Raw genomic sequence first — 111,963 nt, forward strand, 5'->3', positions numbered from 1 at the left:
ACAAGCCCGGCAAGCCCGATGGCGACAAGCCTGGCAAGCCCGATGGCGACAAGCCTGGCAAGCCCGATGGCGACAAGCCTGGCAAGCCCGATGGCGATAGGCCCGGTAAGGGCGACGGCAAGAGCGAAAAGAGCGGAGGCGGACAGCGCACTGCGGCAGGGGGGCGCGAAAACAGCATAGGGAAGGGTCGATGAAGGCACCGATCGCCTTCAACGAATTTGCCAATTCCGTCACATCCAGGGTCGTTCGCCTGCTGATGATCGGCGCCATCGTGTCGTTTTCACTTGCTGGCTATGCATTTCCGATCGGCAAGGCCCTCGACAAGGCTCTTCTGGATTGGCGTTTTTCGGCGGCGCCGCGCGAAGCGTCCGGCAAGATCGTTTATCTTGCGATTGACAAGCAAACTCTCGATGCAGTCGGGACTTGGCCATGGCCCCGAACGATTTACGCGAGCATTATCGACAGATTGGTACGGGCGAACGCGGCCGACATCTTCTTCGACATAGATTTCAGCACGCCTTCGAACCCTGATGCTGATCGCCGTCTTGCTCAAGCGTTAGGGGATGCCGGTGGCGGAGTTATCCTCCCGGTTTTCAAGCAACACCTGATCGCAGGCGATCAGACGTCCGCCCTATCGACACGGCCAATCCCGATACTAGCTGAGAATGCGTGGCTCGCCTCGGCTAACGTCGTCCTCGACGAAGATGGAAGCATTCGCCATTTTTCGCTGGGAGACGTGACGAAGGATGGGCCGACGCAATCGGTTGCCGCGGTCCTCGGTCGATCGGACGCCAATGCCGGAACGCGGCTTATCGATTACTCGATCACGCCATCGTCCGTGCCGATCATATCACTGGCAAAGTTTCTAAGCCCTGACTTCGACCTGGATAGCCTAAAGGGTCGCTCGATTGTCATTGGTGCCTATGCGACGGAATTAAAGGATATTTTCCCGGTAGCGATTTACGGCCAGCTAACGGGCTCGATGTTGCACATCCTCGCTGCAGAGACCCTGTCGCAGCATAGGGATCTGCAAGAACATGACCAACGTCCATGGGAGCTCGGATTTGCAGCGATCGTCATTGCCGTTGCCCTCGGACTTCGTACGGCACGGTCGTATGTCTCGTTCGCTGTGGCGCTACTTGTCATCGGCAGCGGCGAAGCTATTGCCCTTTATCTTCAGGTACAACATGCTGTGGTCATCCACACGGCTAATTGCTGGATGGTGGTAGCGCTTGGTGTCGTCCTCACACTCACCGAAAAGGTGGACTTCAGTCGCTTCATCGCGGATCTTGCTAATGCGGAGCAGCGCAATTTGCGCCGCCTTCTTCGGAAGATCGTCACCGACAGCACGGATGCCGTCGTGGCTTTCGATCATGATCTGATGATCTTCGAGGAGAGCAAGTCGACGAGATCGATGTTGATGCTCTGTGAGGACTCGGCGCCCAGCGGGCCGTTGTCGCAAATCATACCGCGACAACTTCACGATATTATCGTCAAGCTTGCAGCGGATCATGCGGAGGCGAACGAGACTGTTCATAGCAGCACAAGCCAATTCCAGCTTAACCGCAACGGAGCCGTGAAGCACCTTGAAGCGACTGTCACAATCTCACCTGTTGAGCGGCCTAATCAGGATGGAGAAGCAAATCGAGCGCGTTTCGTAGGCAGTCTGATTATCCGGGACATGACAGCACGCCGCGACTACGAAGAACGGCTCCAATATCTGGCAAAGCATGATGCCCTTACCGGGCTTCTAAACCGCGGTGGATTTATCGAGCACCTTGGTAACCAACTTGCTAAGGCCCATCTGCTAACCATTGGGCTGCACCGTTTCAGCGTTCTCAACACGACCATGGGACGCAACGTCGGCGACGACCTCCTGCGAAGCATTGCCTGTCGATTGCAGCAGAGCGATCTGATTGTCTGCGCCGCGAGGCTAGGAGCTGACGTATTTACCGTGGTCGTCCAGGTCGATGTTATTCAAACCCAGGACGAGGCCGCGAAGGCCATCCTCTCCCTTTTTGACCTGCCGTTCGACCTGGCAGGCAGCATGGTGCAGGTCAGCGCACGCATCGGGATATGCACCGTAACGCAGCCTGACGGAGATCCCGGTGCCTGGGTCGAACACGCTGAACATGCGCTTGATGAAGCGAAGGCGATCGCTGGCGGCGGCTGGAAGGCTTATGACCCGGCAGCGGCGAAGCGCCAGCGTCATTCACGTGAACTCGAACACGCTATGCGCGGAGGGCTACAAAAAGGCGAGTTCTTCTTACAATATCAGCCACAGGTTGATCTCCGGACGGGAAAGCTGGCCGGCGCTGAGGCGCTACTTCGGTGGGAGAATGGCAAATTTGGCCTGGTGTCGCCCGCCGCCTTCATACCTGTTGCCGAAGCGAACGGTTTCATCTGTGAGCTCGGACGGTGGGCCCTGACCGAAGCCTGCCATCAGGCTGCCGATTGGCCCGACGAAATCACGGTAGCCGTGAATGTCGCCCCCATCCAGCTGGTCCGGGGCGATGTGGTCGCCGATGTCAAACATGCTCTGGCGCTGTCTGGCCTCCCTCCGAAACGACTTCACCTCGAGATCACCGAGTCGGCCTTCGTCGAACTAAGTGGACCCGTTTGCAAAGCTCTTGAACAGCTGCGGGAAATGGGGATCGCGATCGCGCTCGACGATTTCGGGACAGGCTATTCCTCATTGAGTTACCTTGCCGGTTTCCCGCTCGACAAGCTCAAGATTGATCAGTCTTTCGTCCGCAAGATGTCGAGCGACCCCCAAAGCCTGGCGATCGTCCAGACGGTGAATGCTCTTGCCGAAAGCTTGCAGCTGGACGTAGTTGCAGAGGGAGTTGAGACGGAAACCGAGCGGCAGCTGCTTACTGCGATGGGGTGTGAGATCGGGCAAGGTTATCTGTTCGGAAAACCTCAGCCCTCGGAAGCAATCGAAGAGTGGTATCGCACGAGTTGTCGGAAATTCGCAGTTTAATCAACGTAAAAAAACGATGATGTCACTGCCGTCGCTCTTGATCCGATTTGAACCAGCGACCCTTAACAAACAAGTCACTGCTTCGAGGAAATCAACGAGTTGAGGCATAAAGCCTATTTATGGAACCTTTTTACCCTTTTGATGGAAGCTGACGATCCCCTACTGTACATAGTCAGTCTTGATGCTCACCGCTTCCCAAGCCTCAAGTTCACCAAGCGTCTCTTTGATCCTTCCGCGAATCCGGCGCAACGCATCCGAACCGAGCACAAGCTGAAGTGGGGGATTGTCCGACTTTAGAGTGTCGAGGATGACCCGGGCAGCCGCTTTCGGGTCCCCTAGTTGTTGATGGTTGGCTTTTCCGAGGGTGTCGAGTGCAGCTCCCACTGTTAACCGGTATGCATCGTCGGCTGTCGCGCTGAAACGAGCAGAACCGGTGGACAGGAAATCAGTCCGAAACTGACCCGGTGCTATTGCCGTAACGCCGATGCCAAGGTGCTTGACTTCAGCGGCGAGTGCCACAGAGAAACCTTCAAGCGCATGTTTCGCTGACGCATAAAGTGCGGTGCCCACACCCGGCGCCCTACCCGCCACTGACGTGATGTTTACTATGTGGCTCGCGCCCTGAGCTCGCAAGTAAGGGAGTGCGGTTCGCACAATTCGGATCGGCGCGAACACATCAACGTCAAACAGATGTTCCAATTCAGCATCTGTTGAAGATTCAACCGAACCAAGAAGGCCGTAACCGGCGTTGTTGACAAGGAAATCAACACGCGTTCCTTCCGAAAAAACTTTCTCGACAACTTCTTTCGTACGATCGACATCAACCATATCTAATGCATGGATCTCGATTGCTCTGCCCCGTAAAGTTTCCGGTGTGCCGCCGCTGCGCGTGGTGCCAATAACGCTATCGCCTGCATCGAGAACGGCCTCAGCGAGTGCAAGGCCCAACCCCCTCGATACTCCGGTAATAAACCAATTCGCCATTTTGCAGTCCCTACCTTGACCGACGCCGCTTTTCGGACCGTCCCGCGCAACCTCATTCAGAGGCTAGAACTGCCATGCACTGTGCAGTGCAGTCAAGGGCGATCGAAGCCTGCAATATCGATTGATCTGGGAGAAGTCTAAAGCCGCGTCCGCCTCGAAGCGTCACCAAATGGTAAACCCGCTATCGCTCAAGCTCATAGTAAGCCCTGCTGTTTCGCATCCTGTCCGCAAAGGGCGGCCTAAACGGCCGCCCCAGACACTCTGTTATGCCAGACGCCCGCCGCCATCCACATGAAGGACAGTGCCCGTCACATACCGGTTCGTCATAAGGCTAAGCGCGGCTTCGGCAACGTCGGCAGGAGTGCCCACGTAGCGTGACGGAAGCGACTTGGTTTGCCCTTCGAAAAAGGCCCTGCGGTCGGCCTCCGGCATGAAGTCCCAGCCGGGAGTTTCCACGACACCTGGCGATAGCACATTCACGCGTAGGGGTGCGAGCTCAACGGCAAGTGCCTTTGCGAGACCTTCGAGGCCTGCGTTCACGGCCGCGACAACAGCCGTGCCGGGACCCGGACGATAGGCCGCAAGACCGGAAAAGAATGTGATTGATCCGCCTTCCCTGATCGTCGCACCAGCAAACCGAGCGGCGAAGAACGGGCCCCAGAATTTGCCGGCGAGCATCTGTTGCACGTCTTCAAGAGCAATGTCCGCGATCGGCGCATAGGTAAGTGCCGCGGCTGTCGTAACGAGATGGTCAATCGAGCCCATTGAGGCGTAGGCGTTTTTCGCAGAATCCGCATCGCCTGCGTCCAAGGACGCCGTCACGGCGCGATTGCCCAAAGTCTCGTTTGCCTTGTCGAGCCGATCCTGCGACCGTCCGGCGATGGTGACTTTTGCACCGCGATCAAGAGCTGCCTTGGCAAGGCCAAGGCCCATGCCGGAACCGCCGCCGACAATGACGACGTGTTTGTTTTCGAGATCCATTTGATTTCTCCTTTCAACAATGGAATTGATCCGCCGCTGCCCTCTTGCGAGGCGCGACGATCGCGATGAAGCCAGCGAGACAGACAAAAGCGCCGACGAGAGGTGTCGCCGCCACACCGGCAACTGTGATGGTGGCGTGACCTGTAAGTGAGCCGAACGTGATGCCGAGATTGAACCCTGCGATGTTCATGCCAGAGGCGGCCGCTCGGATGCTGCCTGGTCGATCTGCCGCCACCTGCAGTATCTTTGCCTGGAGGATGGGAACTGCCGCAAACATTGCAAAACCGAGCAGAACGACCAAGACCGCGGTTGGCAGCGCGTTCGATGACCAAGCGGCAATGCCGAGAAGCAGAACAACAAGTCCCGCCACCACCCAGGCGGAAGCCTTGGAAGGACCGACCTTATCAGCGAACTTGCCGCCGACAATGTTTCCAACCGCAGCCGCAAGGCCGTAGAGCAGGAATACAGTGCTAATCGAAGCGACATCGAGCCCCGAAACCTCTTCGAGCAATGTTGCGACGTAAGTGTAGAAGGTAAACGCTCCGCCATAGGCCAGAACCGTTATGCCCGCGGCACCCAATAGAGATGGATCAAAAAGGCCCTTCAGAGCATTCGTGGCTTCCGGCGAAGAACTGTCTCCCGTGCCACGAGGCACGAGCACCCACATCGCGACCGCGGCCACGAAGGCACATGCGGCAACGCAGGCAAAGACAGCTCGCCAGCTCCAGACCGAACCGAGATAGGTTCCTGCTGGCACACCCGTCACAAGAGCAATTGTCAACCCCATGAAGACGAATGCGATTGCACTGCCGCTGCGATCCTTGGCGACGAGGGCAGCCGCCACCGATGATGCAACGGCCAGGAACGTGCCATGCGAGAGACCACTGATGAAGCGGGCCGCGATGATTGTCACGAAGCTCGATGACACAGCGATCAAGAGGTTTCCGGCAACAAAGAGTAGCATCGACGCCATGAGCAGTGGCTTTCGGCTCCATGAACTTGCAAGTGACGTGACGAGGGGAGCGCCGACGGCGACACCAAGGGCATAGGCAGTGACGACCTGCCCCAGATCGGCCACCGGATATCCCAGGCCTGCCGCCATCGGAGGCGCCAACCCGATTGCGACGAATTCGACGAAGCCCAATGCGAAGGCGCATAGGCTAAATGCATAGATGGCGGCTGGCATTGGCTACTCCATTGAACAGAAGCAAAATCTATGCTTTCCCTCAATGTTAGAGTAGATTGCCTATTGTGAAGGACCTTTACCATATGGAAAAGATAGCCTACCTCCCGGGCATCTCAGAATTCGTTGCTTCCGCGAAGACTGGATCCTTTTCCGGCGCTGCGCGTGCCCTCGGCGTCTCGGTTGCGCATATCAGCAGGACAGTTGCGAAGCTTGAAGCCGATCTCGGCGTGCAGCTCATCACACGAAGCACACGGTCGAGCATTTTGACCGATCAGGGGCAGCAGTTCTTCTCGCGATGCTCGAGCATTCTTGAAGCCTATGACGAAGCCCGTGACATCGCGCGCGCGGCGACGGCTATCTCGGGCCGCATTCGTATTTCGATGGGCGGCCATTACGCCGAGACCGTGCTGACACCGCAGCTTGCGCGCTTCTGTGCTGACCACCCGGGGGTTTCGATAGATCTCGAGATGACGAGCAGAAACGTCGCGATGATCGAGGAAAACTTCGATCTCGCCGTGCGAGCCGGGCCACTGGCGCAATCCACTCTTATCGCTCGCAAGCATGCTGGCTTCAGGCTGCGTACGCTCGCGGCGCCTGGCCACGTGCCCGACGCGATAGAGGATCCAGGCGACCTTCATCCGTCATCTTGCATGTCCTTGGGTGGTCGCGACTGGGTCTTTTCCCGCAAAGGCGAGATAAGGGTCTTAAAGCCAGAGGGGCGAGTCAACACAAACAGCGGAACCCTTCTTGTGTCCAGCGCCATCGAACGCTGCGGGATCGCCCAGGTTCCCTCTTACTATGGTCAGGCAGAACTGGAGTCAGGACGGCTTGTGGAACTCTTTCCGGAGTGGACCGCCTCCGAGGAATTCGAGTTCTTCCTAGTCTATCCCGAACAGCGACATCTCCCGGCGCGCGTTCGGGCCCTCATCGACTACCTGGTCGCTCAAGCAGGCCGATAGAACCTGAGGAACATAGCGACGCCACTCTCGATGATCTCTTCGATCTCCCCGGCCGTGAGTGCCCGGTCGTCGCCCATGAGGCGAACCCAAAGGACCGCTTCGTCGATCAGGCCAAGAAACTGCTTCGAGGCGAGGTCGACATTGTCGATCCGCAGGAGGCCGCGGCGAGCCATTTCGCCGATATAATTCCGCACGGAAGTGACTGCGGGTGTTTTTCCCATTTCGAAAAAGCTTTTGATGAGATCCGGGAAACGGCGGCCGTCGGCGATGACCATACGAAGGAAAGCGACAGCCAGCGGCGGCCCCCAAAACGACGACACGGCTTGTCCAATGCGGCGCAGGCCAACCTCTGGGTCCGCAAGAGCTTCGGCATCGTCACCAATATCCATTGCAGGAAATGCGCGCCACATGCGCTCAACGACAGCGCGGAAAAGTGCTTCCTTGCCGTCAGGAAACTGATTGTACAGCGTCCGCCTTGCCGTCCCCGCCTCCTTGGCAACCAAATCCATGCTCGCGTTCTCGTATCCATGCTCGATGAAGACGCGGCTCGCAGTCATGAGGATGACGTCGCGCGTACTCTGAACCGGCCGGGCATTGGCGATCTCCTCGAAGATAGAATCTTTCTTTTCGGCGGCGGACATTGGCGAAATCAAACCTCTCAGAATTTCAGGTGCGCCTTCGATATCCCAACTCGCCCGATTTGACAAAATCGAGGTGCCCCCTTGCCTGCACTCATGAGTGCAGTATATGTCTGCACTCATGAGTGCATTGATGCTCATTAACATACAATTCCATTCAAGTCAGGAGCCCTCCATGGATTCGTTGTCCTCGAAAGTCGCATTGATCACTGGAGGATCACGCGGAATCGGTCGCGAGATTGCGCTCGGTCTTGCCGACGCGGGTTGCGATATCGCTGTGCACTTCAACTCAGATTCTGCATCGGCTGACGAACTCGTTAGAGAGATTACTAATAGGGGCCGTCGCGCGGTTGCTCTGGGCGCGGATCTCGACGATCAAAATCAGGCAGCCGCGCTTAGCGGTGCGGCAGCTTCACAGCTCGGTCCAGTCGACGTGTTCGTTAGCAATGCGGGAATCAATCCCGCAAAACCAATCGATACCATCACGGCTGACGATTGGGACAGGTCGCTGCGCATCAACCTCTCCGCGGCCTTTCACATCAGCCAGTCGATCCTTCCCGGCATGCGCGAACGCAAATGGGGCCGACTGATCTACGTCTCGTCGGTTGCAGCCCAGATCGGCGGAGTAATTGGTCCGCACTACGCAGCGAGCAAGGCGGGCCTGATCGGCCTCGCACACTATTATGCCAGCGCGCTCGCCAAGGAAGGCGTGACCGCAAACGTTCTTGCACCTGCATTGATCGAGACGGATATGATCAAGAACAACGCCGCAATCAAGCCAACCCTTATCCCGATCGGCCGCTTCGGTCGGACCGACGAGGTGGCGTCGCTTGCTGTCAACCTTGCCCAAAATGGCTACATGACGGGACAGACGATTAACGTCAACGGTGGCTGGTACATGAGCTCCTGACACCGGCATGCCAGCCTTCGGCTGACCAGACAAAAATCTCATCGAGGAACCGAGAAGGACAACCGTCATGAAGACGAAGACCGTGCTGACCGCACAGGACGCCGCGAAAATCACCGAGGCCTGCAAGTCTGAAGCCGAGCAGAACGGCTGGAAGATGAGCGTCGCAGTTGTCGATGATGGCGGCCGGCTGTTGAGCGTCGTCCGCTTCAACGACGCCACCTATGACACGGCCGGAGTTGCGCTGCGAAAGGCGGAAACGGCGGCAATGAACCGCAGCCCGTCGGCCGAGGTCGAGGAGATGGAGCGAGATCGTCTGACGATGCTCGCACTCGGTGACCGCCTTCCCCTGCAGGGCGGCATTCCGGCCCTGAGAAACGGTGAATGCCTTGGTGGCATCGGCGTTTCCGGTGGTCTGTCGACGCAGGACGAACAGGTGGCACGCGCCGGGCTGGCCGCGCTGGGCATCTAATTTCTATGGGGGGCGATAACAGCAGCGGGCGGGCTGCGCGAAACACAAAGGATACCAACATGCATACAGAAGAAATCAAATTCCCAAGCGAAGGTTTGAATTGTGCCGGCACCGTCTACCGCCCGGATGGAGAGGGTCCGTTTCCGGCCGTGCTCCTCTCCCACGGCTTTGGCGCTGTACGCGGCATGCGCAACATCCCAGAAGTGGCGACGGCTTTGGCAAGCTCTGGAATCCTGGCACTTGCTATCGACTTCCGCTTTCTCGGCGACAGCGAAGGCGAGCCAAGACAGCAGGTGCTTCCCGACGCGCAACGGCAGGATCTCCGGAATGCGCTCACTTACCTCGAGAGCCGGGACGACGTCGACGCCGCGCGCATTGGTTTGTGGGGCACCTCCTTCAGCGGCGGACAGTCGATCCAGGTCGCAGCCTTTGATCGCCGGGTGAAGGTTCTCGTGGCCCAGGTTCCGGCGACGGACCTCTACCGCCAGATCCGTTTCTCCGCTCCGCCCGAGCAGCGCAAGATCATCGATGATGCCATTGCATCGGAATATGGCCGTCGCTTCCGTGGCGAGCCGCCTGCAACCATGAAACTTGCCGATACGGCGGATGCGCAATCGGTATTCGGGCCGGAGTCGTACGAGTGGGCCACTCACAATGGAGCGGAGCACCCACAGTTTCACAACGCGGTGACCATCAGCTCGTTGCAGGAGGCGGTGCAGACTGCTCCGGGCGACTACATCGAGGCCGTGGCGCCCACCCCGCTTCTCATCATAATGGCCGATCCCGACAAGACGGTGGCGATCGACTACACAAAAGACGCCTTTGATCGTGCAGGCGGGCCGAAAAAGCTGATAGCGATCAAGGGGCTTCATTACGACGCCTACGACAAGCCCGAAACCCTTAAAGAAGCCACCGAAGCCGCTCGCACCTGGTTTGTCGAGCACTTGGCGCCATCGCAGCCCTGATAACCAGGTGCGCAGGCGTGTACGGATCCGCACCGCCTGCGCGTCCGGTCAGCCTCAAAGGAGACGATTCATGCACAATCTGACGAAAGCCTTTGTGACCGCAGCGTTAGGGGCTTCCATTGCATCCTCATCGCTCGCACACGAAGTCGGCGCCTGGGCGGGAGCAAGCAGCGCACCAGCGGAACGTTCTGAGGTTAGTGTCGCGCAGGTAGACGGAAAAGCCTACGTTGTCGGCGACTACAACGGCGCGACGGATTTGCTGATCTATGATCTTGCGAAGGATACATGGAGCAAGGGCGCTCCCTTCCCGTATGCAGTCCATCACACGGCAGCCGTCTCAATCGGTAGGACGATCTACGTTATCGGTGGCTATGTGGACGGATGGAAGGCCACGAATAATGTGTGGGCCTACAACACAGCGTCCGACACGTGGAGCGAACTCGGCAAGATGCCGACAGCTGTTGCCGCCGCAGGCGCCGCAGTCCTCGACGGAAAGATCCATGTCGTGGGCGGCAGCAAGTCCGGTCGCGGCAACATTCCCTTTCACCTTGTCTATGATCCCGAGGCAAAGTCCTGGACTGAGGCCGCCCCGCCGCCTACCAAGCGGGATCATCTCTCGGTCGTCGCGCTCGATGGCAAGCTCGTGGCCGTCGGTGGCAGGATCAACGGCAGTCCCGGAAGCAATCTGGATGTGAACCAGATCTACGACCCTAAGAGCAATTCCTGGACGTCCGGCAAGCCGCTGCCGACAGCACGGAGCGGGAGCGCGTCTGCAGTCCTCGGGCATGAAGCGTTTGTCATGGGTGGCGAAGGCTCAGGCAAAGTCTTCAACGAGGTCGAGGCCTACGACTTACCCAAGAATTCGTGGCGTGCGTTTTCTCCCCTCCCCACAGATCGTCATGGCTTTGGCGCAGTCGTGCATGACGGAAAAATCTTCACAATCGTCGGAAGCCCCGCTCCCGGCGGAAACCGATCGAGTGTCGTCGAAGTGCTGACACCCGGAAAGTAACTGGCCTCACCTAGCACTTCAAACCACATAAGGATTGAACATGTCTGCCACTACGCTTGAACTAGGCAAGAAGACGTTTGCGAAAACCTTTGGCTCCGAAGCGGAAGGCTTCATCCAGACCGTTAACGGCATGGCGCCCGGCCTCGGCGACTTCATCGTCGAGGCGGAATTCGGCAATGCCTACAATCGCCCCGGCCTTGATCTGAAAACACGCGAGCTCGTGATCCTCGCATCTTGCGCGACGCTCGGCTCGACCGGTCTTGGCGCTGTTGGAATGCACATCCCTGCGGCCCTTGCTGCGGGCGCCACGCGCGAAGAAATCGTCGAGGTCTTTGTCCAGCTTTCGTTCGCAGCCGGGATGCCGACCGCGCTTGCAGCACTCGAAGCAGCAAAGACCGCCTTCGATAAGCTTGACGGCAAGCCCGCCTGAACCGACACCTGAATTGGACGAGCAGAACATGGAAAAGCAGTCGGCAGACCCAACTCAAATTCGTCGCGGGACAATCCCCGTTATGGCCGTTGCCTGCGGCGTTATGGTGGGAAACATCTATCTGTGCCAGCCGCTGCTGGGAGCAATCGCCAAAGACTTTGGTGTTCCTGAGAGTATAGCATCCCTCGTCGCCGTGATGACGCAGGTCGGCTATGCTCTCGGCATTCTTCTGCTCGTCCCTCTCTCGGACATGGCGGAGCCCCGCAGCCTAGTCAGATGGATGTCCGCGCTCGCCGCTGTCGGCCTGCTCATGGCCTGTCTCGCCCCGGCAATCCCTGTCCTTCTTGCCGCGAGCATATTCCTTGCATTCGTGACCGTCGTTCCGCAGGTGCTCATTCCACTTGCCACCTCGCTTGTCGCTCCAGAGCATCGGGGGCGCGCAGTCGGCTCGCTTGCGACAGGTCTCATCATGGGAATTCTGCTGTCCAGAACGATTTCGGGGCTGGTGGCCGGCTATGGTGGCTCCTGGCGCGCCTCATACGGGCTAGCGTCCGTCCTCTCCGTCGTCGTCTTCTTTCTCGTTCCGGCCTTTATGCCGAAAAAGTCCGAGCACGCGACCTCGATTGGCTATTTCAAGCTGCTCGCTTCCCTTCCGCCGCTTCTCAAGCATCGAGATCTCATCCTCTCCATGGCCATGAACTTCCTCGTGTTTGGCGCATTTTCCGCCTTCTGGGCAACCATGGCGTTCCATCTGGCTACCCCGGAATTTAGCCTCGGCCCTGCGGCGGCCGGCCTGTTCGGTCTCTGGGGAGCGCCCGGAGCACTTCTGGCGCCGATGGCCGGACGGCTTTCCGACAGATGGGGTCCGGCGCGCGTCAATGTTCTTGGCTTCGCATCCGTGCTCATCTGTTTCGCCATCGCTATCACGATTGGAGCCCATTCGTTGATCGCACTCGTCATCGTGGTAAACCTTCTCGACTTCGGCCTTCAGAGCGGACAGGTCGCCAACCAGACGCGCATCTTCGCCATCGCGCCAGAGATCCGCGGACGGCTGAACACCCTCTACATGGTCTCGACTTTCGGCGGCGGTGCAATCGGTGCGCTCGCAGGCGGCTATGCATGGTCGGCTGCGGGATGGACAGGCGTCTGCTTGCTCGGCTTCGTCGCGACCTGCCTTGCCGCAACCATCCTTGCAACCGGTGTCGCGACCGCCACATCTTCAAAACAGGGACACAGGAGTGAACCATGACCGGAAGCGCATCCGTTAACCGATTGATCGAGCGCATCATCCCGTCATCAGGGGAGAGCATTCCCCTGGTCGGCTGCGGAACCTGGCAGACCTTCGACGTCGGTTCATCCCCGAACGAGCTTGAAGGCCCCTCCTCCGTCATCGGCGCCTTGGTGGAAGGAGGCGGAAAGCTGATCGACAGCTCACCGATGTACGGCCAGGCCGAGCGGGTGACCGGCGAAATCTTGTCCCGAAGCGGGCTGCGCGGTAAGACCTTCCTGGCGACCAAGGTATGGACGCGCGGAAAGGAGTCTGGGATCGACCAGATGAGCCGCTCCTTTGAACTTCTCAAAACCGATATCATTGACCTCATGCAGGTGCACAATCTTCTCGACTGGCAGGTTCATCTACCGACACTGAAGGAATGGAAGGCGCAAGGCCGGATCAGGTATCTTGGCGTGACGCACTACACCGACAGCGCACATTCGGATCTCGAAGCGGCCATCCGGACAGGCGAATTCGATTTCGTCCAGCTCAACTACTCAGTGGCCGACCGCGCTGCCGAAAAGCGGCTGCTACCCGCCGCGAAGGATCTGGGCGTCGCAGTGCTGGTCAACCGCCCATTCGGCGAAGGTTCGCTGATCCGCCGCCTCGCCCGAATGCCGCTTCCCGATTTCGCCCGAGAACTCGGAACACAGACTTGGCCTCAGCTTGCACTTCGGTACGTCATATCGCATCCGGCTGTAACCTGCGCCATTCCGGCTACGTCAAGTTCAGAGCATATGAGAGACAACATGCGCGCGGCCTCTTTGCCGGAGCTTTCATCAGCGCAGAAGTCGGAACTACTTGCAGCTATCGGCTGAAACCTGTTCAGTCCGCAAAATAGCGCGCTGGTGTCTGTCCGAGCGCTTGCTTGAACATCGTAATGAACGCGCTGGTGTTCTCGTAGCCAAGATCAATCGCGATGTTGGTGACTGATTGACCCTCGGCAAGCCACTGGAGTGCAAGTGACAGCTGGAGCTGTCGACGCCATTTGCCAAACGAGAGGCCTGTCTCTTCTTTGAAGCGCCTCGTGAGGGTCCTGGGGCTTGCTCCGATCCGCTCGCTCCAATCTTCGATTGTGGATCGAAGAGACGGGTCAAGCGCGATCAGGTCCGCGAGTTTCCTCAGACGCAGAACCTTCGGCATCGGCAGGTAGAGTGGTTCGCGTCGAGCATGGGTCAGCTCGTCAACCATGACCTGGATAAAGCGATTTTCCCGGCTTGCACCGAGCGGATAGAGCGGCGGCATTTTCTCGAAGCGAGCAAACATCTCCCGCAGCAGCGGTGGCACCGAGATGATGCAGCAATCCGCCGGCATGTCAGGCGCGCTGGCCGGCTCGATGAAAAGGCATCGGATCTCAAGTTTGCCGACACCACTCGAGGAATGCGTCACGCCTCCCGGCACCCAGACAGCGCAGTTGGGAGGTGCGACCCACAAACCATGCGCGGCGTGCACAGTGACGACGCCTTTGGTGGTATAGAGAAGCTGCGCCTTTCGATGCGAATGCGGAGCCTGTTCGAGCACGTCCGTATCAAGGTCAAAGGCGACAGCCGAGATGTCCCTTGCGAGGGAATCCGCGCCTTGGAAATCCTCAATGCGGTTGAACAGAAGCATTCCAGACCCCGCGAACTCACCGAGGGCAAATTGGCCGATAATCGTTATTGTATGGCCATATCACGAAATCCGAACATCAGCAAATTTGGTAGTCGTCCTTGCAGAGAGACCTTGGAAAAGGGCGTGAGACGCGAATCTATCGAATAAGCGCCGACGGCAGCTGTTCGATCGAATAGGTCATGATCGAGGATGGGACGCAAATGACACGCAAGATGGTACCCACTCTCATGGAAGGTATCGATGGGGAGGAAGTCATCAGAGCCCCATTTGTCCTTCACCGCGTTTCTACCTTCCCCATAATAGTGTTCGCGACAGAACTGGCGCAGGGAGGATATGCCGAGCGCTGGACGCTCGAGATGGAAAGCCTCCTGGCGAAGAGGGCACCATTCGTCATCCTGATTCCCAGCTGTGAACGCCCCGAGAGTCGAGAGGATTGGGCCCGGCGCGTCATCTGGATGAAGGAGAATAAGCCTGGGCTTTCGCTCTACTGCAAGGGCGTCATCAGCATCGAACCTGATAGGAGGCTGAGAGCTGATCTTGAACGACGGGTTAGTGGATCGAAGCGAATGTTCGGCGTGTCGCAGCATGTTGTCGAGAGCGAAGAAAACGCCGTTGACCTCGCGCGTCATTTGCTTTCCAAGCGAAGTGTTGCGGCGGAAGCTCTGCGCATTCTCGCACTCAAGCAGATCTACGAGTACTGAAGTGTTTGGCTGTTGCCGAAGCGGGCGCCCCGTTTCACTGTTGAAGATCACCCGAAAGGCGCACAATAAGCCTAAAATTCCTTGAGTTCGGGGAAGTTTCGCTGATGCCAGACGGGATAGGCCGGAGGCAGATCGCTGGCTGTGTCGAGCTTGGCGACCTGCTCTGCCGTCAGGCTCCAGTCAACAGCGCCGATGTTTTCGATGAGCTGCCCTTCCGAGCGGGCTCCAATAATCACATTCGCGACGGACGGCTTTTGCAGGAGCCAGTTCAGAGCGACCTGTGGAATGGTCTTTCCGGTCTTTTCAGAGATCTCATCAAGGGCGTCGATGATCCGAAAAAGATGCGCGTCTTCATATCTCGGGCCCGCCCCGGCGATCTCGAATGCTCTGGTTCCAGGCTGCGCCGGGCGGTCGCGCCGGATTTTACCTGTCAGCTTGCCCCATCCGAGCGGTGACCAGATCATCGAGCCGACACCTTCAACTTGCCCCAACGGCATGAGATCCCACTCGTAATCGCGATTGAGGAGCGAATAGTAGACCTGATGCGAGACGTGACGCGGGTAACCGTATCGGTCAGACACAGAGAGCGATCTCATCAGGTGCCAGCCGGAGAAATTCGAGCAGCCCGTGTATCGGATTTTTCCCGACCTCACGAGCTGGTCAAGGGTCGAGAGAGTTTCGTCCAACGGCGTATTATAGTCCTGGCCGTGAAGTTGGAACAGGTCGATATAGTCCGTCCCGAGCCTTTTCAGAGCGCCATCGACGGCATCCAAGAGATGCTGCCTCAGGACCCGTAATCGTTCGGCCCGTCACCTACTCGGAAGGTCGCCTTGGTCGAGATGAGTACGCGGTCCCGCTTCCCCTTGATGGCCTCGCCCAGAATCGTCTCGGCCAGTCCGCCGGAATAGGCATCGGCGCTGTCAAATAAAGAGACGCCATGATCGAGACAAACGTCAATAAGCCGCGCCGCACCGTTGCTGTCTGTTGATCCCCACGCTTTGAAAAAATCGTTCCCTCCTCCAAACGTTGCTGTTCCGAAGCTGAGGGCGGGTACTCGAAGGCCAGAGCGGCCGAAGCGTCTGTATTCCATGACAAGCCTTTTCGGTAAATGATCACGATGCGAACCGATGCTCAACTCGCAATAGAGTCTGCTCAGGCGGCGACTTTCGTCTTCAAATTCGAAAGAATATTGTTAGGGTCAGATACCCCGTACGGATCCTCTGCGCAGTTGTCGCAATATCCGTCCTCTTCGAACCATTCCTCTACAATACAATCATTGACAGTCGCCGCATAGCGCCACGACCGCATCCCGAAGCCGAGATTATCTTTGGCGACAAGCATGCCCATCTTGCGGGTAAATTCCGCGGAGCCGTCCGGGATGAGCTTTATATTCAAAAGGTTCTGAGACTTGCCCCAGGCGTTCATTACGAAGGCGTCGTTCACCGAAACGCAGTAGATCTCCTCGATTCCCAGACCCTTAAACTGGGGAGCTAGCTTTTCGAAATCGGGAAGCTGATAGGTTGAGCACGTCGGCGTGAACGCGCCGGGCAACGAAAAGACGATCACGCGTTTTCCGGCGTAATAATCGGCGGTCGTCATATCCTGCCAGCGGAAGGGATTAGGACCTTCGACCTTATCGTCGCGGAAGCGCGTCTTGAAGATGACCTGGGGAATTTGTCTTCCTGCGTGCATTGCTACAGCTCCTGCGATCGGATCAATCTAAGCTTCCACTGCGCGCCCACCGGCCATCGGGACGCGACCCTGGAAATAGCAGGTTGCTCGTGTGTCAAATCCAGAGATTAGGCCAGGTTATCAGGAAATCCGGCCAAAAGAGCAGGAGCCGCCAGCAAAGTTGCCAAAGGGCTTTTAAAGCCTGACCGTGGCCTCAAGGGCGGATCGAACCCCCATCAAGTCTTCAGCTTGCAGGATGTGACGGCCGCCCGGATGATCAAGCTTCAGCAAACGCTCGGTTATACGCTTGGAGAAATCCTCGCGCTCAACGAAGAATACCAGGCGGGCGAGCATTCCCCGGAGCGGACGGTCGCCGTCTTGCAGACCCAGATCGAAAGGCTCCGGCTACGCAAGGAGGCGCTGGATGCGGCCTTGAATTTTCTGCAGGGCAAGGTCGAATGGATTAGGTCCGGTAAACCGGGCGATGCGCCGCGCCTGGAGGATTATCGCTGCTGAGCAGCGATCGGCCGGGCAACCTGGGTACGGTCAGCGGCTCCCGACGGTTCTGCCTGCACAAGCCGCGCAGCCTCGATCGTTACACTAGCGACCAGCCCCCGTGGTTCGAACGTTACCTCAACGGCTCCCGCCTCGCGTGACAATGAGCGTGTCAGGAGCCGGCTTCCGAAGCCGCGACGCTCGGGGCTAGGATCGACCGCCGGGCCTCCAGTCTCTCGCCATTCGAGCAAAAGGTCTTCGCCTTCGATCGTCCCGACGAGATTAACCTTCCCGCCTTCGACGCTCAGCGCGCCGTATTTTACGGCATTGGTCGCCAGTTCGTGGTAGATCAGCGCCAGGCTGGCTGCAGTCTCCCCCGTCACCGCGGCGGGACGTCCGCTTATGTGGATGTGATCCCCGAATGGCAGAAGCACCGCCCTCAGCAGCTCATAGACATCCTGTGCTCCCGCGTCGCTCATCGGCGAAGCGAGGGCCTTTCCGAGCGCTACAAGCCTTTCGTTGAACAGCCGCCGCTGTTCCTCTGGACATCCGTCGTTCTTAAAGGTCATGCTCGCCACTGCCTGAACGAGGCTCACCAGGTTCGATGTTCGATGGACCATTTCTCGGGCATAGAGGCTCGACCTTCTTTCCGCGGCGTTCGCTCTTGCAAGAGCGGTCCGCAGGCGGTGAATGAGGGCGAGGATCAAGCCGGACAGCAGCACATAGACGGCGACGGTGACCAGGGATGAAAGCTCTAAAGCAAACGATCCGAAAGGCGGAACCCAGAAGTATAGGGCGAGCAGTCCGCCGGCGATCATCGTGATCGCGCCGGCACGCAAACCGGCAAGATAGGCGGTCACGGCCACTGCCGGAAAGAAGGTGATGAATGGCACGCCTGCGACGACAGGATCGATTAGCGCGCGTACCGCAGCGGCCATCCCGATGCATCCGGCAACAACGAGGGCGCGATAGATCGTGGGGTAGCGATATTCCAATTCCAGAAGACGATGCTGGAGCATTGGTAGAGCTCCTTTCACCGACAACCTACCACCAGGTTCTGGGTGTTTCCAGATCGAGCAGAGCACCCGCCACTTACCACTTAGGGCGGGTGCGAAGCCCCAAATACAGAGCGTCGGCATAAGGTGGCAATGTAACTGTCGTCGCGGCGCTGGCTCAGTCTCGAAAGGCTGCAGCGACCATGCTCTGCAAGAGCGTGGTCGGACGACCAATCAGCCGACCGAGGGCGCCGCTGTCGTCGAACAGCGCCCCGCATGACGCCGCAACGTCGGCGTCCGCGAGAAGGCCCGCGAGATCGGACGGCAACCCGGCGCTTGTCAGCACTTCGCGATAAGCGGCCTCGGAAAGATCGTTGTAAACGACACTCTTGCCCGACTGTCGCGAGACTTCTGCGGCCAGCTCGGCAAGGGAGTAGGCCTGGTCGGCTGCAAGCTCATACGTCTTTCCGGCGTGACCTTCGCTCGCCAACACCATGGCTGCAGCCTCGGCGTAATCCTGCCGTGCTGCGGACGAGAAACGGCCGTCTTTTGCGGCGCCGACGAAGGCGCCGTACTCAAGCGCCATGGGAAACGCCATCAGATGGTTCTCTGTATACCAGCCGTTTCGCAAGATAACAGCAGGCAGGCCGGAAGCGGCGATCACCTCCTCCGTCTGGCGATGCTCGTCCGCAAGCATCGCTGGCGAGGTGCCAGCATGAAGCATGCTTGTGTAGGCGATCAGCGAAACGCCCGCCTGCGTGGCCGCGTCGATCACAGCCCGATGACGCGGCAGGCGGCCAACGACCTCGGTCGAGGAAATCAGCAGCAGCTTCTCGACTCCGGCAAACGCTGGGCCGAGCGTCTCGGGGCGGCTATAGTCAGCTTCACGCACGATCACGCCGTGCTGGGCGAGATCCTTACCCTTTTCCGGGTCTCGCACAGCTGCGACGATCCGGTCTGCCGGAATGGTCTTCAACAACGCCTCGATCACGAGGCGGCCGAGTTGTCCTGTTGCTCCAGTTACTGCGTACATAGGCCAGTCCTTTTCTTGGTTGGGAAGGAAGATCCTCTGAATATCGACCATCGTTACCAATGGAAACCACGTATCTTGTGGTAACATCCACTTTCAGGTAACCAACTGGAAACTGCCGACCGAGGAAGCGTGATGGTTCTCAAATTGCGGAAGAAAGCGACGGCGCTCCCCGGCTGTCCAATGTCGAAGTGCATGGATCTGCTCGGCGGTTGCTGGACGCCGGAGGTACTCTGGTCTCTGAGCGAAGGCCCACGCCGGTTCTCGGAATTGCGCCGGGATAGTCCATTTATTTCGGCGAAGGTCATGACGAGCAGGCTGCGGGATCTGGAACAGCGCGGCGTCCTCACGCGCACAGTGATGCCGACATCCCCGCCGACAGTGGAATATGAGTTGTCTGAATTGGGAAAAGAATTGCTCCCCGCGATCAGGTCCATCGTCGAAGTCGGGACCCGTCTCCTGCTGCGCGATACGAGCTCTTGAAGGGACTCGAACCGCCGACGTGTGCCTGCGATTGCCAAACGAGAGCCGACGGTAATGATGACCAACATTTCCATCTAAAAATGCCTGCCGCGGGAGGAGAGATGCGGCAGGCGATCGGAGTAAATGGCTGGCCCACAAAGAGAGGCTTGGAGGAGGCTTCCTGAACCTTTTTCAGCCGGTGCGGAAGCCTCACTCCGCTTTCATTTGGCGATCTTGCGATCGAGGAAACTCCTGATCAGCGGAGCCATCTCGTCCAGCTTGTCTTCAAGCGCAAAGTGGCCTGTATCAAGGAGATGGAACTCTGCATCGGGAAGATCGCGAAGATAGGGATGCGCGCCCTCTTCTGGGAAGATCTTGTCGTTCTTGCCCCAGACGATCAGCGTCGGGGGCTTCCGGTCGCGGAAGAATGCCTGGAACTGCGGATAGAGCGGTAGGTTGGTGCGGTAATCGTAGAACAGATCGAGCTGGATATCCTTGTTCCCCGGCCGGTCGAGCAGCGCCTGGTCGTGCACCCAGTTGTCGGGGCTGATGCGCGTCAGATCCTTGACGCCATCGGTATACTGGAACTTGGTCGTCTCGGGTGCGACGAGCACCGAGAGCGCTTCCCGGTCCTTGGTTGCCCCCGACTTCCAATAGGCGCGGATCGGGTTCCAGAAATCCCGGATGCCTTCGTCATATGCATTGCCGTTCTGGACGATCATTCCGGTGACGCGATCCGGGTGCTTGAGCGCTAGCCGGTAGCCAATGGGTGCGCCATAATCCATGAGATACATCGAATATTTGGCAGCACCGAGTTTGGTCAGCAACGTGTCGACGATATCGGCATAGTGGCCGAAGGAATACTCGAATTTGGTGTGATCGGGGGCATCGCTCTGACCGAAGCCCGGATAATCAGGGGCGATGACGCGGTAACGGTCAGCGAGCAGCGGGATCAGGTTGCGGAACATGTGTGACGATGTCGGGAAGCCGTGAAGCAGGACGACGACCGGACCGTCGGCCGGTCCAGCTTCGCGATAGAAGACGTTGACGCCGTCGATTTTCGTGGAGCGATAGTGAATCGTAGCAGATGCCTGCTGGGCGATCGCCGGCGTTTCGGCGAAGACTACGTTTGCGGGCGTGGTAATAAAGATGCTGGCGGATGCGAAAAGTACAGCGGCAAGAGTACGGGACATGGTGTTTCTCCTCAGGAACGGTTGTGGGCGGCTTGTTGCCTGGAGCCAACATCGCTCTTTCAGCCCGGAAGGAGAATGTTCGTATTCGACAAGGGATTATTGCGTCTGGTGATATGAATACAGTAAAAACAGCGACCATTTGGATGAGCCGCTACGGTGGCGTCGGCGTGGTAAGCTGTCCGCAGGATCGTAGCTCAGGGGATCGACTTACGGTGTGACCATCGCGTTCAGAAACAGGGATAATTGTCTACCCGAGCGGCGGTGCCACCCAACGAGACGGGGGAGCGAACGCAGTTCGCTCCAAAAGCTTAGGCCTAGCTCGGTGATATCGAGGGGCTAGTTGAGAAGGCGGTTCTCGCGCAGCCTTGCCGCAGCCATATCGACGAAGGCGCGCACCTTTGCTGGAGCGTGCCGACCCTCCGGATGGAGGATGTGTATGGGCAAAGGCGGTTCCTCGAATTCGCTGAGGATGATCTGCAGCTCTCCAGCAACGAGAGCTGGGCCGATCTGGTAGTTGAGCACTCTTGTCAGACCCCACCCCTCGCGTGCCGACTGGATCGCTGCTTCGTTGGTGTTGCATTGTAAAGCCGCATCCACGGATACTCGCAGATCGTCGCCAAACTTCCACTCTGGTGAAGCCCAGGCTGCCGTGGAAGCCGCGATACGGTGGTCTTTGAGATCGGCTGGCGATTTTGGAACACCAAAGCGCTCAAAATACTTGGGAGAACCACACATGACGCGACGGACCGTCCCGACTTTCACAGCAGAGAGATTAGAGTCGGGGAGATGGCCGATACGCACGGCAACGTCGATCCCTTCCTCTACGATATTAACTGGTCGGTCGATGAACAGCGTCTTCGCTTTCATCGTGGGATAGGTATCAAGGTAATCCGTCACGACCGGAAGAACGTACATCTGCCCGAACAGCGCGGACGCGGTTATGGACAGGGTTCCCGTCGGCGTCGCGTAGGAACCGCCGGCAGCCGCCTCTGCTTCAGCAATATCGGCAAGGATCCGGCGACAGTCTTCAAAATAGCGAACCCCCGCTTCGGTCATCTTCACCGAGCGGGTGGTCCGCACCAAGAGGCGCGCTCCAATCAGGTCTTCGAGTGACGAAACCGCACGCGTGACAGCCGGTGCGCTCATGAACATCTGGCGCGCGGTATCCGCGAAACTTTCAGTTTCCGCGACCTTCACAAAGATCCTCATTGCCTGCCAGCGATCCATCCATCCCCCCCAAAGCACTTGCGTTTCCAAGACCCTAAGGGCTCGGAACAGAAGCCTCAAGAGCCTCTAACAGAGGATCATGATTGGCGAACGGCAAGCCTGCGAGATGCGCTCTATTTCCGCAGAGGCTTCCTCGGAAAGACCGGCGCGCAGTGCGCGCTGGTGCGTTTCCTGACAAGCGTTCAATGCAAGGGATATTGCGATCGACGTCTCGAAGTCGAAGCTTGAGCCCCGACGCGCCATGTCCATTTCGGCGCCGGTCATACCAAGTGCACGACCGGCTTCTTCTTGTTTCGCAAGCAGTGTATTGCTCGCGTTGGTTCCCGTGAGAGCCAGCTCTATTGAAAGCCTTACCCGCGGATCAATCGACGAGCTAGCCATTTTCCCATCTCCTTGATCAGCCGTCTAAAAGCCGAAATCACTCAGGCCAGGATGGTCGTCCGGCCGGCGCCCCAGCGGCCAACGAAACTTGCGATCCGCTTCAGCGATCGGGTGCTCGTTGATGCTGGCATGCCGTTCCCGCATCAGGCCGTCTTCGGCAAATTCCCAGTTCTCGTTGCCATAGGCGCGGAACCACTGACCGCTGTCGTCGCGATACTCATAGGCATATCGGACAGCGATGCGATTGTCGGTGAAGGCCCAGAGTTCCTTGATCAGGCGATAGTCGAGCTCCCTGTTCCACTTGCGGGTTAGGAATGCTTCAGCTTCGGCGCGATTCTTCGCGAACTCGGCGCGGTTACGCCAGCGCGTATCGAGCGTATAGGCAAGTGCCACCTTGCCGGCATCGCGGCTATTCCAGCCATCCTCTGCAAGACGGACCTTCTCGATGGCAGTCTCTCTGGTGAATGGGGGAAGCGGGGGACGGGACATGTTTCAAGTTCCTCTCAAGATGGCGTTTGTCTTTGTTGGCGAGAGACGGCGCATCTTGCACCGCTCTCGAGGGTTTGGTCACGCAGCCGCGCGATCGATACGGGGAAAGTCGATCTCGGTATCAAGGGCCTCGTTCACGTAGTTCGTGAAGGTATTGAGGGCCACATGGGCGATGATCTCGACAATCTCGGCATCGCTGTAGCCGGCGTCACGAACCTTGGTGATTTCGGCTGACGAGACGGACCCGCGAGCGACTGTCAGAGCCCTGGCGAACTCGACAGCGGCCGCCGCCTTGGGATCGTTCGAAGTGCCATTGCGGTTGGCAGCGATTTCGCTCCCGTCGAGCTTGGCGAACTTCGTGCCAGTGAAGGTGTGGGCGGACAGGCAATAGTCACAGCCGTTGGCTTCAGCCATGGCGAGTGCGATGCGTTCGCGGGTGGCCGGCGGCAGCTTGCCCTTGCCGAGTGCGCCCTGGAGCGACGTCAATCCGGTTAATGCGGCGGGGCTGTTGGCAACCAGACGGAAGATGTTCGGGACGGAGCCGATCTGCTTCTGGATGGTCTCGAGGATCGGACGAGAGGCTTCTGGAGCCTCATTGATGGTTGCCGGGGTAGGAATGCGTGACATTGTGTTTCTCCTTTTTCGGTTGGGAGAGACGTCGCTCTCTTGAGATTGAATATGATCCGGTCGGGACGATCGCTGAACATCGAAAGGAAGCAAGGGACCGTTACGCTGGACGCAGCAATCGGCCCTTAGACAGCGAGCTGCAGGCCGCTTTCCTGGTCGGCAGGAACAGCGCAGCACAGGAGCACTTCGTCGGCGTCGATCTTCGCCGTTGGTTGCTTGACGTACGCGACGGCGCCCTTGACGAGCTTCGTCCGACACGTCCCGCAATTCCCCTCCCTACAACTGAATTCGGGTTCGAGCCCGCGTGCCTCTGCAAGCTCCAGCAGAGTGCTGGAACCCGGTGTCCACCTTGCTTCTTTTAGGGAGTTCGTGAACACGACGGGTACGGGTTTTTCCGAAGGCTTCGCGGCGGAAGATAACGCGGCTGGTGCGGGTTGCCCCGTGCGGATCAGCGACGACGGACCGAAAGCTTCAGCCTGGATACGATCGTCAGCAATGTTAAGAGCCCGCAGCCCGTCATAAAGTCCTTGCGTGAATTGGGGAGGTCCACAGAGATAAAAATCATAGTCGTTGAAGGGAAGAAACCGCGTCAGCATCGCCATATCGATCCTTCCGGCCGCATCGAAGTCCCTGCCCTCTTCAGCATCCGTCGTGTCGCCGAGGACCCTGACCAAGCGCACAACACCCTTGGTCGCTCCGACGAGCTCGGCAATTTCTTTATCGAACGGCCGATCAGCCTTGGAGCGAGCCGCGTAGAACAAAGTGACCGGACGGACACGCTGCTTGCGCAGCCCTTCGTAGACAATATGACGGAGCATCGCGAGCATCGGCGTGATGCCGACGCCGCCTGCCAGAAGAACCGCCGGACGTATCGAGCGTGCGTCAATCTTGAAGTCACCGGCCGGCGCACGGGCCTCGATGACATCGCCGACGACAACAGTATCGTGCAAGAACTGCGAAACCCGGCCGTCTCGCTTGACGCTGATGCGATAGACCCCATCGGAGGGCGCGACCGAGAGTGTGTAAGTGCGAATGATCGACTTTTCTTCGCCGGGTAGCTTTAGCCGTATGGGGATATGTTGACCGGCGTTGTGAGGGAGCAGCCCTGCGCCATCACCAGGCTGCAGATGGAAAGACCTAATCGCCGCACTTTCATCGACAATTGCGGTGACGGTCATTGGCCGCCAGCTGTTAGCAAACTCTGCGGCGCGGAGACGGTCGGCTGCTTGGCTCCAGCTGCCTGTCATCAAGGAGCTCGGCGACCAGCCGTCCTTCTGAAAACCCCATCTTAACGCCAGTGCATTACGGCGACGAACGATCCGTGTCGGCTTGAATGTCCAAAAACGCTCCGCGCCCTGAAAGGCGGCGATCTCGGGCGAATCGAAGATGACTTCGGCTTTCCCCGTCATCTGCAGCATATCGCCGGTGGTGAAATCCACGAACAGCAGTCCTGCCTTTCCGTTCAGTAGGATGTTGCCGAGAGTTGCGAAGAAGAGATTGCCGTCGAAATCGGGGATCGTCAGGACGCCATCGTCACCGATACGAACAAACCCGGCATTCCCGCCGCGGTGGGAAACATCCACCTGGCGCCGGTCTTCGCGATCGACGTAAGACGCCACGAAAAACGCGTCAGCTTCCTCAATGATCGCGCGTGCCTGGTCGTCGAGTGCCGGCAGCTCCTCGACTGCACCGTGAAAAGACGTCCCCGGCTGGCGTTCGAATGAAAAATCGCGCAGCTGAATGTAGCGCGGGCAATTTCCAAAACTCTGGTCGACATCGACGCGAAAACCACCGTCGATCGTCGAGACAAAACCGTTCATGCGGTTGCGGCGACGCGTGTGCATCTCGATGCCAAGGAGACCAATCGGCAGGCCATCGGCCAATCCTTCACTAGCCGGGTCGCTCGGATCGCGGTGCGCAGCTATATCTAAAACGACGGGGGACGGTGACAACATGAAGCCCGGATTGCCTTCGACAAAAGTCGCCCAGGCGTCACCGGCTTGATCGACGCTCCCGAGAACGATGAACGGCAGTTGGGCGTAGAAGTCCCGGTGCTGGTCCGGCATGAAATCGCGAACGACACGCTGGCCGACGGAGGCCATGCGTTCCTTTACGCCGAGCTTTTCCTGAATAAAGGTCTCGCCTTCATGCCAAGTCGGCAGTTTCGAAAGCTTCATGGACATCGGCGTTCTCCAGAATAAGGGGCGAAGAGCGTGCGAGGCATCGCACGCCCTATCGAAGCTCAGGCGGCAAGACCGACGGGCGTCTTGACGAAGTCGACGAAACCGGGGAGCTGTTCGACACGAGCCAGAAAGGCGTTGACGGAGGGATAGGCGCTAAGGTCGACATTGCCCTCCGGGGCACGTGCGACGTAGCTGTAGATCGCGACGTCGGCGATCGTCGGGCGGTTGCCCACCAGCCATTCGCGTCCGTGCAGCTGGCTTTCGATCCGGCCGAGGATGGTGTGTGCACGGCCAATGACCTCTTCGGGATTGAACTTAGCGCCGAAGACCGTCACCAGACGCGCCGCTGCCGGACCGTAAGCAATCTCGCCGGCTGCAACCGAAAGCCACCGCTGAACGTCGGCGGCCCCTTTGGCATCTTCGGGAAGCCATTCCGTCGCAGCCGATTTCTTGGCGAGGTAAACCAGGATCGCGTTGGAATCAGAGATGAAGACATCGCCATCCGCCAGGACCGGGACCTGACCGAAGGGATTCATTTTAAGGTAGTCGGGCTGCTTGTGCGCGCCAGCTTTCAGATCGACCTCGACCAGCTCGTGGGGAAGCCCGATCAGCGAAAGGAAGAGCCGGGCGCGATGCGCGTGACCTGACAGCGGATGGTGATAAAGTTTCATGTGATCGCTCCTGATTGAAGGCCGGGTCCATTCCAGATCCGTGAACGCAGGATGCAACGCGCGATGGTTCGGCTGAATACCCATGTTTGACATTGGACTGTTACGCTGAGCGGAATAGTCCGGTAGCGTCAGGATGACGGGCGGAACTTCGCATCCATCCCGTTGAGCCCTCGTCCAAGCAGAAGAGCGGGTTACGTCGTTCCCTTTGCCCGCAGCTCCTTTATCAAGTCGATAAACCGGCGCAGCTTCGCCGGGATGTTGCGTCTGCCGGGATAGTAGAGACACAGTCCCGGATATGGCGGGGTCCAATCTGAGAGGACCTGCTCCAGCCTTCCGGCGGCAACGTCGTCCCCGACCTGCCATTCGTTCAGATAGGCAAGTCCGGCTCCGTCGCAGGCAGCCCGGAGCATCAGGTCGCTATCGTCGAGCACGAGCTTGCCTGGAACGTCGAGCGCAAAGCTCTCGCCTCGCCGCTCGAACTCCCAGCGATAGATGGTCCCGCTCGCCATTCGGGCACGGATGCACATGTGGTCTTCGAGATCTGCCGGGACCTGCGGCTTTCCATGCCGGCGGAAGTAATCGGACGACCCAACTATGGCCGGTCGGATGCTGTCGCCAATCGGGACGACCACCATGTCGGGAGGAACGGCCTCTCGGATCCTGATGCCGGCGTCAAAGCCCTTGGCGTTGACGTCGACCAGCGCCCCTTCCGTGACGATCTCCACCGACATCTGCGGGTTCCGCCGCATGTAGTCCAAGATCAGCGGAGTGAGGATCATCCGGGTCGCGCCCACCGACGTGTTAATGCGCAAGGTTCCCGTAGCTTCTGCCCGGTGCTCGTCAACGTGTTCTACGGCACTGCGGATTGCCTCCAGCGCCGGACCGACGCTCGCGACGAACTGCTCCCCCGCGGCTGACAGCACTACGCTCCGGGTCGACCGGTTGAACAATCTGACGCCCATGCGCGTCTCCAGCGCAGCGATCTGCTGGCTGAGCGAGGACGACGACATCCCTAGCTCGCGAGCCGCGGCTCGGAAACCGCCCTGGGATGAAACAGCGAGAACCGCTTCGAGTTCTGCGAGCGAGCCACGCATCATTGTCCGTAATCTCCTATCAGCCTGAGCGCTTTTCACCAGCTTATCAGGACAGTGTCGAAGTGCCAGATATGACGGAACAGCCAAAAGGAGTTTGAGATGTTCAATATCGACAAGGCGTATATCGATGGAAGCTTCGTCACACCGAAGGGATTGGAGACCGCTGATCTCTACAATCCGTCGACAGAGGAAAAGATCGGCACGGTCAGACTTGGCGGCCTCGAAGATGCGCGTGAGGCTATCGCCGCCGCGAAACGCGCCTTCCCGGCGTTCTCACGAACAACAAAAGCCGAGCGTATCGAGACGCTTAAGGGTTTGAACGCAGCCGTCGCCGCGCGCGTCTCCGATCTGACAGAAGCAATGGCGCTTGAATACGGCGCTCCGCAAACCTTCACACGGTTCGCCATCCCGCATGCTGCTTCAAGCTTCCTGACGATGGCGGATGTCCTCAAGGACTATGATTTCGAGCAACAGATGGGCCGCGCCCGCGTCGTCATGCAGCCCTCCGGCGTCGCCGCTGCCATCACCCCGTGGAACAGCAATATCGGCTTCATCACCTCGAAGCTCGCAACCGCCATCGCCGCCGGCACGACCATCGTCATCAAGCCCAGCGAGATGAGCGCTATACAGACGCAGATCCTCACCGAGTGCCTTCATGAAGCGGGTTTGCCAAAGGGCGTGTTCAATATCGTCAACGGGCTCGGCAATGTCGTCGGCGCGGAACTCAGCCGGCATCCGGACATCGCGAAGGTGACCTTCACCGGATCTACGGCGGTCGGCAGAGAAATCCTGCGAAGTGGTGCCGACACCTTCAAGCGCGTGACGCTGGAGCTTGGCGGCAAGGGACCGAACATCATTCTCGACGATGCCGATCTGAACGCAACTATTCCCGCCGTACTGCGGATGGGGTTCATCAACAGCGGCCAGGCCTGCATCGCCGGCACCCGCATCCTGGCTCCCGCCCATCGGCTCGACGACGTTTTGACCAAGCTGAAGCAGGAGATCGAAACATTCAAGGTCGGCGCGCCAGACGATCCGGACGCGATGATTGGGCCGATGGTCAGCCGTAAGCAGTACGATCGGGTCCAGTCCTATATCGAGCTGGGAACGCAGGAGGGTGCAAGCCTCCTGACGGGTGGGCTCGGCCGGCCGGCCGGACTGGATCGCGGCTGGTTCACGAGGCCGACCATATTCACTAATGTCGACAACCAGATGCGCATCGCGCGCGAGGAGATATTCGGGCCGGTGCTGTCGGTTATCGCCTACAGCGACGACGCCGAAGCCGTGTCGATCGCCAACGACACTCCCTACGGACTGCAGGCCTATCTGCATGGCACCGACGCCTCCCGGATGCAGGCGCTTGCGGATCGGCTCGACAGCGGACGCGTCGTGATCAACGGTGCACCCCATGAACCTCTCGCTCCATTCGGCGGGTTCAAGCAGTCGGGCATCGGTCGCGAATACGGCGTGTTTGGCCTGGAGGCATTTCTGGAGCCAAAGGCTATCATTGCGTGATTATAGCCACGACGAGCGGAGCTTGAACTCCGCCCGTCATCCGCTCCCCAATCGGACCAGAATCTTACCGACAGCTTTCCCGCTCTCCTGCAATTCGTGTGCTTCGGCCACGGCGTCGAGGGCATATGTTTTGGCAATTCGTGGAGCATATGCCCCCGAGGCGCCGCAGGCCGAAACCTCATCGGCTGCCTGCCTCATCGCGGTTTCCGGCATGGAGTAGACGTAGACGAAACGGAACGAGAAGCCACCCAGCAGCGCCGGGAAAAAGGGGGTCGTCAGCATGGCCTGCGGCGTTTCCGTCGAATAGGCCGTGACGACGCCGTCGCGCGCCAGACAGGCGACTGCCACGTCAATGTTGGCGGAGATGTCCACATCGACAATTCGATCGACCCCGTGGCCACCGGTCGCCGATCGCACGGTTTGAGCGACATCCTCCTCGTGCCTGTTGACAACGAAGTCAGCCCCCGCCGCGCGCGCGACCTCAGCCTGCTCCTCGCGGCTCACCGTCGCCGCCACCCACGCTCCCGCCCATTTCGCAAGCAGGATTGCCGCATTGCCCACGGCGCCAGCTCCTCCCTGCACGAGAACCCGCTTGCCCCTCAGGTCCCCGTCGGCGAAGAGACACCGATGCGCGGTCATTGCCGGAACGCCGAGCGACGCCCCGACCTCGAAGGACACGCTGTCGGCCAGCGTAACCGCCTGCACGGAAGGCACGACGACGAATTCCGCTGCGGTACCGAACGCTTTGCCCCATTGCGCCATGTAGATCCAGACCCGCTCGCCGATGCGCGTCTCAGGCACACCGGGGCCGACCGCATCGATGACGCCCGCTCCGTCCTGATGCGGCACGATCCGCGGAAATGGCATCGCCTTGCCGCCAAATCCGGTCCTCGTCTTGATGTCGGAAGGATTGATGCCGGAGGCGACCACCCTTACCCGGACGTCTCCCGCGCCAGGCTGCGGATCGGGTATGTCTCCGACCGTCAGCACATCCCGCGCAGTCCCCTGTCGATCGTAAAAAGCAGCTCGCATCGTGCACCTCTAAAATAGTTGCCCCAACTAGGAGCGACGCATACAAACTTGCAAGTAGGCAACAGTTCTGCCTATAGGGATAGGAAGTACACTATTGGAGAACCCGTTGACTGCTGGCCAGAAATGCCCCGTTGAAACCACCGTCGATGTCACGGGTGGAAAATGGAAGCCGATGATCATCTACCGGCTGCTAGACGGTCCGCGCCGGTTTGGTGAGCTCCGCCGCCTGGTCGGAGATCCGAGCCAGCGTTCGCTGACGATGCAGCTCCGCGAACTCGAAGCCGACGGCATCGTCGACCGCGAAGTCTTCGCCGAAGTTCCTCCACGCGTAGAGTATTCGCTCACGCCTTTCGGGCAGACGCTCGCGCCCGTGCTGATCGCCATGCGCGACTGGGGCATAGCCTTCCAGAAGCGGCGTTCACAGTCCGAGGCTTGTTTGCGTTAAGTAGCGCGAGCGTTCGCGGAAAACCTCTCGACAAAGAAGTCGATCAGAACCCTGACTTTCCGGGACACGTGCGATCCCGGCGGCCGCACGATATAGACGCCGACTTCCGGCAGGCTATAGTCCGACATGATTGGCACAAGGGTTCCGGCTTCCAGGTAGCTTTGCGCGATGACGACAGGTAGTGCCGCGACGCCGAGCCCTGCTGCCGTGCCTTCGGCGATACCCGCAGCGCTGTCCGCCTTGAACCGTCCTTGGCCGTTGACGACAACTGCCTTGGTGCCGTCCGAGACCTTCCAGCTTTCCGTGCCCTGAAGGATCGCCTGATGTTCGAGAAGATCTGACGGCTTCTTCGGAATGCCGTGGACCCGCAGATATTCCGGGTTTGCAAAAAGGGCTGCCGCAAAGGCGCCGATCTTGCGCGCCGTGAGGTTCGAATCCTGCAGGTAGCCAACACGGATCCCGCAGTCGAAGCCTTCAGCGACGAGGTCCACGTATCGGTCGCTGTAATGCGCGTGAAGCTGCAGTAGCGGATGGCGGCGGGCGAGCTCGGCCAGTGCCGGCGCGAAGTGACCGGGACCGAACGATGAAGGAACCGCCACGCGCAGCCGTCCGCGCAGCTCTCCGGTTGGCAGCATCTCTTCGCGGGCCACGTCCATCTCCAGGCACATGCGCGCGGCGTGCTCCCGGAAGGAGACGCCCGCCTCTGTGAGCGACGCGCCTCTGGTCGTGCGCGCTAAAAGCTGGACGCCGAGCTCGCTTTCGAGGCGGACGAGCCGCCGGCTGACGATCGACTTCGGAAGCCCAAGACGTCGCGCTGCGACCGTGATCCCGCCGCCGTCCGCCACCTCGACGAAGGTCTGCATGTCCTCAAAGCTGATCATTCTTGCGTTCCATTTTTCGTTCTACAGAGTGGTCAACCATAGAGCTACCGTACCGTCGATCGCAACGCTAAATTCCAGTCATCGAGCGGATCACAACGAACTTCACCAACAGCCGCCGACATGAAAAAGGAACACGACAATGCATAAGGACGTATTCACCCCCGAGAACTCCGCCATGCTGCTGATCGACCATCAGATCGGGACGATGGCCTGGACACACTCGCACGACATCAATCTTGTCAAGCAGAACGCGCTGAAGCTCGCCCGTATCGCCAAGGCTGCAAACATCCCGACCATTCTGACCTCCAGCATGGAAGACCAGATCCAGGGGCCACTGCTGCCGGAGCTGGAAGCCATCCTGCCGGAAGCGTTCGAGGCCCGCGTCAAGCGTCCCGGCATCGTCAACGCCATGCACCATGACGGCTTCAACCAAGCCGTCAAGGCGACCGGGCGCAAGAAGCTGTTCGTCGCCGGCGTGACAACGGAAATCTGCGTGACCTTCCCGGTTCTGCAGATGCTCGACGAAGGCTACGAGGTTCAGGTCTCCGCCGACGCCTCCGCTTCCTACACCAAGTACGGCGACGACATCGCACTGCGCCGCATGGAGAAGGCCGGCGCGATCATCACCACCGTCGACCAGATCATCTCCGAACTCGCCGTCGACTGGACGAGTCCGCTCGGTCAGAAGCTGGTCGGCATCCTGAACTACCATTGAGCGCGCAAAAGGCGCGTTCGGCGCGGGCGGCAGAGCCCGCGCCCGGATCGAAGGAAGGCAATCATGACCATCACCAAGATTCATTCAGGCCGGATGCGCGGCGATTTCAGGCAGGGCTTCGGGGTCGAGATACTGTATCCTGGACTGGCGTTGACTTCCGACGATAGCGGCATCGGGCCGATTGGCAGGATCGACCGCGCCCAGGTGCAGCCGGGTCACCTCGTCGGTATGCACCCGCACAAGGACGACGAGATCCTGACCTATATCCGCGGCGGCGAGATGCTTCATCGAGATACGATGGGTAACGAGAAGAGACTCGACAAAACGCACTTCATGATGATGAACGCCGGCCATACTTTCCAGCATGAGGAACTGATGCTCGGCAAGGAGCCAGTGCGGGCACTCCAGATTTTCCTGCGCCCCAGCGCAGCCGACCTCGAGCCTATCGTACAGTTCCACGAATTTGTAGAAGAGACCAGCATCGATAACTGGCGGCTGATCGCCGGACCGAGGGCTGCCCCGCTGACGGTCAGATCCGACGTAGAGGTCTTCGACGCTCGCATCAGTGAAAATCTTCAGTTGCGGCTGCCGACCGCCGAATTCGCAAAGAATATGCTGCTTTACGTCTACAGCGGGAGGGTGGCCTTGGGAAACGAAGTCATTTCGGAGGGCGAAAGCATCCTTACGACCGAGGGTGATTGCCATCTTACCGCTTTGGCTGAAGCCGACGTCGTGCTGTTCTCGTTCGATCTTATGGCGGACGTCTATCGCGGCGGCATGTTCAGCGGGAACCAAAGGCGGCCCGCCTAGACCAAAAGCGCCTCGGTCACTGCTCACTGGCAGTCTTTGGCGTCGAACCCTCAACGAAGTTCGTGTGTGGGGCTTATCGAAGGCCTCGCACCAGCGGCTCGCGCCGCTCGGCATCCGTATCGAGAATTTCGCGCTACACACGCCTTGAAAGGATTAGAATTGTCGACCCCCTTGAAAAATTACTAAGGCGTTGGAAATAAAGATTTTCGTGTCGGAGCTTGCTTCTCGGCCGATCTTCTCAAAATTGAAGGTGTCGGCCGCTGGTGATACCGTACCGAACATTCACGAAGCGACATCGATCCGGTTGGTTGTCACATGTCCCGATACTACAACACTATAGGTTTCACTTGGGAGTATACCACTCCGCAGATTATCACCAGAACGCTCCCATGAATAGAAAGGTCCGTTCCTGATCTTTGCCCGGCCACGGTTTGACCAGATCCTGGCCTCGGATTTCGCTTGAGATCGAACGTCCGCGCTCGTTGAAGAAAGTGCGAGTGCATTCAGCATTTCGCCGATTATTTCGCCGGTTGCCGAAAAGTATGGGCGGCCAAGCTTTCTAGCTTTCTTGAGCGCTTGAAGGCAGCGCTCATCGATCTGCGACGATGGCTTTTCTGCCTTCGCAGCGATTGCCCAGGCCCAAAGGACATACGCATCGGAAACGTTGTCGAATGCCGACCACAGCCAAGGTGTGGCGAAGGCGTCGTCGAGGCGTTCCCCGGCGCGAACTGCAGAAAGGCCCACAGCGATCGCTGCCCAAGGATCTTTCTGCGGCTGGAACATCGTTTCCCGACCTCGGAAGCCCGAGACGGTCTCCATCCCACTGGGGTAGGATCCGAGGGTGCTTGCGAGAACGAGAGAGAGGCTGGGATCCACAGCACTCACCTGCAGAGTCAATTCTGGACCAAAGTCCGCTACTGCGGACCAAATCGTCGCCCGCAGACCGCTGCTGAAGAATGGTAGATAAATCTGCCAGACCCGTTCGGTTTCAACGCTGAGGCTAATACGGACCTTTTCCCCAACAGGAGCGATAGACTGATTGAATTCCAATGTCAGTTTCTGTGGATCCGAATGAACACGGACATCAGGTTTCCTTCTCAGAGCCCGCCATCCCCCACGTTTCCCAGGCGTCGTGTCGACAGACAAACCAACCGAGAATCTTTTTTTCGGGGTGCCGACCAATGCATCGTTTAGGGTTGCGGAGATTGGTAGCTGGAGGCGAAGGTTGTTGAACCGGGGCGAGATGACTGGAATAAGGTCCGGATCATCTGTCGTTACGCCACTCAAGGAGCCAAGTGCTCGGTAGGCAGTCGCTCGGCTGGGCCGAAGGTTCTGCGAGAGCAGCCCCTCGCCTCGCCTCCCATTTCCAACACGGACGCTCAGGTCATTGGGATCGCCGTCAAGGATCGCGAATTGTGCTGTCTCCGCTGTGCCGCGTGAGAGGTTTTCGGCGTAACAAACATAGCGTCCCGTCTCGAGTCTCGCTTCCGCCTCCCCATTTGCGTCGCTGAGGATCTCGGCCAACACACCTCGGTCCGGTGGACCCACGATTTGAAACCGATAAGGAACGGGACTTGAACCGATTAGCCGAACAACATGTGTTTCGCCTTGGGTCATTCGGTCAGCTCCACGATCTGCGCCGGCGGCGCGGCGATAAATGAAGCGGGCTGGTAAACAGGGTGAGGACCCGCAAACTGCGCCTGCGCCGTAAAGACAGCCTGATCGGGCTCCACGCGAAATCTCCAGGCAAGGTCATTACCAACCTTCGTGTACGTCCGGCCGTTGCCGTCGGAAGCGGTAACAGAAACGGCAACGGACATATGATTTTCCGTAGCTGTCCTGACCACCACCGGGATCATCGGTGCAGCGACGCGGAGGAGCTTAACTCTCCGATTGAATTGCGTGAGGGACTCTGTCTGCAAACCCGCATTGTTCAGCGCCGCATTTGCGATGTGATCCAGATTGAACAGGATCTGCAAGCCGGTCACCATCCAGCCCTCACCAGCAAAGAATTCCACACCAGCCCCACGCAACGCCTCGATCAGTGCTTGCGTGAAGAACGGAGGATTGCCATCGGTCGGCGCCCACGCGGTTCCTCCCAAGCGCGAACCTGCCAATGCAACAGAGCTTGTCCGCCGCCTGGCCAAGTCAGTTACGCTATACGTAATGAGAGGCTGGCTTTGCACACCATTGACCTGTTCCAGGATCTCGGGAACGACCTCTTGGCAAGCATCAAGGAACACCCAGCAGCCATCCGCCCCGAGGATTGGCAATGCTGTCGCAAGCTGGGTGACATTGATGGATTGGCTCCAGGGACGGTGCGCGGCGCTTTTGACATCCTCCAGCACGCCAACCGCAGTCGCATCGCTGTTGGCCACGCCATGCGAGGCCATATAAAAGAACATATGGTCACCGGGCCTGCAACGGCCTACCCATAAGTCACCGGCGGTCCTGTAATTGGCTTCGGTTGCTGGCGACACTAGATCGTCAGGCCGCGGATCATGTTGCAGGAGGCCTATGCCCAGCAAATCTTGCCCAGGCTGAGCGGTAGCATCGGACAGCAGAACTTCGACCGAACCCAGTGGCGCTACCAATGCGTCTGCTTGATCGATTAGAATGCGCGCAAGCGCCCTCGCGCCGGCGGTGGTGGCGACGGCATTTGCTGAGCCATCGGGGCGAAGGCTTGGAAACCTCCCACATCCTATAATGAAGACGTGGGTCTGTGGGTGATCGGCAGGTGGCCGCAAATAAACTGTTGTCACTTGAGCAACCCAGCTTCTTTAAGGCGAACGTTGAGACGCGTATAGAACATGGCGCTGAGGAAATACGCGCCATGGGCATCACGCACGCCAGCGACCGTATCGACCGAGAAATCCTTCGGGCCATCGAACACGGTTTCGGTGACGAACGACAGCACATCCATCTTATCAAAAGCGTTCCACCAGGCTTGCACGACCGCGGGCGACGGAACACGCTTGCCCGCAGCGGAGTAGTCGGTAGAGCTTGCCTTGTACAGTTTCATCTCTTCAAACAGTGCGATTTGTGAACCGACGGATAGGAAGAGATCGACCTTGAGATCGCGCCCAATGGCCCCCGACATCTCTGCGACTGCCTCTGGATCAGACAGAAGGTCGTAAAGAATGATGCCTCCCATGCTATGACCAATCAGCACAAGCGGTTCGCCCTGCTTGAGATCTTTTGCGGCCGCGATGATGTCGTTCGAGACGACCTCACGTATTTTTTGGCGCGGATCCGCCTCGCGCAGATATCGGAACACGTCGCCGATGAATATCGCAAGGCCTGGCGTGATTTTTTCGCGTCCCGCCCGGGCTATTGGACCATTGACCAGATTTGAGGCGCCGCCCTTGAGCTTCTCGGCGGCGGCCTTGACCTTGTCTAGTATCCCAAGGCCTTGGATGGCAGCGCCGGCTTCCGCTTCTTTTCTCAATCGCTCGTAGAATTCTGCATCGGTCGTGACCGTTGGCAGCCAAGCTGGATTAGGCTGTCCCGAAGCGTACCGGGCCGCCGCGGCCCAGAATTTTTCTTCGGCTTCGAGCTGATCGGCCTTCGCCTGGGCGAGCGCCACTACCGACAATGCGCCAACCACCGCCGGAAAGTCACTTTTTGCCGCCTCAACAATGGTCGTGTTACTTCCTGCTGAAGCCCCGATATTCAGGGGTTGATAGGTCGCGGTGAACTTTGGCACGGATGCCAGTTTCCATTGCGGATCTGCGCCGTATTCTCCCCAATATGGGTTTCGGATTTTGGCTCCCTCGGACTGGAAAGCGATTTGCTGAAACCTGCGATCGCGGGCAACGACATTATCGTCAAAGCCTTCATCACTCTTCCTGTTCGCAACACCGTGTACGAAGACTACCTGGACCATTATTGCCCCCAATCCTTTGACGATGATCCAACCTAAACCGGGCGACGTGTGGCTGACAAGCCACAGCACGTATAAGTTCAGTAAATCGGATTCCGAACCCCGCGATCATCTGGCAATCTCTCCTTGCGAGGGGGGATTCGCGATGAAAGCATCGACTTTATCACTGAACGAATACCAGGAATTGGCCGTTAAAACAGATCGAACGCGGATCAAGGGAGCCAATCTTAGCCTGCCGATACTGGGACTGTTCGGAGAGACCGGCAGCCTTCTAAGCGAGGTAAAAAAGAAGCAACGCGATTCCAAGGCCTACGATTCCTATGAAAGTGGCGTGATAGAAGAATTCGGAGATGCACTTTGGTATCTTGCAGTCATTGCGGCGCACGCAGACATTCGACTGGAAGACATCGCGGATGAATTTGGCACCGGATCCGGTGGGCCGCTTCTCTTCATAAACCTGCAACCCCAGAAAACTCTCCCTCTGGCCGCGCCGACAACTGAATTTGCACGCACTCTCCTAAAACTGGCGAATTCCGTCGGCAATCTCGCCAACGACAACGGAGAAGCGATATCGCATATTGATCCCACCGCCCTTGGCACCAGGCTAAGAGTCATTTTCCGCAATCTGGTGCATGCCGCCACAGAGGCGGGGGTCACCTTGGGAGAGGCGGCGGTCCACAACATTCAGAAGGCTCAAGATCGTTGGCCAACCGATCGCACGCCGCCGCCACTGTTCGACCTCGAGTTCCCGCCGGAAGAACAATTGCCTCGCAAGCTCGAAATTGAGATTTTCGAGCGCTTTTCAGGCACGAAGCAGTACGTTTATCAGCGCTGCAACGGCGTCAACATCGGTGATCGATTGACCGACAACAGTGTCGTGGAGGATTTCTATCGCTTTCATGACGCTTTCCACTATGCCTACGCAGCAGTCTTAGGCTGGTCTCCAGTCACGCGCGCATTGTTGAAGCTCAAAAGAAAGAGCAAAACAAAAGTTGATGACGGAGAAGATGGGGCCCGTGCGATCATCCTTGAAGAAGGCGTGGCCGCTTACGTCTTCGCAAGGGCCAAGGAGCATGACTTCTTTGAAGGACGTGATGAGGTCGATTTCAATCTGCTGAAGACTGTGAGAGGCTTCGTCCAGGGGTTTGAGGCGGAAAGATGCCCGCTGTGGCTATGGGAAGAAGCGATCCTGAAAGGTAACACAGCCTACCGATTCCTGCGTCAGCACCGACGCGGACGCCTCATCCTTGATCTGGACAAACGCGATATGATCGTGCAGGAGCTTGCGCCATGAAACCTGCTGCCTTTGTCGACGAACTTGCTTCGTACCACTTCGATAACGCGTTCAATCCGTACGCTGACGCGTGCCCGGATTTTGATGCCGATGATGCACCGGCCGTCCGCAGGAGGAACCTCGAGGCCGTATTGAATGCCGCGATCGAAAAAGGCGTACATTCTTTCTGGATCGCTCGGGACCTCGGATATCGGGGCGGGCGGCGCACAGGTCTTGCTTTAACCGACGAAGCGCACCTCGACTGGCATGCTCAACTTCTCGGAACAGAGCCGTTGAGAAGAGCCACGAAGGGACCACCTGTAGCGGAGCGCACCGCGACGGTAGTCTGGCAGATGCTGCGGTCGATCGAGCAGCCGATCTTCCTCTGGAACGTTTTCCCGTTTCATCCGCACGGACCTGGCGAACCGATGACAAACAGGTGCCATACCCGCAGTGAGCGAATGGCCTGCAAGCCGATCTTGCAGTCGCTCATTGCTACACTGAAGCCAAAACACCTGATCGCGATCGGGCGCGATGCTCAAGCAGCCCTGGCCGATCTCGGGCTCGAAGCGACGGCCGTTCGCCATCCGAGTTATGGCGGACAAAGCGACTTCATCGGCGGACTCGAAGAGTTTTACCACGTTCGCGCAAAACCCATTCGGGACGCTCAGCTCCATTTGCTCTAAGCCACCAGCCTTAGATTGCCGATCGCCATTGCCTCCTTCAACAATTCGTCGACGTCCTCGCGTCGATTGGACGGGCAATCAACATCTGCATGGGTGGATACGATGGTGAGGGATCCGACTTCGACACCCACCTCGTTGGCGACAAATTTCATCAGGCGTCCAAGGCCGATCAGATTCCCGAGAAGGCGCTGAATGTAGTAGTGATTGCGATAAACTGCGGTCAGCAGCAGTCTTCGGTCAGGTCCATCGGTCAGCTTGAAGCTTAGGAAGCTCAGGCACTGCCTGTTCATGAGGGGCCCGGCGTCCCGGATCGGATCGTAGACTGTGAGTTCGTAAACGTTACGAAAGCACCTTGCGCCGGCGACCTGATTTTTCATTTTGTCAACGATGTCACGGAGAGGATTGATGTCCTTTCCCTTTTTCTGAAGTGGAAACGATATCATCCTGTCGAAATATCGACCCCAGTCGCCCTTGGCGATGCGCGGCATTACCTTTTCTTTATAGACGTCATAGAAGGCGGGACTACCGTGCCTGCTGAAAAGAGACTGGGGGAAGATCGTGTTGGCCACCGTTTCCACGGGATACTTGCTGTGATCGCGGAGATGCCGGTCGACCAAGGCAATGACCTCTCGATCGTCATCGGTCATTGCCGTCGGATCTGCAACATCAATAATGACGTTCTGCGCCTCATGATGAGGCTCTTCGTTGACGGTGTTTGCGGCAAGTAGCCAAGCCGACGCGCAACTAGGCTGCTGTTTTATGGGCAGATACACTCAGATCCTCCTTCAGTACCGCAAGCCGGTGCAATCGGCGTGAAACATATTGTTCAGAAATCCAGGCATGACCGTCGATCCCCCAGGTGGGTCCCCAGGAATTGCGTATGAGGAGCCAATTCCCATCGGCGGTTTGTCCGGATGCAACGGCAACAACTGCATGACGCGCCACATCGGCTTCACCGTCGATCGCACGTACAACGCCTTGCTTGTCCGGGACAAAGAACTGCTCCCCGATCGTCAGAACGAGGACCGGTGGTGAGCCCATCGACAGATAGCCAACGATTTCAGCGAATGAGCCGTCCGCGCGTTCGGAAGCGCGGAAGTATTTCTGCGAAACGGACGGTGGTCCCCATTTGCTGATATCCGATGGCAGATCCGCAAGGTACGGCCAGCCGGCTTCGGCCGGTTGCCCATCCTCACGGACAGCTTCAAGAACGTGGAGCAGTGCTGAACCAGCCGTCGGCGGCAGTCCGGCTCGTCTCTGCGCTTGATAGAACGCGAACTCGGCGGAGAGCGGTTCCCATCCCTCACGATGAGCCGCGTGACAGTCGCTAACCGCAAACGCCAAACAGGTAGGTCGCAGACCTTGGTCGCGTACCTCTCCAAACAGATGACGGAGGTCATGCTTTATCACCGGCTGCGTCATGCCGCCTCCAAACGGAAACGGCGCTCGGCCCGCGAGAAGCCCTCGCTTTCCGGTCCATAGAGGTCGAGGTCAACCGCATATTGGTTGGCAATCGAATTTGGTTGCCATGGCCGCGCTTCACTTAGTCGCAACGCACCATTCTGTTGCCGCTTGGACTCCGCGACGATCCGCCTTGTCACCGGTCCGCCGGCTTGTTCACTTTCGTGGTATTGTTCGCGCGTATCTTCCCTCAGCGCAAATCCGTGTTCATCAAGCTCATCTAAGCGCCAGAGGTAACCGGCGCCGGCGTGCTCTTCCAAGCGTAGGATGAACAGGTCACCGGGGCCACCATGGATAAGTTCTCCCCTATCGGCCTCGGTTAGTTCCCAGACATCGCCGTAATAGTTGGTCGGCTCGACCGAACCGAGAATTGCTTTCTTGATTGTCTTCGGTTCGATCTCGCTGAGCGCTTTAGCCTGGGAGCGGGAGAGCATCTTGTATCGGGCAAGCGTCCAGCATGTTGCCGCATAACTTGTCCCAGCCCGCAGCGACAACTGATAGACGATCCGCGCGCTTGTAAAGTCAGCTGTTGTCCACCCCTGCCGTTTGCAGTGCCGAACGACTAGCCACTGCGGCAACAGGAATGAGGCAGCGAATGCGTCTGCTTCAACCTCCTGCAGGTTCGCGTTACGCGACGCCATGAACGGACTTCGGCGCAAGATGGACTCGTCATCGAGGCTGGGCTTGTGCCGCAAATAATAGTGGCCGAGTTCATGCGCGGCAGTAAAGCGTTGTACGCTTAGCGGACGCTTAGTCGTGACGAGAACGCCCGGTGAAGGCTCGTTCAGGAAGGCGCCAAGCAGGCCTTCGAGCGGTCGAAAAAGTAGGGGCACGTCCAGATGAGCGAGCACACCAAACACATCGATTTGGCCATGTGATCGATCGATGCGATCTCTGATGCTCAAATCTCCCTGCAGCCTCCCCGCAGCAACGATTGCCTTTTTGATGGCATCCTCGATCGCCGTCATCTTCACTCCTCCTTCATCGCTGATCGGCTTTTGAGAAAATCTGCGAACTGGCTGAGTTCCTGCAGATCGTTTTTCGAAAGCTCGGAAGCGGTGCGGGCAAGATGCTGGACTTCGGTTTGAACCGGTTCCTGCTCGACTTCACCGGTGAAATAGCTGACCGGCCTGCGATAGAGATCGGCAAGCTTACGCAGCTCGATTGCGTCAACCTTTCGTTGCCCGTTTTCGATATTGGACAGCGCACTTCGAGGGATGCCGAGATGGTTGGAAACCTCGTCTTGATTCAGGCCGAGATATTCCCTGCAACGGCGCAGCTTCTCTGCCATCGCCAGCCGCTCGGCATCATCGCCGCCCCCTGGCCGCGACGGCGAGTTCATGCCTTCACCTTCTTGGCATAGTGCTCGGCCCAGAGCTTTTCGAGGCGAGCGGTCACGTCGATGACTGCCTCTTCAATAGAATCGTATCCACCAGGTCTCAACGCTTCCTGGCCGACTTCGAAACCAACAACCGGGTCTAGCGAGCAGAGTATTTCAACAAGCGTGTGGGAATCGATGTGAAGCGTCTTGACGACAAGCTCCTTCTTCTCCGTCGGCAGAACAATACCCTGAATGTCAGACAGATCTTTGACCGAAGTGATGAGTTCGCCGGTCAAGACTTCCCGGACTTCATCGGCCGGATATTTCGGAATAGTGATTGTGGGCTCATCAAGTTCTATGGGCATCTGCAACTCCCTCCGCAGCGTTGAAACCGGAACATAACATGAATTGTCGGGAATTCAAACATTAATGTCCGAATTTCAGACACGCCCTTTTCAATGTTCCTTGGGATGATCGATCGCCGTGAGGATCTGCGAAACTGCGTCATCATGTGATGTGGCATTTTCGATAATGCACACCGGATAGGAAAGGCGTTCCTTCTCGGCCAAAGCGCGATAGGCTGCTCTGAGCTTCAGCCACTCGGACAGCTTGTCGTCACGTTCGATCGGAGCGTCGCGATCCAACAAGATCGCCAAAGCAGGCTTCCTAGCGCCCCAAAGGGTTTTCTCTGCCTCCACCAATCCGACAAGCGCATTCGGATTTGCTCCGCTCGCGCTGCCGTATACCAGTGTTGACCACCAGAACCGATCCAAGACGATGTTCGTCCCCATATCGAGCTTAGGACCGATTATGCGCTCGATCGCGTCAAGGTGGGCTGCAATATGCAGAGCCTGCTTTGAAAGACCCGACATTTCTGAGACGCCAAACTTCAAGGGATCATGATGGATTTCGTAGACGAGGTTCCCGAGGGTTCCCACTGCTTTACCGGGGAAGCTAAGGAATTCGTAGAGCTCGGGCCGCAGCTCCAGTTTTGCCTTTAGATTATCGATGGTCGTTGTCTTGCCTACGCCATCCGGCCCTTCGATGAATATGAGCTTGCCCGTCACTTTGCCCCTCTCGACACAACCCTTGAGAGACAATAGGCATTCAAACCGCCACTTTAAAGGTCAAAATAGCATTTTGTGTAAAAGAACCTTTCTGACCGTCAATCCTGCTCAGCACTCCTGAAGCTGAAGCAAAATTTTTCGGTTAAGACCGACTATTGAACGGCCGGGTAGAGACGTGGAAGCCATCGTTCGATTATTTCGACCGGGAAACCGAGACGGACTTTTCCCTTTGAGCTGGGCGAAGTGAGTACACCGCGGTCCAGCAGACCGGATAGGACGGTGCGGGCTTGCCGTTCTTGATATCCTGTCAGAGATTGTACCTGCGAGCGCGCGAATTCACCTGCAAGAATAGCTTCACGCAACAGCGGCCAGCTGCCTTTTGAAAGCCGCTGCATTTGAACTTCTTCGGCGCACCACACTTCGACGCGATTCAACAGCTCCTCTGGCTTGAGAATACTTTCCATGAATGTGACTTGGTCCAGACAGCAGGTCAGAAAGAAGGCGGTGAATTCGGCCAGACCAGCTTGAGTTAGGTTGCCCCGTCCATCGAGATCTCCGCGGCGGGGCTGATCAGCTTGGGCAAGCAACCGCTTGTAGTCGGAGACATTTCTGGCAAGCCCTCGTGACACAGACCACAGTTCTGAACCGATCCCGAGATCTCGAAGAAGCGCATGAGAAAATAGCCGTGAGACACGCCCATTGCCGTCAAAGAATGGGTGGATCCACGCGAGGCGGTGATGAGATGCGCCAACCCCGATGATCTTCTGCAACTTGGAAAGCATCTTGAATGAATAGGCCTCGACAAACCTCCCGATCAGCGGCCTGATCATGTCAGGCTCCGGCGCAATGTGTTCGCCGACCTTCACATGCCGTGTTCTCAGCTGCCCGGGAACCATTTTTATTTCTTCGCCCGTGTCTGGATTGCGGACGGTGAGTAGCTCATCGGGTAGCCGCCGGCAGAATTCTCCGTGTATCCAGCAGATGCCGTCGAGCGACAGAACAGGAAAAGGCATTTCGCTGCTATCGATCAGCTGTTGCACTTCAATATGGGCACGCGCCTCAAGCTGAAGGTTCCGTTTTTCTGGTTCTTGCGCATACTCTCCTGCCATTGCGCGGTCGATGTCGATAGGAAGCGTGTTGTGTCCCTCGATGAGATTCGAGTAATAGCAGTTCATCGAACGCACGAGGTCTCCGACCGACGCCCGCATAATCGGGTGCAGTCGTGCCGCGAACCGATTGGCCGCCGAGGTAAGTTCGATGGCGACGTCTTCCAACTCTTTGTTGCTGTCGGGAAGCAGTGGTTCCATGCTCGCCAAGGTGACCATATTTTGCCGCTTTTAATGCCGTTAGATTTCTCTTTGAGAACATAGCGATAGGTTGCATCTCAAGCAATCATATTGCCGGTATTTTTGCCGGTCTATGACAAACCAGAGAACGTTGACCGACTATCAGGCCAGCGACATCCCGCGAACGATATCAGGTCTCTATCTGCTTGTCACAATACACCCCACGCCCGAAACCTCCCCCTCCCCGTCATCTCGCGGAGGCCGAGTTCCAAAACGATCCGCCGCGCCGCCTGCGGCGTGACCTCGAGCGTCTTCGCAACCATCCCGGCCGACACCAATGGTTTGGCCATTACCAGCTCGACCAGTTCCGGCAGCTTCGAAGACGTCCGACGTCCGTCCAACTTCCGGTCCATCAGGGTGCGGGCCAGCGTCAGCCGGTCATGTTCCTTCATGCCGATCTCGGCGGCCGCCAAAAGCCCGTGGGCGATGGCGAGCAGCCGGGTTTCGCGGTCGCGATGCCGGCGGCGATCGACGGGAATGGTTTTGAGGCCGAGATTGATGGCGGTGAGATGGGAGCCTGACGTGATGCCAGCCTCGCGCAGGATGGACGCAGCAAGCAGCCGGCCAAGCCAGGGCGCGTGCTGCAGCACGGACAGCTCGTTCCAGGAATCGACGGCGACAATCGCCTGCAGCACCACTGGCAGGTGTTCGGTCTGCCGCAACACAGCACGCCATTCGTCGAGCCGGGCATCCTCGTCCCAGTCGAGATCATAGACAAGCGGGTCTCGTTCACGGGTGTCGGCGCGTCCTGGCCGCTTCGCTTGCTCGATCGCCGCCTCCGAACGGGCCAGCAAAGCGTCTATTGCGGCATAGTCGACGCCGGCGATACTATCCGTGTCATCATCATCCCCCTCCCCTTCCGGATCGACCGCCACCGCGACGACAGGTCGAATGACGCCGACTGTCTCCACCTCGGCCGCGCCGACCGGAGTGATCTCTGACGTCTGTCGCAAACTCCGGATACCCTCGGCCGACAGTGCCCAATCCCGCGACTGCGCGGCAATGCGCCGGCGGGTCCTCAGCACGTCGCGGGCGATGGTGAGTTCATGGGTGGGGGTGCGGGTATCGCGCAAAGCGTCGTGGAGGACGAGGTCTTCGATATGGACGAGTTCGCCGTCGATCCAGAGGGAGGCACAGGCGTCGGCGAAATTTTGCCGCTTGAGGAAGCCCGCGCCGACCCGCGAGCGGGCGACGCGCTCGTCGAGACGGGTCAAGGCAAGGCCGGCCTCAAAAGCCGGCCGCATCAGGGTGTTGATGCTGATTTTCGAAACATCGTAAGCCATTGAATTTATGGTAAATGATTTCTTACAAGAACTCTATTTAAATATTATAGTTCCTCACATGGTATGATGTTCGGTTGGCAGTATAACCATCGATAGGTACCTCTTATCGATGGTAGATTGACAGAGGCCGCGAATTCACCGAATCTGGGCCAAATCCCGCTCCGCAAAGGCCGCTTCCATGGAAGATTTCGTCCGTTTCGCATTGGAGAAGCTCCTCAATGTCGCCCATGAAGACAGTGGCCAAGGGCGCCGTGTTGCGAACTTCATTCTCGCCTGGTGGAATGCCGACGTCCATGGTGGCTTCAACCTGACCGATCTTGCCGATCTCGATCCCCATGTCTGCGAGGACATGGGGACGATTTTCACCTGGTTGGCCCGGCATGACACTTTGATATACCCGGACGACTACAAGCAGGAAATCGTCCAGATCATAGCGCGCTGGCGGCCACAGGCCGAGACAGCCTGATGGTTTCCGCCAAAAAAGCGGCCAAACTCTCCGGTGTGGAACGGCGCGCCGTCGAGCTCGACACGATCGCATCCGTGCTGCCGATCGACCGACGAGATGAACTCGCTGAGCTGCTGACCGACGCCGATATCGAAACGCTGCGCCATCTCGTCAACGAGGGCATGGGCGCCAACACGCTGCGGGCCCTTACCTCCGATCTTGCCTATCTCGAAGCCTGGGCACTGGCGGTGACGAGAAGATCACTGCCCTGGCCGGCGCCCGAGGCCCTGCTTTTGAAATTTGTCGCGCAGCATCTGTGGGATCCGGAAAAGCGCGCCAACGATCCCGATCACGGCATGCCGGCTGACGTCACCGACAATCTACGCGCCCAAGGTTTTCTGAAATCCACTGGTCCACACGCGCCGGCGACGGTGCGTCGGCGGCTGGCGAACTGGTCGACGCTGACGAAATGGCGCGGCCTCGATGGCGCCTTCGCCTCCCCTCCCCTCAAATCCGCCATTCGTCTCGCCGTGCGCGCGGTCCCGCGGACCCGGAAGCGGAAGAGCGCCAAGGCCGTGACTGGCGATATTTTGGCAAAGCTGCTGGCAACCTGCTCGACCGACAGCCTGCGCGATACTAGGGATCGTGCCATCCTGATGGTCGCGTTTGGCTCGGGCGGCCGCCGGCGCAGTGAGATTGCCGGGCTTCGGATTGAGCAACTGAGCATCGAGGCGCCGATCGAGGTTGCTGGTAGCCCTCCCCTCCCCTCTCTCGCGATTCATCTCGGCCGGACGAAAACGACCAGTGGCGAGCAGGATGATGTCGTCTATCTGACCGGCCGGCCGGTCGACGCACTCAATGCCTGGATCGCTGCAGCCAAGATCGACGGCGGTAGCGTGTTTCGGGGGATCGGGCGCTGGGGTACGGTTTCGAAGCGGGCGCTCGATCCGCAGTCGGTGAACGCAATCGTCAAGCAGCGGGCGGAGATGGCGGGGTTGGAGGCTGGGGAGTTTTCGGCGCATGGACTGAGATCCGGCTATCTCACGGAAGCCGCAATCCGGAACGTCCCACTGCTGGAGGCGATGGACCAATCCCGCCACAGGTCCGTTCAGCAAGCATCCAGCTATTATAACAGCGCTACCCGGCGCAGCGGGCGGGCGGCGCGGCTCCTGTAATGGAACTATGTGTTTGATAATCCTGCGTTATCGGACATTATGTCCATTATAGATGAAATGGGTCAAATCATCGAGCAAAACACCTAAAATCACGTCGAGGAGACCTCAGCGCCGTCTCTCAGCACGGCGGCTGGGGGTGATGTTTAAGCGCCGGAGGTGTCGGGCCCTAGCTTCCTCCCCTCTCTCGCCGGCGGCGACGAGACATCGGTCATGCTTCAGCGGAGACGACCCGCAGAAATCAGCGGCGGCGGGATCGTTTTCGCGTCAATCTGACCAAAGCCGTTGGTCTATAGCGCCCCTTAACGTCGCCTCAGTGGCAATCAACAAGCGGTTCTATTCGGCTCTTTCATCGCTGGCCCCCTGCGAAGCGTCCCGATATCGCTCACAATTGTCACGGCGCAGCGTGGATGACGCATCGTTGTGCCCTATGAGATTGACGAGTCTCGATCCAGCGTCATCTAAGGCGTGGATATTGGGCTTAGGTCAAGTACACCTCGCAGGGTGCATAATGCGAAAGCGAGAATTTTTGATCGGTCTGACTTGTCTGGGCACCGCGATAGGAACAGGAGGAATTGGTATGGCGGAATCGAACGAGCCGGTCGACGTGAGTGCGTTGGCGGCTTTACGGCCGGGGATGACGGTTGCCGACGTCGAAAAGGCAATGGGCTTGATGTGGCGCGCTCCGGCACCACACAAAGGAGGCGTGATCGATATCCTGGAAAACACATACGGAGTGAACGTTCGCCTGGATCGCATCGGAAAGATCGGCATGATCGAATTCACGTCGCGGTTCAAACAGACGGTCGCGGGCGTACCCATGGGACTACACCTTGACGACATACTCGCGATAATCCCTGCCATGAAGATCGGCGAGGAGAGCAAAGTCCGCCGTGGCACCCGCTTGGGGACGATGCGGCTTCCCGAGGGCGAGCTGTCCGCTCGGATTTCGTATGACAAGGTTATGGAGATCGTGATCTCCAATCCAGACGCAGAATATGTCGAACCAACCGCTCCGCCCTATCCCGCGGCGGCTGGCGCTCCGGGAGCACCCTTTGCAGACCCTAACCTGAAACTTGTCGTCATGTCTGCGCTCCTTAGATCGAAGATGCTAGACCTTGGAACACCGCAACAGCTCGCGAGCCACATCCTCGATCGACCAGTCGATTTGGAGGACGAAGGCTATGATCTCATTCCTCAGGCGCTTGGCTATCTTTTGCGCTATCCATTGACTGCCGAGCAGTTAGCCGCTGTCGACTGGATCCAGTTTGACGGAGGCGAGGAAATATACTCATACGCTTGGTACTTCTGGGGTGGCGGAGGAAGTGCTTTCGACATCCATGATACCTCCGACCTTCATCGCTGCCCCAATCTTAAAGGGGTATCGGTGATCGCGATGACCGACAGATTCGATCTTCGCACGCTTGTCCCATTGCACAGGCTCGAATGGGTAAGCATCAATGTTCCTGCCGATCATCTTGAAGCCCTACTCGAAATACCATCTCTCAAGAGAGCTGGTCGCTTCGCGGCAAATCCCGAAACGAACGCGATCCTCAAAAAGCTCGAGCAGCGCGGCATAGAGTTGAGATAGCCCTGCCTGGAGGAGACATTTCCTTGCGTTCGATCAGGACTGTCCCGATGAGTGAAGCTTCCAGGTAAGCCTTCTCGACTGCGAATGTAAAAGGGAGTGACAAGCTCGATGACGACATTTTCGATAATCGTGTTTAAGGATGGCGCCTCGCCCCCTGATGTGAGCCGAGAAGACATCATCAATATAGAAGCGCCATGGGACTTGGTCGAAGGTGTCGCACGATTGGCTGTTGCACGTTATCCCGGTGCCACTCGGGTCCACGCCGTCGATGAGAATGGGCATATACGAGGGCGGGGGGATGTCTCACGGACGAGGGACGAACTTCCCTAGACACTGATATGATCGCGACCGACCTTTCCGCTGCCTTCGTCGAAAAGGCTATATGAACGTGCCGAGCGCCTGCACCAGTGCGACAGGCCGCAAGATCTGGGCGGGATTATATGCGGGGACGGTTGGTACGCTTAAACATGATCGCCCGGCTTAGAGGATCCGCTACAACCAAAACCTCCTCCTCCCCGACACCTTGAACATCTTATCCACTATACCGGCCCAGTCGGCCTAGAACTGCGATTCTGGCCAACTTGGAGAATCTCGTGCGTCGCGCGGAAGAAAATTCGGCGAGCCCCCTATGTTTCGGACCAATGTGGGGAATGACTTCTTTGTCGACTGGTCGAACACGAACACCTGCGCCTTCCGCCTATAACAGCGTCGCTGAATCCTCTAAGGTAGAACTGCGGAATGAAGGTGGTGACAGTGTCTGAAATTATTTGCCATAATGCTTGCAGACCTGCGGTATCCTAAACTAGGCAGGCTATCCCAGTCCAATTCGCCCGAAAGCGCTATGTCCAGCCGGCGAGGCTATCGGAGCCATATCGAACATCGTATTGTATTTGTTTCACAATATCACTGTCTGTACGGCTGACAACTCTCGGGATGCGCACGTCACCATGCGTATCAAGGCTCACGCTAATTGCCGTTGATTACTTCCTTGAGATCGAAGCAGCGCCATCAGCACCGGCCCGAGCGAGAATTCGCCGCGTTCCGCCCGGCTTGTTAGATCTCGAAGGTATCCCCCTGGTGAGTTGATGTGCCCTGCTTTTTCTAGGACGCAGTGGCATAAAATAAGAGCAAGAAACCGGTGATCGCTGATCTTGCGGAGCAACATCACAAACTGGCAGCATTGCACCCTGACCTGATTTCTCACCTTCGAGATGGCCCGGTCAGGAAAATAATCCATCGCCCTCTGCTCGTCAGTGTCACGACGATACCTGGCTATCACAAGGCCGATAACACGAGGTATCGCCATCGCAGAGATGGGGTAGCGCAGTCTTGGCGAGATAGAGACTTTTCAAACTACATCGCCCTTCATGAGCGTCGCTATGGCGCAGAGGCTATCCAGCGGGTTCTAAGCATGACGGATCTCCTGGTTGATCCTCCAGCTACTTGGAAGCTGATTAAGGCCGCATGGATCGATCGTGAAAATGTGGACGAATATGATCTGTTTTTAACAAGATCAACGGCACTCTTTCTGTTCTTCATCGGCGCTCGCCCGCAACGCCCGAAGTGCCCTTCAGCCGCGTCGCTACCAACGTCAGGGACCACCTGCCTCCGACCACCTATCAGAGGCCTCCCGTAATTCCGCCGGTTGTCGATCTGCCCGTATACGCCCGGCTCCTCGTGCTGCCTGGACCTAGGGCGAAACGGCGGTTGCAGATCCCGGACAGATGTCATCCGGCCCCTCACACAACTCCGCGCCCGGACCCTGGCTGGGTCACAATTGTGACTTCTCTGCCGCCCTTTCAATTTTCCGGACAAGGCACTCAGCCACCCACAGCCTGATCGTCGGAGTGCCTGCGCGTCTGGCATCAAGGGGCGGGGCGATGAGGGGAAAGTCACAGTTGTGACTTCTGCTCCGGCAGTCCGCTCACCTCAGTTCGGCGCTGAGCAATCGCTGACTAATCCCTGCAGCGTCTCCGTAACCGACACGCGCCTTCGGCTGCGCCCGGCCAGGAAGTCACAATTGTGACTTCCTAGCTCACCTCACTTCATGCAGCCGGCACTCCGCAACGCAAGTTTCTTTCGAAGCATTTCCGAACCTGAGAAGCATCACCACTTGAACGGGCAGGGGGTCACATTTACCACGTCTCCATCCAGACCCAGCAAGTTAACGTCTTCGACTATGGCAAAAGCCGGCTAAAATACCGACCTCACTCTCTCGGGTAATAGACGCCCGTTGTCCCGGGATGGCAATACAAGGCAAACTACACGACGGTAGAAATGGCGACAGACAGCCACGTGCTGCCCGCATAATTGTCGCGTTGGAGAGGTTCCTGCAAAATTTCAGCAATCGTCTAGGTCCAATCGACATTCAGGATCCAAAACGTTTTTAATCTGTGATTCATAGGCCTGCAGATTGTCATCTGAAGGCCTATCATGTTGAAGCCGAAGCGCTACGAACTGACATCAGAGCAGTGGCGCAGGATTTGCGATCTGTTGCCCGGCAAGCCTGCCGATCCCGGCCGGACCGGAGTGAACAATCTCACCTTCGTCAATGGTGTGCTGTGGGTGCTACGTTCTGGGGCTCACTGGCACGACCTTCCCGAAAGCAATGTGCGTTTGACTTTAGCGGGATTGACATCACAATATAGAACGCACGGATTGCCTGTGCGTGGAAACAACCTTTACGCTCTTCCGGCACGGCCAATGCGGCAGCAGTTACATCATCTGCAGCCGCCGGGGCACCATGAAACGAAGTGGCGACTGACATCGGACCGTAAGGTAGGGACCTGCCGGGCTGTGCAGTGAGTGGTACCTTGGCTGGCATAATCCCGCAGACAATCCCGCCGAACGCAGCTGTCTGAGCAATCTTCCGCGCCGAGGAACCGAGACGTTTCGCCCGACCATATCAGACGCGTACAGACGCACAAAGAGCATCAGATGGCCCGGTCTGCGCGAAGGATCGTAGTCTGATAGATTTCCCAATCTCCGCCCGGTGTGAAGATTTCCCCCGCCGCTGTTTAAGACAACCATCGCCCGCTCGCGGGTCCCGGGAAGCCTGCAAAAGGTTATCTCTTCACCCTTCACGAAAGGGCCAACGATAACGGTCAGATCAACGCGTCCAAGCCGCTTTCGCATTTCATGACGGCGGCCTCGATCAGGAACGAGAGAAGCATCGACGTCATCATTGTATCGAAGCTCCCGCAGACTCCGATCTGTATGGGCGTTAGCGAGATTTATGTGCAACACAATGCATGCGATTATACGGAAAAGCGGCGTTGACTATCCAAGACGAGGGTTGTCCGCGAAGGGGCGTAGCGCATTGGTACAGAGGTGTCTTCCTACAACATCTCTTCGACGAAAAGCCGGCTGCTCGCCGCAAGCCTCTTTCAGCTCATAGCCACCTTTTTCATTCCAAGCGCTATGCCCGAACCCTCGCGAAACCTGTTTGCACCGTCGTTCACCGCTGAGCACCTCGAACACGATCGACGGAGACATCACAGCGCAGTCGGCGAACAGTTTCAAGGCAGACGTAATGAACCGCCCCGAGGCCAACGTCATAATCCAAAGCCGCTCAAGCGGCCGATGTTCGCCGCCCAACGGATTATTACCGGAAGCACGTTAACGAGGTAGAGAACTGAGGTGACGCAGCCTCCCGCCAGTTACGAAGGAGGGCAAACCCCGAAGATCGACTGCTGCTGCGATCTTCCTCACATGACCTTTGAAGACATGCGCGCCATTGAGAGATGTCGTACCGCGGTTAGGCGGAAGCTCGTTTAGCGAATGAGCAGTTCGCGGCATTCCGTAGGGATCTTATTGTTTGAGAAGCTGAGTATTCTGACCGACCGTCGATCAGGGGCCGCGAGGGGCATTCTCCAAAGGCATTTACACGGCCCTATGAACTGGCAGGGCAGGGGCATAAAGCCCGTCACTTTCGCCTAAATATTCTTGGTTCCACGACAGTAGTGGCTCGGTCGTTCGCTCCATCCGCATTTTCGGTCTCGGCCGCGCCGAATTCGAAACCGCCAATTGGGCTGCGAATGCGCTTGGCGACCAGACGGTGTCGATCCGTACCAAGCAGTCGGCCGCGAAGTTGGGAGAGAGCCGCAAGACATCCATAGCAGAGCAGCGCCAAAAGCTGATGACGGCCGATCACATATTGGAGATGAAGTGGGGGAGGGTGCTACCCGTGGCAGGGTCGAAGCCGCCTGCACTTGTCGATGCAATCGTGTCGTATAAGCACCCTGCATATCGACGGAAGCTGGATCGGAAGCAGATGCTGTGGTTGCCTCGCGAGATACGCAGCGTTCATATCGAGTGCTCTGGGACTTCCAATTAGCGGGCCGTCATTCCCAATCTGCTGGCGTCCAGGCCGATACGCCTACCGCCTAAATTTCCCGATCGGGCATTTTCGAGAGTGATATGGCGATTCCCGCGGCCTAATTTCCCGATCGGGAAATTTCGCTCGACAAGTTCGGTAAGGTACTGCTATTTTCCCGCTCGGGAAATTCGAATGGCAAAACCAGTCAGAAGTCCTGCCGATATCGGCGCCCTGGTGAGAACAGTACGCAAGGAGCAAAACTTGCGGCAGGACCAGCTTGCCGGCGTCGCGGGCGTGGGCCTGCGGTTCATCGTCGATCTCGAGGCCGGCAAGCCGACAGCGCAGATCGGAAAAGTGTTGCAAGTTCTGCAAACCCTCGGTTGTTCGGTCGATATTTTGGAACCTGGTGAGTGCAGGCCATGACGTCAAGGGTTCTGAACGTATGGTGGGGTAGCCGTGTCGTCGGCCAGTTTACCCAGGACAGACACGGCGATATCGCCTTTCGAAATGCAAACGAATGGCTTGTCGATCAGACGACGCCGCCGGTTTCCGCCTCTTTGCCGAAGCGACCGGAACAATTCTCTCGCCGCGAATGCCGCCCATTTTTTGGGGGGCTTCTCCCTGAAGAGAGCCAGCGCCTGGTTTCGGCACAGGCTCTGGGCGTTTCGCCAGGGAGCGACTTCGCCCTTCTCGATCGTTTAGGCGGCGACGTTGCCGCCGCGCTTTAGCTGCTGCCGGAAGGTGAGTTGCCGGCTGATGCGACGGTGATTGCCGGGGCTCAGCCGACACCACTGGATGATGCTGGGATTGTTCGAATATTGGATGCCCTTCCCAACAGGCCTCTACCCCCGGCGAGGGGGGGGCGGCTATGCTTGGCTGGCGCGCAGTCGAAGGTGCCTGTTGTCGTCATTGATGGTCAGATTGCCCTTCCATTGCCGGGGCAACCTCCCACGCACATCCTGAAGTCGCCGATCGCGTGCTTCAAAGGGACGACCGAAAACGAAGCATTCATGATGAGCCTCGCCGCCGCGATTGGCCTTGACGTCGCGCCGGTAGAGGCAAGGACTGTGGAGGGCCGTCAATTCCGTCTGGTCGAGCGATATGATCGCGGGCGCGATAATCTCGGCGTCATGCGCCGTATCCATCAGGAGGATTTTTGTCAGTCGCTCGGGGTACCGCCGGAAAGCAAATGTGCTAGCGAAGGCGGACCAACCTTCAAGGATTGCTTTGAGCTGCTGCGGCGTGCGTCGGCGCGGCTGGCGATGGATATCGCGAAGCTGCTGGGTGCAACAATTTTCAATCTCATTGTCGGAAATGCCGATGCTCACGGCAAGAATTACTCAATCCTGTACGACGACCAGGGACCGAGAATGGCGCCGCTGTATGACTTGCTCTCGACAGTGGCATACCCGGACCTTTCGGCAAAATTGGCCATGAGGATTGGGAAACGAGCGACCCTGGCCGAGATGGATGGGGAAGGGTGGAAGGCATTCGCGGAAGATGCCGGGATTGGTTTTGCTCTGGTTCGCCGCCGTGTTTCCGAGATATCCGGCGCCGTCATGACGTACGGAGGTGATGCCTCAGCGATCGTGCAGGGTGATCCAGCTGCTGCCGCAGAGGTAACTAAATCGAAGCAGAACCGCGCTATTCCGGTATCTCTGTCAGTCTGATAACTGTCCATTTGGATGCACCGCTGCGGACGAGGCCTCGACCCCTCATTAAGTCATGACGAAAGCTGGTAACGAAAGTGCCTTACGCATTTCAGGACGCGAATTGGTAGCAGCCATAGCGGCAGAGCCTATGGGGAAATGAATACACGAACAGGTCTGAATACCTCCTCGTAAAAATCTCTGGTTTTCCTGGCATTGCGTCAATCGGAATACACAAGCTGGGCGCGGGCTCATGCCTTCTTGGCAGGCACCAACCGTAAAGCTTGCTCCAGCCGCTCCTCAATATCAGAGGCCTTTCCCTCACCAGAAAGCCGCATTTCATGCTTGCTGAATACTACCGCTATATCGTCTTTGTCCGGCTTCATGAATGGCACGGCTTCCTCGCTCGACATTCTGCCGAATGGAAACAGGCGATCTACCTGAAATTCCAGCCTTGCCAAATCGACGGCTGCCAGTCCCGGATGGAAGTGCGACCGCCGCTTCCTCTCAAGGTGGCGACTCTCGAATACCTGTAGCGCATTCACAAGTTCGCGAACCGTTTCATAGCTGCTATCGTCGATAGTCTCCGCTACCGACATCAACGTCTCTACAGGCCGCATAGGGAGCTTGATGGAGCTCAGCGTACTTCCACCCCATGCTATAAAACCCATCCTCGACAAACTCCATCAACTCGGCAAGCACGTGCGGTATGCGGATTCGCGCCGCTCGTTCTCGACGCTTCGATAACTCCAGTTGCTTCCGACGGTCTTCGGCTAGTTGCTTTCGCTGGACAACCAATTGAGCATAGACAACTACACCTGCCAGAAGCGCGATACCGTCTGAAATCAGGGTCTGCCAGTCGTATACGAAGCCCAAAAAAGCATCGTACTTCGGTTGGGTGGACCACATCGCAATCGCCGCTAGCTTTCGGTGTAGATTTCCCATTCTTTCAAATCCGCCTCCTGCGTGCCGCCCGATGGACCGTCCTGTCGCATGCTCGATCACATCTTCGCAATGCGCCGCCGCAGTCTGGATGCGCGTCAATCACACCACAGAAAGGCTCGCTTTCACTCAGCACGACACCTTTGCGCTCAGTAAGGCCTTCCTTTTTCAGAGGCCCGCCACGAAAGCCGGGGAGGCGACGTTTGGTACTTCACGGCACAGCCCGGTTAGCCTCAGGCGTTTGAAAGATGCAAATACGATGACGGCAAGCGAGGCTAAGATCACGATCATCGACCGTTTTTCCTGCCCGTTGCGCATTTCATGTCCAAGATGAGAAAGAACGCACGAACCACAAGGCCAATTTGCCCGACAAAGCCGCTGGCGAGCGCGTTCGTTGCCGAACCCTCCATGATTGTTGCAGATAACTACCCCCCATAACCGCTGTCTGCGAGGCCAAACAGGCTTCGTTCGAGATTGAGCTTGCCGGCGAGCGCGCGGTCGATCATGGCACGGAAATAGCCGCCGGGTTTGGAAATCTGATCTGGGTCACGGATAGATTTCTCGACAACCGTCGCAAGGATCGCGCTGGCCGCGTGGATCCCAACCTTGTTGCGGCCATCAAGCCATCCGGCTTCGGAGAGACCGATCATCCTCCTGAAGATCTCACCGGAGCGGGCGAGGCTGGACCAGCTGTCAATATGGGTTCCGGTCATTGACTGGGTTTCACGGCAGGCGGCTTGGAGAAGACCGATCGACACGGAGCCAAGCACTTCGGCAGCAATCAGATCAGGGTCCTTGCCACCGACAGGCTCAGTTTGAACTTGCGACACGGTGGCCGCTGCCGCAGGCTTTTTTTCAAAAGCCGATTTGCCGGCTATGCCGGCACTTTTACTAGCTTTGTCCGGCTCATTAGAGCCGGTCCGCTGTTTCCTACTTTCAGAATAAGATTCTGGGGTTGTATTAGTATTAGAAGTGACGTTCATGTCACCCTCGGATGTCATCTTAGCATTATATAGGTCACTGACCTGCTCGACGGCCTTGTTGTGCAAATCACAGATGGCACGTGCCTTGGTCGTGATGTCACTTGGATTCGTGAGGGCCGTCTGAAGCTGGGGGCGAAGATCGGCGGCGACCTCGGGGAAGGCAAGGCAGATATCTTCGATCGCTCGAGCCTGACGCGCAATGTCGCGCTTGGCAGCCATTTCCTCGTTCAAGCGGATGCGGTAGTCTTCAACGGACCGCCTGATCTCCTCGATCCTGACGCGCGCCGGCGTGAAGTCGATGCCGAAGCCTGAAATTATCTCCCCGCTTTCGCCGCGATAGATGAATCGGCGTCCGCTGGAACTGTCGCGGTAAGATGCGATCCCAGCCTCGACGAGACGCCGAAGGCAACGGATCACGGTACGCTCGGAGCGCATCGTATATTCCGCAAGCTTGGCGTTGGAGATTGCCACGATCGGATGGCCGGCGCCTTTCCAATCCTCTGCGCGTGACAATCCGAGCAGGATATCGAGCACATGGTATGTTGTGCCGTCGATGCCGAAGATCGGAGCGGCGCGCTTCAAAAGCAGCGCCATTTCCGACTTGCTGGTATCTGGTACGTCATTGGACATGGCAAGACGCGCGCTGGCGACAATGCCAGGCGTAACGCGCCGGAAGGAAGAAACATGGGCCGTTTCGGTCATAGCGATCCTGCTGCGTCCTGAAAGGCGCAGGTCCTGTCTTTAAAATTTTCAGGAAGCCTCAGGAGCGCGCACGCAAAAAACCTCACCTCCGGGATGACAGAGGGTTGATAAAATGCACCGGCCGTCTTAGAATCAGTTTGTTACAGCTGACGTTGACGGTTCGGTTTCGATCCGTTGGCACATGGATGAAGGGTCTGTCGATTGCAGTCGGTAGGCCCTTTTCCGTTTTCTGCGATCAGGACATGTCGCTGTCCTTTCCCTGGTTCGCTTGAAACTCCTCCACAAGCTCGGGAAGCCGTTGCAGCAGCCATTCCGAAAGCCCGGGAAGATGATTGTCCGGTATTGAGATCCTGGTCGTCGGCCCGGCTCGTTTCGCAACGATGATCGCGCCACCGGAAACGGGGACTTCGAGGATTGCCGGTTCTGTTTTCGCCGACTGGTCCAGAGCCTTGAGGACCATGGCAAAGCGTTTATCGCTGTCACTGTCGTTCCAGACCGCGGATTCGCGCAGACCATCGACGAGAGATTGCTGCCGCGACGTCAGTTCCCGATCGCGGATCAGACTTCCGAGCTTTTCCCATTTCGGCCTTCCGACCGAAGGGGCGGACCCGATCAGTCGAGCGAGATGTTCGGGGATGAGAATTGCCGTATTCGTCAAGGCCGAGACATAGGATAAGACTTGGTTTTCCCTTCGGCCAAGTGCGGTAGAAATCGTCTCGCGCGAATAACCGCGATCCTTCAGTGCCAGGGCGAAAAGCCCTTGCTCTATAAACGAAAGGTTCAGGCGTTCCGAATTCTCGACGCCCTGCGAGATCACCAGTTCCTCGTCGCTCAGCGTGCGGATGACCGCCTTGACTGGCCGCTTGAGGATCTGGCAGGCCCGAAGCCTCCGATGGCCGTAGGCCGCCTGATAGAAACCCGGTTTGCTGTCGAGCGGCCGCACCAGGATGGGCAGCTTTTGGCCATTTTCCCGGATGCTGTCGACAAATGTTTCGAAACTCGGATCGCTCTCGATTTCAATGCGGTCATTGATGAAAGACGGCAGGATCTTTTCCGGATCGAGTTCAATGATCTGTTCAGAAGACAGTAGCTGGTCATGTAGCCGCCTGTTTTCTTCCTCGATGGATACGAAGGCGCGGTCCATCGACTTGACGGCGGAAGACCCAACCCTTCTCTTGTCTTGGTCGGCGACCGGCGGCGGCGAATGCTTTGCAAGCTCTTCGGGATCGACATTGCCGAAAAGGCTCTTCATACGCTGATTGCGTTCGCGCGGATTGGCCATCATCGTCCCCACACTTCCTTGATATGTCGGAAGATCTCGGCATTGACCGCATCGACGGATTCCAGCGCCCGATTCAATGTATCGCGCGTGACATTCCCCCGGCTCAGCTCGTAAAGGCTTTTCTTTTCAAGCCCGGCGCTGGCAATCGCCGTGGTTTCGACCACAGCCGGCGCCAAAACATCGTCCTTGAACAGCGAGCGCAACAGGGTCACGACATTGATCTGCGGACCGTCATTGGGGTTGTGGCGGGTGATGACATAGCGGATGAAGTCATGGTTGAGGACGCCGCCACGGTCCTCGATCACGTGCATCAGGTCGCTCATCATCGCGAGGAACTGGTTCATGCTGGCAACGTCGATCATCGCCGGGTGGATGGTAATCATCAGGCCGGTAGCGGCACACAAGGCGCCGAGCGTCAGGTAGCCAAGCTGCGGCGGCGCATCGATGAGGACCACATCGTAATCCGCATCCACTTCGGAAATCACCGCAGCCAATCTTCTGAAAAAGATCCCGTCTCCGCGGCCATGGCCCTCTGCGATCGCCTGTGGCGTCTCGTGTTCGTATTCCATCAATTCGAGATTGGCCGGAATCAGGTCGATCCCGTGGAAATAGGAGGACCGAATGACTTCCCGGATCGGTCGGCGCCGATCGTCATAACGTATGGCCGCATAAACGGTCTCATTGTCGTCGACATCGAATTCGGGCTGGTAACCGAACATCGCCGACAAGGAGGCCTGGGGATCGAGATCGATCGCGAGGACCCGCAGACCTTGAATGGCCAGATAATGTGCAAGGTGGACCGTCGTCGTGGTCTTCGCCGAACCGCCCTTGAAGTTGGCGACCGCGATGACTTGCAGCTTGTCGCCCTCTCGACGACGTGGCAGGAACTCGAGCGCTTCGCCTGGGCGTTTGCGTGCCAGGTGCTCACGCAATTGGCCGATATGCTCAAGAGTGTAGATGCGGCGGCCGTTATCCTTTCGGTCCGGTATGGCGCTTTCGCCATCCAGAGACATCTGACGAAGAGTCGATTCCGCGATGCCGAGAAGCGCCGCAACATCTTTCGAGGTAAAGGTCTTCAGGGTCTTGGACGTTTCAGGCTCATAGATGCGCTCGCGAATCGACTGCAGCTGCGCCGAAAGCAGGCTTGCCTGCCTGCTGATCTTGTCAGCAGAGGATTCTGGTGTTGCGCTCACGCGTCCGTTGATCGTCATTTTGCCTCACGACGGTTTTTTGATGATCGTCGCTCTATTTTCGTCGCTGCACAGTTATCCGATTCCCCTATTCCGTCAATTGATAGTTGGTAAACCAAATCTTAACAGAGCCATCTGGATGATGTTCCCGGGTCGGGGATAACTTGCTTTTTTTCGTTGTTTTCCCGTGACTTATCAGCCGCGCACCCAAGGGATTAACCTCCCGTCTTCTTCTGTGAATCCCGCAATTGCAGGCATGCATCACGTCAGCAATCGGTTCCTGCAGGTTGCCACATCCAAGCGGCTCCTCTGATTCTATCCGCCTCGGACCCTTGTTTTGGGGGAGAATCGCTGATTCCATTCCGAAACCGGTCTGGCTGGATCAAGGATCGCACCGGTGGGACTGACGCATGGAGGCTCCATCAAAGCCGACGATGCAGGGGCTCACAGCGCCGTGCTGGTGAAAAATGTATCTCGCCAGATTAGGCCATCGTCAAAACAGCCCGTGGATTGCATCGATCGTCCTTTTTGGCTCGTGCCATAATACCTAACTCTCCTCTTTCCGCCGCGCGGACCACCGCTAACAACACAGCCGCGCGGAACAAGCAGATAGTTGTGTGCTTGCGGCGGCCACAGGAACTGTCGCGACCCTGACGGAAAGGCCGGCGAGTCGCGAGGTGCAAATTTGCACGTGGACTTCGAACGGCTGCCTGCGTTTGTCTTCTCCCATACCCAATCGAGGAGATGATCTTGTCCATGCTCCAGTCGCATTCCCGGCTTGTTCGCAAACTTCAGGACGCACTCGGCGAGCGGCTCTGCATCGCCCTCGACGACCCCGATGTGGTCGAGATCATGCTCAATCCGGATGGCCGGATTTTCATCGAGCGGCTTGGACATGGTGTTGCGCCGGCCGGCGAGATGCCGGCATCCGCCGCGGAAACCGTGATCGGCTCCGTTGCCCATGCGCTTCAGGCGGAGGTCGATGGCGAGCGCCCGATCATTTCGGGCGAGCTTCCGATCGGCGGCCACCGTTTCGAGGGCCTTTTGCCGCCGGTCGTCAACGCACCGGCATTTACGATCCGTCGCCGAGCGTCGCAGCTCATTCCACTCGACGCTTATGTAGCTGCAAGCATCATGACCGCAGCGCAGGCCGGGGTTATTCGCAGCGCCATCGTCAACCGCGCCAACATCGTAATCGCCGGCGGTACCGGATCGGGAAAGACAACCCTTGCCAATGCTGTGATCGCCGAGATCGTCAACGCAGCGCCGGAAGACAGGATGGTGATTTTGGAAGACACATCCGAGATACGCTGCACGGCGGAAAACGCTGTATGCCTGCACACAAGTGAGGCAGTCGACATGGCCAGGCTTCTGAAGAGCACGATGCGTCTTCGGCCGGACCGGATCATTGTCGGTGAAGTTCGCGACGGCGCGGCACTGACGTTGCTTAAGGCCTGGAATACCGGGCATCCCGGCGGCGTAACGACCATCCATGCCAACACCGCGACGTCGGCGCTAAGCCGTCTCGAGCAGCTCACCGCGGAAGTAAGCCAGCAGCCAATGCAGGCCGTGATCGGCGAAGCCGTGGATCTGGTGATTTCTATCGAACGGGCCGGACGGGGCAGGCGGGTGCGCGAAGTGCTGCATGTCGAGGGCTTTTCCGGCTCCCGTTACCAGACAGAAGTTTACCCTAAAACCGAGGAGGACAGCCATGCCGCCTGATCGCACTCTCCGTCTGGGGCTCACTGGCGCATTTTCCTGCGCACTTGCCGGGTCAGCACTCGCCGGTTCAGGTGGAAGCCTTCCCTGGGAAGGCCCGCTTGAACAGATCCAGCAGTCGATTACCGGACCGGTTGCTGGATATATCGCGCTCGCAGCCGTCGCGGTTGCAGGCGGCATGCTAATCTTTGGCGGAGAGCTCAACGAGTTCGCGCGGCGCCTGATGTATGTCGTGCTTGCCGCAGGGATCCTGCTCGGCGCAACGACGATCGTCGGTCTATTCGGATCGACCGGTGCATCGATCGGAATCGCCGCAACCACCGACGGAACAGGGACGCTGCGGCCGGTTTCGCGCGGAAGAGCGGAGGGATGTCATGCCTGATCCCAACACCGGGCTCCAGCGTAACCGCATCCATCGTGCGCTATCGCGCCCGAACCTTCTGATTGGCGCGGATCGCGAGCTTGTGCTCCTGACCGGCCTTTGCGCCATCATCCTCATATTCGTGGTCCTGACCTTCTATTCGGCACTTATCGGCATGGCGATCTGGATCGTCCTGGTTGGTTTGTTGCGCAGCATGGCAAAGGCCGATCCCATGATGCGCCAAGTCTATGCCCGTCATATGCGGTACCGGATACACTATCTGCCGACATCATCGCCCTGGCGCCGGTATTAAGGATTGCCGATGGTTGCCCTTCGCACATTTCGATCGACCGGTCCGTCCTTTGCAGACCTCGTGCCCTATGCTGGCCTGGTCGACAACGGCATCCTTCTCCTGAAAGACGGAAGTCTGATGGCCGGATGGTATTTTGCAGGTCCTGACACTGAAAGCGCCACAGATCTCGAACGCAACGAACTGTCGCGGCAGATCAACATGGTCCTTTCACGCCTCGGCACAGGCTGGATGATCCAGGTCGAGGCTGTGCGCGTGCCGACGACGGAATACCCGGCGTCTGAACGCAGTCATTTTCCTGATGCCGTGACCCGTCTGATCGACGATGAACGTCGACGGCACTTCGCACAGGAGAAAGGTCATTTCGAGAGCCGGCATGCGCTCATTCTAACCTATCGGCCACCGGAACGGCGGCGGTCGGGCCTCGCCCGCTACATCTTTGCGGATGCGGAAAGCCGCTCGGCGAAATATGCGGATGTGACACTCGACGGGTTTCGTCGCTCGATCCGCGAGATCGAGCAATATCTGGCTAATATCGTGTCCCTGCAGCGCATGCGGACCCGCGAGGTGCCCGACCGGGGCGGCAATCGACTTGCGCGTTACGATGAGCTTTTCCAGTTCATCCGGTTTGCCATCACGGGCGAAAATCACCCTGTCCGGCTGCCGGAAATTCCGATGTATCTAGACTGGTTGGCAACAGCCGAACTGGAGCATGGACTGACGCCGCGGGTCGAGGATCGGCATCTCGGCGTCATCGCCATCGATGGCCTCCCAGGCGAAAGCTGGCCCGGGATCCTCAACAGTCTGAACCTGATGCCTCTGACCTATCGCTGGTCCTCGCGCTTCATCTTCCTCGATACCGAAGAGGCCAGGCAGCGCCTGGAGCGAACCCGCAAAAAATGGCAGCAGAAGGTGCGCCCCTTCATTGACCAGCTGTTTCAGACGCAGTCCCGCTCCATTGACCGGGATGCAATGGTGATGGTTGCTGAAACCGAGGACGCGATTGCTGCCGCCGCGTCGCAGCTGGTCGCCTATGGCTATTACACGCCTGTGATCGTGCTCTTCGAGAAAAGCCTCAGCGTACTGCAGGATAAGGCGGAAGCAGTTCGCCGCCTCATACAAGCGGAAGGTTTCGGGGCACGCATCGAGACGCTCAATGCAACTGAAGCCTTCCTCGGCAGCCTTCCGGGAAACTGGTATTGCAATGTCCGTGAACCGCTGATCAACACACGCAATCTCGCCGACCTCGTTCCGCTCAATTCCGTCTGGTCGGGAAGCCCGATTGCCCCGTGTCCGTTCTTCGCCCAGGACGCGCCGCCGCTTATGCAGGTGGCGTCGGGCTCAACGCCTTTTCGCCTCAACCTGCATGTCGACGATGTCGGGCATACGCTGATCTTCGGTCCGACCGGTTCTGGAAAGTCCACATTGCTGGGGCTGATCGCGGCACAGTTCTGCCGCTACGAAAATGCGCGGGTGTTTGTCTTCGACAAGGGAAATTCGATGCTGCCGCTGACGCTCGGCGTCGGCGGCGACCACTATGAGATCGGCGCGGCAAGCCGGGAGGGGCCGCAGCTTGCATTTTGCCCGCTGTCGGACCTGTTCAGCGACACTGACCGGGCCTTTGCCTGCAGCTGGATAGAGACGCTCGTTGCGATGCAGGGCGTCACGATCACGCCCGATCATAGAAACGCGGTCTCGAAGCAAATCGGGCTGATGGCATCGGCCCCTGGCCGCTCCTTGTCCGACTTCGTCAGCGGCGTCCAGATGCGTGAGATCAAGGATGCCCTTTACCACTATACGGTCGATGGTCCGATGGGACAGCTCCTCGACGCGGAAGAAGACGGGCTGACACTCGGACGCTTCCAGTGCTTCGAGATCGAGCAATTGATGAACATGGGCGAGCGTAATCTCGTGCCGGTGCTCACCTATCTGTTTCGCCGGATCGAGAAGCGGCTTGACGGATCGCCTGCGCTCATCATTCTCGATGAAGCCTGGCTTATGCTCGGACATCCGGTTTTTCGCGACAAGATCCGTGAATGGCTGAAAGTGCTGCGGAAGGCAAATTGCGCCGTGGTGCTGGCGACACAATCAATCTCCGATGCCGAACGCTCTGGTATAATCGACGTGCTGCAGGAATCTTGCCCGACCAAGATCTGCCTGCCGAATGGCGCAGCCCGTGAAACCGGCACGCGCGAGTTCTACGAGCGGATCGGCTTTAACGAACGTCAGATCGAGATCGTCGCCAATGCCGTCCCGAAACGCGAATATTATGTGACATCGCCCGACGGACGGCGGCTTTTCGATATGTCGCTTGGACCGCTCACGCTCTCCTTCGTCGGCGCCTCTGGAAAGGCGGACCTTGCGCGCATCCGGGCGCTCTTTTCGATCTATGGTGCGAACTGGGCAGTTCAATGGCTCCAAGAAAGAGGGGTTGGCCATTATGCGTAAAACAATCCGCGCAGTCAGAATGCGAAAGGTGATCGCTGCAGTTGTTTTAATCGGACTTACCGCCTCGGCCGGGCCCGGTCTTGCCTCTGGCGCCCTGACAGGGGCGACCGAGATGACCCAGATCCTCAACAATGGTGAACTCATTTCCCTGGTCGGCCAATCCGGCGAGCAGATCAACAACCAGATCACCCAGATCACCCAGCTTGCGGAGCAGATTGAAAACCAACTGAAGATCTATCAGAACATGCTGCAGAACACGGCACGGCTTCCGAAACACATCTGGGGTGAGGTCGAGGCCGATCTCGATCGCCTACGCACCATCATCAACCAGGGGCAGGGCATCGCCTTTTCGATGGGGAATGCTGACGATCTCCTGAAGCAACGCTTCAAGAGCTATTCAGACCTGAAAACCAGCCTTCCGAATGCCGCCAGCTTCTCGTCAGCCTATCAATCCTGGTCGGACACGAACCGCGACACGATTGCCGGAACACTTCGTGCCGCAAGTCTCGTCGCCGAGCAATTCGATAGTGAAGAGGACACGATGAGCCAGCTCCGGTCGATGTCACAAACCGCCGACGGCCAGATGAAAGCCCTGCAGGTCGGTCACGAGATAGCGGCCCAGCAGGTGGCGCAAATCCAGAAACTGCGCGGCATCGTATCACAACAGGCGACACTGATCGGAACCTGGTTACAGAGCGAGCAGACACAAAAGGATCTCGCCCAGGCACGCCGCGAAACCTTCTTCAATGCGGATACCCAGCCTGTTCCGGCCGGCCAGAAGATGGAGCCGCGCTGGTGATCCGCGTCTTGTGGATCTTTGCGCTTGGCATGGCGGTCGCTGGCATTGCGGGAACACGTGCTGCCAGGCTCGCGGGCGGCAGGCGCCGGAATTCAATACCGGGTCACCAAGTGCAGCCGCGTGCGCAGGAAGGCGGGATCGCGACCGCCGGACAGATGCCGGCGATCACAAAAGATGAGGAGCTGCGACCGAGATGGTGACAATAAACCGCAAGACAGCCCTTTTTCTCGCCGGCGCGGGATTTCTCGCCATGGCAGGGCCGGCCCTTGCCCTCGAAGGCCAGGTGTTGACCGAACTGGAAAACCAGGTCTCGAGCGCCGCCAAGGGATGGGAAAATACCGTGATGAATGCGGCAAGATCACTGTTCTGGATCCTTGCAGGGATCGAGGTCGGCATCGCGGCGGTGTGGCTTGCCATTCAGGCCGCATCGCTCGAAAGCTGGTTTGCCGAACTCGTGCGCCGGATCATGTTCATCGGCTTCTTCGCCTTCGCCCTGACGCAGGGCCCCACTTTTGCCAAGGCCATTGTCGACAGCCTGTTTCAGATCGGAGCCGAGGGCGGATCGGCTTCGCCAGCAGAAGTGTTCGATGCCGGTATCCGCGTCGCCTCGCAAATGTCCGAGCAGGCGAAGTTCGGGCTCTTCGAGGACAATGCCCTGGCAATCGCAGCGGTCCTTGCAATGGGTGTCGTTGTCATCTGCTTTTCCCTGGTCGCTGCGATTTTCGTCTCGGTCATGGTCGAGATGTATGTCGGACTGCTGGCTGGCATGATCATGCTCGGGCTTGGCGGCTCTTCGTTCACCAAGGATTTCGCGATCCGCTATCTCGTCTATGCGTTCGGGGTAGGGATGAAGCTTATGGCGCTCGTCATGATCGCGAGAATCGGCTCCAACGTTCTGCTCGGCCTCGCGCAGGCGCCGATGGCGAGTAGTGACCAGTTCATCTCGACGCTCGCAATTGCGGGCATCTCAGTCGTCATCTTCATCATTGCGATGTACGTCCCGAACATCATCCAGGGCGTGGTGCAAGGTGCTTCCGTTTCAGGTGGGATGGAGACAATCCGCCATGGCGGTCAGGCAGCGTCCTTCGCCGCCGGCGCGGCATTCCTCGGGGCCGGCGCTGTTGGTGCAGGTTTTGCGGCGACACAGACGGCACGGGCCGGCGGCGCGTCCGTGGCCGGGTCACTGCTGCAAGGCATGGGCGCGAGCTTCGGTTCCGGCGCGAGTGCTGTCGGATCGGCGGCTCGGGAAAAGGCGATCGGAGCGCCCGGCGCCTATGCCGGCACTCTTCTTGGCCTTGCCAATGCCAAGCTCGACCAGGCGAGGGGCAGGTCATCGTCGCCCGGAACAATGCCCCAGAGTCCCTATGCACCCTGACACAAGCACAGGATCATGAACATGACACGACATCGCCCATCGGAAAACCCGTATCTGGCCGCGAGGCAGGAATGGTCCGAACGTTACGGTTCCTATATCAAGTCCGCGTCCGCATGGAGAATGACGGGCCTCCTCAGTCTTGCAATGGCCGTGATCGGATTTGGTTACGCGCTTTATCTCAGCACGCAGGTCAAGCTCGTCCCTTATATCGTCGAGGTCGACAGGCTCGGCAACACGGTTTCTGCCGGCATTCCACAACAGATCGAGTATGCAGACGCGCGCGTCGTGCGAGCCACACTTGGAAACTTCGTCTCGTCGTTTCGCAGCATCACGCCGGATGCCGTTGTCCAGAAACAATATATCGATCGCACCTACGCGCTTTTGCGGGCGAGCGATCCGTCGACGCAGAAGGTCAATGCCTGGTTTCGCACAAATTCGCCTTTCGAGAAGGCCGTCAATGCGACGGTCGCGATCGAGGTGAACAACATCGTCGCATTATCGAGCCAGAGCTACCAGGCCGACTGGACGGAATTTGAGCGCGATCGCAAGGGCAAGGAGATTGCAACCCGCCGCTTTCGCGGGATCGCGACCGTCTCGATCACATCACCACAGGACGAAGCAACAATCCGGCTCAATCCGATCGGTCTCTATGTGACGGATTTCGACTGGACCGCGCAACTTTAAGGGCAGGGATCTGCGATGGAGCCAAGATACAGACGTGCAACGCTCGGGTGCCTCATGGGTTTTGCCGTGACGGTGGGCAGCACATGGTCGACTGCCGCACAGAGCCTGACCGGCAACGAGGCAAAGGGCACCAGCCTTTCCGGTAAATGGCGGGGTGGAACGGGCCTCGTCACACGCGGCCCTGACGGAAAGGTCGTATTCCTGTTCGGCGAGACGCAGCCTTCGGTCGTCTGCTCTCCCCTGCAGGTCTGTGATATCGAGCTGCAGGGTGGTGAGATCGTCCGCGATGTGCTGGTCGGTGATACGGTGCGCTGGAAAGTAGAGCCTGCGACATCGGGCGCGGCCAGTGGCCAGGCCATTCATCTGATCGTCAAGCCATCCGAACCGGGCCTCGTGACGTCGATGGTCGTCACGACCTCGCGCCGAACCTACCATATCCAGCTAAAATCGCATCCGTCGCAATATATGGCCCGTGTCGGTTTCGATTATCCCGAGGACACCGGAACGAAGCTCTCCGATATCAATGCTCGCATCCAGACGATGACCGCGCCTGCCGGTGGCGTTCCACCCGAGCAGCTTGCCTTTTCCTATTCGCTGAGCGGAAGCGCGCCGTGGCGGCCTAGACGAGTTTATAGCGACGGGCAAAAGACCTATATCCAATTTCCCCGCACCCTGTCGGGAGGGGATGCGCCGGTTCTGTTCGTCGTTTCGGCAGGGCAGAACCGGATCGTCAATTACCGCTTGAAAAACAACGTCATGATCGTCGACTACAATATCGACAAGGCGATCCTGGTTTCCGGCGTCGGCTGGAAACAGCAGACGATTACCATCCGGCGGGGAGGATGATCGATGACGTCGCGTCGTTTCCTTCTGATTGTTCTTTGCTTGAGCCTTGCCGGATGCCAGAACGCTGAAGATGGGCTGACCATAAATGAAGCGCCCGCAGACGTCAGCGGGCCAGCAGCGAGCGCGATCGCCGGCGATCTGGCCGGACGGTACGCCGAACAGGCCGGAGCGACAGGCGTCCCGATCCGCTTAAATCGAGACATGTCCGATTTTTCTGTCGCGCTGGAAGCAGCACTCAAAGGTTGGGGTTATGCCGTCATCGGTGACAATGGTGAAGCAGGCGCAAAAATGAAAGAAGCGCATAAGCCCATCCGGATGGACTATTCGATCCTGGCGGCCGACGGACAGGTTCTTGCCCGGCTTTCAACAGACAGGATGCAGCTCGGCCGGGCTTATTCGATCAGCAAGGGCATAGCGACGCCGGCAAGCCCGCTTTCCTTGATGAAAAACTGACAGGCAAGGTGATCATGGTTCAGTCGCTGCAGCTCGGTACACCTGATCAATCGATCGACAGGAAAGGGATGAAACGGCTCAATCGGGTGCCGCTTTTTTTCGGGCTCGGGATCCTGCTCCTGTTCCTTGCCGTGCTTGTCTACGGACTGTCTTCGCGCGGCTTTCGGTATGGAAAGCCGTCCACAAACGAAGCCGGTGGGGGCATACCGGCCTCAACTTTCGCCGATCAGCTCAAACGGGGCATCAAGGATGGCATTATCGGTGATGAGGCGGTACCGCAGCCGGTGTTTCAGCCGAGCCCGGTATCTCAGCCGCCGGCCACCGTTCGCCCGGTAGAAAGCCCGACGAAGCTTCAGCCGGCCGATCAACGCAAGCCACGGCTGGAAACGGACGAGGACTGGAATGCCCGAATGCTTCGCGAACAGCGCGAGCAGATTTTTCGGGAGCAACAGCGGCAGCGGATGGCAAGCCTTCAAGCAAAGGGAGCGGCTTTCGACTCCCCCCTGAAGGTCGAGACCGGAAATGTCTCCGCAAATGCCGAAGGGCATCACTCCGAAACGCAAACTCCAACGAATGCCGCCGAGTACCGGAATGCACAGGATCTTTATTCCGAAGCCCTGAAGGCCGGGACTGGAGGCCAGATCGATCAGAACGGCCAGACATCCAAGGAAGACTTCTTCAACGCTGATATCAAGGAACTCGGTTATCTGCCTGGCCGTGTCGTTCCGTTGCAATCACGCTTTGAGCTGAAACGCGGATCAGTCATTCCCGCAACGCTGATCACCGGCATCAATTCCGACCTACCGGGGCGCATCACTGCGCAGATCAGCCAGAACGTCTATGACAGCGCGACAGGCCATTTCATTCTGGTTCCACAGGGAGCGAAATTGCTCGGTCGTTACGACAGCAAGGTGTCGTTCGGCCAGAACCGCGCACTCGTCATATGGACCGATATCATCTTTCCTAATGGAGCAACCTTGCAGATCGGCGGCATGGCCGGCACGGACTCTGAGGGATATGGCGGCTTTAACGACAAGATCGACAATCACTATCTTCGCACATTTGGATCGGCGGCGCTTGTGGCGCTGATCGGCACGGGGATCGACATGTCACTGCCGGAAAGTTCGACGCTCGCCACACAAGATACTGCCTCCGATGCCGCGCGGCGAAACTTTGCCGAAGGTTTCGGGCGGGTGGCGGAACAGACCATCTCGAAAAACCTCAGTGTTCAGCCGACGATCAGGATCAGGCCGGGTTACCGCTTTAATGTTCTGGTCGACCAGGACGTGATCTTTCCCGGTTCCTATGCTGATTAAACCGCTATCGCAATGTGATCCCGGCTCGGCCCAATATGCTCTGGTTGGCTGACTTCACATACATCCGCATCGCAGTCGGCTTTTGCTATCTCGTCGTCATTCTCGATGCTTGCGGCCGGAAAATCGTCGGCTATGGCCTGTCAAAACGCCTGGATACGCCGCTTGCTTGGCAGCATTGCGGTCAGCACTCAAGAACAGAAAGCCCGGCTGTATTCACCACACGGACCGAGGATGCAATACGCGAGCGAGACCTACCGACGAGCGCTCGATGAAGCTGATCTAAGACGTCTCACGGAACTAGGGCGCAGGATCCGATAGGGGACCCTTCCCCGCCTGAAAAATTGTTCAGTCCGCCCCAGTCGAGTCCGTGGTGGGGGAGCGTAGACGCTCGACGCGGCTTCCAGGAACAGCCTACAAGGGCTTTCGACCCGCCCCCTATGTGCTTTTTACGGAAGAGCGGCAGCGCGTGAAACTAGGGGACGATATATCGGCCCGCGCAAGTTGAGGACGGTGCCGGTACACGATTTTCCAGAGCAGTGGGACGTTTTCTGGTTTGGACTTTCCCATCAGGACGATCATCACCGAGCCGGCGCGCGGGCCTTTACGGGAAAGTTAGGCCGCCAGTCCCAACAACACCGAATTTACGGCGAAAGTTACGCGACCCTGAGCACGATCTTGCCCTGAACATGCTCTTGCTCCAGTGCACGCTGTGCTGCGGCCGCGTCTTCCAGCGGAAAGACTTTGTGAAGAACGACGTTGACCTTGCCCTGATCGATAAGCTCACCGATTTCGGCGAGCTGCCTTGCGTTCGGATTGACCATGAAGCCAACTGCACGAACCTTCGACCGCTCTGCCGCCGCCTTGTCCGGCTCTCCAAGCGTCGAAACGATAACACCGCCCTCCTTCAGAATGGCGAAAGACCGATCCTGTGTCTCGCCGCCGATGAGATCAAGGACGAGATCAACCGGGTCAATGACCTCCTCAAACCGTTCCGAATGATAGTCGATGACTTGGTCGGCGCCGAGCTCCTTGGCAAGGCTCGCATCTGCGGGCGAAACCGTGGTCGCCACCCATGCACCCTTCGCCTTGGCGAACTGAATGGCAAAGTGGCCGACGCCGCCGCCGCCGCCATGGATCAGAACGCGCTGGCCGGCCTTGAGATTTCCATTCTGAAACAGCCCCTGCCATGCGGTCATGCCGGCGAGCGGAACGGCCGCAGCCTCGTCGAAGCTCAAACCGGCGGGCATACCAACAAGCTGGGATACGGGGATGGACGCGAATTCTTCGTACCCACCGTGCTTGGCATCGAGCATCGCGAAAATTCTGTCGCCGACCTTGAACTCTGACACCCGATTTCCGACAGCGGCGACTTCGCCCGCGAGATCACGGCCGAGCGTCAGTGGCAGGTCATCCTCGCCGACCATGGCATATTCCCCTTTGCGGGTTTTCCAGTCGACGGGGTTGACGCTCGCAGCCATCACCTTGATCAGCACCTCATGGCCGCCGGGCTCTGGTCGTTCGACCCTTTCGAGTCGCAATACGTTTTCCGAACCGAACTCGTGAATTCTGACCGCTCTCATCGATGGCATCATAAACTCCATGATCTGTTGGTAGAGTTTATTCAACACATTGGAGCGGGGATTGTTTCAGACGAATGCGGTCCGTCGGCTGCCTCGGCTACTTGCCGGTGCGAATGTCACGAAACTGATACGGATCAAAGGTAGGGCCCAAGGCGTTGCAGCTGGAAAAGACCCTGCAACGCTCATAGAGCCTAGTGACCTAGGGCCCCGAAACTGTGAAAATCAATATCGAGGCTATGAACGCTATATCCGAGATGCTGAAGAGGCTTCGGGTGAGGCCACCGTCGCAGATCAAGTTCCGCACCATCGCCAACGCGCCGATGACGGCGAAGTTTTCGAAGAACGAGCTTCTCCACGCTCTTCACGCGCTGGAATATGAAGGATCGATTGCCCTTCACGACGATCACAGCTTCAGCGTTTTAAAATAGCCGCTCGTAGTCCGCGGGGCGGATCTCGTCTGATGCAGATCGTTAGGGCGCAGACGGGTCTCCGCCACCTCCCGTGGCCTCCGCACCGATCAACGGTCGCTTATTTCGCCCGGGCGGGGCGTGTTTTGACGGCGACGATACCCATTTCACGGTCGAGCTTTTTCTTGGCGAGCTTACGCGCGCGGCGCACACCTTCCGCCTTTTCACGCGCTCGTTTGACGGAGGGTTTCTCGTAATACTCTCGCTGGCGCATCTCGCGAAGCACGCCTTCTCGCTGCAGCTTCTTTTTGAGAACGCGAAGCGCCTGATCGACATTGTTGTCGCGGACAAGTATCTGCACGGTTATCCCTCAAGACGTGGAAAGGCGTTTGCCGCAAGCCATTGCCTCATCTTCTGTGCATTGGCAATACGGCTCGACGATGCTCGCGGAGAATTTTGCCAAGCCTGCTGAAATCGTCCCTATGGGACGAAGCGAATGGCCAAAATGCGGATTTCGATTTCCCGCTCAAGACGCGCGATATCGTCCAGTGCTGCTTCGATCACAAGGTTGAGCTGTTCGCGTGGTATGGTGCTGAGCTTGTGGGCGAGCGTCTTGCGAAGGTCTCGACCATTTATGCTTTCGCCATTATCAATCTGGTCTAAATCAGAGGTTCGACAGGATCGCAGGAGTGCGCTTCTCGGCCGGCAAGTCCTGGAGCGCGATGTTCGTCTCCAGATTGCTCACATCCCGCGGATTTCACCAGGAAGTCCACGGAGGAAATCTCGCAGGCCTTCGTGGCCGGCAGCCTCAGCTGCCTCAGCGACCGTGAACCAGGCGCGAGGGCGAAGTCCGTGCTCGGGATAGGCGTCTTCGATGGATTTCACGGTGACCAGATGCACGATGACCCTATACCGGTTGGCGCTGCTGTCCTTGGAATAGAGAAACGAGCCGAGGATGGCGTCGGATATCTCGCCGCGTATGCCAGCCTCCTCAAAGGCTTCACGGGCGGCGGCGCTATGGGATGTCTCACCTGGATCGATATGGCCTTTTGGCAATCCCCATCTGCCGTTGCGTCTGCTGCCGACCAGAAGAACTTGCCGCTCACCTGTGGCCGACAGCCGAAGACAGAGAGCGCCTGCCTGGTCGATGACGGGCGCCCCACCCGGCTGCAGATCTCGTCCCTTGATATTGCGTCGCATTTTCCTGTCCATGTCGATCACTTCCGGGCGCGTTGCTACCGTCATAGCCATTACAGGAAGATGAACTATATCGGGACGATGTGCGTTCATGCGCGTGGATAAACATTTACGGAGTGCAGTCTTGGCCGAAGTCGAACTGAAACTCGAAATCGATCCGGGTGATCTCGACCGCCTGCTTGCATCAAATGTTCTTGGCGAGCCGACCGAGACGATCGAGCAGCATTCGACCTATTTCGACACTGATGATAACGCGCTGTATGCCACCGGGTTCACACTACGCATCCGACGTGTCGGTGAGACCCGGGTCCAGACCGTCAAGGCGACGGGGGCTTCAGCTTCCATATTTGCTCGCAACGAATGGGAGACGCACGTCACGCAAGACCAGCCGGCCATCGAACATACCAGTCCTCTTGCCAACGAATTCGGTGATGAGCTCGCCCGGCTTGAGGCCAAATTCGAGGTCATCAACCACCGGCGTGTCTGGGCGGTCGAGGAGAACGGGTCGCAGATCGAGCTCGCTCTGGATGAAGGCGCCGCCGAGGCGATCGATCGAAAAACGCCCTTTGTCGAACTTGAGCTGGAGCTCAAGGACGGAAAGCCGGAGGATCTTTTTGTCCTGGCGCGCAAGATCGAGGCGGTTGTGCCAGTCAGGTTCGGTGTCCTGGCAAAGGCGGAACGTGGGTTTCGATTGCTGGATACCTCCCGCACCGTGGTGAAAGCAGAGCCGATCGAGCTGGACAGAGGTTCGTCTGCCGCCGCCGCATTCGTCGAGATTGCAAGTGCCTGTTTCCGGCAGTTCCGGTTGAACGAAACGATCCTCCACGCCCGGCGCAATCCAGAATCGCTCCACCAGGCACGGGTCGCACTGCGGCGCCTGCGCTCGGCCATCACCCTCTTCAAGCCGATGCTGCACGATGAAGAGGCAAAGCGGCTATCGGGTGAATTCCGCTGGCTGGCCGGGGTCTTGGGCGAGGCACGCAATATCGACGTGCTGCTGCCGAAGGCCAAAGCCGGGAAACTTAGAGATCGCCTGGCGGAAAGCCGTGTGATTGCATATGAGGAGGTCGTGGCGGCGCTGGATAGTGCGCGGGCAAGAGCCCTGATGCTCGATTTCAACGAATGGGTTCATTGCGGGAACTATCGCAAAAATCCGGCAACTCGCGATGTCCGGGAATGCCCGGCGGCCGAGTTTTCGGCAAAGGTGTTGGACCGGGCCAGAAAGAAGCTGAAAAAACATGGGCGCGATCTCGCCGGCATTGATGATGAGCATCGCCATGAAGTTCGCAAGGATGCCAAAAAACTCCGCTACGCGGCAGAATTCTTTCGATCGCTTTACGCCGATAAACAAAGCGCGCGCCGATACAAGCGTTTCGTGAAGGCCATGGAGGCGTTGCAGGACGAGCTCGGCCTGCTGAACGATCTGGCTACTGGCCCATCCGTTTTGGACAAGCACGGGCTCACCAATCTGCCGGATGCGGAAAAACTGATCCTGCACGCCGACAAGCGCTCCCTGATCGACCAAGCTCAAACCGCGCTGGATGATGTCCTGGACGCAAAGCGCTTCTGGCGCTGACGGTCGTCAGACCGTCAGACCGTGAGCTTCCAGGGCTTTGAAGAGCTCGGTCTCACCCACCGGTTTGATCAGGAAGGTGGCATCCACGGGAAGTGTCGTAGCATCTGGATTGTATCGTCCGGAAATAACGATGATCCGGCAATCAGGCCAGCGGTCACCAACCCGGCGCGCCAGTTCCAGTCCATCCATCGAGCCCGGCATGTCGATATCGGTGATGAGCGCTGAGACATCCGCTTCAAGCAGGATCGCCCAGGCCTCGTCGGCATTGGCCGCTTCCAGCACCGCGTAGCCGGCGTCTTGCAGGGTATCGGCGAGATCCATCCGGATCAGACCATCATCTTCGACGACCAGAAGTGGTCCCTTTGTTGATAAGGCCATATCAGTGCTCCTTCTGGAAACCGGCAAGATCGGCCGAAATCGAAAATCTCAGGCCGTCGGCTTCGTAGTCGATCGACAACTGACAATCCGCTGTGCCGTTGAGGCCGGCTCTGATCAAGCGACTGCCTGTCCCTTCTTTTTCGGGTTTCGACACAGGTGGCCCGCCGGTTTCTTTCCACTCGAGCTTGAAGCGATCGCGGTATGGGCCGCCGACGCGCCAGGTCAACGTAACGCGGCCGTCCGGACTGGAAAGCGCACCGTATTTTACGGCGTTGGTGGCCAATTCATGCAGGATCAGCGATAGCGAAAGGGCCGGTCGAGACCCTACGGTCATATTCGGGCCGGCCACGAGAATGCGCGGACGGTCGGGATTGTCATGAATGGCGGTCATCTGGCCGACGAGATCGCCGACCCTTGAATGACCGGTTCCCCCTTCGATGATCGCATCGTGCGATCGGCTTAGAACCGCAATCCGATCGCTGAGGTTCGTGCGCGCGGTCTGCATGTCGGGTGCATATCGTAATGTCTGCGAGGCGATTGCCTGGACCATGGCGAGCTGGTTTTTCAGTCGGTGGCCGAGCTCGTAGGCGAGCAGCTCGCGATGCTTTTCTTCCGCCCTTAGCGCCGTGACATCGCGGGCCTGCACGAGAATTCCCGTGATGCAGCCTTCGGCGCTGCGTGTCGGCTGGTATACGAGATCGATGAGACGGTTCTGCTCTTCGCCCTCAGGACCCCGGTTCAGCTTGACCGGCAGGTTCTTTGCGATGAACGGATCACCGGTCTTAAAAACACCGTCCAGGATTCCGATGAAGCCCTGCCGGATCACCTCGGGCACGGCGTCTGCGACCGTTTTACCGATGATCTCACGCCCAACGCCGATCATCGCGTAATATTCTTCATTGGCGTATTCGAAGACGTGATCTTTGCTCGTCAGCATGGCGATGCCGCCCTGGCTGAGCTCGAAGACCTGCATGAAGCGTTCCTTGAGGTCATCCTGCACACGACGGGCGCGCACCTCTGATGTTGTCTCAGTGCAGGCGCAGAACATGCCCAGCACCGAGCCCCACGGATCGCGTACCGGCGTATAGGAGAACGCGAAATGGGTTTCTTCGGGATAACCGTTGCGGTGCATCGTGAACTGGATGTCGTCCATCGACGTACCCTGACCGGCATAGGCCGCCGAGATGATCGGCTCGACCTGGTCCCAAATATCATGCCAAAGGGATTGGAAACTTTTACCGAAAGCGGCTGGATGGCGGTTGCCGCACATCGCGGCATAGCCGTCATTGTAAAGCGTGGTCTGCTCCGGACCCCAAACGATCAGCATCGGCTGCAGCGAGCCGAGCATGACGCTGGTCAGTGTCTTGAGCTCAGGCGGCCACGACGATTGCAGTCCGAGCGGAGACGCCGCCCAATCGAAGTCCTCAAAGATCGTCGCGCAGCCACTGGGTGGAAACTGAATGTTCAAAGCTGGCTGTGATCCTGATGTTAAGCCGTGGCTGATATATGGGAAGGGCAGGGCATTTGGAAAGGTTGGATCGCTGTAGGCAGTTAATTCGGGAGGATTGTCAGGCCGGTGTTTCCGATCGGTTCAAATCTATCGCGCCGTTCGGCATGGGAATATGCGAATATAGACATTAAAGTCGCATGGCCCTAATGTCTTTCTCACCGTTCGCAGACTGTTAGGGCGCGGACGGCTGGGAGTTCATCCGCTCTTGCCCCAAGCTGGAGTGTATCCATGTCTATCTCCATTGAAATCACTCCCGTCGAAATCGAAACCTCGAAAATTGCGACACCCCTGTCGACGCTGAACAGGGCGATTGCAGCGATGGGACGCGCCGAGAGTTTCGAAGATGTAGTTGGAACGCTGCGCGCCACTGTGCGATCGCTGATCGGCTGTGATGGGGTTGCTATCATCCGCCGCGACGGCGATCTCTGCCACTACATCGAAGAAGATGCGATCGGCCCGTTATGGAAGGGCCATAAGTTTCCTGCTTCGGCCTGTATCAGCGGCTGGGCGATGATCCATCGGCAGACCGTGCTGGTGCCGGATGTAGCGAAGGACGACCGTATCCCGTACGAGCTCTACCGAGACACGTTCGTCAAATCCGTCGCGATGGCGCCTGTTCATGTCGAAAATCCGATCGGCGCCATCGGGGCCTATTGGGCGAGACCATATTCGCCGGCCGAGTGGGAAGTTGATGTGCTGGAAACGCTCGCGGGAGCGGCCGCCATCGCAATCGAGAAGACCCAGGCGATCCAGACCGTCGCCAACGCTGATATGCGGCTTGATGGGAATGGTGCGGAAGGCGCGGCAGACTTTTCCAAGGATATCGCGCGGGTCGCCGGCATTGCCGCGGTGCCAACGATCCTCGATGTGGTCCTGCGCATGACGGGAATGGGCTTTGCTGCTGTCGCCAGGGTTACCGATGATCGCTGGATCACCTGCCAATCGCTCGACCATGTCGGCTTTGGTCTTAAGCCCGGCGACGAGCTTCCGGTCGAGAGCACGCTCTGCGATGAAATCCGCGGCCATCGTCAGCCGATCGTCTTCGATGATGCCGCCGAAGAACCTCTCTACCGAGACCACCACACGCTGAGAATTTATGGTCTGCGCAGCTACATCTCCGTGCCGATCATTCTGGCTAACGGCCAGTTTTTTGGGACGCTCTGCGCCATCGATCCCAATCCGGCGAAGGTCAATAATCCGCAGGTCATTGGCACCTTCAAACTGTTTGCTGAACTGATTGGCCATCACCTCTATACGGACGACCGCCTCAAGGCGACGGAAGAGCTGCTCGAACGCGAGAAGGGTCTGTCCGAGCTGCGCGAGCAGTTCATCGCCGTTCTTGGCCATGACCTGCGCAATCCGATTGCCGCGGTCGACGCCGGCACCTCGCGCCTCCTGAAGGAAGGCTGGACCGCCCGCAGCCCTCTCGTCCTGAAACTGATGAAGGCCAGTATTTCGCGGATGATCGGCCTTGTCGACAACGTCATGGACCTGGCCCGGGCGCGAATGGGCGGAGGGATCACCCTCGATCTGGCAGAGGACGATCTTGGCCTCACTCTTCGCCATATTGTCGAAGAGCTGCAGCTATCCCATCCCGATCGCGAAATCGCTATTTCTCTTGATCTTCCGGGAGCACTTGCCATCGACAGACTGCGGCTTGCCCAGCTGTTTTCCAATCTGGTGTCGAATGCCATCACCCATGGTGTTGAGACCGAGCCCGTCAGGATTGTTGCTGGCGTGAATGGCAGGATGCTGGAAGTGTCTGTCGCGAACGGCGGGCAGCCGATTTCGGAAGAGACGATTGCCAAACTGTTTCAGCCCTTCCGGCGCGGCGATCTGCGGCCGAGCATGCAGGGACTGGGTCTCGGTCTGTTTATCGCCTCGGAGATCGCCACAGCTCATGGCGGGGCGATTGTCGTGAAGTCGGATGAGATGGAAACCCGCTTCACCTTCCGCATGCCGTTGGCAGGGTGAGGCTGTGGCCGAAATGCGGCGCCAGATAGGTTCGGCGGTCTCAGGGCTGACTTCTTATGAACACATTGGTCGCGTAGAAGATTTCATCGGCATTGCTGATGAGCGCTGAATGAATTCGCCGCTCGCAATGCTTCGTCGCGATCTGGCTTTGACCACGGATGTACTGGCATTGGTAAAGAGGCGACGATGAGGAAGGTCGGTGCGATTTCGCCCCGGCCTTTTTTGTTGTCGCCACGTCCAATCATTTAGATGGTGCGTCGGTAATTGTATGATTTCGCGGTAGTTCGAAACCAAGGGTCACTGGTTCGTATCAGTTCAAGACCTGACGTCTGACCAAATGGGCTATTGATGCAGGCGTTTTTGTCGATTTAAACACTCAAATCCGGAAGCCGGCCACCTCATTGATTATACTAGATTCGACAAAATGGTGTAATTACTCTAGGCATACGAAATGGCCATCTTGTCTTGCGCCGAACAGATCGCCTCACTTCATACTCAGAGTTCGACATCGCGATGTGGAAGGGTCAACCATCCTGCTAACAACGTCCTACTATACTAGATTTGTGAAAACGATATAGAGGTCGCAGTGATCAAGCAAATTGATCTTATGTTCCGGACCATGGTGGCGGAACTTCAGCAACGGGCATTCGATGACGACTGGGCAGACGATTTCCCTCCGTCGGGTAGATTCGTCCCCGTCACAGTCGATGGGCGGCGTTACTGGTATTTCGACCAGCCCGATGGTGAGGGCGGGCAGAAGCGCCGCTATGTCGGCCCGGCCGACGATCCTTTGATTGCGGAACGTGTCGAGACATTCAAGGGAGAGAAGTCGGACTATAAGGCTCGCCGCAAGTTCGTTTCGACGCTGACCCGGGAAGCAGGTCTAATCGCGGCCGATCGTTTCACCGGCGATGTCATACAAGGACTTGCCAAGGCAGGTCTTTTCCGGCTGCGCGGAATTCTTGTCGGCACCGTCGCCTTTCAATGCTACTCGGCATATCTTGGCATCCGGCTGCCATCAGCTGCGATCCTGACAGGAGATGCGGATCTTGCCCAGGATTTTGCGATCTCCGCCGAAGTAGCAGATTCACTGCCGCCAACTCTTGATCTTTTGAAACAGATTGATCCGACATTTCGGCCCGTGCCGCATATCAGCGGTAGTCCTCGATCACATGCTTTCCGGAACCAAACCGGCTATCGGGTCGAATTCTTGACGACGAACAGGGGGGCGGAAGAATATTCGGATACACCGGCCAACATGTCGGCTCTCGGTGGCGCTTCGGCCGAGCCGCTGAGATTCATGGATTTCTTGATCCGTGATCCCGTTCGTTCGATCTTGCTACATGGTGCCGGTATCTCGGTGGTCATCCCTGATCCTTGCAGATATGCAGTCCATAAGCTGATCATTGCCGGTCGTCGCCAAAACGACGCTGGCGGTCAGGCTAAACGGGACAAGGACCTCAGGCAGGCCGGCATGCTATTCGATGCCCTGCCCGTGACAGGTCACGGGCCGTCGCTTGCTGATGCCTTGGAGGAAGCCTGGGATCGTGGGCCGGCCTGGAAGTTGGCGATCGCAGAGGCAGCCGAGATCATGCACAAGGAGTATTGGGATACAGTCAATCGGATGGTTGGCGTGCTTGATAGATAAGGTCGGCCTACGCCGGACGGAATAGAGCGCTCAATCTCCACGCATCACGTTCACACCTGTTTATCCTCGGGGCATCGCCATCGACGACATCTGGGACGAGTCGCAAGAGCTTTATTGCCGATGAAACACTTCAATCAGCGCCGTGTGCACATATTGGGGATAGCAAATCGGGGCGTAGTCTCGCGGCCAATTTTCAGCTACGTCGGCCTCGCTCCTCTGCTTTATCATCGAAGCCAGGTGGTTTTGTTTTTACCCAACTGACGAACTTCTGGATCGCGGGGTCCTCAAGAATAGCTGAGATCGTGGAGAACTTCCTTGCCAACTGGGCGTCCGTGAACGCTGCGTGTATGTGGCTATGGCATATCCGGTGCAAAGGCACCTTGATCTTGCCGCCCTTACTCTTGGGAACAAGATGGTGGTCCTCGATCTGGTCGCTAGGTATCACCCGCTCGCAAAGCGAGCAGACGACGGGCTCCGGCTCGACATCTTGCGAAACGAAATCGTCTCTGAGCTTGCGTGCCATCGATTGGCGTTTCTATATCGGCTGTCGGACTGTGTGCGCGCCGCTTCGATATACCATCCCCGGCATGCCGACAACACCAAGCCAGTATCAACAAGGCATTGGCGCCTGCATTGGAATCCGCTCGTGGCTCAGGAGAACCGACCGTAAAATCTCGGGACACTCCCGCGTTTCAGAGACGTGTGTTTCACAGGAGACCTTTTGCAGACTGGATTGATCACTCTAACCGAGGAGCGCGGTCCGTCGGGAAGTCGAAAACGAGGTCGTAGGCCGTGCTCCGCCCACCAGCCGCACCTTTGCGCAAGATACCCTTCGCCAACAGATCAGCTATATCGCGATATGCCGTATCCTGCGAGGCGTTCGTCAGCTTCGCCCACTTTGTCGATGTGAGCTTGCCTTCGCACCTGCCTTCCAGAAGTCGGTTTAGAACCTTTGCTTGCCGCGGATTGAGATCGCGTTCGGCATGCGCCTGCCAGAAATCATTCTTCAGCATGACGTTGTCGAGGGTTAGCAGAGCGTCGCCAACGGCATTGCCCAATCGTTCCAGGAACCATTCGATCCAGCTCGTGGTGTCGAGAGCATCCTTACGAACTGCAGAGCTTCATAATAGCCGGAGCGCGATCTCTCGATCGCTGCGGACGTGGCGACGCCGCGCGGCGTCTGCAAACGTCATGAATGATAAATAAACGGATCATATAGTGCAAAATGATCCGTTTATTTATCTTTCCTTTTGACTGGAAGAGACGATTTTGCTAGTTCAGCCGTCAGTCCTAAGATGACCGGAAGGATAGAGATGATGGCGCGCTCTGAGTCAGATGCGCTGCTGGATATCGGCCAATTGCTGAAGGCTACCCGCAAGGTCAAGCGATTGACCCAGGAGCAGGTTGCCGACATGGCGGGGATATCGCGTCCCCGCTATCGCGAGATCGAAGCCGGAAGCAGCGCCGCGCGTACGACGACCTTGATCAACATCGCCCGTGCTCTCGGGCTCGAGCTGATGCTCATCCCGCAGGCGATGGTGCCGGCCGTCGATGCTTTGCTGCGGCCGCACGACGATCTCGATGATCTTCCGGCATTCGTTGCACATCCAGACGGTGATCTTGGTGCCTAAGGCTTTTCCCAATCCGAGATCCATCTCGTCACTCAACGTGCTGATGAACGACGTGAAGGTCGGCACGATCGTACGGACGCCCGGTGATTTCAACGCATTCAGCTTCGAGGATAGCTATCGCGCGACAGGTGGAGTTCCCATCGTGAGCCTGTCTTTTCGCGCAGCCAGCGGCGGCTTGCGCAAAGACCCGAAGCCTGTTGCAAGAGCCTTGCCGGCGTTCTTTGCCAATCTTCTCCCAGAGGACAAATTGCGCGAGGCGATGGAGAAGCACCACGCGGGCAGCGTTCGCGCCGGAAACGATTTCGATCTGCTTGTCGCACTCGGGGCGGACCTGCCGGGGGCCGTCCGCGTCGTCCCGAGCGACGGAATGGTGGCGGATCTCGACGATATGCCTACTCCAAAACCGAAAGCACGGTTTTCGCTTGCCGGCGTGCAGATGAAGCTCTCGGTGATCAAGAATACGGGCAAGGGCGGCGGATTGACCCTGCCACTTGGCGATGAGCAGGGTTCGTATATCGCCAAGTTTCCGTCCACTTCATTTCCCGGCGTGTCGGAAAACGAATATGCTAATCTTGCCTTGGCAGAAGCGATCGGCATGGAGGTGCCGGAACGGGAACTTGTCGAGCAATCGGAGTTCGAAGGCATCCCGAAAGAGTTCGAGACGCTGTCGGATGGCAAAGTCCTGCTCGTCAAACGCTTCGATCGTGGCGCCCATGGTGAACGGATCCATATCGAGGACTTCGCCCAGGTCTTCGGCGTCAATCCTTCCCGGAAGTATGAAGGAGCCGCCTATCATGATATCGCTGCGGCCTTGAATGTTGCCGTGTCGTCGGCCGCCGCTCTTGAGTTCGTCCGCCGATTGGCTCTGGCTGCCTTGACGGGCAATGGCGACATGCACCTGAAAAATTGGTCATTGATCTATCGAGGTGCTGGCGACAAACCGGATTTCGCACCTGTCTATGACGTGCTCTCGACGATCCCGTACATCCCGTCGGACGCCATGGCTCTGTCGCTCGCCGGCGAGCGTGCTTTCAAGGCGTTGAACGTACCGCGATGGAAAGCCTTCGCCAATCGCGCACGACTGCCGGAAGCCGCAGTCCTCAAGGCGGTGGTCGACACGGTCGAACGCGTGGACAAATTCTGGTGGTCGCTGCCGGAACGCGACGTCGTTCCGGCAAAGGTTCTCGAGCGTATGAATACACATATACGGTTGATGGCACCGATCCTCAGCACGTGTGCGAACTGAGCAGCCGGCGGCGAGATGACAAACAGCCGTCCTAGCCTGCTCGCCAGTTTTCCTGGCGCATCTTCACGCGTTGCCAGAGACCGTCGTTTATAATCCGGAGCGACGGTACCTCTTGGACGACATGATGCTCGGCGGCGTTCTCGCGAGACACCCGACGTTCAGTGGCGGGATTTTTCCGATAGGCAAGGCGGCTGAAGACGATCCGCCCGATATAGGCCTGATTGTTCAGAATCCCGCTGCCACGATTACGATGACCGCGGATTGCGGTACCCTGCCATTGTCGGCCGCGCGGACCAGGCACCCCGCGTGCATTGAGCTCGTCGGCAATTTTTACCGGACTTTAGGCCCTCGGCATATCGCTCGAAAATCCAGATGATGGTGGCCGCCTCATCGGCGTCGATGGAGCGCAGCCCGCGTACGGGCTCGCCGTTTTCGTCGAATTCCCGCCTTATCCTGTAACCGTAACAGATGCCCCCGGGCACTCGGCCATGCTTGGCGACGGTCTTCATACCCTCGCGCGTCCGATAACGAACCTGTTCCAGCACTTCCTGACTGAGCACCGCCCGTAGCCCCAGTTCCATCGATGACACCGCGGCACCACCGTGAACTGTCCAGAGCTCGACATCATGAAATTGCAGGATCTTGAGGATACGGGCGCTGTGCTCCAGATCGCGAGACAGGCGATCAAGGGTCAGGCAGAGGAAAACGTCATAGGCGCCGGCATTTGACTTCGCCAACGCGGCCTGAAGGCCAGGCCTCGTCTCGAATGATGAGCCGCTGACACCGGCATCAACGAAAGTATCGGCCAAATACCAGCCTTGCCGAAGGACGAAATCCTTTCCGAGATCGACCTGTGTTTCGATCGAGGCAGGGTTCTGTTGATCTGTTGAATAACGCGCGTAGAGCACGACGCGCTTGGGGGCATGCATAATGACCGATCTCCCTGGTTTGAATCGCAATCACCATGGTAGAGATCGAGTATGGGATTCGGGGTTTTCATTCACCGCACAGATTCGATCTATGACGACAGCCCGGCTGAGCAATATCAGTTTCCGAGCCAGTATCTTGGGCGTGTCCAGGCCTGCGTCGGAGACTGGATCATCTATTACGAGCCCCGAAAAGTGGCAGCGACGCGTGGATATTTCGCGGTTGCCAAAGTCGCACAGATCATTCCGGATCCCAAAGCACCCGGAATGTATCTGGCTCTGATCGAGCCCGGCAGCTATCTCGATTTCGTCAACCCCGTTCCCTTCAGCGGGCAAGACGGCGTGATCGAGCGCGGAGTTCTGAATGACCAAGGACGGATTTCAGGACGTGCGCAGGCTGCGGTGCGGCCGATCTCAGCAGCGGATTTCAATCGCATTCTGTCGATCGGACTGGCGGAAGATCACCTTGAGTTGCCGCGATCTGGGGAAGCGGCAGTGACGTCGCAACCGGATGGGTTTTCGGACGGTGTGCAGGCTCCATTTACGTTCGAGCAGGAGAGGACGCGAGTTATGCAGCTCTCGTCACGTATTGTTCGCGATCGCCTGTTCCGTCGGCTGATTTTGCAAGCCTACGACAAGCGATGCGCCGTAACGGGCTTGAAGCTGATCAATGGCGGAGGCCGGGCCGAAGTCGACGCTGCTCATATTCGCCCGGTTGAAGCGAATGGTCCGGACATCTTGTCGAACGGCATCGCCTTGTCGGGAACGGCGCATTGGATGTTCGACCGCGGTCTCATCGGTTTATCGGACGATCTTGAGATCCTTGTCTCGCGCTACGCAAACGACCGCGACAGTATCCGGGGCCTCATAAACAGTACTGGAAAGGCAATCGGGCCAGCACGTATTCACGAGCGCCCGCATCCACAGTTTTTACAATGGCATCGTGAAAATACCTTCAAACATTAGCATGCCGATGGTTCAGACCCTTTCAAGAGCTTTAAACCATGAGAAATGGGCTGCCTCGCTCTGGAACGGAGCAAAAAAATCTAGCCAATGCTCGAATATGCCGTTCACTTCACTGCGGCGGTCGATCCCCTGTCGGCTTTCAAAACAAGATTTAGCCTGTAACCAAGTGCGTCAGCCACCTTTGCGATCGTCCCGAACTCTGGATTGCCATCCCCACTTAATGCCCGGTAGAGAGCAGGTCGTGTAAGTCCGGTATTCCGAGAAAGATCTGACATACCGCGCGCGCGCGCGACAACACCAAGAGCGCGAGCAATATGGTTTGCGTCTCCATCTTCGCTGGCAGCTAGAAGATATTCCGCAATCGCTTCCTCACTTCCAAGGAATTCGGCGGAGTCATACTCAAATGTCTCAAGTGGCATACGATTACTCCTTCAATTGCTGTGCCAGTTTTTTAGCTAATCGAATGTCTTTGTCTTGGGTACTCTTGTCACCAACACAGAGAAGAACATAGACGACCAACCCGTCCCGGACGAAATAGACCCGATAACCAGGTCCATAATTAATGCGGAGTTCGCTCACGCCTTCGCCTACTGGCCTTACATCCCCAGGATTTCCTGCGGCGAGACGGTCAACGCGGTCGGCAATTCGAGCTTGTGCGCGAAAGTCCTTTAGCGTTTTGATCCAGTCCGCATAATCACGGGTGCGCCTAATCGTGAACATGAATATATGTAATCTATAGGGGACAGAATATCAAGTCGGTGGTTATCCGGGAATATGGCAGTTTGAGGCTTTTGGCCTGAGTGTGGTTAGCCAAATGATTAAATAGGTTCAATCTTCATCACATCACGGCGACCACTCTGCTTTTGCTCTGGCTGTCCGCACGCGTTTTGGCCCTTTCGGGCGGCCTAAAGTCGGCCATTCCAAGGGGAAAATTGCAGCAAATATAACTGATCTGGCCAACGGGTCGGCGGTTCGTATCCGTTCAAGAGCGCTCTCGTCCAAAACGCTACATCAAATCAGGACGCCCCCATCGCCACTACCCGCATCTGATGATGCAAGGGATCGGCTGAAGGGTGCAGCAGCAATTCGTTTGGCCGTGCGGTCTCAACGCGATTCCGCCCAAGGGCTTTCGCCCGGTAGAGCGCGCCATCGGCGCTTGCAAGCATCCCGGCGAGGTCGCTGCAATCCGGTGCAGCAAGGCCGATGCTGACGGTAGCCGCGGTTTTCAAACCCTCTGCCCGAGCCGCTGCTTCGGCGAACCGGCTTGCGATCGCCGAGCCGCGATGGAGAGCCTGGGAATGGTCGCAGCGAGGCAGAAGCGCAGCGAATTCTTCACCACCCAGCCGGACAATAAGCGCGTCGGGCCCCGCTTCTTCGCGGGCGGTTTCGGCGAACAGCTGCAGAACCTTATCTCCGGTTGGATGTCCATGACGGTCGTTGATCGCCTTGAAGTGGTCGATGTCGAAGGCGAGCAGGGAGACGGGGTCACCATGCCGCTCCCTGAGTATCCGATCTGCCTGCTCAAAAAAGGCGTGACGGTTTGCAAGCCCAGTCAACTGATCGGTTTGTGACATGTGGAGCAGGCGGAGCTTTTCCTCCTCTCGAATAATCATCAGAAAGGACATCGGCATCGCTACCGAGTACAGGACGGCCTCGTACATCGTCGCCTTCCCGACGATGGAGATAATATCCTGCCCGTACCACTGGAGGAGAATAGGGGCTATGAACGCCCGGCCAAGGTAGAACACGGCATGGACGGCCGAAATCGATACTGCGATCGGACGTGAGCGCAATTGCTGGACCGTGCGGCTGCGCAGAAGTATCCATGCTGTCAGGCCGCAGGTCAGCGCGATGGGGATAGACGAGACATGGTTCCAGAAGGCGGCCGGGAAGTGCGTACCAGCGATCGTCCAGGCGATGGCTACGAAGCTCAACGCTGCGACGGACGGCCTGAAATACCATTGACCGTTGAGGCCGGCTATGGCGTTAAGGACCAAAAGGTAGCCCAACATCATCAGGATGTTGACCGCCCCCATGCCGAGCGCGACCGGAAAGTGGCTGCGGTTCATTTCAAGCACGCACCCGAGAACGAACGCGAAGAGTGCCGCGGCCAGAACACCGAGCACACGTGCGCGACCTGGATGTGCCTGCCTTTCCCAAAGGAGCAGCGACGCTGACACCAGCAGCGTTCCGACGGTTAAGTACCAGAGGGTTTGTAAATCGATCTGCATTGCTTTCCCTGCCTTACGTCAAAGCCTACAGGGTGGTCTTTACAAGGTTCTTTAAGTCGCCTCTGATATCGCCGATATGGTTGGCGTAACGTTAAGCGTGCTGTTGAGTGCCGGCGTCAAATCGAGGGATGCGTTCCGCGAAAGGGCTTGCCGGCCGATCGAATGCGACTGTAGCTGCAGCGGGCTGTGTCCTGAACTTCTTCCGAATTTCGATAGAGGCCGTTGCATCGTTAAAGCGCTCCCCAATCTTGGACCAGGGAACACCTTGATGCGTGATGAAGCACCGGCGGGTTTCAGTCCTTGCCAGCACCGGACGCGGTAATTTCGGTTTCAACGAAGATGCACGATCGATCTGCGGTGTTGGCCAAAGTGTCGGCTACGTCGCCGTAGGACAGTGTCTCGCTGGTGCGCCGGCTGACGCCAAGCACGATCAGATTGTATCCTCCGGAACGCGCCTGCCGTAGAATGGCAAGCTCCGGTGAGGCTCCCTTTTGGACGATCTTCTCCGGCTTCAGATCGTAATAGTCGGCGATCGAATCTATCTTGCGAAATACCTCGTCGCGGCCATTCCCCTGATCGCTGACGCGCGGCGCTGCCGAAGCCTGTCGCGGTTCCTCAATCAGGATCACTGCGCATTCCGCTCCGGCTGCCTTGGAGATGGCAATTCCGAACTCCGCTGCGCGGATCGATCTTTCTGTGCCGCTGACCGGTATCAGCACGTTGAAGCGCTTGCTTTCGGAGGGGAGATGATCACGCGCGGAGACGATGATCGAGGTGCCGGCGAAGGACGAGGTGATCTTGAGTAGGGCGTCGCTAAAGGCGCCGTTGCCATTGGTAGACGGCTCGATGCCGGCAAGTAGCAGATCATGGCCAGCCTCAGAAAGCTCCGTCAAAGCCGGTTCAATCGCGCCCTTCCTGTCGAAGCGCGTGACGTGGGCCTCAACAGGCTTCGAACCTTCTTCGGCGGGAACAGCCTTGGCATGTCGCTTGACGAGGTCTTCGATGCCGTCCTGCGCTGCCTCGCTCTCGTCTTCGCGTGGCTTCGAATGCTTGTCGTCCTTGATCCCCCCTTCGGTATCGAGCAGGGTTACCGGCATGCCGCGGCTCGATGCCAGCAGGCCCGCGACCCAGCCGGCGAGGCGACTGCTGGCGGAGCCGTCCACCGCGAGAACGACGCGTTCGAAACGGGCGACGAAACTGTCCTCCTCGAAGGCTTCCCGCTCCAGACGTCCTTTTTCCTCTTCCCGCAGCGGCAGCCGCGCCAAGGCCCAGCGAAGTGTCGGAGGCATAGCCATAGTGGTGATAACCGCCATGGCGACGATGACCGAAAACAGTTCCTCGTTGAGCACGCCGACCGACAGGCCGATCGTGGCGACGATCACCTCTGTCGATCCGCGCGCATTCATGCCGCAGCCGAGTGCCAATGCCTCGGACGTGGAGTAGCCCCCAAACTTGGCTGCTGCAAAAGCCCCACCAAACTTTCCAAGCGAGGCGATGAGAACGACTGCTACGGTCAGGATGGCGACCGATGGATCGGCAAGGACGGTCAGGTCGGTCTGCAGGCCGGTCAAACCGAAAAAGACCGGCATGAACAGTGCCGTGGTCAGAGCTCTGAGTTGCTGATCGATCTGGCGGGTCAGGATGGGCGACTCACCAACCAGAATGCCGGCGACGAAGGCGCCCAAAACCGTATGCACACCGATCGCGTCGGTGATCATCGCCATGGTGCCCATGATGGCAATAATGGCGCTCAATACCGGCAGTTCGCTTTTGAACGTGTCGTTTGTCCAGCGGATGATTTCGAAGACGATACGCCGACCGATGGTGAAGCTGAACGCCATGAAAGCCAATGTTCCGATGACGCTCTCGGCCAGCGTGAACAGATCCACCGTTCCGGTCTTCGCCAGTCCAAAGGTGACCGCGATGATGACCCACCCGATCGTATCGTCAATAATCGCGGAGGCGACGATCAACTGACCGACATTGCGGCGCATGAAGTTCATCTCGCGCACGACCGATGCGACGATCTTGACCGACGATATCGAGAGCGCCGTTCCGAGAAATAGCGAGGTTACCAGCCGTTTGTCGGGGTCGGGAAGGAAGCTTTCGGGGATAAACTCACCGAGCGCAAAGCCGGCCGCAAAGGGAATGACGATGCCGGTCAGCGAAACGCCGGACGCGGATTTTCGGAGCCTCTTGGCAAGGCCAAGATCGGTCTCCATTCCGGCCAGCAGCAAGAGGAACAGAATGCCGAGCTGGCCAACCGCATTGGCCATGCTCTTCTGCGCCTCGTCTGACGGAAACAGTGCGGTCTGCAAATCCGGCAAGATCAACCCGAGAACCGAAGGGCCAAGCAGAATGCCGCCGAGGATCTGGCCCATGATCGATGGCTGCCCGATCCGCACCATCAACTCGCCGAACAGGCGACCAGCCACCACGAGGAGAATGATCTGCAATAAAAAAAGGGCTTCGGATGGTGCAGCTGCCTTGTCCCCGCTCGCGGCAGCGGCGCTCGAGGCACCAAAGAATATCAAAAGGAAAAATGTCGCGGAAAGACAGGTGGATAGACGTATTCTGTTTTGCAATTTAAAGCGTCCCGGTCAGCGACGAGTTAACGCGGATCGCCCCGCCTCGTTCCCTTTTTCCCGGGCAATAATCTTGGGCGGCATGGACGCGCTCCTGTGATTTCACAAGCCTCCAAAGGTGTCAGCTACCGTTCAGATCACCAGCCAAGACAATGCCTCCTTCGCACGGTCGCGGGGACAGCAAGAGTTCTTTGAATGCCAAGTGGTCGGTCGGCTAATCGACAAATTCGACCGTAACGCCCGGTTTGACCATGCCGGCGAGCTCTTCGGCGTCCCAATTCGTCAAGCGAACACACCCATGCGAGCCCGCCTTTCCGATCAATTCCGGTTCCGGCGTGCCATGGATACCGTAGGTCGGCTCGGTGAGATCAATCCATACGCTCCCCACCGGTCCATTCGGACCGCCGGGTAATTCAAGTTTTGCCCTGTTGTTTCCCTGCTGAAAATTGATCTTCGGATTGTATGTGTAGACGGGCATCCTTGATACGCCCTTCACCTTGTGCAGCCCCGTCGGAGAGGGGGTATCCTCGCTGCCGATCGTTGCCGGATAAATGCTCAGCAGCGCCCCATCGTCAGCAAGTGCAAATACTTGCCCAGTTTTTCTGTTGACATCAATCCGTTTCACGACGCCCGCTTTGGGAGTTCCGGATATGGTAACGGCGATCGTCTCGCCAGGGACAAAGACAGCCGTCGGGTTAAGGGATTTCAGGAGATTGACATCCATGTGGAAGCGCTCGGCGAGCTTCTCGGCAATCGAGGTGTAGCCGAGCTGGGGCATTTCCGCTTGCTTGGCATAATCCTCGGGTATGCTGGCGACGAGATCTTGGCCATCGTCAGCCGTGATGGCATAAGCTTGCACGGCGGGCACCGCATCCGTCAGCCGCGCGAGCACATCCGGGTCAAGCTTGCCATCAACGGGAAGCTTTTGCTGCGCCTCAAATCCGGCGATGGCCTTGATCAGGTTATCGCAAAAAAAACCGTCGATCACCCCGGGGGAAGCGCCGCCACGGTCGAGCAGGACCTGTAGCTTGACGATCGCCGCATCGGGCTCCGGCGGTTTCTGTTGTGGCTTCTCCAAAGGCACGCTCTGGATTTGTGCGGCATTCACAGCCTCAGCATCGATAGCGGCTGCAAGCGATGGCGCTGAAAGCAGAGTGGCGGTGGCCAGGGCGGCGAGCGTGATGAGAGTTTTCATCAGCGGGTAAGCCATTGATCGGATTTTTGTTCCGTTCCTTGTCGGCGTCCAACTGTCTGGGGTGATGGTCGATCAGGGCACACAGCGCGACCCTGACTTAAGGGCACACCTATGGCTTGAGCAGGCGGATGAGGAAATCAAACTCCTTCAAGTTGCGATGCTGATCTGAGCCGATTGTGGCAACAGTCCAGTATTCTCTTGCAGACCCGAAAATGTCGGAAACCTGCACAATTTCCGTTTCGTCGCTGCCGTGGCTGCGAGCCCAATAATATGATCCAACACGGAGATCTTCGTGGTCGATGGTGATCGCTGTTGGCAATTCGCCCTTCCTGTCGCTGCAGAAACGTCCTGGCTTGCGCCAGGGTCAAACGGCCCCGCCAGATCGCCGGGGCCGTTGGTCTCTTAGAGAACGGTTACGTTCTCGGCCTTCGATTTGCCGGTCTTGCGATCCTGTCCGACGTCGAAGCTCACCTTTTGACCGTCCGTCAGGGAACCGCCGAAACCGACAGCCGAGATGTGGACGAACACGTCCGGGCCGCCATTGTCGGGCGTGATGAACCCGAAGCCTTTGTCTTGTGCGAAAAATTTAACTGTACCGGTTGCCATAGTTTCCTCGTCTGTTGATTGCGACCACGCTGGATTATCGATCGTCGTTTTGAACATCAAGCTCTCCAGATCCGACGCTCTTCACGCTCGGGGAATGGTGTTAAGCGCTTGGCTACCGCGCGCCCATGCGCTTCAGCCAAAATCGCCGACCCTGCCAATGCTCAAGATCACGACGGGGTCGCCTTCCTCTCCGACGACGGGATCATTGTCGCGACGCCAGGCCAGCACGCCAGCGTGATCATGGGCCAGCGCTTCGGCCGCCTCGATCGCCGCGGTTTCACTGGCGGCCAAGCGAGGTGGAAAAGCCTGCACGGCCTGATCGCGGTCATCGAGTTTGAAGGCGACGACATAGAACGATGTATAAGTACCAGGCATGCCGCTCCCCTTACTGCCGCGGCTGTCCGTTCGACGCTGACATCCCACCATCAACGGGCAGGTTCACGCCGGTGACGAACCGGGCGTCGTCGGATGCAAGGAATGCGATCACTGCGGCAACGTCCTCTGCTCTTCCCGGGCCGTTGAGGGCAAAACGGTCATTGAACTTGGCCACCAGCTTGTCGTCGCCCGTCATATCGTCGGTCATGCCGGTCTTGGTGAAGCTCGGGCAGACGGCATTCACGCGAACACCGTCCTTGCCATGATCCATCGCCATAGCCCGGGTCAGATTGGTAACGCCGCCCTTGGCGGCATTATAGGCCGCCATTCCCCAATCGCCGCCTGTCCCGGATACAGAAGACACATTGACGATCGAACCGCTTGAGGACTTGAGATGTGGCATGGCGGCACGCGAGGCGAAGAAGACACCGTCGAGATCGACCGCCATGACCTTGCGCCAATCGCCGGTGGAGAGCGATGCGACATCGCCTTGAGCGACCATGCCGGCATTGTTGACGAGCGTGTCGATGCGGCCGAATTTTTCGGCTGCCATACCAATCAACCCGTCGACGGCCGCCTCATTGGAAATGTCCGCTTCGATGATCAGAACTTGGTCGGCGGGATAGGATTTCGCGACATTTTCAAGCTTTGATCTGGTGCGACCGACAAGTACAACCTTTGCGCCCTCGTCTAGAAACCGCTCGGCGGTCGCCTTGCCGATACCGGATCCAGCTCCGGTGACGACGACAACCTTGTCCACAAAACGCCGCATGAAATGCTCCTTGGAAAATTGACGGCCTCCCGTCGTCACAAACGGGACGATGCCGATCAATGTTCCAAAGTCCGTCAGCGGCGCGATGGCGCCACCGCCTTCGACGATTTCCGGTCACCGCGTTCATCGTCCGGTCAGGGAACAATCCGTGGCTGGATCTGTTTGCCAATCTCCAACAATCAAAAACGGAGGAAACAATCATGGACCACACCAATCACGTACGTCTGACCCAGACCGAGCTCACCCCGGCTATCCTGGAAGGCGCAACCATCTACGGGGCTGACGACCACAAGGTCGGCAAGCTGGACCACGTACATGGCTCCGGCATGGGCAGCCAGGCCATCATCGATGTCGGCGGGTTCCTGGGGATCGGCGCCAAGCCGGTTGCTGTTCCGCTGTCCGACCTTGAGTTCATGCGCGACGAGGATGGCGACGTCCATGCCGTCACGACCTGGACCAAGGACCAGCTCAAGGACATGCCTGAGCACAAGCACTGAGATGACAAGAGCCCGGCCTCAGCGCCGGGCTCTTCGCTTGACTACTCGAATGCCAATAGCTTCCCGGAGATTGCAATGACCGTCGATCCGACCACGACCTATCCGAAGCCGCCCTTTGACAAGCAGACCCAGCCATTCCCGGGCCTTGCTGGCCAGATGCATCCCAAGCCGGATCACGGTGAGACCTCTTATGTCGGATCGGGCCGCCTTACGGGCCGCAAGGCATTGATCACGGGCGGCGATTCCGGCATGGGCCGTGCTGCCGCGATCGCCTTTGCGCGCGAGGGTGCAGATGTCGCAATCAACTATCTCCCTGACGAGGAGGCGGACGCCCGGGAAGTTATCGCCCTGATCGAGAAGGAAGGCCGCAAAGGCGTGGCGCTTCCCGGAGATCTTCGCGACGAGACCTTTTGCGAGACACTGATCGAGGACACTGTCGCAGCGCTGGGCGGCATCGACACGCTAGTCAATAATGCCGGGCGGCAGCAGCAGGCGCAGTCGATCACCGATATCAGCTCGGAAGACTTCGACGCGACGATGAAAACGAACATCTACGCGATGTTCTGGCTGACCAAGGCGGCGCTGAAGCACATGAAGCCGGGATCGGTCATCATCCAGACGACCTCGGAACAGGCCTATGATCCATCGGCCAATCTCGTCGATTACGCGATCACCAAGGCGGCCGGCATGAACTTCACCAAGTCCATGGCCAAACAGCTCGGGCCGAAGGGCATCCGTGTGAACGGCGTCGCGCCGGGACCGATCTGGACGCCGCTTCAGGTTTCGGGTGGTGCGACGATGGAAAAGCTTCAAGGTTTTGGCGGTGACACGCCAATGGGTCGCCCGGGCCAGCCGGCTGAACTCGCCTCCATTTACGTGCAGCTTGCTGATCCCAAGGCAAGCTATGCAAACGGACAGGTCTATGGAGCGGCGGGCGGTGGCGGCCAGCCATGATCGTCCGTCGATGGAGGCCGCCTCAGTGCTCGTCGTTCATCACCTCAATAATAGCCGATCCCAAGCTGGCCGCGAAGAAGATCAGACCGATGCTGGATGTCCATCTGGACTTTGTCGAAAGCCAGTTGCGGTCTCGACCGTGGTTTGCCGGCGACGACATAAGCGCGGCTGATGTCATGATGAGCTTTCCACTTGAAGCGGCTTCGAAACGCGCAGGGTTGGACCAAGGTCGCCCGGCGACGATGGCATGGCTTCAGAAAATTCACGCGCGACCCGCCTACAGGACTGCCCTAGAGCGGGGCGGCGCCTATGCGTATTCAAGATGATGGAGTGGAGATCGTCATGGCCCTGAAAGCGGTAGCTTTGAACGGAACGCTTAAGTCGTCTGGCGGTGAGCCGTCTTCGACAGATCACATGCTTGCTCTTATAGCCGACGGTATGCAGGGTTATGGGGTCGAGACGACCCTGTTTCGCTTGGCGGACCATAATATCTTGCCGGGCGTCACGTCCGACGAAGGGGAGGGCGATGCATGGCCTGCCATCCGAGACGCGATCCTCGGCGCTGACATCCTGGTTATAGGTAGCCCTATCTGGATGGGGCAGACATCGTCGGTGACCAAACGAGCGCTCGAGCGCATGGATGCCTTTCTGGAAGAGACTGACGAGCAGGGCCGAATGGTGTCCTACGGTCGCGTCGCAGCGGTCGCCGTGGTCGGCAACGAGGACGGCGCTCACAATGTCTCTGCCGAGGTCTACCAGGCCCTAAACGATGTCGGGTTTACGATCCCCGCCAACGCGGTCGCTTACTGGGTCGGAGAAGCGATGGGCAGCACCAACTTCGTGGATTTGAAGACGGTGCCTGACGTCGTGACCAAATCCGTGGATATGCTCGTCCGCAACACCGTCCATCTGGCAGAATTGCTCAAGGCATCCCAGTATCCGGGCGAGAAGGCATGATGGCGATGACGCAGACAAAGCCACGGTTGGTTGGCCTGAACCACGTTGCGCTGGAAGTCGCTGATATCGAAGAAGCGCTGCATTTCTACGGAAGTATTTTCTCGTTCGACCTTCGAGGCAGCCACAAGGACGACACGGGTCGTGTCGTGATGGCGTTCATCGATATGGGCGATCAGTTCATCGCGCTGAGCCGTGGTAGGCATCAGAAACCGGATCGCGATCGGCATTTCGGGCTGGTGGTCGATGACCGGCGCCAGGTCCGCGCTCTCGCCGAGAAAGCGGGCGCGAAATTGCTGGACGGAAAATTTCTCGATTTCCTCGATCCATGGGGTAACCGTATCGAGGTCGTTGAATACGGCGATCTTCAGTTTACCAAATCGCCGAGCGTCCTGCACGCCATGGGCCTGCACCTCCCCAAAACTGAGAAGGCGCAGAAAGAGCTCCACGACAAGGGAATGGGGTAAGCGTCATTCCTGTCCGGTCTTGATCGCCACCTTTTCGAAGGTGACATCAACGGTATTCGCGTAGCGTTTCCCGTTGACTTCGTCATGCCGCATGAATGTTGGCGGCTTGATGGTCACGTCGAGCTTGTAGTCCCCATCTCCCGGGACCTTGATGTTCGTGCCGTAGTGGTAGAGGCCAGGATGCCACACAAAAGGCACCTTGAAGGGGCCTACCGCCTTGCCGTTTGCAGGCGTCAATGTAGCCGTAATTTCCAGATAGGGTATGAAACGTTGGTCGCCGGCGTCGCTGACGGAAATCTCCAGATGGCAGTTTTCGTCGGTCGGCGCGTCCCATTCCAGTTCGCCTTCTCCCTTTAGCATGTACATGCCCTCGGCGCGCTCCTGGGCGTAGGCGACGATATAATCGCCAGCACGCTTCATGCCGCCACTGTCGGCTACTTCCTCAGCCATATATTTAAGGGAGGCGTGGTAGGCGGCGCCTTCCTTCTTGGCCATCGCAATCTGATGCCGATCTGCTTCGTCACTCGGCTTCTCGGGCGGTTTGCGGGCTGATGTTGTCATGGTCTTTCCAATCCGATTGGACGTCGAAGGGTAAATCGACCCGCCGCCATAGAGAATGGCAGCGGATCAGGGTTTCTGTCAGCCGAGGAACTCGATCAGATCGCGATTGAGACGCTCAGGCGCCGTGGCAAACAGCCCGTGAGGCTCACCATCGTATTCGATGAATTTTGCGCCGCTGATGCCTGCGGCCGCGGCGCGACCCGATGGATCGATCGGAACCGTCTTGTCCGACGTGCCGTGGATGATCAGCGTCGGAATGGTGAAGGCTTTCAGGTCGGGTCGGAAATCGGTGCGACCGAAAGCATCGATGCAGTCGATGGTGGCTTTAGGGCTCGCCATGACAGCAAGGACGAACGACCAGTCGAGTACGCCCTGGCTGACCGGCTTGCTGACCAGGCCCACTCCGTAGAACGTCTTCGCAAAGTGCTGCAGGAAGGCGAAACGATCCTCTCGGACCTGCGCTTTCATGTCGGCAAAGACGCTGGAATCGACACCATCCGGGTTGGAGACGTCTTTCAGCAGATACGGGACGACGGACGAAACGAGCACTGCCTTTGCAACACGCGCAGTCCCATGGCGCGCGAGGTAGCGCGCAATCTCACCGCCACCCATCGAGAAACCGACCAGATGCGCCTTCTGCAGATCGAGACTCTCCAGCACCGCGCCGAGATCGTCTGCGAAGACGTCGTAATTATAGGTGTCGGCGGGATGTCCGGATTGACCGAATCCACGCCGATCGTAGGTGATAACCCGGTAGCCCGCTTCGAGAAGAGCCAACGTCTGGTATTCGAACATATCGCCCGTCAGCGGCCAGCCGTGGATCAGCACCACAGGATGGCCTGTTCCCAGGTCTTTGACGTGCAACTGGACGCCGTCTTTCGCCTCGATGAATGCCATGGGTATTTCCTCTCTTGTGTGAAGAGGCTTAACCCGACCGTAAGCCTATCGTTCCTAGCCGGGTGCCGGAATTCCCCCAAACTTCTGCCATCAGTCGGTCTTCGCGTTGGAACTGCGGCGGTTCTCTGGAGTTTCGGTGGCAGTCCAGATTTCGGGGGCGAGTTTTGAAGGTGAAGGAGGTCGCAATGTCGGACGAAGATAGGATTAGAGAAGATGCCTACGCCAGATGGGAAGCTGAAGGTCGTCCCGATGGGCAGCATGAACGCCATTGGCGTGAAGCGAGCCAGGTTTACAGCTCTTCCGGGGCACCGCAGACATCTTACGACGCTGGGCGGTCTCAAGAGAAGGATGAGGGGATCAGGCCCGAAGACCTCGATTCGGAGAATGATCAAGGGGCGGCGTGAAGCCGACAGTTCCCGCCTGAACGTATAGTCCGCAGTTATCTGGAACGTTGGGTGACCACCGGACATTCTCACTCATATGATCAAGAAGAAATCCGATTTCCCCGTCTCCGCCGCCCGCCGCTATCTCGAACCAGGCCCCGTCGTCCTGATTTCCTCGCGATGGCAGGGCAGGGATAACATCATGACGCTGGGCTGGCACACCATCCTCGAGTTCGAGCCATCTCTGTGGGGCGCGATGATCTCGTCGGGCAATCACAGCCATCGCATGATCCGCGACAGTGGCGAGTGTGTCGTAAACCTCCCGACAGCCGATATGATCGACACCGTCTCGCGGATCGGCAATTGCGACGGCGACAACCTGGATAAATTCGAGGAGTTTGGGTTGACGAGAACGCAGAGCGCCGAAGTTGGCGCGCCTGGGATCGCTCAATGCCACGCATCCTTCGAATGCAAGGTCTACGACGATGCTCTCGTGAAAAGCCGCAGCTTCTTCGTCTTCGAGATCGTGAAGGCACATGTCACCGAACAGCCGGCCCATCCTGAAACCCTGCACTACATCGGCGACGGCTCGTTCGTGACCGCAGGCAAAGTGATCTCCAGGAAATCCCTGTTCACGAAGGTGAGATGATGACAGGGCTATTGTTTAACGAAGGCGAAACCCTGTTCGTTCGCTTCGAGGCGTTTGCCGTGCGGCTGACCTTCGGCTCTGGTGCGAGCCTCGGTATCGCGGTAATCGCTGGCGAGGACGAGGGGGTCGAGAACACCTTGGCTTACGGGGCGCTCGCTATCGGTCCCGACGTCATCGTCCTCTCGTGGCAGGAAACCATCGGGTCGAAGCCTGCCCCCGTTCGAGGTCACGGGTGATCCCGGCAAAGCGCAGGGCGATAAAGGCCATCAGGCTCGCGACCGCGAAGGCATTGAGGTTCAGGAGATGCGCAAGTCCTTCACCGCTCCATTGCCATAGTGGCGGGCCGATACAGGCGCGCGAGAAGATGAAGACGATAAACACAGTCGCCGCCAGGCCGCGTTGCCACCACACTTCCTTCAGCGCAAACAGCACCGCGACGAGCATGATGCAGGCGGCGAAGAACAGCTCCGTTCCAGCGCCGGTGCCAAAGAGTTTCGTTTCGAACAGGGTGTCGCCGGTTCCGACCAGAACCAGCCCTATGCGTGCCGCCAGTGCCGAACGACGGACGAGAAAGAGGACGCCCAGATAAAATGGTAGGGCGACAAGTGTGAACAACGAGGCCGCAACGCCCTCGCCGGTCAGATACCAGACGTAGAACGGATAAACGGGCTTGTTGAGGAGGATTATCAGGGCAACGTTCTCTGCCGCCCGCGCGCGAGGGTTAGGGACAGTCTCTCCATGAAGCAGGTTCGAGATCCTCGCGAAACTTTGGGCCATTCGTCATTCCGAAAATATTGAAGCGTGGTGAGCGGTCGGGCTGTGGTGATCTACGCTGCCATCGCGATTTAGTTTCGCGTCAGGCATTTATTTTGGCTGTCGTGAAACTCGCGGCGCACTCTGCTCGTATCAATGAAACGGGATGATCAAACATCCGTTCGAAACGAGGGTCCAGAATGCGCCATACTCGATCGCTGCGCCGATCCTTCACCGGCGTCCTGCAATCGGGATTTCGATGCGACCATCTCATGATAGTCCTGCTGCTGCTGATCTCTTGCGGGACCGCGGCAGCATCGCAGCGCGAGGAGCCCAAGCTTGTCGATGTCGGCGGCTTCAAGCTCAATAGCATACTCCTGAACGCTGGACGGCAGGCGGAGCTGCCACCCATCGTCTTCATTCATGGCGCCAGCACGAGCCTCTACGATCCGATGCTGTCGTTTCGCGAAAGGCTGGAGGGCAGGGCGAAACTTCTCTTCGTCGATCGTCCGGCCCATGGTCAATCCGATTCAGGCGGGCCTGAAAACATCCTGCCCGATGGCCAGGCGGATGCGATCGCGACATTGATGGATAAGCGTCATATCCAAAAGGCGATCATCGTCGGGCATTCCTTCGGGGGCGCCATCGCAGCGGCGCTCGCAGTCCGACATCCGGAGAAAGTGGCAGGTCTGGTTTTCCTTTCGCCGGCCGTCTATCCGTGGCCTGGCGGCGTGGCATGGTACTACGATGCGGCCCGACCGCCATTGATCGGCGACCTGTTCAGCGTAGTGGTTGCGGCCCCACTTGGCGTCCTCGCAATCGACCGGGCGACGAAAGCCGTCTTTGCCCCCAATTCGGTGCCTGCCGGTTACATCGAAAAGACAAAGGCGTTTCAGGCCCTGAGGCCTGGGGCGTTCCGGCACAACGCGCAGGAGGTCGGTGCGCTGAGCGACTGGGCAAAGACATTCAGTCCGCGATACAGATCGATCTCCGCGCCGACGGTTATCATCACCGGAGATGCCGACGGGATCGTCTCGCCGGAGATCCATGCCCGGCATCTTGCGCGAGACATCCGGGGGTCGCGGCTGATCATGGTGCACAATCTCGGCCATAAGTCGGACTATGTCACCAGTGATCTCGCCGTTGCGGCCATCGAGCGGGTTGCCGGCCGCAATGTCGATCTGCGCTCCGTGGCAAGAGCCGTGGAGAGAAGGATTGCGAATGACGGAAAGGATTGACGTCTGGCGTACACGCCTGACGATCCTGCTCGCCTTCGTTTTCGGCGTCGGTGGTGTTTTGCATCTCCTGATCCCCAAGCCCTTCCTGTCCATCACGCCGGAATGGGTTCCTTTTCCGGGCGCGGTCATAATGCTAACCGGGCTCTGCGAGATCGCAGGAGCGGCAGGATTGCTGGTGCCGCGCCTGCGGCGGATGGCCGGTTTGGGGCTTGCGCTTTACGCGCTCTGCGTCTTCCCGGCCAACATCAAGCACGCCAGCGACAGCCTTGGCGGGCCTGACCCGAGCCTTTGGCAATGGTTCTATCACTTCGTGCGCCTGCCGCTTCAGCCCGTCATCGTCTGGGCCGCGCTCTTCACCGGCCGAGCGGTTGCGTGGCCGTTCGCGGCAGGCAGCGGCAAGGCCGGCCCATAATCGGGCCGGCCCGGTCTAACGGTTACGTCGCCGGAAGAACGGCGATGTCGCGCACCTCGTTGTCGATCCCGGTGATCGGGCCGATTTCGGTGGCGGCGCCGGTTTCGAGGTTGACGGTATAGAGCGACTTGCCGGCGGCCAGATAGGCCATGTTCTTGCCGCCCTCCATGCCCTGGATGTCGAAAGCGTAAGTGGCCGGCTTTTCCTTCAGGCCAAGCTTGCCGATCGCCTTGAGCGTGCCGTCGTTCGGCTTCGTCTGCTGGACCAGCGCACCGATGGTCGCGTCGATATTGTACATCGCCGTCTTTTCCGGCTTGCCGATGGAGTTCGTATAGGCGGCGGAAACGATGTTTGGCGTCTCTCCCTTGTGCATGTCGCCGTCCTCGAAGGCGAGGGTGCCGTCAACGGTCACCGCACCGGTATCGGGATGGACGCGGTGGTTGGTGGTGCCGGTCATGAAGCGGAGGCGGTCTGCCATCGGGTTGAAGTCGACGACGACAGGTGCTTGCGTCATGGTCAGCATCTTGTCCATCTTGGCGACCTGCGTGGCAGCGCCGGTCTCCAGATTGATCGAGACGATCGAATGATCGGGCGTCACGCCAATGACCGTTTTGTTGCCGGGGCGGAAATCGATGCCGACCAGCTTGTCGACACCGGTAACATCCATGGTCTTGGTGACGGCGGGCTTTTCGGTGTCGAACATGATGAGCGTCTTGTCGCCGGTGAGCCCGAGAACCGGAGCGGCAGATGCCGCGGCGGCGGAGACTACGAGCATGGTGGAGGCGATGGCTGCGGTGCGAACAATGGTCATGAACTTCTCCCGTTGGGTTTGGTCTTGCCGAGAGCGTCATCTGCGGGTCTTGTCCGCGCTCTCGATGGTAAGACACGGCGGGAGAGGTCTCTGGATGCAGCGGCCGAAAATATTTCTGTCGCTGCATCTATTGAAGCGGTTTGCCGTGTCGCCATCATGCGGCTTGTGGCAAGCCGCTCACCGGATCGGGATTGGACCGAGGCATGTGGGCCATGACAATAAAGCAGGCGGAATATTCGCGGACGGACGGATATTTCGGGAGAGAGGACGGAACGACCTTGTCAGCAGATTTGTCGAGCGATCTCGAAACGGCTCTTCTCGCCTGCGCGACAGGTGATCGCAACGGGCTTCGCCGGATCTATGACAGCGAGGCAGGCCGGCTGGTCGCGGTCGCGCAGCGCATCCTGCGGCGGCACGATCTTGCGGAGGAGGTGGTGCAGGAGGCTTTCCTTCGCATCTGGACCCATGCCCATCAGTACCGGCCCGGCCGTGGTTCGGCACGCGGATGGATTTATGCCATCGTGCGGAACCGGGCCTTGAACATGCTGCGCGACGGGAAGCGGGAAGACATCGTTGCCGAAGACAGGCTGGATGCTCTGCAAGAGGCCGGGCAGATGGACGAGATCATGGCCGCCTGGCAGAAGCTCGATCGTGACACCCGGCTGCGCGAATGCCTGGGTGGGCTGGAGGAGGTCAGGCGTCGGAGCATATTGATGGCCTATGTTGGCGGCTTCACCCATGGCGAAATTGCCGGCCGGCTCAAGATCCCGCTCGGCACCGCCAAGTCTTGGATACGCCGCGGCCTGTCCTCGTTGCGGGAGTGCCTGGCATGACGATCGATCCCAAGGACTTTCCGGCGTTGGCCGACGAATACGTTCTCGGTCTGCTCGATGAGGCAACTGCAGATAGGATTGCGAGGGACCTTGAAAGCAATCAGGACCTGGCAGACGCCGTTGCTGCAGCACAGGACCGCTTCCTGCCACTCGACATGGCTGTGGAACCTGCCCGAATTTCGGCATCGCTCTGGACCTCGATCGAGGAACGGCTCGGTAGCAACAACGCCCGGTCCGCATCCGGATCGCCCGAAACACCCAGCGTAAGGCACGCCGGCAATGACAATATCAGGCCAGGGTGGCGGGTGGTCGCACTGTCCGCAATTGCGGCTTCGCTGATCCTTGCGATCACACTCGTCTGGACCACCATGCGAACGGTCGAACCGGTCGTGGTCGCCGTGCTGCTGAACGAGGCGGGCGAGGTCCAGGCCATTGTCGAGGATTTCGGCAACGAAACCGCCAAAGTCCGCCTGCTTACCGATTTCGCGGTGCCGGCCGACAAGACCATGCAGGTATGGACGCTTCCGTCGCGGACAATGGGACCGATGTCGCTCGGCCTCCTAGAGGAAAAACACTCGGCAGTCCTTAAGTCCATCAGCCTTCCGCGTCCAAAAGAAACCCAACTCTACGAGATCACTCTCGAAAACAGCGGTGGATCGCCGACCGGCCGACCGACTGGCCCAATACTGGCCAAGGGCTTTGCAAAGCTGATGCGCTAAGGGTTGTCGCAGCATTGATGCTTCAATCGCGCAGCCGGACAAGCGATTGTGAAAGCGTCAATCGGTAGTGGGACGCTCGAGGTCGCGGGTTCGGATCCGTTCAAGAGCGATGCACCCGGCTATATGCCGGGTACAGATTTATCAGAATGGATGTTTGCTATCCGCGTAAAAGGCACGGTTGAACGGCGTCTCGAACGTATAGGTCACATAACGCGGCATCTGCGTGCCTGCTTTTTTCGCCATGGCGTTCAAAGCATCCGCACTTGTATCGCCCCATTTGCCGGTATCGAGCCGATCGACCATCGCCTGGATCGCGGCTTCCGCTTCGGAAACCTCCGTCTTGCAATGGCCTGAAGCCTGCAGGAAGGCGCGGCGGTAAAGATCCTCGTGCCCTTCCTTCTTGACCGCGACAGCATAACCTTCGGAAAGATGCGGCGGCAGCAGCGCGTCACCGAGGCCGTGAATGTGCAGGAGCGGAACCTTGATATCGCCGCCGATCAGCCGACCGGGTTTCAGCCAGTAATTGACGCCATCCCTGGAACCTTCGATACGCGGCTGGGCGTCGATCTGGTCCAGATCCTTTTCGATCGCGTCCTTGCCGCCGAGGCCTGCCTTTTCGTAGAGCTCGGCAATGATCTTCTTTTGCTGAGCATCCGCACCCTTCTCGTAAAACGCCTTGTAGTCGATTCCGGAATTCCACGAGGCGAGCCCGGCAGGGTTGTCATAAAGCTGGCGGCGCTTGACCGAATTGGCAAGCCCGTCGCTGGCCGATTTGACCATCGCCTTTTCGAGTGCGGCGAGATCGTCCGAGGCAGGTTTTGCAGGTGTATCTTCGATCGAACCCCAAGTCGGCCATTGCGATACAGCGACGGCAAGCGCAATCCGTGCCCGGCCTTCCGGTGTGGCCTGGGCCTTGTCCATCACCGCCTTCCAGGCGTCATAGGCTGCCGGCAGAGCCGAATTCGGCACCGGCGCGACCATCAGGTCGGAACCGGGGGCGAGCAGGGCCTTCAGAGCGAAAGGCAGGTCGAGCCAGGTATTGGCGACCGCCATGCCGCCGGTGCCGCGGGCATTGAACGCAACAGCGCCGTTGATCTTGTCGGGATGTTTTTCCGCCATGGCGAGGGTCACATAACCGCCGCCCGAGCAACCATACTGGATCACATGTTTGGCCTTGCCGAATTTCTGGGCGAAGAGATCGATGACTGCGGCCTGGGCATCGAGTTCGGTCAGCGGGTCGTGTTTCGTCATACGTTCGGGATGGCGGCCGGTGCCGATATAGGCGTAGCCCTTGGCCAAGAGATCGACCGGGATCGGATCCTTCAGGTTGGTGACGGCATCGAGATCACTGATGACGATGCCGTTCCAGTTCCCGGGCATGGAGATCTGATAGGGGAAACCGGAGGGCAATGTTCCCTCCTCGTGTTTGGCGTCGGCGGCCATTGCCGTCGAGGCCAACAGGGCGCTGCCGAGAGCAAGGGCGGCAATTGCAGTTCGATATCCGAGCATTTTCTCCTCCTGAAATCCGGATGTCAGTTGATGGAATGCGTGCCCGGCGCATGACGCGATGGGCACGCATCCGGGTGAGATCGCTACTGTTGTGTCTTCTCCATCGACAGTTCCCAATGGTGCGGTACCGAGGTGACGAGATCCTTCAGGGTCTTGGGATCGGCACTGTCTGGCACGGTCTTGTTGCCAAGCACCGCGGCGGTGGCGAAAGCGACCATGCGTCGACCGGCAAACGCCATGTTGTCGGGGCTCTGCGTCTGCAGAATATGCGGGCCGAGGAAGACGGAAATGTCCTTCAAACCTTTTGCCCGCTGATACGTGGCAAGCGATCCTTCAAGCCCTTCGACATAATCCCAGGTTCCCTTGACGATCTGCAGCGCCGGCCATTTGTCGACATTGGCGAAAACGCCGGAATCGACATAATAGGTCGTGTTGAATTCGACGCGCAGGGCGCCCTCTACCGCATCATGGCCTGCAAGGCGGTAACCCAGAGCCGCGGAATTCGGGCCGTAAAGGATGGCGCCCTTTATGTTGGCAAGTCCCCTTTTCGGTTTGCATTCCGGCGATGCGAGGTCGTAATTGCAATCCTCGACGAAGTTCTTGTGCATGAACCATTGGGTCGCATAGGAGCCGCGCGAATACCCACCGATGACGATTGGCACCTCATGTGCCGACCGGCCATCGAGCAGCAGTTTCGAGGCGTCCTTGCCGGTAACCAACTTGCCGTCTGGACCGAGGATCCGCAGACCGTTGCCGCTATCCATCTGTTCAAGCTCGCGGAACATGTCGTTGGCCTGTTCCGCGGTATTGAAGCCGTTGCGACCGCCGGAAATGCCATTGCCTCGCCGATCGGTGATCAGGACGTCGAAGCCGCTGGCGTTAAGATCGCTCAGAAAACCACGCCAGTGCCGCATGCCGGGTTCTTCCGTCAGATTGTCGCTCTTTGCCGGCGTGTATTTGTCCTTGTCGATGGTGAAAGGCGGCGTGGCCGGGTCGTCGATGGCGGTAAGCTCGCTGCCGCCGCCATTGTTCATAATGATGAGCGCGCGTTTCCGGGTGCCGGCCTCATCCGCAATGCCGGTGCCCTTCAGATACCAGCCACGCAGTTTGATCGTGCCGGAAAGCTTCAGGTGTTCCCGCTCGTAGCTGTCGCGCGGTGCGGTAAACTCGACGAGATAGGCGTTGGGGTCGACCTTGGCGATCGCCTCGGAATATTTCGCCTGACCGAAATAGGACGGTCGGCGGATCTTCGACAGGTCGACCTCGCCATCGAAGTCGATCATGCCATCCTTGTCCACAGTCCCGTTATCGCGGGGCTCGAATTTGGCAAACCCTTTCGCCGCTGTGAGCGTCTTCTCCCGGCATTCCGCATCCATCTTGCACTGAGCCCATTTGGCTCGCACCCGCGCATCGGAAAATTCGTCGATGTAGAACTCTGCGGCGGAACTGCCTGCGGGCACAAGCTGATTGGTCGGCGTGAAAGGAATACAGACCTCCTTTTCTCCCCATTTTGCCTTATAGCCGGGCAGATCGCCGTTGCGATCGACATTGATATGCAGCGTGCAGTCGGGCGCTGGCGTGCCCTCGTTGACGATCGGCTTTGCCGCATCCTGTGCGCTGGCGGATACGGTCAGAAGTGCGAGGCTTGCCGCGGTAAAGGCAATGGTCCGTTTCATGACGGTCCTCCATCATTTGATTTCAGCTGAAAATCGGCCGGTTTTTGCGGCGCATGGAGCAGCCGAACCCTCTATATCGGGAGGGTTCGGCAACGCTGGTTGATCGGCTTAAAGGTGGCAGAGCTGCGCCGCTTTGGCCTTGGCTGCATCATCGGCCTTGTCGACAGGCAGGAAATCGACCTTGCCGGCAAGCTTGACGAGACGGACTGCGTCTTCGGACAGAAGCATGCGATCTTTGACCTGGCGATCAGCAAGATCCTGCACGAGGCACTGATAGCCTCTCGCCGTGCCATACCGCTCTTCCAGCGAGGGCCGCGGATCGCCGGCCGCCTCACGTTCCTTCCGTGTTTCGGAGAAGGGCACATAACCGGCCGTCAGGCCGCCGCCGCAAGGCTGGCCCTTGAAGAAGCCGGCCTTGGTCGCATTCCAGCCCGTATAGGTACCAAGCGGTGCTTGATGCAGAACGGACGGGAGGCCGGACGTCTCGTTGCCGTCAGCGTTCACTTTCGGCATGAAGGGCGCAATCGTCTGCCTGATCCCCGGCGGCTGATTGTTCAACACGCCCGAAAATTCGTTGTAGTTGAGCTCCGAGCCGAAGTCGTAATCCATCAGACCGACCGCAAGGCCATCAGGCATCAGGCTTCCCGGGATTTTCGGATAACCCATGGCTTCGGCCGTATTGGCGGCGAGATCGCCGGAAGACAGTTTCGGATAGGAGCTCGGCGGCGGTTCGGTTCCCTTCACCACCCAGTCGACCAGAGCAACCGACAGGGCGCGCATCTGCTCGATCTCGGAATTCGGGTTTTCCGAAAGAACGCAGGCCTTGCTGCCAGGACCGGCGAGCTTGAACGTCGTCGTTTCGGCGCCGCCGTGGGTATTGCCGGGGAAATAATAGCGGCGAACATTGTCTGGCAGTGGCAGATCGATCTTGCCTTCCGTGCCCGTCAGCGCGATCGAGAAGAGCCGGGCATTAAATTCTGCCGCTCCGAAGGTTTCGAAAATCTTCGGGCAGGTTTTGCTGGCCGTGCAGCGGGTCAGCAGACCTTCCGGCTTGCGGCCGCGGATCTTGTCCTCGTAATCGTTCCACCACAGGACACCTTCGCCGCCCGGCTCGTAAAGCGTGCCGGAGCCGCTCGGCACGCCGAAACGGACATTGATCGTCGTCAGGCGGCCGGCGATATGCGGGTTGGCGCCATCAAAGACGATGCGGTGTTTTTCGTCCTCGTTGAAGCCGAGCAAAAGAAACGTCTTCAACGTGTTGCCCGATTGCGAGACGCCCTTGATGATCGAATGATTGATCTTGCCGGCTACCGGATTGGTCTTGTCGTCGCTATAACGAAAATAGGAGGCAAGATCGCGCATGCCGGCAAGTCCCAGGCCGAGCACGAGCGGATCCTTGGCGTCATAGACAACCTCATAAAGAAATGCCGGGTCGAAACCCGCCTTGACGCAAAGCTTTCGCGGGTCGGGCTTGCCGGGGAATTCGGACTTGCTGCAATCGGCAAAGGCCCAGTCGGTTGATGCGACCTGTTCCACCGGGCCGAGTTCGCCGCTGCGCTTTTCGGCGCTTTTCTTGATCAGCTTTGCCCTGGTCGTATCGAGCGACGCCGCATCGTAAGGGATCGCGCGCCCGAGAAGAGCGAGCGGAGCCGTGTTCGTACCAGGTTTCGGATCGACGATCCGCGCGAGCACCTTGCCGGTGATCGGGCTGCCATCCGCATTGCGGGCTGCTGGAACCTTGGCGGTATAGTTCGTCGCGTTAGGGGCGATATCACCCTGCCAGCCACTCAAAAGCTGCACATGGCCATAAGGATTGGCCGTCACCGTGCCGGTGCTGCGATTGACGATATCATACCACAGGACGCCGCTCGCCTTGTCCATCTCCTTGGGTTTGGCGAGCGCGAACTTGGTTTCGTATTCGACAAGGCCTTCGGGATTGCGTGGCGCGTTCTGGATATCGGTGATGAGGGCGTTGAGCGGATCCTTGGGATCGACCACACCGAAGGCGCGGCCGGTGATCAATTCGTAAGGTCCAACTTCGTTTCCCTGATCCAGATCATTGGAAACGGCAACCGTGCTATCGATCTCGATCCGTTTGATTTCGGCAGATGCAGGCATGGTTCCTGCAAAGAGGCTGGCGGTGCCTGCCAGCATTATTGTCGGCAAAAATCCACGCCGGGCGACGCGCGACCGCCCACGAAAATTCGATGTCATTGATATCCTCCTGAGCGCCATTCTCCTCCGGCGCTAAATTAGCAAGCTAGGTCTTATACCTGACGCAAACCTGACATTCGTCAAGTAATTGACGCCGCCCCTCGCGCATGCATCGGACCAATGGTTGGAAGCCTGTCACGATCGGCATATCGAATATCTGGCCGCCTATAGCCTGATTGAAACGTTCCGTCAGGAAAGTCGGCTCCCGGTCTGCAACGAGGACAAACGGCGACCCCAGGATGTTTTCCAGAATTCTATCGTTGTGGCGTGAACGCGGCTCCGGCTCAATGTCAGTCGGATTGATGCAGAGTATTTGCGCGAAGTGAAATTTAGGTGCCTCAGTGCAGGAACTTACGCTTCAGCTCATCAAGCGTTTCCGTTCCATCGAACACCTCAAGCATCTGTGCTGCAATTGCGCGCCCTTCCGGGCTTAGTGGATCGATAGAGCGCTGTTGGCATACTTCTCGATATGCACTGAAGACGATGTCGATCTGCTCCGTGGTAAAGGCCGGCCTCATCCCGTGTCATTTGGTTTGATGGGTTTGCAAATCAAGCATTGATGATATCGGCCCCGACAGAAATGCAGGGAATTTCCTTTGATGATGCGCGCCATAAGTTAGTGAATACTAATGTATAAAAGAACATTAGGTGAAACTAATGGAACGAATCGACGACAATTGTGCCGTCACGAACCAATTTTGGTTGCATTTTATTCACCGAAGGCCGGGACATGGACCGAGATCTTTCAATTGCAAAGCTTTTTACAGACACGATCCAGGCCAATATTCTTAAGCTCAGACCGATGGAGGGCATCCAGCGTATCACGGCGATCCGCTGGTCGAGCCGAAAGAGATCGGCGTTGTCATGTTTCTCGCCCAAGTCCCTGTCAGCAGAAAATATCTTCAGAAGATTTGAGACATGCCTGAAGGTTCCCGTATTTCATGCGGCAAGTTTTGCCTCTGCTCGCAATGCCAAAAATAATTATCGAACCTAGAGGCCTGATTCCTAAACGATTCTCTGGATTGTCGATCCTAGGATAATATCCCTAACATTAGCAGGCTCTTGACTCTGGAAGAGTGTCGGAACAGATAGTGAACAAATAATCTTGCGCGACATGACGTCGATCAATCAACACGACCTCGAAGGGAGCCGTGACCAATGACTGCTGCCCGCGCCTCGGATATTGCAGATGTGATTTCCGATCTGCGTGAGCGAATTTCGGCCTTGGAAGGCCTGCCGGGAAAAAAAGCCGGATGTCTGGCTTTTGGCGTGCCGGAGATCGATGCGGCCTTACCGGGCGGAGGTCTGACCTATGGCGCCCTGCACGAATTCGCAGGTGGGGGCGCCGGCACGGTCGATGGAGCTGCCGCAGCACTGTGTGTTGCCGGCATTGCCGCGCGCACCCACGGCCCGATCGTCTGGTGCCTGACGCGTCCAGACCTGTTTTTTCCGGCACTCGCCCAGGTCGGCCTGCATCCCGACCGGGTGATCTTTGTCGAGTCCGACAAGGATGACGAGGTCTTGGCCAATATGGAGGAGGGGTTGTCATTCGGCGGCCTCGGTGCCGTTGTCGGCGAACTGGTGCGTCTGCCGATGGTCGGATCGCGCCGGCTGCAGCTGGCGGCCGAACGGACCGGCACGATGGCACTCGCTGTTCGGAGATGGCGGCGCCAGACCGAGGCCCATGACTTTGGCCAGCCGACGGCTTCGACCACGCGCTGGAGGGTCAGTGTCATGCCATCGGACGACTTGCCGGTTCCGGGCGTGGGGCAAGCCCGCTGGTTTCTGGAATTGATGCGATCGCGTGCGGGTGAGTGTGCTGAGTTTCTCGTGAGGGCATGTGATGACCAGGGTCGTCTCAATCTATCTGCCGGATCTGCCGACGGATCGTATTCGTCGCGCCGATCCCGCCATTCCGTCTGAACAGGCCATTGCCGTGATCGCCAAAAGCGGTTCGAAACGCTGGGTGTCGGCCGCCGACGTGGCTGCTCGCAAGGCTGGTGTCCATGTCGGTATGCCGGCTGCGAAAGCGCAGGCGCTGTTTCGCGGATTGATGCTGGTCGATGCGCAGCCAGCTGCAGATGCCCTTGCCCTGGAGCGCATTACGCTCTGGGCGCTCACCAAATATTCTCCGATCGTCGCGGTCGACGGGATCGACGGCATCGTCATGGATACAGAAGGCGCCGATCACCTCCAGGGCGGCGAGCTGCCGATGGTGACGATGATTGCCAACCAGTTCCTCGCCAAGAAGCTGACGGCACGGGTTGCCGTCGCCGACACATGGGGGGCAGCTCATGCCTGTGCACGTGCCATCAGCCGAGAGACCGTCATTGTACCGGTTGGTCAGACGGTTCGGGCGGTCGAGAATCTTCCGATCTCGCTGCTACGCCTTCCACCCAAAATCATCGGCGACCTGCGGACCCTTGGTTTCCAGAGGATCGGCGAGCTGGCCAATACGGCGCGGGCGCCCTTGACGCTTCGCTTCGGTCCCGAGATTGGCCGCCGGCTCGACCAGATGTTCGGCCGAGCCGCAGAGCCGATTGATCCGATCCGATCCCCCGAGCTGATCGAGGTTATGCGTGCCTTCGCTGAACCGATCGGGGCCGCCGAGACGATCAACAAATATGTCGGCCGGCTCATCATCCGGTTGATAGAGGAGCTGCAGAAATCTGGCCTTGGTGTCCGGCGCGCTGATCTCATCGTCGAAAAGGTTGATGGCACAAGGCAGGCGATCCGTGCCGGTACGGTCAAACCGGTTCGCGACGTTGCCTGGTTGACCAAGCTGTTTCGTGACCGGACGGAAAAGATCGAACCGGGCTTCGGGATCGAAAAACTGACGCTGGTCGCCGTTGTGGTCGAGCCCCTGGAGGAGCGTCAGAAGGCGTCGTCGCTGGTCGAGGAAGACGTCACCGATGTTACCCCGCTGATCGACATCTACGGCAATCGAGGTCAGCGGGTCTATCGGATGGCGCCGGTCGCATCCGACGTGCCCGAACGCTCGGTCCAACGGATCGCGGCGGCTGCCGAGCCGATTACGGTCGCCTGGGTCGGTCACTGGCGCCGGCCTGTGCGCTTGTTGCCGCGGCCGGAATTGATCACCGCCATTGCGCTCATGCCCGATCATCCGCCGGCTTCCATCACCTGGCGCGGCAAACGCCGCAAGGTGATACGGGCCGACGGGCCAGAGCGGATCTTTGGGGAGTGGTGGCAGCGTGATGCCGAAATGGACGCCGTCAGGGACTATTTCGTCATCGAGGACGAGACCGGCGAGCGGCTGTGGGTGTTCAGGGCAGGCGATGGCGTCGATCCGGAAACCGGTGACCATCGTTGGTTCTGCCATGGGATTTTTGCATGACCTATGCCGAACTGCAGGTGACGACGCATTTCTCCTTCCTGCGCGGCGCCTCGTCAGCGCAGGAGCTGTTCGAGACAGCGGCGGCTCTCGGTCTTCAGGCGATCGGCGTCGTCGACCGCAATTCTCTGGCCGGGATCGTCCGGGCGCTTGAAGCATCGCGCTCAACCGGCCTGCGGCTGGTTGTCGGCTGTCGGCTCGATCTGGCTGACGGCATGTCGGTGCTGGTCTATCCGATGGATCGCACCGCCTACTCCCGGCTGACCCGGCTCATCACGCTTGGCAAAAGCCGGGGCGGCAAGAACAACTGCATCCTGCATTGGGATGATGTGATCACCTATTCGGCTGGCATGATCGGCAT

Annotated in this window: 116 protein-coding genes and 4 pseudogenes (1 of these 120 cut by a window edge); 59 read left to right on the plus strand and 61 right to left on the minus strand. The window is 58.3% G+C overall.

Annotation, left to right across the window (positions count from 1 at the left end):
* On the minus strand, positions 1–200 hold a 200-nt coding region (locus tag FHW37_RS33770; RefSeq protein ID WP_186458436.1), incomplete at its 3' end, for a hypothetical protein.
* Here FHW37_RS33770 and FHW37_RS27665 point away from each other — a divergent pair.
* Positions 191–2,983: an EAL domain-containing protein gene (locus FHW37_RS27665; RefSeq protein WP_145642332.1), complete on the plus strand. Its 2,793-nt coding sequence runs from the start codon at positions 191–193 to the stop codon at positions 2,981–2,983. The two genes, FHW37_RS33770 and FHW37_RS27665, sit on opposite strands and share 10 nt — an antisense overlap.
* 159 nt (positions 2,984–3,142) lie before the next feature.
* Here FHW37_RS27665 and FHW37_RS27670 read toward each other — a convergent pair whose 3' ends face one another.
* From FHW37_RS27670 to FHW37_RS27680, 3 genes are all read right to left on the minus strand, one after another.
* Entirely contained in the window at positions 3,143–3,967 is an 825-nt protein-coding gene (locus tag FHW37_RS27670) for an SDR family NAD(P)-dependent oxidoreductase (protein WP_145642333.1), read from the minus strand.
* A gap of 264 nt (positions 3,968–4,231) precedes the next feature.
* Complete coding sequence (locus FHW37_RS27675; protein ID WP_145642336.1) at positions 4,232–4,948, minus strand: SDR family oxidoreductase; 717 nt, start codon at positions 4,946–4,948, stop codon at positions 4,232–4,234.
* A 13-nt stretch (positions 4,949–4,961) separates the two neighbouring features.
* Positions 4,962–6,134 (minus strand): MFS transporter, encoded by a 1,173-nt coding sequence (locus tag FHW37_RS27680; protein WP_145642339.1) that lies wholly within the window; start codon positions 6,132–6,134, stop codon positions 4,962–4,964.
* Between the two features lie 83 nt (positions 6,135–6,217).
* Between FHW37_RS27680 and FHW37_RS27685 the strand changes: the two genes are divergently transcribed.
* Positions 6,218–7,093 carry a LysR family transcriptional regulator gene (locus tag FHW37_RS27685; RefSeq protein ID WP_145642341.1) on the plus strand — a complete coding sequence of 292 codons (876 nt, stop codon included), beginning with the start codon at positions 6,218–6,220 and terminating at the stop codon, positions 7,091–7,093.
* Here FHW37_RS27685 and FHW37_RS27690 read toward each other — a convergent pair.
* Positions 7,078–7,872, minus strand: a complete 795-nt coding sequence (locus FHW37_RS27690) for a TetR/AcrR family transcriptional regulator (RefSeq protein WP_246690951.1) — start codon at positions 7,870–7,872, stop codon at positions 7,078–7,080. The two genes, FHW37_RS27685 and FHW37_RS27690, sit on opposite strands and share 16 nt — an antisense overlap.
* A 34-nt stretch (positions 7,873–7,906) precedes the next feature.
* Here FHW37_RS27690 and FHW37_RS27695 point away from each other — a divergent pair, with 34 nt between their 5' ends.
* The 7 genes from FHW37_RS27695 (at position 7,907) to FHW37_RS27725 (ending at position 13,605) form a co-directional block, all read left to right on the plus strand.
* The gene (locus tag FHW37_RS27695) at positions 7,907–8,641 is read left to right on the plus strand and encodes an SDR family NAD(P)-dependent oxidoreductase (RefSeq protein WP_113237211.1); all 735 of its coding nucleotides are present in this window, start codon (positions 7,907–7,909) and stop codon (positions 8,639–8,641) included.
* Positions 8,642–8,708: 67 nt separating this feature from the next.
* Entirely contained in the window at positions 8,709–9,110 is a 402-nt protein-coding gene (locus tag FHW37_RS27700) for a GlcG/HbpS family heme-binding protein (RefSeq protein ID WP_145642344.1), read from the plus strand.
* A 59-nt stretch (positions 9,111–9,169) separates the two neighbouring features.
* Positions 9,170–10,075 carry an alpha/beta hydrolase gene (locus tag FHW37_RS27705; RefSeq protein ID WP_186458437.1) on the plus strand — a complete coding sequence of 302 codons (906 nt, stop codon included), beginning with the start codon at positions 9,170–9,172 and terminating at the stop codon, positions 10,073–10,075.
* 70 nt (positions 10,076–10,145) lie between these two features.
* On the plus strand, positions 10,146–11,084 hold the full coding sequence (locus FHW37_RS27710; RefSeq protein ID WP_145642349.1) for a Kelch repeat-containing protein: 939 nt from the start codon (positions 10,146–10,148) through the stop codon (positions 11,082–11,084).
* Positions 11,085–11,124: 40 nt separating this feature from the next.
* Positions 11,125–11,514: a carboxymuconolactone decarboxylase family protein gene (locus FHW37_RS27715; RefSeq protein WP_145642351.1), complete on the plus strand. Its 390-nt coding sequence runs from the start codon at positions 11,125–11,127 to the stop codon at positions 11,512–11,514.
* An 82-nt stretch (positions 11,515–11,596) separates the two neighbouring features.
* The gene (locus FHW37_RS27720) at positions 11,597–12,763 is read left to right on the plus strand and encodes an MFS transporter (RefSeq protein ID WP_210249332.1); all 1,167 of its coding nucleotides are present in this window, start codon (positions 11,597–11,599) and stop codon (positions 12,761–12,763) included.
* On the plus strand, positions 12,760–13,605 hold the full coding sequence (locus tag FHW37_RS27725; RefSeq protein ID WP_246690952.1) for an aldo/keto reductase: 846 nt from the start codon (positions 12,760–12,762) through the stop codon (positions 13,603–13,605). The genes FHW37_RS27720 and FHW37_RS27725 overlap by 4 nt, the downstream gene beginning before the upstream one ends.
* A 7-nt stretch (positions 13,606–13,612) precedes the next feature.
* On the opposite strand, the gene FHW37_RS27730 is transcribed toward FHW37_RS27725, so the two are convergent.
* The gene (locus FHW37_RS27730) at positions 13,613–14,398 is read right to left on the minus strand and encodes an AraC family transcriptional regulator (RefSeq protein ID WP_145642358.1); all 786 of its coding nucleotides are present in this window, start codon (positions 14,396–14,398) and stop codon (positions 13,613–13,615) included.
* Between the two features lie 200 nt (positions 14,399–14,598).
* On the opposite strand from FHW37_RS27730, the gene FHW37_RS27735 reads away from it, so the two are divergent.
* Positions 14,599–15,099 carry a hypothetical protein gene (locus tag FHW37_RS27735; RefSeq protein WP_145642361.1) on the plus strand — a complete coding sequence of 167 codons (501 nt, stop codon included), beginning with the start codon at positions 14,599–14,601 and terminating at the stop codon, positions 15,097–15,099.
* A gap of 71 nt (positions 15,100–15,170) precedes the next feature.
* On the opposite strand, the pseudogene FHW37_RS27740 reads toward FHW37_RS27735, so the two are convergent.
* Both FHW37_RS27740 and FHW37_RS27745 read right to left on the minus strand, forming a co-directional pair.
* Positions 15,171–16,189, minus strand: a pseudogene (locus FHW37_RS27740) (aldo/keto reductase).
* 62 nt (positions 16,190–16,251) lie between these two features.
* A complete protein-coding gene (locus FHW37_RS27745) occupies positions 16,252–16,791 on the minus strand; it encodes a peroxiredoxin (RefSeq protein ID WP_145642364.1) in 540 nt (179 codons plus the stop codon).
* A gap of 252 nt (positions 16,792–17,043) precedes the next feature.
* Here FHW37_RS27745 and FHW37_RS27750 point away from each other — a divergent pair, with 252 nt between their 5' ends.
* Complete coding sequence (locus FHW37_RS27750; protein ID WP_246690953.1) at positions 17,044–17,286, plus strand: hypothetical protein; 243 nt, start codon at positions 17,044–17,046, stop codon at positions 17,284–17,286.
* Here FHW37_RS27750 and FHW37_RS27755 read toward each other — a convergent pair.
* Both FHW37_RS27755 and FHW37_RS27760 read right to left on the minus strand, forming a co-directional pair.
* Positions 17,274–18,284 (minus strand): DUF4118 domain-containing protein, encoded by a 1,011-nt coding sequence (locus FHW37_RS27755; protein WP_186458438.1) that lies wholly within the window; start codon positions 18,282–18,284, stop codon positions 17,274–17,276. The genes FHW37_RS27750 and FHW37_RS27755 overlap by 13 nt on opposite strands.
* 154 nt (positions 18,285–18,438) lie before the next feature.
* Positions 18,439–19,344 carry an SDR family oxidoreductase gene (locus FHW37_RS27760; protein WP_281407285.1) on the minus strand — a complete coding sequence of 302 codons (906 nt, stop codon included), beginning with the start codon at positions 19,342–19,344 and terminating at the stop codon, positions 18,439–18,441.
* Between the two features lie 81 nt (positions 19,345–19,425).
* Between FHW37_RS27760 and FHW37_RS27765 the strand changes: the two genes are divergently transcribed.
* Positions 19,426–19,773 carry a winged helix-turn-helix transcriptional regulator gene (locus tag FHW37_RS27765; RefSeq protein WP_145642370.1) on the plus strand — a complete coding sequence of 116 codons (348 nt, stop codon included), beginning with the start codon at positions 19,426–19,428 and terminating at the stop codon, positions 19,771–19,773.
* A 200-nt stretch (positions 19,774–19,973) separates the two neighbouring features.
* Here the strand turns inward: FHW37_RS27765 and FHW37_RS27770 are convergent, their stop codons facing one another.
* The 8 genes from FHW37_RS27770 to FHW37_RS27805 form a co-directional block, all read right to left on the minus strand.
* A complete protein-coding gene (locus tag FHW37_RS27770; RefSeq protein ID WP_113237230.1) occupies positions 19,974–20,945 on the minus strand; it encodes an alpha/beta fold hydrolase in 972 nt (323 codons plus the stop codon).
* 336 nt (positions 20,946–21,281) lie between these two features.
* Entirely contained in the window at positions 21,282–22,172 is an 891-nt protein-coding gene (locus FHW37_RS27775; RefSeq protein WP_113237231.1) for a LysR family transcriptional regulator, read from the minus strand.
* A gap of 66 nt (positions 22,173–22,238) precedes the next feature.
* Positions 22,239–22,553 carry a hypothetical protein gene (locus FHW37_RS27780; RefSeq protein ID WP_113237232.1) on the minus strand — a complete coding sequence of 105 codons (315 nt, stop codon included), beginning with the start codon at positions 22,551–22,553 and terminating at the stop codon, positions 22,239–22,241.
* A 24-nt stretch (positions 22,554–22,577) separates the two neighbouring features.
* The gene (locus tag FHW37_RS27785) at positions 22,578–23,042 is read right to left on the minus strand and encodes a DUF1348 family protein (protein ID WP_113237233.1); all 465 of its coding nucleotides are present in this window, start codon (positions 23,040–23,042) and stop codon (positions 22,578–22,580) included.
* A 78-nt stretch (positions 23,043–23,120) separates the two neighbouring features.
* Positions 23,121–23,669: a carboxymuconolactone decarboxylase family protein gene (locus tag FHW37_RS27790; RefSeq protein ID WP_113237234.1), complete on the minus strand. Its 549-nt coding sequence runs from the start codon at positions 23,667–23,669 to the stop codon at positions 23,121–23,123.
* A gap of 125 nt (positions 23,670–23,794) precedes the next feature.
* On the minus strand, positions 23,795–25,852 hold the full coding sequence (locus tag FHW37_RS27795) for a pyridoxamine 5'-phosphate oxidase family protein (protein WP_145642373.1): 2,058 nt from the start codon (positions 25,850–25,852) through the stop codon (positions 23,795–23,797).
* Positions 25,853–25,911: 59 nt separating this feature from the next.
* Positions 25,912–26,523, minus strand: coding sequence for a glutathione S-transferase family protein (locus tag FHW37_RS27800; RefSeq protein ID WP_113237236.1), 612 nt, complete (start codon positions 26,521–26,523; stop codon positions 25,912–25,914).
* A gap of 191 nt (positions 26,524–26,714) precedes the next feature.
* Complete coding sequence (locus FHW37_RS27805) at positions 26,715–27,617, minus strand: LysR family transcriptional regulator (protein WP_113237257.1); 903 nt, start codon at positions 27,615–27,617, stop codon at positions 26,715–26,717.
* 99 nt (positions 27,618–27,716) lie between these two features.
* Here FHW37_RS27805 and FHW37_RS27810 point away from each other — a divergent pair, with 99 nt between their 5' ends.
* Positions 27,717–29,132 carry an aldehyde dehydrogenase family protein gene (locus FHW37_RS27810; protein WP_145642378.1) on the plus strand — a complete coding sequence of 472 codons (1,416 nt, stop codon included), beginning with the start codon at positions 27,717–27,719 and terminating at the stop codon, positions 29,130–29,132.
* Positions 29,133–29,168: 36 nt separating this feature from the next.
* Here the strand turns inward: FHW37_RS27810 and FHW37_RS27815 are convergent, their stop codons facing one another.
* Positions 29,169–30,164, minus strand: a complete 996-nt coding sequence (locus tag FHW37_RS27815; protein ID WP_145642381.1) for an NADPH:quinone reductase — start codon at positions 30,162–30,164, stop codon at positions 29,169–29,171.
* 106 nt (positions 30,165–30,270) lie between these two features.
* On the opposite strand from FHW37_RS27815, the gene FHW37_RS27820 reads away from it, so the two are divergent.
* The gene (locus tag FHW37_RS27820) at positions 30,271–30,609 is read left to right on the plus strand and encodes a winged helix-turn-helix transcriptional regulator (protein WP_145642383.1); all 339 of its coding nucleotides are present in this window, start codon (positions 30,271–30,273) and stop codon (positions 30,607–30,609) included.
* On the opposite strand, the gene FHW37_RS27825 is transcribed toward FHW37_RS27820, so the two are convergent.
* Positions 30,606–31,490 (minus strand): LysR family transcriptional regulator, encoded by an 885-nt coding sequence (locus FHW37_RS27825; protein ID WP_145642386.1) that lies wholly within the window; start codon positions 31,488–31,490, stop codon positions 30,606–30,608. The genes FHW37_RS27820 and FHW37_RS27825 overlap by 4 nt on opposite strands.
* Before the next feature lie 139 nt (positions 31,491–31,629).
* On the opposite strand from FHW37_RS27825, the gene FHW37_RS27830 reads away from it, so the two are divergent.
* Together FHW37_RS27830 and FHW37_RS27835 are read left to right on the plus strand one after the other, a co-directional pair.
* Positions 31,630–32,205: an isochorismatase family protein gene (locus tag FHW37_RS27830; RefSeq protein WP_145642388.1), complete on the plus strand. Its 576-nt coding sequence runs from the start codon at positions 31,630–31,632 to the stop codon at positions 32,203–32,205.
* A 63-nt stretch (positions 32,206–32,268) separates the two neighbouring features.
* Positions 32,269–33,015: a pirin family protein gene (locus tag FHW37_RS27835; protein WP_145642390.1), complete on the plus strand. Its 747-nt coding sequence runs from the start codon at positions 32,269–32,271 to the stop codon at positions 33,013–33,015.
* Positions 33,016–33,297: 282 nt separating this feature from the next.
* Here FHW37_RS27835 and FHW37_RS27840 read toward each other — a convergent pair whose 3' ends face one another.
* From FHW37_RS27840 to FHW37_RS27850, 3 genes are all read right to left on the minus strand, one after another.
* Positions 33,298–34,065: a hypothetical protein gene (locus FHW37_RS27840; protein WP_145642392.1), complete on the minus strand. Its 768-nt coding sequence runs from the start codon at positions 34,063–34,065 to the stop codon at positions 33,298–33,300.
* 563 nt (positions 34,066–34,628) lie between these two features.
* Positions 34,629–35,777 carry a caspase family protein gene (locus tag FHW37_RS27845; protein WP_145642394.1) on the minus strand — a complete coding sequence of 383 codons (1,149 nt, stop codon included), beginning with the start codon at positions 35,775–35,777 and terminating at the stop codon, positions 34,629–34,631.
* Positions 35,774–36,901: a hypothetical protein gene (locus FHW37_RS27850; protein ID WP_145642396.1), complete on the minus strand. Its 1,128-nt coding sequence runs from the start codon at positions 36,899–36,901 to the stop codon at positions 35,774–35,776. The genes FHW37_RS27845 and FHW37_RS27850 overlap by 4 nt, the downstream gene beginning before the upstream one ends.
* Positions 36,902–37,043: 142 nt before the next feature.
* On the opposite strand from FHW37_RS27850, the gene FHW37_RS27855 reads away from it, so the two are divergent.
* Together FHW37_RS27855 and FHW37_RS27860 are read left to right on the plus strand one after the other, a co-directional pair.
* Positions 37,044–38,192: a nucleoside triphosphate pyrophosphohydrolase family protein gene (locus FHW37_RS27855; protein ID WP_145642398.1), complete on the plus strand. Its 1,149-nt coding sequence runs from the start codon at positions 37,044–37,046 to the stop codon at positions 38,190–38,192.
* Entirely contained in the window at positions 38,189–38,857 is a 669-nt protein-coding gene (locus FHW37_RS27860) for a uracil-DNA glycosylase (protein ID WP_145642399.1), read from the plus strand. Before FHW37_RS27855 ends, FHW37_RS27860 begins: the two co-directional genes overlap by 4 nt.
* Here FHW37_RS27860 and FHW37_RS27865 read toward each other — a convergent pair.
* From FHW37_RS27865 to FHW37_RS27900, 8 genes are all read right to left on the minus strand, one after another.
* Positions 38,854–39,630 carry a hypothetical protein gene (locus FHW37_RS27865; RefSeq protein ID WP_210249333.1) on the minus strand — a complete coding sequence of 259 codons (777 nt, stop codon included), beginning with the start codon at positions 39,628–39,630 and terminating at the stop codon, positions 38,854–38,856. The genes FHW37_RS27860 and FHW37_RS27865 overlap by 4 nt on opposite strands.
* Positions 39,602–40,279: a C1 family peptidase gene (locus FHW37_RS27870; RefSeq protein ID WP_145642401.1), complete on the minus strand. Its 678-nt coding sequence runs from the start codon at positions 40,277–40,279 to the stop codon at positions 39,602–39,604. Before FHW37_RS27870 ends, FHW37_RS27865 begins: the two co-directional genes overlap by 29 nt.
* The gene (locus tag FHW37_RS27875) at positions 40,276–41,286 is read right to left on the minus strand and encodes a protease inhibitor I42 family protein (protein WP_145642403.1); all 1,011 of its coding nucleotides are present in this window, start codon (positions 41,284–41,286) and stop codon (positions 40,276–40,278) included. The genes FHW37_RS27870 and FHW37_RS27875 overlap by 4 nt, the downstream gene beginning before the upstream one ends.
* Before the next feature lie 2 nt (positions 41,287–41,288).
* Positions 41,289–41,660 (minus strand): helix-turn-helix domain-containing protein, encoded by a 372-nt coding sequence (locus FHW37_RS27880; RefSeq protein WP_145642405.1) that lies wholly within the window; start codon positions 41,658–41,660, stop codon positions 41,289–41,291.
* A complete protein-coding gene (locus FHW37_RS27885) occupies positions 41,657–42,004 on the minus strand; it encodes a hypothetical protein (RefSeq protein WP_145642407.1) in 348 nt (115 codons plus the stop codon). The genes FHW37_RS27880 and FHW37_RS27885 overlap by 4 nt, the downstream gene beginning before the upstream one ends.
* Before the next feature lie 90 nt (positions 42,005–42,094).
* Positions 42,095–42,706: a dTMP kinase gene (locus FHW37_RS27890; RefSeq protein ID WP_186458439.1), complete on the minus strand. Its 612-nt coding sequence runs from the start codon at positions 42,704–42,706 to the stop codon at positions 42,095–42,097.
* A 152-nt stretch (positions 42,707–42,858) separates the two neighbouring features.
* Positions 42,859–44,013 carry a Fic family protein gene (locus tag FHW37_RS27895; RefSeq protein WP_246690954.1) on the minus strand — a complete coding sequence of 385 codons (1,155 nt, stop codon included), beginning with the start codon at positions 44,011–44,013 and terminating at the stop codon, positions 42,859–42,861.
* 188 nt (positions 44,014–44,201) lie between these two features.
* Positions 44,202–45,344: an RHE_PE00001 family protein gene (locus FHW37_RS27900; protein WP_281407286.1), complete on the minus strand. Its 1,143-nt coding sequence runs from the start codon at positions 45,342–45,344 to the stop codon at positions 44,202–44,204.
* 169 nt (positions 45,345–45,513) lie between these two features.
* Between FHW37_RS27900 and FHW37_RS27905 the strand changes: the two genes are divergently transcribed.
* The 3 genes from FHW37_RS27905 (at position 45,514) to FHW37_RS27915 (ending at position 48,543) form a co-directional block, all read left to right on the plus strand.
* Positions 45,514–45,801 carry a DUF7673 family protein gene (locus FHW37_RS27905; protein ID WP_145642415.1) on the plus strand — a complete coding sequence of 96 codons (288 nt, stop codon included), beginning with the start codon at positions 45,514–45,516 and terminating at the stop codon, positions 45,799–45,801.
* Complete coding sequence (locus tag FHW37_RS27910; protein ID WP_145642417.1) at positions 45,801–46,955, plus strand: site-specific integrase; 1,155 nt, start codon at positions 45,801–45,803, stop codon at positions 46,953–46,955. Before FHW37_RS27905 ends, FHW37_RS27910 begins: the two co-directional genes overlap by 1 nt.
* Positions 46,956–47,532: 577 nt before the next feature.
* On the plus strand, positions 47,533–48,543 hold the full coding sequence (locus FHW37_RS27915) for a DUF7256 domain-containing protein (RefSeq protein WP_145642418.1): 1,011 nt from the start codon (positions 47,533–47,535) through the stop codon (positions 48,541–48,543).
* 961 nt (positions 48,544–49,504) lie between these two features.
* On the opposite strand, the pseudogene repC (FHW37_RS27920) reads toward FHW37_RS27915, so the two are convergent.
* Positions 49,505–49,672 (minus strand): annotated as a pseudogene (gene repC, locus FHW37_RS27920) (replication initiation protein RepC); the annotation flags it as partial.
* Positions 49,673–50,976: 1,304 nt separating this feature from the next.
* Between repC (FHW37_RS27920) and FHW37_RS27925 the strand changes: the two are divergent.
* From FHW37_RS27925 to FHW37_RS27940, 4 genes and pseudogenes are all read left to right on the plus strand, one after another.
* Positions 50,977–51,147: pseudogene (locus FHW37_RS27925) on the plus strand (transposase); the annotation flags it as partial.
* Positions 51,148–52,531: 1,384 nt separating this feature from the next.
* Complete coding sequence (locus tag FHW37_RS27930) at positions 52,532–52,879, plus strand: TraM recognition domain-containing protein (protein WP_246690967.1); 348 nt, start codon at positions 52,532–52,534, stop codon at positions 52,877–52,879.
* A 174-nt stretch (positions 52,880–53,053) separates the two neighbouring features.
* Positions 53,054–53,284 (plus strand): helix-turn-helix transcriptional regulator, encoded by a 231-nt coding sequence (locus FHW37_RS27935; RefSeq protein WP_145642420.1) that lies wholly within the window; start codon positions 53,054–53,056, stop codon positions 53,282–53,284.
* Positions 53,281–54,435 (plus strand): annotated as a pseudogene (locus FHW37_RS27940) (type II toxin-antitoxin system HipA family toxin); the annotation flags it as partial. The gene FHW37_RS27935 and the pseudogene FHW37_RS27940, both read left to right, overlap by 4 nt.
* Before the next feature lie 326 nt (positions 54,436–54,761).
* Here FHW37_RS27940 and FHW37_RS27945 read toward each other — a convergent pair.
* The 4 genes from FHW37_RS27945 to repA all read right to left on the minus strand — a co-directional run bounded on the left by FHW37_RS27945 (position 54,762) and on the right by repA (position 59,630).
* The gene (locus FHW37_RS27945; RefSeq protein ID WP_145642422.1) at positions 54,762–55,109 is read right to left on the minus strand and encodes a hypothetical protein; all 348 of its coding nucleotides are present in this window, start codon (positions 55,107–55,109) and stop codon (positions 54,762–54,764) included.
* Positions 55,110–55,877: 768 nt separating this feature from the next.
* Positions 55,878–57,137 carry a plasmid replication protein RepC gene (gene repC / locus FHW37_RS27955; protein ID WP_145642425.1) on the minus strand — a complete coding sequence of 420 codons (1,260 nt, stop codon included), beginning with the start codon at positions 57,135–57,137 and terminating at the stop codon, positions 55,878–55,880.
* Between the two features lie 235 nt (positions 57,138–57,372).
* Positions 57,373–58,422 (minus strand): plasmid partitioning protein RepB, encoded by a 1,050-nt coding sequence (repB, locus tag FHW37_RS27960; protein ID WP_432442907.1) that lies wholly within the window; start codon positions 58,420–58,422, stop codon positions 57,373–57,375.
* Positions 58,419–59,630: a plasmid partitioning protein RepA gene (gene repA, locus FHW37_RS27965; RefSeq protein WP_145642427.1), complete on the minus strand. Its 1,212-nt coding sequence runs from the start codon at positions 59,628–59,630 to the stop codon at positions 58,419–58,421. Before repA ends, repB begins: the two co-directional genes overlap by 4 nt.
* 729 nt (positions 59,631–60,359) lie before the next feature.
* On the opposite strand from repA, the gene trbB reads away from it, so the two are divergent.
* From trbB to FHW37_RS34725, 11 genes are all read left to right on the plus strand, one after another.
* Positions 60,360–61,331: a P-type conjugative transfer ATPase TrbB gene (gene trbB, locus FHW37_RS27970; RefSeq protein WP_145642428.1), complete on the plus strand. Its 972-nt coding sequence runs from the start codon at positions 60,360–60,362 to the stop codon at positions 61,329–61,331.
* Positions 61,321–61,710 (plus strand): TrbC/VirB2 family protein, encoded by a 390-nt coding sequence (locus FHW37_RS27975; protein WP_145642430.1) that lies wholly within the window; start codon positions 61,321–61,323, stop codon positions 61,708–61,710. The genes trbB and FHW37_RS27975 overlap by 11 nt, the downstream gene beginning before the upstream one ends.
* Positions 61,703–62,002, plus strand: a complete 300-nt coding sequence (locus FHW37_RS27980; RefSeq protein ID WP_145642431.1) for a conjugal transfer protein TrbD — start codon at positions 61,703–61,705, stop codon at positions 62,000–62,002. Before FHW37_RS27975 ends, FHW37_RS27980 begins: the two co-directional genes overlap by 8 nt.
* 9 nt (positions 62,003–62,011) lie before the next feature.
* Positions 62,012–64,447, plus strand: coding sequence for a conjugal transfer protein TrbE (locus FHW37_RS27985; RefSeq protein ID WP_145642433.1), 2,436 nt, complete (start codon positions 62,012–62,014; stop codon positions 64,445–64,447).
* Positions 64,448–64,466: 19 nt separating this feature from the next.
* Complete coding sequence (gene trbJ, locus FHW37_RS27990; RefSeq protein WP_432442909.1) at positions 64,467–65,246, plus strand: P-type conjugative transfer protein TrbJ; 780 nt, start codon at positions 64,467–64,469, stop codon at positions 65,244–65,246.
* A gap of 193 nt (positions 65,247–65,439) precedes the next feature.
* Positions 65,440–66,621 (plus strand): P-type conjugative transfer protein TrbL, encoded by a 1,182-nt coding sequence (trbL, locus tag FHW37_RS27995; RefSeq protein WP_145642435.1) that lies wholly within the window; start codon positions 65,440–65,442, stop codon positions 66,619–66,621.
* Positions 66,622–66,642: 21 nt separating this feature from the next.
* A complete protein-coding gene (locus FHW37_RS28000) occupies positions 66,643–67,305 on the plus strand; it encodes a conjugal transfer protein TrbF (RefSeq protein WP_145642437.1) in 663 nt (220 codons plus the stop codon).
* 15 nt (positions 67,306–67,320) lie between these two features.
* A complete protein-coding gene (trbG, locus tag FHW37_RS28005) occupies positions 67,321–68,151 on the plus strand; it encodes a P-type conjugative transfer protein TrbG (RefSeq protein ID WP_145642440.1) in 831 nt (276 codons plus the stop codon).
* 3 nt (positions 68,152–68,154) lie between these two features.
* A complete protein-coding gene (gene trbH, locus FHW37_RS28010; RefSeq protein ID WP_145642442.1) occupies positions 68,155–68,604 on the plus strand; it encodes a conjugal transfer protein TrbH in 450 nt (149 codons plus the stop codon).
* Between the two features lie 14 nt (positions 68,605–68,618).
* On the plus strand, positions 68,619–69,920 hold the full coding sequence (gene trbI, locus FHW37_RS28015) for an IncP-type conjugal transfer protein TrbI (protein ID WP_145642445.1): 1,302 nt from the start codon (positions 68,619–68,621) through the stop codon (positions 69,918–69,920).
* A gap of 35 nt (positions 69,921–69,955) precedes the next feature.
* Positions 69,956–70,192 carry a hypothetical protein gene (locus FHW37_RS34725; RefSeq protein WP_432442908.1) on the plus strand — a complete coding sequence of 79 codons (237 nt, stop codon included), beginning with the start codon at positions 69,956–69,958 and terminating at the stop codon, positions 70,190–70,192.
* Between the two features lie 381 nt (positions 70,193–70,573).
* Here FHW37_RS34725 and FHW37_RS28020 read toward each other — a convergent pair whose 3' ends face one another.
* Positions 70,574–71,509, minus strand: a complete 936-nt coding sequence (locus tag FHW37_RS28020) for an NADP-dependent oxidoreductase (RefSeq protein ID WP_246690957.1) — start codon at positions 71,507–71,509, stop codon at positions 70,574–70,576.
* Between the two features lie 263 nt (positions 71,510–71,772).
* On the opposite strand from FHW37_RS28020, the gene FHW37_RS33775 reads away from it, so the two are divergent.
* A complete protein-coding gene (locus tag FHW37_RS33775; RefSeq protein WP_186458440.1) occupies positions 71,773–71,928 on the plus strand; it encodes a hypothetical protein in 156 nt (51 codons plus the stop codon).
* A 100-nt stretch (positions 71,929–72,028) separates the two neighbouring features.
* Here FHW37_RS33775 and rpsU read toward each other — a convergent pair whose 3' ends face one another.
* Positions 72,029–72,268 (minus strand): 30S ribosomal protein S21, encoded by a 240-nt coding sequence (gene rpsU, locus FHW37_RS28025; protein ID WP_145642449.1) that lies wholly within the window; start codon positions 72,266–72,268, stop codon positions 72,029–72,031.
* A 95-nt stretch (positions 72,269–72,363) separates the two neighbouring features.
* On the opposite strand from rpsU, the gene FHW37_RS28030 reads away from it, so the two are divergent.
* The gene (locus tag FHW37_RS28030) at positions 72,364–72,570 is read left to right on the plus strand and encodes a hypothetical protein (protein ID WP_145642451.1); all 207 of its coding nucleotides are present in this window, start codon (positions 72,364–72,366) and stop codon (positions 72,568–72,570) included.
* A gap of 78 nt (positions 72,571–72,648) precedes the next feature.
* On the opposite strand, the gene FHW37_RS28035 is transcribed toward FHW37_RS28030, so the two are convergent.
* The gene (locus FHW37_RS28035) at positions 72,649–73,107 is read right to left on the minus strand and encodes an NUDIX hydrolase (protein WP_186458441.1); all 459 of its coding nucleotides are present in this window, start codon (positions 73,105–73,107) and stop codon (positions 72,649–72,651) included.
* A 121-nt stretch (positions 73,108–73,228) separates the two neighbouring features.
* Between FHW37_RS28035 and FHW37_RS28040 the strand changes: the two genes are divergently transcribed.
* Positions 73,229–74,680, plus strand: coding sequence for a CHAD domain-containing protein (locus FHW37_RS28040; RefSeq protein WP_246690958.1), 1,452 nt, complete (start codon positions 73,229–73,231; stop codon positions 74,678–74,680).
* 6 nt (positions 74,681–74,686) lie between these two features.
* Here the strand turns inward: FHW37_RS28040 and FHW37_RS28045 are convergent, their stop codons facing one another.
* Positions 74,687–75,058: a response regulator gene (locus FHW37_RS28045; protein ID WP_145642455.1), complete on the minus strand. Its 372-nt coding sequence runs from the start codon at positions 75,056–75,058 to the stop codon at positions 74,687–74,689.
* Position 75,059: 1 nt separating this feature from the next.
* Positions 75,060–76,526 carry a PAS domain-containing sensor histidine kinase gene (locus tag FHW37_RS28050; protein WP_145642457.1) on the minus strand — a complete coding sequence of 489 codons (1,467 nt, stop codon included), beginning with the start codon at positions 76,524–76,526 and terminating at the stop codon, positions 75,060–75,062.
* 270 nt (positions 76,527–76,796) lie between these two features.
* Here FHW37_RS28050 and FHW37_RS28055 point away from each other — a divergent pair, with 270 nt between their 5' ends.
* Positions 76,797–78,542, plus strand: a complete 1,746-nt coding sequence (locus tag FHW37_RS28055; protein WP_145642459.1) for a GAF domain-containing sensor histidine kinase — start codon at positions 76,797–76,799, stop codon at positions 78,540–78,542.
* Positions 78,543–79,131: 589 nt separating this feature from the next.
* Complete coding sequence (locus FHW37_RS28060) at positions 79,132–80,190, plus strand: nucleotidyltransferase family protein (protein ID WP_246690968.1); 1,059 nt, start codon at positions 79,132–79,134, stop codon at positions 80,188–80,190.
* 193 nt (positions 80,191–80,383) lie between these two features.
* Here FHW37_RS28060 and FHW37_RS28065 read toward each other — a convergent pair whose 3' ends face one another.
* Together FHW37_RS28065 and FHW37_RS28070 are read right to left on the minus strand one after the other, a co-directional pair.
* On the minus strand, positions 80,384–80,713 hold the full coding sequence (locus FHW37_RS28065) for an HNH endonuclease (RefSeq protein WP_145642463.1): 330 nt from the start codon (positions 80,711–80,713) through the stop codon (positions 80,384–80,386).
* A gap of 214 nt (positions 80,714–80,927) precedes the next feature.
* Entirely contained in the window at positions 80,928–81,203 is a 276-nt protein-coding gene (locus FHW37_RS28070; RefSeq protein ID WP_145642465.1) for a hypothetical protein, read from the minus strand.
* Positions 81,204–81,506: 303 nt separating this feature from the next.
* On the opposite strand from FHW37_RS28070, the gene FHW37_RS28075 reads away from it, so the two are divergent.
* Both FHW37_RS28075 and FHW37_RS28080 read left to right on the plus strand, forming a co-directional pair.
* Positions 81,507–81,821: a helix-turn-helix domain-containing protein gene (locus FHW37_RS28075; protein ID WP_145642467.1), complete on the plus strand. Its 315-nt coding sequence runs from the start codon at positions 81,507–81,509 to the stop codon at positions 81,819–81,821.
* 43 nt (positions 81,822–81,864) lie between these two features.
* Positions 81,865–83,067 carry a type II toxin-antitoxin system HipA family toxin gene (locus tag FHW37_RS28080; RefSeq protein WP_210249337.1) on the plus strand — a complete coding sequence of 401 codons (1,203 nt, stop codon included), beginning with the start codon at positions 81,865–81,867 and terminating at the stop codon, positions 83,065–83,067.
* Positions 83,068–83,098: 31 nt separating this feature from the next.
* On the opposite strand, the gene FHW37_RS34270 is transcribed toward FHW37_RS28080, so the two are convergent.
* Complete coding sequence (locus FHW37_RS34270) at positions 83,099–83,368, minus strand: recombinase family protein (protein WP_246690959.1); 270 nt, start codon at positions 83,366–83,368, stop codon at positions 83,099–83,101.
* Entirely contained in the window at positions 83,313–83,975 is a 663-nt protein-coding gene (locus FHW37_RS28085; protein WP_246690960.1) for a recombinase family protein, read from the minus strand. Before FHW37_RS28085 ends, FHW37_RS34270 begins: the two co-directional genes overlap by 56 nt.
* A 72-nt stretch (positions 83,976–84,047) precedes the next feature.
* On the opposite strand from FHW37_RS28085, the gene FHW37_RS28090 reads away from it, so the two are divergent.
* Positions 84,048–84,959 carry an HNH endonuclease gene (locus FHW37_RS28090; protein ID WP_145642470.1) on the plus strand — a complete coding sequence of 304 codons (912 nt, stop codon included), beginning with the start codon at positions 84,048–84,050 and terminating at the stop codon, positions 84,957–84,959.
* 104 nt (positions 84,960–85,063) lie between these two features.
* Here FHW37_RS28090 and FHW37_RS28095 read toward each other — a convergent pair whose 3' ends face one another.
* The 9 genes from FHW37_RS28095 to FHW37_RS28135 form a co-directional block, all read right to left on the minus strand.
* Entirely contained in the window at positions 85,064–85,378 is a 315-nt protein-coding gene (locus FHW37_RS28095; protein WP_145642472.1) for an addiction module antidote protein, read from the minus strand.
* A gap of 4 nt (positions 85,379–85,382) precedes the next feature.
* Positions 85,383–85,679: a type II toxin-antitoxin system RelE/ParE family toxin gene (locus FHW37_RS28100; protein WP_145642474.1), complete on the minus strand. Its 297-nt coding sequence runs from the start codon at positions 85,677–85,679 to the stop codon at positions 85,383–85,385.
* 296 nt (positions 85,680–85,975) lie between these two features.
* Positions 85,976–87,190: a GGDEF domain-containing protein gene (locus FHW37_RS28105; RefSeq protein ID WP_145642476.1), complete on the minus strand. Its 1,215-nt coding sequence runs from the start codon at positions 87,188–87,190 to the stop codon at positions 85,976–85,978.
* A 293-nt stretch (positions 87,191–87,483) separates the two neighbouring features.
* Positions 87,484–89,646, minus strand: a complete 2,163-nt coding sequence (locus tag FHW37_RS28110; protein WP_246690961.1) for a cation:proton antiporter — start codon at positions 89,644–89,646, stop codon at positions 87,484–87,486.
* 343 nt (positions 89,647–89,989) lie between these two features.
* The gene (locus FHW37_RS28115; protein WP_145642480.1) at positions 89,990–90,970 is read right to left on the minus strand and encodes a L,D-transpeptidase family protein; all 981 of its coding nucleotides are present in this window, start codon (positions 90,968–90,970) and stop codon (positions 89,990–89,992) included.
* A 109-nt stretch (positions 90,971–91,079) separates the two neighbouring features.
* The gene (locus FHW37_RS28120; protein ID WP_246690962.1) at positions 91,080–91,289 is read right to left on the minus strand and encodes a hypothetical protein; all 210 of its coding nucleotides are present in this window, start codon (positions 91,287–91,289) and stop codon (positions 91,080–91,082) included.
* 83 nt (positions 91,290–91,372) lie between these two features.
* Positions 91,373–91,576: a cold-shock protein gene (locus tag FHW37_RS28125; protein ID WP_145642551.1), complete on the minus strand. Its 204-nt coding sequence runs from the start codon at positions 91,574–91,576 to the stop codon at positions 91,373–91,375.
* A 132-nt stretch (positions 91,577–91,708) separates the two neighbouring features.
* The gene (locus FHW37_RS28130; protein WP_145642481.1) at positions 91,709–91,951 is read right to left on the minus strand and encodes a hypothetical protein; all 243 of its coding nucleotides are present in this window, start codon (positions 91,949–91,951) and stop codon (positions 91,709–91,711) included.
* A gap of 10 nt (positions 91,952–91,961) precedes the next feature.
* Entirely contained in the window at positions 91,962–92,723 is a 762-nt protein-coding gene (locus FHW37_RS28135) for an SDR family NAD(P)-dependent oxidoreductase (RefSeq protein ID WP_145642483.1), read from the minus strand.
* 200 nt (positions 92,724–92,923) lie between these two features.
* Between FHW37_RS28135 and FHW37_RS28140 the strand changes: the two genes are divergently transcribed.
* From FHW37_RS28140 to FHW37_RS28160, 5 genes are all read left to right on the plus strand, one after another.
* Entirely contained in the window at positions 92,924–93,220 is a 297-nt protein-coding gene (locus FHW37_RS28140) for a PRC-barrel domain-containing protein (protein ID WP_145642485.1), read from the plus strand.
* 75 nt (positions 93,221–93,295) lie between these two features.
* Positions 93,296–94,174 carry an SDR family oxidoreductase gene (locus FHW37_RS28145; RefSeq protein ID WP_145642487.1) on the plus strand — a complete coding sequence of 293 codons (879 nt, stop codon included), beginning with the start codon at positions 93,296–93,298 and terminating at the stop codon, positions 94,172–94,174.
* Entirely contained in the window at positions 94,171–94,500 is a 330-nt protein-coding gene (locus tag FHW37_RS28150) for a glutathione binding-like protein (RefSeq protein ID WP_145642489.1), read from the plus strand. Before FHW37_RS28145 ends, FHW37_RS28150 begins: the two co-directional genes overlap by 4 nt.
* A gap of 16 nt (positions 94,501–94,516) precedes the next feature.
* Positions 94,517–95,131 carry a flavodoxin family protein gene (locus FHW37_RS28155; protein ID WP_145642553.1) on the plus strand — a complete coding sequence of 205 codons (615 nt, stop codon included), beginning with the start codon at positions 94,517–94,519 and terminating at the stop codon, positions 95,129–95,131.
* Entirely contained in the window at positions 95,128–95,595 is a 468-nt protein-coding gene (locus FHW37_RS28160; RefSeq protein WP_246690963.1) for a VOC family protein, read from the plus strand. Before FHW37_RS28155 ends, FHW37_RS28160 begins: the two co-directional genes overlap by 4 nt.
* A gap of 3 nt (positions 95,596–95,598) precedes the next feature.
* Here the strand turns inward: FHW37_RS28160 and FHW37_RS28165 are convergent, their stop codons facing one another.
* Positions 95,599–96,156 (minus strand): iron transporter, encoded by a 558-nt coding sequence (locus FHW37_RS28165; RefSeq protein ID WP_145642491.1) that lies wholly within the window; start codon positions 96,154–96,156, stop codon positions 95,599–95,601.
* Positions 96,157–96,234: 78 nt separating this feature from the next.
* On the minus strand, positions 96,235–97,053 hold the full coding sequence (locus FHW37_RS28170; RefSeq protein WP_145642493.1) for an alpha/beta fold hydrolase: 819 nt from the start codon (positions 97,051–97,053) through the stop codon (positions 96,235–96,237).
* A 185-nt stretch (positions 97,054–97,238) separates the two neighbouring features.
* On the opposite strand from FHW37_RS28170, the gene FHW37_RS28175 reads away from it, so the two are divergent.
* The 3 genes from FHW37_RS28175 (at position 97,239) to FHW37_RS34730 (ending at position 98,321) form a co-directional block, all read left to right on the plus strand.
* Positions 97,239–97,457, plus strand: coding sequence for a DUF2934 domain-containing protein (locus tag FHW37_RS28175; RefSeq protein WP_145642495.1), 219 nt, complete (start codon positions 97,239–97,241; stop codon positions 97,455–97,457).
* 76 nt (positions 97,458–97,533) lie between these two features.
* Complete coding sequence (locus FHW37_RS28180) at positions 97,534–98,085, plus strand: flavin reductase family protein (RefSeq protein WP_145642497.1); 552 nt, start codon at positions 97,534–97,536, stop codon at positions 98,083–98,085.
* Complete coding sequence (locus tag FHW37_RS34730) at positions 98,085–98,321, plus strand: MoaF-related domain-containing protein (RefSeq protein ID WP_432442910.1); 237 nt, start codon at positions 98,085–98,087, stop codon at positions 98,319–98,321. Before FHW37_RS28180 ends, FHW37_RS34730 begins: the two co-directional genes overlap by 1 nt.
* Here FHW37_RS34730 and FHW37_RS28185 read toward each other — a convergent pair.
* Entirely contained in the window at positions 98,257–98,862 is a 606-nt protein-coding gene (locus tag FHW37_RS28185) for a hypothetical protein (RefSeq protein WP_246690964.1), read from the minus strand. The two genes, FHW37_RS34730 and FHW37_RS28185, sit on opposite strands and share 65 nt — an antisense overlap.
* Positions 98,863–99,110: 248 nt before the next feature.
* Between FHW37_RS28185 and FHW37_RS28190 the strand changes: the two genes are divergently transcribed.
* A complete protein-coding gene (locus FHW37_RS28190; RefSeq protein WP_246690970.1) occupies positions 99,111–100,076 on the plus strand; it encodes an alpha/beta fold hydrolase in 966 nt (321 codons plus the stop codon).
* Positions 100,060–100,488, plus strand: coding sequence for a DoxX family protein (locus FHW37_RS28195; protein WP_145642501.1), 429 nt, complete (start codon positions 100,060–100,062; stop codon positions 100,486–100,488). The genes FHW37_RS28190 and FHW37_RS28195 overlap by 17 nt, the downstream gene beginning before the upstream one ends.
* A gap of 22 nt (positions 100,489–100,510) precedes the next feature.
* On the opposite strand, the gene FHW37_RS28200 is transcribed toward FHW37_RS28195, so the two are convergent.
* The gene (locus FHW37_RS28200) at positions 100,511–101,299 is read right to left on the minus strand and encodes a DUF4394 domain-containing protein (protein WP_145642503.1); all 789 of its coding nucleotides are present in this window, start codon (positions 101,297–101,299) and stop codon (positions 100,511–100,513) included.
* 278 nt (positions 101,300–101,577) lie between these two features.
* Here FHW37_RS28200 and FHW37_RS28205 point away from each other — a divergent pair, with 278 nt between their 5' ends.
* Both FHW37_RS28205 and FHW37_RS28210 read left to right on the plus strand, forming a co-directional pair.
* Positions 101,578–102,132: a sigma-70 family RNA polymerase sigma factor gene (locus FHW37_RS28205; protein ID WP_246690965.1), complete on the plus strand. Its 555-nt coding sequence runs from the start codon at positions 101,578–101,580 to the stop codon at positions 102,130–102,132.
* Positions 102,129–102,851: an anti-sigma factor gene (locus FHW37_RS28210; protein ID WP_145642507.1), complete on the plus strand. Its 723-nt coding sequence runs from the start codon at positions 102,129–102,131 to the stop codon at positions 102,849–102,851. Before FHW37_RS28205 ends, FHW37_RS28210 begins: the two co-directional genes overlap by 4 nt.
* A gap of 141 nt (positions 102,852–102,992) precedes the next feature.
* Here the strand turns inward: FHW37_RS28210 and FHW37_RS28215 are convergent, their stop codons facing one another.
* The 3 genes from FHW37_RS28215 to FHW37_RS28225 all read right to left on the minus strand — a co-directional run bounded on the left by FHW37_RS28215 (position 102,993) and on the right by FHW37_RS28225 (position 108,250).
* Entirely contained in the window at positions 102,993–104,360 is a 1,368-nt protein-coding gene (locus tag FHW37_RS28215; RefSeq protein ID WP_145642509.1) for an alpha/beta hydrolase family protein, read from the minus strand.
* A gap of 83 nt (positions 104,361–104,443) precedes the next feature.
* Positions 104,444–106,036, minus strand: coding sequence for a hypothetical protein (locus FHW37_RS28220; RefSeq protein ID WP_210249334.1), 1,593 nt, complete (start codon positions 106,034–106,036; stop codon positions 104,444–104,446).
* 108 nt (positions 106,037–106,144) lie between these two features.
* The gene (locus tag FHW37_RS28225; protein WP_145642511.1) at positions 106,145–108,250 is read right to left on the minus strand and encodes an alpha/beta hydrolase domain-containing protein; all 2,106 of its coding nucleotides are present in this window, start codon (positions 108,248–108,250) and stop codon (positions 106,145–106,147) included.
* A 1,158-nt stretch (positions 108,251–109,408) separates the two neighbouring features.
* Between FHW37_RS28225 and FHW37_RS28230 the strand changes: the two genes are divergently transcribed.
* The 3 genes in view from FHW37_RS28230 to FHW37_RS28240 are tightly spaced (each overlapping or abutting the next) and all read left to right on the plus strand, a layout consistent with a single transcriptional unit that may run on beyond the window.
* Positions 109,409–110,173, plus strand: coding sequence for an ImuA family protein (locus FHW37_RS28230; protein ID WP_145642513.1), 765 nt, complete (start codon positions 109,409–109,411; stop codon positions 110,171–110,173).
* On the plus strand, positions 110,094–111,605 hold the full coding sequence (locus FHW37_RS28235; protein WP_145642515.1) for a Y-family DNA polymerase: 1,512 nt from the start codon (positions 110,094–110,096) through the stop codon (positions 111,603–111,605). Before FHW37_RS28230 ends, FHW37_RS28235 begins: the two co-directional genes overlap by 80 nt.
* Positions 111,602–111,963 carry the 5' portion of an error-prone DNA polymerase gene (locus FHW37_RS28240; protein ID WP_145642517.1) on the plus strand. The gene runs 2,896 nt beyond the window's last position, so only the first 362 of its 3,258 coding nucleotides appear in the window; the start codon lies at positions 111,602–111,604; its stop codon lies beyond the right edge, outside the window. The genes FHW37_RS28235 and FHW37_RS28240 overlap by 4 nt, the downstream gene beginning before the upstream one ends.

This window comes from Neorhizobium alkalisoli, from assembly GCF_007829835.1.
GTDB lineage: Bacteria > Pseudomonadota > Alphaproteobacteria > Rhizobiales > Rhizobiaceae > Neorhizobium.

Bases quoted from the DNA above. Each gene is read 5' to 3' on its own strand.
- FHW37_RS27675 (WP_145642336.1), bottom strand. From the start codon at position 4,948: ATGGATCTCGAAAACAAACACGTCGTCATTGTCGGCGGCGGTTCCGGC.
- FHW37_RS27815 (WP_145642381.1), bottom strand. From the start codon at position 30,164: ATGCGAGCTGCTTTTTACGATCGACAGGGGACTGCGCGGGATGTGCTG.
- FHW37_RS28080 (WP_210249337.1), top strand. From the start codon at position 81,865: ATGAACGACGTGAAGGTCGGCACGATCGTACGGACGCCCGGTGATTTC.
- FHW37_RS27770 (WP_113237230.1), bottom strand. From the start codon at position 20,945: ATGTCCCGTACTCTTGCCGCTGTACTTTTCGCATCCGCCAGCATCTTT.
- trbH (WP_145642442.1), top strand. From the start codon at position 68,155: ATGACGTCGCGTCGTTTCCTTCTGATTGTTCTTTGCTTGAGCCTTGCC.
- FHW37_RS27915 (WP_145642418.1), top strand. From the start codon at position 47,533: ATGGCGGAATCGAACGAGCCGGTCGACGTGAGTGCGTTGGCGGCTTTA.
- trbL (WP_145642435.1), top strand. From the start codon at position 65,440: ATGGTGACAATAAACCGCAAGACAGCCCTTTTTCTCGCCGGCGCGGGA.
- FHW37_RS27765 (WP_145642370.1), top strand. From the start codon at position 19,426: ATGGTTCTCAAATTGCGGAAGAAAGCGACGGCGCTCCCCGGCTGTCCA.
- FHW37_RS27680 (WP_145642339.1), bottom strand. From the start codon at position 6,134: ATGCCAGCCGCCATCTATGCATTTAGCCTATGCGCCTTCGCATTGGGC.
- FHW37_RS28165 (WP_145642491.1), bottom strand. From the start codon at position 96,156: ATGACAACATCAGCCCGCAAACCGCCCGAGAAGCCGAGTGACGAAGCA.
- FHW37_RS27835 (WP_145642390.1), top strand. From the start codon at position 32,269: ATGACCATCACCAAGATTCATTCAGGCCGGATGCGCGGCGATTTCAGG.
- FHW37_RS28105 (WP_145642476.1), bottom strand. From the start codon at position 87,190: ATGCAGATCGATTTACAAACCCTCTGGTACTTAACCGTCGGAACGCTG.
- FHW37_RS27975 (WP_145642430.1), top strand. From the start codon at position 61,321: ATGCCGCCTGATCGCACTCTCCGTCTGGGGCTCACTGGCGCATTTTCC.
- FHW37_RS28125 (WP_145642551.1), bottom strand. From the start codon at position 91,576: ATGGCAACCGGTACAGTTAAATTTTTCGCACAAGACAAAGGCTTCGGG.
- FHW37_RS34725 (WP_432442908.1), top strand. From the start codon at position 69,956: ATGCTCTGGTTGGCTGACTTCACATACATCCGCATCGCAGTCGGCTTT.
- FHW37_RS27750 (WP_246690953.1), top strand. From the start codon at position 17,044: ATGATCAAGCTTCAGCAAACGCTCGGTTATACGCTTGGAGAAATCCTC.
- FHW37_RS28145 (WP_145642487.1), top strand. From the start codon at position 93,296: ATGACCGTCGATCCGACCACGACCTATCCGAAGCCGCCCTTTGACAAG.
- FHW37_RS28155 (WP_145642553.1), top strand. From the start codon at position 94,517: ATGGCCCTGAAAGCGGTAGCTTTGAACGGAACGCTTAAGTCGTCTGGC.
- FHW37_RS28090 (WP_145642470.1), top strand. From the start codon at position 84,048: ATGGGATTCGGGGTTTTCATTCACCGCACAGATTCGATCTATGACGAC.
- FHW37_RS28185 (WP_246690964.1), bottom strand. From the start codon at position 98,862: ATGGCCCAAAGTTTCGCGAGGATCTCGAACCTGCTTCATGGAGAGACT.
- FHW37_RS27700 (WP_145642344.1), top strand. From the start codon at position 8,709: ATGAAGACGAAGACCGTGCTGACCGCACAGGACGCCGCGAAAATCACC.
- FHW37_RS34730 (WP_432442910.1), top strand. From the start codon at position 98,085: ATGACAGGGCTATTGTTTAACGAAGGCGAAACCCTGTTCGTTCGCTTC.
- FHW37_RS28140 (WP_145642485.1), top strand. From the start codon at position 92,924: ATGGACCACACCAATCACGTACGTCTGACCCAGACCGAGCTCACCCCG.
- FHW37_RS27825 (WP_145642386.1), bottom strand. From the start codon at position 31,490: ATGATCAGCTTTGAGGACATGCAGACCTTCGTCGAGGTGGCGGACGGC.
- FHW37_RS27885 (WP_145642407.1), bottom strand. From the start codon at position 42,004: ATGCCCATAGAACTTGATGAGCCCACAATCACTATTCCGAAATATCCG.
- FHW37_RS28170 (WP_145642493.1), bottom strand. From the start codon at position 97,053: ATGGCATTCATCGAGGCGAAAGACGGCGTCCAGTTGCACGTCAAAGAC.
- FHW37_RS27795 (WP_145642373.1), bottom strand. From the start codon at position 25,852: ATGTCCATGAAGCTTTCGAAACTGCCGACTTGGCATGAAGGCGAGACC.
- FHW37_RS27690 (WP_246690951.1), bottom strand. From the start codon at position 7,872: ATGAGCATCAATGCACTCATGAGTGCAGACATATACTGCACTCATGAG.
- FHW37_RS27810 (WP_145642378.1), top strand. From the start codon at position 27,717: ATGTTCAATATCGACAAGGCGTATATCGATGGAAGCTTCGTCACACCG.
- FHW37_RS27785 (WP_113237233.1), bottom strand. From the start codon at position 23,042: ATGTCCCGTCCCCCGCTTCCCCCATTCACCAGAGAGACTGCCATCGAG.
- FHW37_RS27735 (WP_145642361.1), top strand. From the start codon at position 14,599: ATGACACGCAAGATGGTACCCACTCTCATGGAAGGTATCGATGGGGAG.
- FHW37_RS27790 (WP_113237234.1), bottom strand. From the start codon at position 23,669: ATGTCACGCATTCCTACCCCGGCAACCATCAATGAGGCTCCAGAAGCC.
- FHW37_RS27775 (WP_113237231.1), bottom strand. From the start codon at position 22,172: ATGGATCGCTGGCAGGCAATGAGGATCTTTGTGAAGGTCGCGGAAACT.
- FHW37_RS28160 (WP_246690963.1), top strand. From the start codon at position 95,128: ATGATGGCGATGACGCAGACAAAGCCACGGTTGGTTGGCCTGAACCAC.
- FHW37_RS28200 (WP_145642503.1), bottom strand. From the start codon at position 101,299: ATGACCATTGTTCGCACCGCAGCCATCGCCTCCACCATGCTCGTAGTC.
- FHW37_RS27745 (WP_145642364.1), bottom strand. From the start codon at position 16,791: ATGCACGCAGGAAGACAAATTCCCCAGGTCATCTTCAAGACGCGCTTC.
- FHW37_RS27755 (WP_186458438.1), bottom strand. From the start codon at position 18,284: ATGCTCCAGCATCGTCTTCTGGAATTGGAATATCGCTACCCCACGATC.
- FHW37_RS27945 (WP_145642422.1), bottom strand. From the start codon at position 55,109: ATGTCGGTAGCGGAGACTATCGACGATAGCAGCTATGAAACGGTTCGC.
- FHW37_RS27725 (WP_246690952.1), top strand. From the start codon at position 12,760: ATGACCGGAAGCGCATCCGTTAACCGATTGATCGAGCGCATCATCCCG.
- FHW37_RS27850 (WP_145642396.1), bottom strand. From the start codon at position 36,901: ATGGTCCAGGTAGTCTTCGTACACGGTGTTGCGAACAGGAAGAGTGAT.
- FHW37_RS27910 (WP_145642417.1), top strand. From the start codon at position 45,801: ATGGTTTCCGCCAAAAAAGCGGCCAAACTCTCCGGTGTGGAACGGCGC.
- FHW37_RS28210 (WP_145642507.1), top strand. From the start codon at position 102,129: ATGACGATCGATCCCAAGGACTTTCCGGCGTTGGCCGACGAATACGTT.
- FHW37_RS28235 (WP_145642515.1), top strand. From the start codon at position 110,094: ATGACCAGGGTCGTCTCAATCTATCTGCCGGATCTGCCGACGGATCGT.
- trbI (WP_145642445.1), top strand. From the start codon at position 68,619: ATGGTTCAGTCGCTGCAGCTCGGTACACCTGATCAATCGATCGACAGG.
- FHW37_RS27855 (WP_145642398.1), top strand. From the start codon at position 37,044: ATGAAAGCATCGACTTTATCACTGAACGAATACCAGGAATTGGCCGTT.
- FHW37_RS27870 (WP_145642401.1), bottom strand. From the start codon at position 40,279: ATGACGCAGCCGGTGATAAAGCATGACCTCCGTCATCTGTTTGGAGAG.
- FHW37_RS28230 (WP_145642513.1), top strand. From the start codon at position 109,409: ATGACTGCTGCCCGCGCCTCGGATATTGCAGATGTGATTTCCGATCTG.
- FHW37_RS28135 (WP_145642483.1), bottom strand. From the start codon at position 92,723: ATGCGGCGTTTTGTGGACAAGGTTGTCGTCGTCACCGGAGCTGGATCC.
- FHW37_RS28225 (WP_145642511.1), bottom strand. From the start codon at position 108,250: ATGACATCGAATTTTCGTGGGCGGTCGCGCGTCGCCCGGCGTGGATTT.
- FHW37_RS27830 (WP_145642388.1), top strand. From the start codon at position 31,630: ATGCATAAGGACGTATTCACCCCCGAGAACTCCGCCATGCTGCTGATC.
- FHW37_RS28180 (WP_145642497.1), top strand. From the start codon at position 97,534: ATGATCAAGAAGAAATCCGATTTCCCCGTCTCCGCCGCCCGCCGCTAT.
- FHW37_RS28220 (WP_210249334.1), bottom strand. From the start codon at position 106,036: ATGAAACGGACCATTGCCTTTACCGCGGCAAGCCTCGCACTTCTGACC.
- trbJ (WP_432442909.1), top strand. From the start codon at position 64,467: ATGCGAAAGGTGATCGCTGCAGTTGTTTTAATCGGACTTACCGCCTCG.
- FHW37_RS27905 (WP_145642415.1), top strand. From the start codon at position 45,514: ATGGAAGATTTCGTCCGTTTCGCATTGGAGAAGCTCCTCAATGTCGCC.
- FHW37_RS28190 (WP_246690970.1), top strand. From the start codon at position 99,111: ATGATAGTCCTGCTGCTGCTGATCTCTTGCGGGACCGCGGCAGCATCG.
- FHW37_RS27760 (WP_281407285.1), bottom strand. From the start codon at position 19,344: ATGGTCGATATTCAGAGGATCTTCCTTCCCAACCAAGAAAAGGACTGG.
- FHW37_RS28035 (WP_186458441.1), bottom strand. From the start codon at position 73,107: ATGCGACGCAATATCAAGGGACGAGATCTGCAGCCGGGTGGGGCGCCC.
- FHW37_RS27710 (WP_145642349.1), top strand. From the start codon at position 10,146: ATGCACAATCTGACGAAAGCCTTTGTGACCGCAGCGTTAGGGGCTTCC.
- FHW37_RS28045 (WP_145642455.1), bottom strand. From the start codon at position 75,058: ATGGCCTTATCAACAAAGGGACCACTTCTGGTCGTCGAAGATGATGGT.
- FHW37_RS27805 (WP_113237257.1), bottom strand. From the start codon at position 27,617: ATGCGTGGCTCGCTCGCAGAACTCGAAGCGGTTCTCGCTGTTTCATCC.
- FHW37_RS28055 (WP_145642459.1), top strand. From the start codon at position 76,797: ATGTCTATCTCCATTGAAATCACTCCCGTCGAAATCGAAACCTCGAAA.
- FHW37_RS28075 (WP_145642467.1), top strand. From the start codon at position 81,507: ATGGCGCGCTCTGAGTCAGATGCGCTGCTGGATATCGGCCAATTGCTG.
- FHW37_RS28195 (WP_145642501.1), top strand. From the start codon at position 100,060: ATGACGGAAAGGATTGACGTCTGGCGTACACGCCTGACGATCCTGCTC.
- FHW37_RS28100 (WP_145642474.1), bottom strand. From the start codon at position 85,679: ATGTTCACGATTAGGCGCACCCGTGATTATGCGGACTGGATCAAAACG.
- repA (WP_145642427.1), bottom strand. From the start codon at position 59,630: ATGACGATCAACGGACGCGTGAGCGCAACACCAGAATCCTCTGCTGAC.
- FHW37_RS28115 (WP_145642480.1), bottom strand. From the start codon at position 90,970: ATGAAAACTCTCATCACGCTCGCCGCCCTGGCCACCGCCACTCTGCTT.
- FHW37_RS27985 (WP_145642433.1), top strand. From the start codon at position 62,012: ATGGTTGCCCTTCGCACATTTCGATCGACCGGTCCGTCCTTTGCAGAC.
- FHW37_RS28065 (WP_145642463.1), bottom strand. From the start codon at position 80,713: ATGGCACGCAAGCTCAGAGACGATTTCGTTTCGCAAGATGTCGAGCCG.
- FHW37_RS27670 (WP_145642333.1), bottom strand. From the start codon at position 3,967: ATGGCGAATTGGTTTATTACCGGAGTATCGAGGGGGTTGGGCCTTGCA.
- FHW37_RS28000 (WP_145642437.1), top strand. From the start codon at position 66,643: ATGACACGACATCGCCCATCGGAAAACCCGTATCTGGCCGCGAGGCAG.
- FHW37_RS27705 (WP_186458437.1), top strand. From the start codon at position 9,170: ATGCATACAGAAGAAATCAAATTCCCAAGCGAAGGTTTGAATTGTGCC.
- repB (WP_432442907.1), bottom strand. From the start codon at position 58,422: ATGATGGCCAATCCGCGCGAACGCAATCAGCGTATGAAGAGCCTTTTC.
- FHW37_RS27695 (WP_113237211.1), top strand. From the start codon at position 7,907: ATGGATTCGTTGTCCTCGAAAGTCGCATTGATCACTGGAGGATCACGC.
- FHW37_RS27895 (WP_246690954.1), bottom strand. From the start codon at position 44,013: ATGGAACCACTGCTTCCCGACAGCAACAAAGAGTTGGAAGACGTCGCC.
- FHW37_RS27715 (WP_145642351.1), top strand. From the start codon at position 11,125: ATGTCTGCCACTACGCTTGAACTAGGCAAGAAGACGTTTGCGAAAACC.
- FHW37_RS27665 (WP_145642332.1), top strand. From the start codon at position 191: ATGAAGGCACCGATCGCCTTCAACGAATTTGCCAATTCCGTCACATCC.
- FHW37_RS27730 (WP_145642358.1), bottom strand. From the start codon at position 14,398: ATGCTTCTGTTCAACCGCATTGAGGATTTCCAAGGCGCGGATTCCCTC.
- FHW37_RS28095 (WP_145642472.1), bottom strand. From the start codon at position 85,378: ATGCCACTTGAGACATTTGAGTATGACTCCGCCGAATTCCTTGGAAGT.
- FHW37_RS28130 (WP_145642481.1), bottom strand. From the start codon at position 91,951: ATGCCTGGTACTTATACATCGTTCTATGTCGTCGCCTTCAAACTCGAT.
- FHW37_RS28070 (WP_145642465.1), bottom strand. From the start codon at position 81,203: ATGCTGAAGAATGATTTCTGGCAGGCGCATGCCGAACGCGATCTCAAT.
- FHW37_RS27720 (WP_210249332.1), top strand. From the start codon at position 11,597: ATGGCCGTTGCCTGCGGCGTTATGGTGGGAAACATCTATCTGTGCCAG.
- FHW37_RS27800 (WP_113237236.1), bottom strand. From the start codon at position 26,523: ATGAAACTTTATCACCATCCGCTGTCAGGTCACGCGCATCGCGCCCGG.
- FHW37_RS27880 (WP_145642405.1), bottom strand. From the start codon at position 41,660: ATGAACTCGCCGTCGCGGCCAGGGGGCGGCGATGATGCCGAGCGGCTG.
- FHW37_RS27980 (WP_145642431.1), top strand. From the start codon at position 61,703: ATGCCTGATCCCAACACCGGGCTCCAGCGTAACCGCATCCATCGTGCG.
- FHW37_RS28175 (WP_145642495.1), top strand. From the start codon at position 97,239: ATGTCGGACGAAGATAGGATTAGAGAAGATGCCTACGCCAGATGGGAA.
- FHW37_RS27860 (WP_145642399.1), top strand. From the start codon at position 38,189: ATGAAACCTGCTGCCTTTGTCGACGAACTTGCTTCGTACCACTTCGAT.
- FHW37_RS28215 (WP_145642509.1), bottom strand. From the start codon at position 104,360: ATGCTCGGATATCGAACTGCAATTGCCGCCCTTGCTCTCGGCAGCGCC.
- FHW37_RS28020 (WP_246690957.1), bottom strand. From the start codon at position 71,509: ATGCCATCGATGAGAGCGGTCAGAATTCACGAGTTCGGTTCGGAAAAC.
- repC (WP_145642425.1), bottom strand. From the start codon at position 57,137: ATGACCGAAACGGCCCATGTTTCTTCCTTCCGGCGCGTTACGCCTGGC.
- FHW37_RS27780 (WP_113237232.1), bottom strand. From the start codon at position 22,553: ATGGCTAGCTCGTCGATTGATCCGCGGGTAAGGCTTTCAATAGAGCTG.
- trbG (WP_145642440.1), top strand. From the start codon at position 67,321: ATGGAGCCAAGATACAGACGTGCAACGCTCGGGTGCCTCATGGGTTTT.
- FHW37_RS27685 (WP_145642341.1), top strand. From the start codon at position 6,218: ATGGAAAAGATAGCCTACCTCCCGGGCATCTCAGAATTCGTTGCTTCC.
- FHW37_RS27875 (WP_145642403.1), bottom strand. From the start codon at position 41,286: ATGACGGCGATCGAGGATGCCATCAAAAAGGCAATCGTTGCTGCGGGG.
- FHW37_RS27935 (WP_145642420.1), top strand. From the start codon at position 53,054: ATGGCAAAACCAGTCAGAAGTCCTGCCGATATCGGCGCCCTGGTGAGA.
- FHW37_RS28150 (WP_145642489.1), top strand. From the start codon at position 94,171: ATGATCGTCCGTCGATGGAGGCCGCCTCAGTGCTCGTCGTTCATCACC.